This is a genomic window from Nocardia sp. NPDC004711 (assembly GCF_053601595.1).
The window spans coordinates 1-112957 of the sequence record NZ_JBSGCB010000025.1 but is presented as its reverse complement, the minus strand read 5'-3'; the positions used below and the strand labels follow the sequence as shown (position 1 = coordinate 112957).

The 112957-nt window shown below is 68.5% G+C and carries 106 protein-coding genes, 1 tRNA gene, 2 pseudogenes and 1 riboswitch (1 of these 110 cut by a window edge); of the genes and pseudogenes, 51 read left to right on the top strand and 58 right to left on the bottom strand.

From position 1 onward, the window contains the following. Window positions 1-1337: the 5' end (the start) of an AAA family ATPase gene (locus ACWEKS_RS25695; protein WP_452342432.1), read on the bottom strand. Its footprint begins 1903 nt before the window's first position; the window shows 1337 of its 3240 coding nt (coding positions 1-1337); the start codon lies at window positions 1335-1337; the stop codon falls past the left edge of the window. Between the two features lie 559 nt (window positions 1338-1896). Further along, window positions 1897-3033 (bottom strand): annotated as a pseudogene (locus tag ACWEKS_RS25690) (exonuclease SbcCD subunit D); the annotation flags it as partial. A gap of 285 nt (window positions 3034-3318) precedes the next feature. Between ACWEKS_RS25690 and ACWEKS_RS25685 the strand changes: the two are divergent. Beyond that, window positions 3319-4461, top strand: coding sequence for a DNA recombination protein RmuC (locus tag ACWEKS_RS25685; RefSeq protein WP_452342431.1), 1143 nt, complete (start codon window positions 3319-3321; stop codon window positions 4459-4461). Window positions 4462-4721: 260 nt separating this feature from the next. Further along, complete coding sequence (locus ACWEKS_RS25680) at window positions 4722-5906, top strand: DUF6542 domain-containing protein (RefSeq protein ID WP_452342430.1); 1185 nt, start codon at window positions 4722-4724, stop codon at window positions 5904-5906. A 137-nt stretch (window positions 5907-6043) separates the two neighbouring features. Here the strand turns inward: ACWEKS_RS25680 and ACWEKS_RS25675 are convergent, their stop codons facing one another. Then, complete coding sequence (locus ACWEKS_RS25675) at window positions 6044-7060, bottom strand: 4-hydroxy-3-methylbut-2-enyl diphosphate reductase (protein ID WP_364620656.1); 1017 nt, start codon at window positions 7058-7060, stop codon at window positions 6044-6046. A gap of 114 nt (window positions 7061-7174) precedes the next feature. On the opposite strand from ACWEKS_RS25675, the gene ACWEKS_RS25670 reads away from it, so the two are divergent. The 3 genes from ACWEKS_RS25670 (at window position 7175) to ACWEKS_RS25660 (ending at window position 9580) form a co-directional block, all read left to right on the top strand. Further along, window positions 7175-7879, top strand: a complete 705-nt coding sequence (locus ACWEKS_RS25670; protein WP_452342429.1) for a lipid droplet-associated protein — start codon at window positions 7175-7177, stop codon at window positions 7877-7879. A 250-nt stretch (window positions 7880-8129) separates the two neighbouring features. Further along, window positions 8130-9356 (top strand): exodeoxyribonuclease VII large subunit, encoded by a 1227-nt coding sequence (gene xseA, locus ACWEKS_RS25665; RefSeq protein ID WP_452342455.1) that lies wholly within the window; start codon window positions 8130-8132, stop codon window positions 9354-9356. Continuing rightward, the gene (locus ACWEKS_RS25660) at window positions 9356-9580 is read left to right on the top strand and encodes an exodeoxyribonuclease VII small subunit (protein WP_354833459.1); all 225 of its coding nucleotides are present in this window, start codon (window positions 9356-9358) and stop codon (window positions 9578-9580) included. Before xseA ends, ACWEKS_RS25660 begins: the two co-directional genes overlap by 1 nt. A 3-nt stretch (window positions 9581-9583) precedes the next feature. On the opposite strand, the gene ACWEKS_RS25655 is transcribed toward ACWEKS_RS25660, so the two are convergent. Both ACWEKS_RS25655 and ACWEKS_RS25650 read right to left on the bottom strand, forming a co-directional pair. Further along, complete coding sequence (locus ACWEKS_RS25655) at window positions 9584-9928, bottom strand: nuclear transport factor 2 family protein (RefSeq protein WP_452342428.1); 345 nt, start codon at window positions 9926-9928, stop codon at window positions 9584-9586. Between the two features lie 49 nt (window positions 9929-9977). After that, window positions 9978-10559, bottom strand: coding sequence for a DUF4245 domain-containing protein (locus tag ACWEKS_RS25650; RefSeq protein WP_452342427.1), 582 nt, complete (start codon window positions 10557-10559; stop codon window positions 9978-9980). A gap of 128 nt (window positions 10560-10687) precedes the next feature. Here ACWEKS_RS25650 and glpX point away from each other — a divergent pair, with 128 nt between their 5' ends. Both glpX and ACWEKS_RS25640 read left to right on the top strand, forming a co-directional pair. Continuing rightward, window positions 10688-11719, top strand: coding sequence for a class II fructose-bisphosphatase (gene glpX, locus ACWEKS_RS25645; RefSeq protein ID WP_354833453.1), 1032 nt, complete (start codon window positions 10688-10690; stop codon window positions 11717-11719). A gap of 150 nt (window positions 11720-11869) precedes the next feature. Beyond that, window positions 11870-13276 carry a class II fumarate hydratase gene (locus ACWEKS_RS25640; RefSeq protein ID WP_452342426.1) on the top strand — a complete coding sequence of 469 codons (1407 nt, stop codon included), beginning with the start codon at window positions 11870-11872 and terminating at the stop codon, window positions 13274-13276. A 67-nt stretch (window positions 13277-13343) separates the two neighbouring features. On the opposite strand, the gene ACWEKS_RS25635 is transcribed toward ACWEKS_RS25640, so the two are convergent. Beyond that, a complete protein-coding gene (locus ACWEKS_RS25635) occupies window positions 13344-14528 on the bottom strand; it encodes an FAD-dependent monooxygenase (protein WP_452342425.1) in 1185 nt (394 codons plus the stop codon). Between the two features lie 105 nt (window positions 14529-14633). Between ACWEKS_RS25635 and ACWEKS_RS25630 the strand changes: the two genes are divergently transcribed. Together ACWEKS_RS25630 and ACWEKS_RS25625 are read left to right on the top strand one after the other, a co-directional pair. Further along, a complete protein-coding gene (locus ACWEKS_RS25630) occupies window positions 14634-15386 on the top strand; it encodes a TetR/AcrR family transcriptional regulator (RefSeq protein ID WP_452342424.1) in 753 nt (250 codons plus the stop codon). A 49-nt stretch (window positions 15387-15435) separates the two neighbouring features. Then, window positions 15436-15858, top strand: a complete 423-nt coding sequence (locus tag ACWEKS_RS25625; RefSeq protein ID WP_354833445.1) for a limonene-1,2-epoxide hydrolase family protein — start codon at window positions 15436-15438, stop codon at window positions 15856-15858. Window positions 15859-15966: 108 nt separating this feature from the next. Here ACWEKS_RS25625 and ACWEKS_RS25620 read toward each other — a convergent pair whose 3' ends face one another. From ACWEKS_RS25620 to ACWEKS_RS25605, 4 genes are all read right to left on the bottom strand, one after another. Beyond that, window positions 15967-16824 (bottom strand): acyl-ACP desaturase, encoded by an 858-nt coding sequence (locus tag ACWEKS_RS25620; protein WP_452342423.1) that lies wholly within the window; start codon window positions 16822-16824, stop codon window positions 15967-15969. Window positions 16825-16938: 114 nt separating this feature from the next. Further along, on the bottom strand, window positions 16939-17460 hold the full coding sequence (locus ACWEKS_RS25615; protein ID WP_452342422.1) for an LGFP repeat-containing protein: 522 nt from the start codon (window positions 17458-17460) through the stop codon (window positions 16939-16941). Window positions 17461-17643: 183 nt separating this feature from the next. Then, window positions 17644-18996, bottom strand: a complete 1353-nt coding sequence (locus ACWEKS_RS25610; RefSeq protein ID WP_452342454.1) for a PhoH family protein — start codon at window positions 18994-18996, stop codon at window positions 17644-17646. 288 nt (window positions 18997-19284) lie between these two features. Beyond that, on the bottom strand, window positions 19285-19671 hold the full coding sequence (locus ACWEKS_RS25605; protein ID WP_452342421.1) for a DUF488 domain-containing protein: 387 nt from the start codon (window positions 19669-19671) through the stop codon (window positions 19285-19287). 22 nt (window positions 19672-19693) lie between these two features. On the opposite strand from ACWEKS_RS25605, the gene ACWEKS_RS25600 reads away from it, so the two are divergent. Continuing rightward, the gene (locus ACWEKS_RS25600; protein WP_354833438.1) at window positions 19694-19966 is read left to right on the top strand and encodes a hypothetical protein; all 273 of its coding nucleotides are present in this window, start codon (window positions 19694-19696) and stop codon (window positions 19964-19966) included. 177 nt (window positions 19967-20143) lie between these two features. Then, window positions 20144-20452, top strand: coding sequence for a glutaredoxin domain-containing protein (locus tag ACWEKS_RS25595; protein WP_354833436.1), 309 nt, complete (start codon window positions 20144-20146; stop codon window positions 20450-20452). Window positions 20453-20564: 112 nt separating this feature from the next. Here the strand turns inward: ACWEKS_RS25595 and glyA are convergent, their stop codons facing one another. Both glyA and ACWEKS_RS25585 read right to left on the bottom strand, forming a co-directional pair. Continuing rightward, complete coding sequence (gene glyA / locus ACWEKS_RS25590) at window positions 20565-21860, bottom strand: serine hydroxymethyltransferase (protein WP_452342453.1); 1296 nt, start codon at window positions 21858-21860, stop codon at window positions 20565-20567. Between the two features lie 105 nt (window positions 21861-21965). Continuing rightward, window positions 21966-22050: riboswitch (ZMP/ZTP riboswitch) on the bottom strand. A 369-nt stretch (window positions 22051-22419) separates the two neighbouring features. After that, window positions 22420-23619 (bottom strand): DUF885 domain-containing protein, encoded by a 1200-nt coding sequence (locus ACWEKS_RS25585; RefSeq protein WP_452342420.1) that lies wholly within the window; start codon window positions 23617-23619, stop codon window positions 22420-22422. Between the two features lie 407 nt (window positions 23620-24026). Here ACWEKS_RS25585 and coaA point away from each other — a divergent pair, with 407 nt between their 5' ends. Beyond that, window positions 24027-24959 carry a type I pantothenate kinase gene (coaA, locus tag ACWEKS_RS25580; protein ID WP_452342419.1) on the top strand — a complete coding sequence of 311 codons (933 nt, stop codon included), beginning with the start codon at window positions 24027-24029 and terminating at the stop codon, window positions 24957-24959. 142 nt (window positions 24960-25101) lie between these two features. Here coaA and ACWEKS_RS25575 read toward each other — a convergent pair whose 3' ends face one another. After that, window positions 25102-25707 carry a hypothetical protein gene (locus ACWEKS_RS25575; protein WP_452342418.1) on the bottom strand — a complete coding sequence of 202 codons (606 nt, stop codon included), beginning with the start codon at window positions 25705-25707 and terminating at the stop codon, window positions 25102-25104. Between the two features lie 80 nt (window positions 25708-25787). Continuing rightward, window positions 25788-26567: an isoprenyl transferase gene (locus ACWEKS_RS25570; protein WP_354833426.1), complete on the bottom strand. Its 780-nt coding sequence runs from the start codon at window positions 26565-26567 to the stop codon at window positions 25788-25790. 144 nt (window positions 26568-26711) lie between these two features. Here ACWEKS_RS25570 and trhA point away from each other — a divergent pair, with 144 nt between their 5' ends. The 3 genes from trhA to ACWEKS_RS25555 all read left to right on the top strand — a co-directional run bounded on the left by trhA (window position 26712) and on the right by ACWEKS_RS25555 (window position 29766). Continuing rightward, window positions 26712-27419, top strand: coding sequence for a PAQR family membrane homeostasis protein TrhA (gene trhA / locus ACWEKS_RS25565; RefSeq protein ID WP_452342417.1), 708 nt, complete (start codon window positions 26712-26714; stop codon window positions 27417-27419). A 58-nt stretch (window positions 27420-27477) separates the two neighbouring features. Further along, on the top strand, window positions 27478-29052 hold the full coding sequence (locus ACWEKS_RS25560; RefSeq protein WP_452342416.1) for an adenylate/guanylate cyclase domain-containing protein: 1575 nt from the start codon (window positions 27478-27480) through the stop codon (window positions 29050-29052). Between the two features lie 237 nt (window positions 29053-29289). Beyond that, complete coding sequence (locus ACWEKS_RS25555; protein ID WP_452342415.1) at window positions 29290-29766, top strand: hypothetical protein; 477 nt, start codon at window positions 29290-29292, stop codon at window positions 29764-29766. A 25-nt stretch (window positions 29767-29791) separates the two neighbouring features. Here the strand turns inward: ACWEKS_RS25555 and ACWEKS_RS25550 are convergent, their stop codons facing one another. From ACWEKS_RS25550 to ACWEKS_RS25520, 7 genes are all read right to left on the bottom strand, one after another. After that, window positions 29792-31879: a thioredoxin domain-containing protein gene (locus tag ACWEKS_RS25550; RefSeq protein WP_452342414.1), complete on the bottom strand. Its 2088-nt coding sequence runs from the start codon at window positions 31877-31879 to the stop codon at window positions 29792-29794. A 66-nt stretch (window positions 31880-31945) separates the two neighbouring features. Next, complete coding sequence (locus tag ACWEKS_RS25545) at window positions 31946-32071, bottom strand: hypothetical protein (protein ID WP_452342413.1); 126 nt, start codon at window positions 32069-32071, stop codon at window positions 31946-31948. Window positions 32072-32250: 179 nt separating this feature from the next. Next, a complete protein-coding gene (locus tag ACWEKS_RS25540; RefSeq protein WP_452342412.1) occupies window positions 32251-33027 on the bottom strand; it encodes an SDR family NAD(P)-dependent oxidoreductase in 777 nt (258 codons plus the stop codon). A gap of 323 nt (window positions 33028-33350) precedes the next feature. Continuing rightward, window positions 33351-34571: an acyl-CoA dehydrogenase family protein gene (locus tag ACWEKS_RS25535; RefSeq protein ID WP_452342411.1), complete on the bottom strand. Its 1221-nt coding sequence runs from the start codon at window positions 34569-34571 to the stop codon at window positions 33351-33353. Next, entirely contained in the window at window positions 34571-35623 is a 1053-nt protein-coding gene (locus ACWEKS_RS25530; RefSeq protein ID WP_452342410.1) for a phosphotransferase family protein, read from the bottom strand. The genes ACWEKS_RS25535 and ACWEKS_RS25530 overlap by 1 nt, the downstream gene beginning before the upstream one ends. Then, complete coding sequence (locus ACWEKS_RS25525; protein WP_452342409.1) at window positions 35616-36428, bottom strand: SDR family oxidoreductase; 813 nt, start codon at window positions 36426-36428, stop codon at window positions 35616-35618. The genes ACWEKS_RS25530 and ACWEKS_RS25525 overlap by 8 nt, the downstream gene beginning before the upstream one ends. A 91-nt stretch (window positions 36429-36519) precedes the next feature. Beyond that, window positions 36520-37983 carry an MFS transporter gene (locus tag ACWEKS_RS25520; RefSeq protein ID WP_452342408.1) on the bottom strand — a complete coding sequence of 488 codons (1464 nt, stop codon included), beginning with the start codon at window positions 37981-37983 and terminating at the stop codon, window positions 36520-36522. 229 nt (window positions 37984-38212) lie between these two features. On the opposite strand from ACWEKS_RS25520, the gene ACWEKS_RS25515 reads away from it, so the two are divergent. The 5 genes from ACWEKS_RS25515 to ACWEKS_RS25495 all read left to right on the top strand — a co-directional run bounded on the left by ACWEKS_RS25515 (window position 38213) and on the right by ACWEKS_RS25495 (window position 42985). Then, window positions 38213-39736, top strand: coding sequence for a flavin-containing monooxygenase (locus ACWEKS_RS25515; protein ID WP_452342407.1), 1524 nt, complete (start codon window positions 38213-38215; stop codon window positions 39734-39736). A 19-nt stretch (window positions 39737-39755) separates the two neighbouring features. Then, window positions 39756-40661: an alpha/beta hydrolase gene (locus ACWEKS_RS25510; protein ID WP_452342406.1), complete on the top strand. Its 906-nt coding sequence runs from the start codon at window positions 39756-39758 to the stop codon at window positions 40659-40661. Window positions 40662-40706: 45 nt separating this feature from the next. Beyond that, a complete protein-coding gene (locus ACWEKS_RS25505; protein WP_452342405.1) occupies window positions 40707-41435 on the top strand; it encodes a TetR/AcrR family transcriptional regulator in 729 nt (242 codons plus the stop codon). 265 nt (window positions 41436-41700) lie between these two features. Further along, a complete protein-coding gene (locus tag ACWEKS_RS25500) occupies window positions 41701-42045 on the top strand; it encodes an FAD-dependent oxidoreductase (protein ID WP_452342404.1) in 345 nt (114 codons plus the stop codon). Between the two features lie 229 nt (window positions 42046-42274). Further along, on the top strand, window positions 42275-42985 hold the full coding sequence (locus ACWEKS_RS25495) for a hypothetical protein (protein ID WP_452342403.1): 711 nt from the start codon (window positions 42275-42277) through the stop codon (window positions 42983-42985). Between the two features lie 76 nt (window positions 42986-43061). On the opposite strand, the gene ACWEKS_RS25490 is transcribed toward ACWEKS_RS25495, so the two are convergent. The 3 genes from ACWEKS_RS25490 to ACWEKS_RS25480 all read right to left on the bottom strand — a co-directional run bounded on the left by ACWEKS_RS25490 (window position 43062) and on the right by ACWEKS_RS25480 (window position 45683). Beyond that, a complete protein-coding gene (locus tag ACWEKS_RS25490) occupies window positions 43062-44597 on the bottom strand; it encodes a class I adenylate-forming enzyme family protein (RefSeq protein WP_452342402.1) in 1536 nt (511 codons plus the stop codon). Continuing rightward, complete coding sequence (locus ACWEKS_RS25485; protein WP_452342401.1) at window positions 44594-44842, bottom strand: hypothetical protein; 249 nt, start codon at window positions 44840-44842, stop codon at window positions 44594-44596. Before ACWEKS_RS25485 ends, ACWEKS_RS25490 begins: the two co-directional genes overlap by 4 nt. A 211-nt stretch (window positions 44843-45053) precedes the next feature. Next, window positions 45054-45683: a TetR/AcrR family transcriptional regulator gene (locus tag ACWEKS_RS25480; protein WP_452342400.1), complete on the bottom strand. Its 630-nt coding sequence runs from the start codon at window positions 45681-45683 to the stop codon at window positions 45054-45056. 352 nt (window positions 45684-46035) lie between these two features. Here ACWEKS_RS25480 and ACWEKS_RS25475 point away from each other — a divergent pair, with 352 nt between their 5' ends. Further along, the gene (locus ACWEKS_RS25475; RefSeq protein ID WP_452342399.1) at window positions 46036-46167 is read left to right on the top strand and encodes a hypothetical protein; all 132 of its coding nucleotides are present in this window, start codon (window positions 46036-46038) and stop codon (window positions 46165-46167) included. After that, window positions 46140-46445 (top strand): annotated as a pseudogene (locus ACWEKS_RS25470) (MFS transporter); the annotation flags it as partial. The gene ACWEKS_RS25475 and the pseudogene ACWEKS_RS25470, both read left to right, overlap by 28 nt. An 820-nt stretch (window positions 46446-47265) precedes the next feature. Here ACWEKS_RS25470 and ACWEKS_RS25465 read toward each other — a convergent pair. Next, entirely contained in the window at window positions 47266-48288 is a 1023-nt protein-coding gene (locus ACWEKS_RS25465) for a helix-turn-helix domain-containing protein (RefSeq protein WP_452342398.1), read from the bottom strand. 239 nt (window positions 48289-48527) lie between these two features. Here ACWEKS_RS25465 and ACWEKS_RS25460 point away from each other — a divergent pair, with 239 nt between their 5' ends. Then, window positions 48528-49571 (top strand): AraC family transcriptional regulator ligand-binding domain-containing protein, encoded by a 1044-nt coding sequence (locus ACWEKS_RS25460; RefSeq protein ID WP_452342397.1) that lies wholly within the window; start codon window positions 48528-48530, stop codon window positions 49569-49571. A gap of 30 nt (window positions 49572-49601) precedes the next feature. On the opposite strand, the gene ACWEKS_RS25455 is transcribed toward ACWEKS_RS25460, so the two are convergent. Further along, window positions 49602-50651, bottom strand: a complete 1050-nt coding sequence (locus tag ACWEKS_RS25455; protein WP_452342396.1) for an AraC family transcriptional regulator ligand-binding domain-containing protein — start codon at window positions 50649-50651, stop codon at window positions 49602-49604. Between the two features lie 181 nt (window positions 50652-50832). Between ACWEKS_RS25455 and ACWEKS_RS25450 the strand changes: the two genes are divergently transcribed. From ACWEKS_RS25450 to ACWEKS_RS25440, 3 genes are all read left to right on the top strand, one after another. Then, complete coding sequence (locus tag ACWEKS_RS25450) at window positions 50833-51498, top strand: class I SAM-dependent methyltransferase (protein WP_452342395.1); 666 nt, start codon at window positions 50833-50835, stop codon at window positions 51496-51498. A gap of 127 nt (window positions 51499-51625) precedes the next feature. Then, window positions 51626-52093, top strand: coding sequence for a VOC family protein (locus ACWEKS_RS25445; RefSeq protein WP_379441765.1), 468 nt, complete (start codon window positions 51626-51628; stop codon window positions 52091-52093). A gap of 122 nt (window positions 52094-52215) precedes the next feature. Continuing rightward, a complete protein-coding gene (locus ACWEKS_RS25440) occupies window positions 52216-53448 on the top strand; it encodes an FAD-dependent monooxygenase (RefSeq protein ID WP_452342394.1) in 1233 nt (410 codons plus the stop codon). Window positions 53449-53457: 9 nt separating this feature from the next. On the opposite strand, the gene ACWEKS_RS25435 is transcribed toward ACWEKS_RS25440, so the two are convergent. The 3 genes from ACWEKS_RS25435 to mca form a co-directional block, all read right to left on the bottom strand. Continuing rightward, complete coding sequence (locus tag ACWEKS_RS25435) at window positions 53458-53967, bottom strand: alpha/beta hydrolase fold domain-containing protein (RefSeq protein WP_452342452.1); 510 nt, start codon at window positions 53965-53967, stop codon at window positions 53458-53460. Between the two features lie 83 nt (window positions 53968-54050). Continuing rightward, window positions 54051-54365, bottom strand: coding sequence for a hypothetical protein (locus ACWEKS_RS25430; RefSeq protein ID WP_452342393.1), 315 nt, complete (start codon window positions 54363-54365; stop codon window positions 54051-54053). Continuing rightward, a complete protein-coding gene (gene mca, locus ACWEKS_RS25425) occupies window positions 54362-55264 on the bottom strand; it encodes a mycothiol conjugate amidase Mca (protein WP_452342451.1) in 903 nt (300 codons plus the stop codon). Before mca ends, ACWEKS_RS25430 begins: the two co-directional genes overlap by 4 nt. A 228-nt stretch (window positions 55265-55492) precedes the next feature. Here mca and ACWEKS_RS25420 point away from each other — a divergent pair, with 228 nt between their 5' ends. Beyond that, window positions 55493-55909, top strand: a complete 417-nt coding sequence (locus tag ACWEKS_RS25420) for a DUF4307 domain-containing protein (protein WP_379380105.1) — start codon at window positions 55493-55495, stop codon at window positions 55907-55909. Between the two features lie 244 nt (window positions 55910-56153). Next, window positions 56154-56645: a transcription elongation factor GreA gene (gene greA, locus ACWEKS_RS25415; RefSeq protein WP_354833370.1), complete on the top strand. Its 492-nt coding sequence runs from the start codon at window positions 56154-56156 to the stop codon at window positions 56643-56645. Between the two features lie 255 nt (window positions 56646-56900). Here greA and ACWEKS_RS25410 read toward each other — a convergent pair whose 3' ends face one another. Continuing rightward, window positions 56901-58043 (bottom strand): cystathionine gamma-synthase, encoded by a 1143-nt coding sequence (locus ACWEKS_RS25410; protein ID WP_452342392.1) that lies wholly within the window; start codon window positions 58041-58043, stop codon window positions 56901-56903. 242 nt (window positions 58044-58285) lie between these two features. Between ACWEKS_RS25410 and ACWEKS_RS25405 the strand changes: the two genes are divergently transcribed. Beyond that, window positions 58286-59461: an acyl-CoA dehydrogenase family protein gene (locus ACWEKS_RS25405; RefSeq protein WP_452342391.1), complete on the top strand. Its 1176-nt coding sequence runs from the start codon at window positions 58286-58288 to the stop codon at window positions 59459-59461. A 74-nt stretch (window positions 59462-59535) separates the two neighbouring features. After that, window positions 59536-59880: a DUF6401 family natural product biosynthesis protein gene (locus ACWEKS_RS25400; RefSeq protein ID WP_452342390.1), complete on the top strand. Its 345-nt coding sequence runs from the start codon at window positions 59536-59538 to the stop codon at window positions 59878-59880. 67 nt (window positions 59881-59947) lie between these two features. On the opposite strand, the gene ACWEKS_RS25395 is transcribed toward ACWEKS_RS25400, so the two are convergent. Together ACWEKS_RS25395 and ACWEKS_RS25390 are read right to left on the bottom strand one after the other, a co-directional pair. After that, on the bottom strand, window positions 59948-61201 hold the full coding sequence (locus ACWEKS_RS25395; protein ID WP_452342389.1) for a membrane protein: 1254 nt from the start codon (window positions 61199-61201) through the stop codon (window positions 59948-59950). A gap of 250 nt (window positions 61202-61451) precedes the next feature. Then, window positions 61452-62096, bottom strand: coding sequence for a transglycosylase SLT domain-containing protein (locus tag ACWEKS_RS25390; protein ID WP_452342388.1), 645 nt, complete (start codon window positions 62094-62096; stop codon window positions 61452-61454). A 707-nt stretch (window positions 62097-62803) separates the two neighbouring features. Here ACWEKS_RS25390 and ACWEKS_RS25385 point away from each other — a divergent pair. Then, window positions 62804-63358, top strand: a complete 555-nt coding sequence (locus tag ACWEKS_RS25385) for a DUF6529 family protein (protein WP_452342387.1) — start codon at window positions 62804-62806, stop codon at window positions 63356-63358. Window positions 63359-63430: 72 nt separating this feature from the next. Here the strand turns inward: ACWEKS_RS25385 and ACWEKS_RS25380 are convergent, their stop codons facing one another. After that, on the bottom strand, window positions 63431-64819 hold the full coding sequence (locus ACWEKS_RS25380; RefSeq protein ID WP_452342386.1) for a cystathionine beta-synthase: 1389 nt from the start codon (window positions 64817-64819) through the stop codon (window positions 63431-63433). Window positions 64820-64900: 81 nt separating this feature from the next. Here ACWEKS_RS25380 and ACWEKS_RS25375 point away from each other — a divergent pair, with 81 nt between their 5' ends. From ACWEKS_RS25375 to ACWEKS_RS25365, 3 genes are all read left to right on the top strand, one after another. Beyond that, window positions 64901-65365, top strand: coding sequence for a hypothetical protein (locus tag ACWEKS_RS25375; RefSeq protein WP_364620762.1), 465 nt, complete (start codon window positions 64901-64903; stop codon window positions 65363-65365). 262 nt (window positions 65366-65627) lie between these two features. Then, on the top strand, window positions 65628-66845 hold the full coding sequence (locus tag ACWEKS_RS25370; protein WP_452342385.1) for an acetyl-CoA C-acetyltransferase: 1218 nt from the start codon (window positions 65628-65630) through the stop codon (window positions 66843-66845). 192 nt (window positions 66846-67037) lie between these two features. Continuing rightward, the gene (locus tag ACWEKS_RS25365; protein WP_452342384.1) at window positions 67038-67376 is read left to right on the top strand and encodes a DUF1330 domain-containing protein; all 339 of its coding nucleotides are present in this window, start codon (window positions 67038-67040) and stop codon (window positions 67374-67376) included. Window positions 67377-67466: 90 nt separating this feature from the next. Here the strand turns inward: ACWEKS_RS25365 and ACWEKS_RS25360 are convergent, their stop codons facing one another. The 4 genes from ACWEKS_RS25360 to ACWEKS_RS25345 form a co-directional block, all read right to left on the bottom strand. Continuing rightward, entirely contained in the window at window positions 67467-68324 is an 858-nt protein-coding gene (locus tag ACWEKS_RS25360) for a Bax inhibitor-1/YccA family protein (protein ID WP_452342383.1), read from the bottom strand. A gap of 183 nt (window positions 68325-68507) precedes the next feature. Then, on the bottom strand, window positions 68508-69434 hold the full coding sequence (locus tag ACWEKS_RS25355; protein ID WP_452342450.1) for an LLM class F420-dependent oxidoreductase: 927 nt from the start codon (window positions 69432-69434) through the stop codon (window positions 68508-68510). A gap of 76 nt (window positions 69435-69510) precedes the next feature. Then, window positions 69511-70644 carry a class I SAM-dependent methyltransferase gene (locus ACWEKS_RS25350; RefSeq protein WP_379393712.1) on the bottom strand — a complete coding sequence of 378 codons (1134 nt, stop codon included), beginning with the start codon at window positions 70642-70644 and terminating at the stop codon, window positions 69511-69513. Window positions 70645-70763: 119 nt separating this feature from the next. Further along, window positions 70764-72191: an MDR family MFS transporter gene (locus tag ACWEKS_RS25345; protein WP_452342382.1), complete on the bottom strand. Its 1428-nt coding sequence runs from the start codon at window positions 72189-72191 to the stop codon at window positions 70764-70766. A gap of 228 nt (window positions 72192-72419) precedes the next feature. Between ACWEKS_RS25345 and ACWEKS_RS25340 the strand changes: the two genes are divergently transcribed. After that, window positions 72420-73346, top strand: a complete 927-nt coding sequence (locus ACWEKS_RS25340) for an LppP/LprE family lipoprotein (protein ID WP_452342381.1) — start codon at window positions 72420-72422, stop codon at window positions 73344-73346. A 65-nt stretch (window positions 73347-73411) separates the two neighbouring features. Here ACWEKS_RS25340 and ACWEKS_RS25335 read toward each other — a convergent pair whose 3' ends face one another. Next, on the bottom strand, window positions 73412-75088 hold the full coding sequence (locus ACWEKS_RS25335) for a DUF885 domain-containing protein (RefSeq protein WP_452342380.1): 1677 nt from the start codon (window positions 75086-75088) through the stop codon (window positions 73412-73414). A 78-nt stretch (window positions 75089-75166) separates the two neighbouring features. After that, window positions 75167-76084: a ribonuclease Z gene (locus tag ACWEKS_RS25330; RefSeq protein WP_452342379.1), complete on the bottom strand. Its 918-nt coding sequence runs from the start codon at window positions 76082-76084 to the stop codon at window positions 75167-75169. Window positions 76085-76202: 118 nt separating this feature from the next. Here ACWEKS_RS25330 and ACWEKS_RS25325 point away from each other — a divergent pair, with 118 nt between their 5' ends. Together ACWEKS_RS25325 and ACWEKS_RS25320 are read left to right on the top strand one after the other, a co-directional pair. Next, entirely contained in the window at window positions 76203-76667 is a 465-nt protein-coding gene (locus tag ACWEKS_RS25325) for a DUF6153 family protein (protein WP_452342378.1), read from the top strand. 90 nt (window positions 76668-76757) lie between these two features. Beyond that, window positions 76758-77408: a DUF305 domain-containing protein gene (locus ACWEKS_RS25320; protein WP_452342377.1), complete on the top strand. Its 651-nt coding sequence runs from the start codon at window positions 76758-76760 to the stop codon at window positions 77406-77408. Between the two features lie 120 nt (window positions 77409-77528). Here the strand turns inward: ACWEKS_RS25320 and ACWEKS_RS25315 are convergent, their stop codons facing one another. Beyond that, entirely contained in the window at window positions 77529-77816 is a 288-nt protein-coding gene (locus ACWEKS_RS25315) for a hypothetical protein (RefSeq protein ID WP_356995903.1), read from the bottom strand. A 146-nt stretch (window positions 77817-77962) separates the two neighbouring features. Further along, a complete protein-coding gene (locus tag ACWEKS_RS25310) occupies window positions 77963-79486 on the bottom strand; it encodes an APC family permease (protein ID WP_452342376.1) in 1524 nt (507 codons plus the stop codon). 197 nt (window positions 79487-79683) lie between these two features. Between ACWEKS_RS25310 and ACWEKS_RS25305 the strand changes: the two genes are divergently transcribed. Together ACWEKS_RS25305 and ACWEKS_RS25300 are read left to right on the top strand one after the other, a co-directional pair. Further along, the gene (locus tag ACWEKS_RS25305; RefSeq protein ID WP_452342375.1) at window positions 79684-80556 is read left to right on the top strand and encodes a hypothetical protein; all 873 of its coding nucleotides are present in this window, start codon (window positions 79684-79686) and stop codon (window positions 80554-80556) included. A 90-nt stretch (window positions 80557-80646) separates the two neighbouring features. After that, window positions 80647-81579 (top strand): alpha/beta fold hydrolase, encoded by a 933-nt coding sequence (locus ACWEKS_RS25300; protein WP_452342374.1) that lies wholly within the window; start codon window positions 80647-80649, stop codon window positions 81577-81579. A 36-nt stretch (window positions 81580-81615) separates the two neighbouring features. On the opposite strand, the gene ACWEKS_RS25295 is transcribed toward ACWEKS_RS25300, so the two are convergent. Beyond that, window positions 81616-82656, bottom strand: coding sequence for an NAD(P)-dependent alcohol dehydrogenase (locus ACWEKS_RS25295; RefSeq protein ID WP_379380145.1), 1041 nt, complete (start codon window positions 82654-82656; stop codon window positions 81616-81618). Window positions 82657-82796: 140 nt separating this feature from the next. On the opposite strand from ACWEKS_RS25295, the gene ACWEKS_RS25290 reads away from it, so the two are divergent. Both ACWEKS_RS25290 and ACWEKS_RS25285 read left to right on the top strand, forming a co-directional pair. Next, window positions 82797-84260 (top strand): flavin-containing monooxygenase, encoded by a 1464-nt coding sequence (locus ACWEKS_RS25290; RefSeq protein ID WP_452342373.1) that lies wholly within the window; start codon window positions 82797-82799, stop codon window positions 84258-84260. A gap of 4 nt (window positions 84261-84264) precedes the next feature. Further along, the gene (locus ACWEKS_RS25285) at window positions 84265-85182 is read left to right on the top strand and encodes an alpha/beta hydrolase (protein WP_452342372.1); all 918 of its coding nucleotides are present in this window, start codon (window positions 84265-84267) and stop codon (window positions 85180-85182) included. Window positions 85183-85218: 36 nt separating this feature from the next. Here the strand turns inward: ACWEKS_RS25285 and ACWEKS_RS25280 are convergent, their stop codons facing one another. The 7 genes from ACWEKS_RS25280 to ACWEKS_RS25250 form a co-directional block, all read right to left on the bottom strand. Further along, window positions 85219-85506: a chorismate mutase gene (locus ACWEKS_RS25280; protein ID WP_379445972.1), complete on the bottom strand. Its 288-nt coding sequence runs from the start codon at window positions 85504-85506 to the stop codon at window positions 85219-85221. Between the two features lie 49 nt (window positions 85507-85555). Further along, window positions 85556-86125, bottom strand: a complete 570-nt coding sequence (locus ACWEKS_RS25275) for a TetR/AcrR family transcriptional regulator (protein ID WP_452342371.1) — start codon at window positions 86123-86125, stop codon at window positions 85556-85558. Between the two features lie 131 nt (window positions 86126-86256). Next, on the bottom strand, window positions 86257-87492 hold the full coding sequence (locus ACWEKS_RS25270) for a cytochrome P450 (protein ID WP_452342370.1): 1236 nt from the start codon (window positions 87490-87492) through the stop codon (window positions 86257-86259). A 77-nt stretch (window positions 87493-87569) separates the two neighbouring features. After that, window positions 87570-90257 (bottom strand): alkaline phosphatase family protein, encoded by a 2688-nt coding sequence (locus ACWEKS_RS25265; protein ID WP_452342369.1) that lies wholly within the window; start codon window positions 90255-90257, stop codon window positions 87570-87572. 148 nt (window positions 90258-90405) lie between these two features. Then, window positions 90406-91542, bottom strand: coding sequence for a BTAD domain-containing putative transcriptional regulator (locus ACWEKS_RS25260; protein WP_452342368.1), 1137 nt, complete (start codon window positions 91540-91542; stop codon window positions 90406-90408). A 191-nt stretch (window positions 91543-91733) separates the two neighbouring features. Then, the gene (locus ACWEKS_RS25255; RefSeq protein WP_452342367.1) at window positions 91734-93881 is read right to left on the bottom strand and encodes a glycosyltransferase family 39 protein; all 2148 of its coding nucleotides are present in this window, start codon (window positions 93879-93881) and stop codon (window positions 91734-91736) included. Between the two features lie 257 nt (window positions 93882-94138). Further along, entirely contained in the window at window positions 94139-95062 is a 924-nt protein-coding gene (locus tag ACWEKS_RS25250) for a hypothetical protein (protein WP_452342366.1), read from the bottom strand. 172 nt (window positions 95063-95234) lie between these two features. Here ACWEKS_RS25250 and ACWEKS_RS25245 point away from each other — a divergent pair, with 172 nt between their 5' ends. The 3 genes from ACWEKS_RS25245 (at window position 95235) to ACWEKS_RS25235 (ending at window position 99608) form a co-directional block, all read left to right on the top strand. Continuing rightward, on the top strand, window positions 95235-96332 hold the full coding sequence (locus ACWEKS_RS25245; RefSeq protein ID WP_452342365.1) for an LLM class flavin-dependent oxidoreductase: 1098 nt from the start codon (window positions 95235-95237) through the stop codon (window positions 96330-96332). Then, window positions 96329-97690, top strand: coding sequence for an NtaA/DmoA family FMN-dependent monooxygenase (locus ACWEKS_RS25240; RefSeq protein WP_452342364.1), 1362 nt, complete (start codon window positions 96329-96331; stop codon window positions 97688-97690). The genes ACWEKS_RS25245 and ACWEKS_RS25240 overlap by 4 nt, the downstream gene beginning before the upstream one ends. A gap of 85 nt (window positions 97691-97775) precedes the next feature. Next, entirely contained in the window at window positions 97776-99608 is a 1833-nt protein-coding gene (locus ACWEKS_RS25235; protein ID WP_452342363.1) for an APC family permease, read from the top strand. Window positions 99609-99653: 45 nt separating this feature from the next. Here ACWEKS_RS25235 and ACWEKS_RS25230 read toward each other — a convergent pair whose 3' ends face one another. Next, on the bottom strand, window positions 99654-99995 hold the full coding sequence (locus ACWEKS_RS25230; RefSeq protein WP_379380171.1) for a hypothetical protein: 342 nt from the start codon (window positions 99993-99995) through the stop codon (window positions 99654-99656). A 179-nt stretch (window positions 99996-100174) separates the two neighbouring features. On the opposite strand from ACWEKS_RS25230, the gene ACWEKS_RS25225 reads away from it, so the two are divergent. Both ACWEKS_RS25225 and ACWEKS_RS25220 read left to right on the top strand, forming a co-directional pair. Beyond that, complete coding sequence (locus ACWEKS_RS25225; RefSeq protein ID WP_452342362.1) at window positions 100175-101422, top strand: hypothetical protein; 1248 nt, start codon at window positions 100175-100177, stop codon at window positions 101420-101422. Further along, entirely contained in the window at window positions 101419-101907 is a 489-nt protein-coding gene (locus tag ACWEKS_RS25220) for a hypothetical protein (protein ID WP_452342361.1), read from the top strand. The genes ACWEKS_RS25225 and ACWEKS_RS25220 overlap by 4 nt, the downstream gene beginning before the upstream one ends. Before the next feature lie 13 nt (window positions 101908-101920). Here the strand turns inward: ACWEKS_RS25220 and ACWEKS_RS25215 are convergent, their stop codons facing one another. After that, window positions 101921-102973, bottom strand: a complete 1053-nt coding sequence (locus tag ACWEKS_RS25215) for an alpha/beta hydrolase (protein WP_452342360.1) — start codon at window positions 102971-102973, stop codon at window positions 101921-101923. Between the two features lie 95 nt (window positions 102974-103068). Here ACWEKS_RS25215 and ACWEKS_RS25210 point away from each other — a divergent pair, with 95 nt between their 5' ends. The 4 genes from ACWEKS_RS25210 to ACWEKS_RS25195 all read left to right on the top strand — a co-directional run bounded on the left by ACWEKS_RS25210 (window position 103069) and on the right by ACWEKS_RS25195 (window position 105791). Further along, window positions 103069-103674 carry a TetR/AcrR family transcriptional regulator gene (locus tag ACWEKS_RS25210; RefSeq protein ID WP_452342359.1) on the top strand — a complete coding sequence of 202 codons (606 nt, stop codon included), beginning with the start codon at window positions 103069-103071 and terminating at the stop codon, window positions 103672-103674. Beyond that, a complete protein-coding gene (locus tag ACWEKS_RS25205) occupies window positions 103671-104570 on the top strand; it encodes an SDR family oxidoreductase (RefSeq protein WP_452342358.1) in 900 nt (299 codons plus the stop codon). The genes ACWEKS_RS25210 and ACWEKS_RS25205 overlap by 4 nt, the downstream gene beginning before the upstream one ends. 242 nt (window positions 104571-104812) lie before the next feature. Further along, window positions 104813-105658, top strand: a complete 846-nt coding sequence (locus ACWEKS_RS25200) for a universal stress protein (protein ID WP_452342357.1) — start codon at window positions 104813-104815, stop codon at window positions 105656-105658. 59 nt (window positions 105659-105717) lie between these two features. Beyond that, window positions 105718-105791: transfer RNA gene (locus tag ACWEKS_RS25195), tRNA-Leu, on the top strand. Here the strand turns inward: ACWEKS_RS25195 and ACWEKS_RS25190 are convergent. The 6 genes from ACWEKS_RS25190 to ACWEKS_RS25165 form a co-directional block, all read right to left on the bottom strand. Next, complete coding sequence (locus tag ACWEKS_RS25190; RefSeq protein WP_452342356.1) at window positions 105792-107054, bottom strand: tyrosine-type recombinase/integrase; 1263 nt, start codon at window positions 107052-107054, stop codon at window positions 105792-105794. 2 nt (window positions 107055-107056) lie between these two features. Next, window positions 107057-107257 carry a helix-turn-helix transcriptional regulator gene (locus tag ACWEKS_RS25185; protein WP_452342355.1) on the bottom strand — a complete coding sequence of 67 codons (201 nt, stop codon included), beginning with the start codon at window positions 107255-107257 and terminating at the stop codon, window positions 107057-107059. Between the two features lie 167 nt (window positions 107258-107424). Continuing rightward, the gene (locus tag ACWEKS_RS25180) at window positions 107425-108147 is read right to left on the bottom strand and encodes a hypothetical protein (protein ID WP_452342354.1); all 723 of its coding nucleotides are present in this window, start codon (window positions 108145-108147) and stop codon (window positions 107425-107427) included. Next, on the bottom strand, window positions 108144-109109 hold the full coding sequence (locus tag ACWEKS_RS25175) for a hypothetical protein (protein ID WP_452342353.1): 966 nt from the start codon (window positions 109107-109109) through the stop codon (window positions 108144-108146). Before ACWEKS_RS25175 ends, ACWEKS_RS25180 begins: the two co-directional genes overlap by 4 nt. Window positions 109110-109327: 218 nt before the next feature. Next, on the bottom strand, window positions 109328-110056 hold the full coding sequence (locus ACWEKS_RS25170; RefSeq protein WP_452342352.1) for a hypothetical protein: 729 nt from the start codon (window positions 110054-110056) through the stop codon (window positions 109328-109330). Then, a complete protein-coding gene (locus ACWEKS_RS25165) occupies window positions 110053-110310 on the bottom strand; it encodes a hypothetical protein (RefSeq protein WP_452342351.1) in 258 nt (85 codons plus the stop codon). The genes ACWEKS_RS25170 and ACWEKS_RS25165 overlap by 4 nt, the downstream gene beginning before the upstream one ends. Before the next feature lie 744 nt (window positions 110311-111054). On the opposite strand from ACWEKS_RS25165, the gene ACWEKS_RS25160 reads away from it, so the two are divergent. Next, a complete protein-coding gene (locus ACWEKS_RS25160) occupies window positions 111055-111747 on the top strand; it encodes a GntR family transcriptional regulator (protein ID WP_357280262.1) in 693 nt (230 codons plus the stop codon). A 79-nt stretch (window positions 111748-111826) separates the two neighbouring features. Here the strand turns inward: ACWEKS_RS25160 and ACWEKS_RS25155 are convergent, their stop codons facing one another. Further along, window positions 111827-112483 carry a hypothetical protein gene (locus ACWEKS_RS25155; RefSeq protein WP_452342350.1) on the bottom strand — a complete coding sequence of 219 codons (657 nt, stop codon included), beginning with the start codon at window positions 112481-112483 and terminating at the stop codon, window positions 111827-111829. Window positions 112484-112957: the final 474 nt, after the last annotated feature.

Here is a 112957-nt window from a genome sequence, read left to right as displayed (position 1 = left end):
TCATCGAGCGCGCCCACCTGTGCGCTCCACCGCCGCACAGCCGCCTCGAGCCCCCCGGCGCCGCCCTCGAGCATCGCCGGTCCGGCATCCTCGACACCGTTGTTGTCGTGCGCCCGGTCACCAGCGTCGGCGTCGGCGGCGTCGAACGGGCTGGGGGCAGTGAGATCTCCAGCGTGACCTGCGTGGGCGTCGATGTCGTCGAGGTCGGCGGCGAGGTCGGTGCCGGTCAGTTCCGCCGCGGCGAGATCGGCTGCGGCCCAGGCGGTTCCGGGGAGCTCGACGCTGGCAGGTTCGAGGAGGCGGTCGGCGAGTCGCTCGGCCGCGCGGGTGGCGTCGTCGGTGCGGCGGCGCAGGGTGACGGCGGCGGCGCGGGCCTCGGCCAGGGCGGTGGCGACGGGTTCGGCGCGGCGGGCCCGGTCGAGTTCGGACTGACGCGCGGCGCGGTGGTCGGCGGCGGCGGCGAAGTCGGCCAGCTGGGTGCGAGCCGCCGTACGGCGTCGGAAGAGCTCATGGCGGCGGCGCTCCGCCTCGGCGGCGGCGCGGACACCGGCCGAATCCTGCCGGCGCTGCCGCAGATCGGCGGCCGTCTCGCTCACCAGGGTGCGGGCGGCCGCCAGCAGGGACTGCGACCAGCCGACCGACTCGAGCAGCCCGGCCGTCTCGGTGGCGGGCAGGCCCGCGGCCGTACCGACCTGGGCGATGAGACGGTCGATGCTGTGCTTGCGGGCATCCAGATCGGCGGAGCTCGCGCGGCGCTTGTCGACCAGCCACTGCTCGGCGGTGCCGAAACGCTCGGTGTCGAAGAGCTTTTCGAGCAGCTTCTCGCGATCCTCGTTGTCGGCACGCAGGAATCGCGCGAAATCACCCTGCGGCAGCAGCACGACCTGGAAGAACTGATCGGCGCTCATGCCCAGCAGCCGAAGCACCTCGTCGCCGATATCGGGTATGCGGGACAGGTTCTGGCCGCGCCCGTCCAGCCACTCCAGCGTGGCGGCCGCGTTCTCCTTCACCCAGCCCGACTTGGCGCGCTTGCTCAGCCGCTGGAATTCCGCCGACCGGTTCAGGCGCAGCCGCCGGCCACCGACCGTGGCCTCCAGCAGCACCCGGGGCGGCGTCTGCTCGTCGGCGTGGTCCGAATGCAGCCGCTTGATATCGCCACGCGCCCCCGGCACGCTCCCGTACAGCGCGAACGCGATGGCGTCCAGCACCGTGGTCTTCCCCGCCCCCGTCTGCCCGTGCAGCAGGAACAACCCGTCCGCACCGAGCTGGTCGAAGTCGACCACGGCCGTCTCGGCGAACGGCCCGAACGCCGTCAGCTCCAACCGATGCAGCCGCACGCAGCGCCCCCTTCCCTCAACGCCACTCCCCATCCAACTACCCGGCACCCACCGCCCACCGCGGGACACGCCGAAACACTCAGCGCCCCAACGCTCATGCGGTCATCCCACCGGCCACATCGCCCGATTCGCCCGGCTCCAACCCGAAGTCACCCAGATCGAACAGCCCGAGCGCCGCATCGGCCTCCGCCGCATCCACCCCACGCACCGACCCATCGAACCCGGCCGCACTCACCACCCGCGCCGCGACCTCGGCCCCGCCGCCTCCCACCGATGCATGTCCGGCGGCTGCACCCGACGCATCGGCATCATCGGGCACGGCGAACAACGCGCCCTCCGCGGCCACGACAGCCTCCGCCGGCACGGCAGTCGTCAGTACGCCGCCTTCGGTACTACCGGCCGCCTCGACAGAGACGGCAACCGCCGCGGCCGCGGCCCCTTCGACAGATACGGCGGCCGGATCGCCCATTGCAGCACCGACAGGCACGACATCCCCGGCGGCGACAGCGGCCGGAGCAACGGGTGCGGCGGTCTCGGCCGGAGCGGGAAAGCGGAGGGGGGCGTCGGTTTCGCGGGTGGCGGCGGCGAGGGCGCGCTCGAGCCAGGTCATTTCGCCGGGGGTGGGGGTGCCGCGGACGTCGGCGAGGAAGCTCTGGGCTATCTCGGTGTCGCGGCGGCCGTGCACGCGTTCGCGGTAGCGGAGTTCCGGGTTGCCTTCGGGACGTTGCCATTCCACGTGGACGGCGTGCGGGAAACGCTCGCGGAGGCGGCGCAGCGCGTCCACGGGACGCGCCTCGTCGGTGAGGGTGGCCGAGACATAGTGCGATTCGGCTTCGGCGTGCTCCGGCGCTTCCAGAAGGGATTCCAGGGGCCCGGTGAGTTGCGAGAGGCCGCGCACCACCGGGAGTTCGTGGCGCTGGACGGCGGACAGCCCCGCGGCGTCGATGTCCACGATCCAGACCGCCTTGCGGTGCGAGCGCTCGCCGAACGAATACGGCAGCGGCGAACCCGAATAGCGGACGGACTCCGACAGCGTCTGCGGCGAGTGCAGGTGGCCGAGCGCCACGTAGTCGATCCCGGCGAAGGCCGACAGCGGCACGGTCTCCACGCCCCCGACCGAAATGGACCGCTCCGACCCGGTGGCCTCGCCGCCCACCACGAAGGCATGCGCCAGCACCACCGACCGCGCCCCCGCCCGCCCGGCGAGATCGGCGCGCACCAGGCTCATGGCCGCGTCGAGGATCTCGGCGTGCGAACGCGCCTGCGGCACGCCCAATTCCACCCGGGTGATCTCCGGCTCCAGGTACGGAATGCCATAGAAGGCAATGTCGCCGAATTCATCGGACAGCACGATCGGCCGCGCCACGTCCGCGATCCGGCAGCGCAAATGCAATCCGCCCGCCGCCGCGAAACTACCGAGCGCACCGAGCCGAGTCGGCGAGTCGTGATTACCGGAGGTCGCGACAATGGTCGCCCCCGCCGCCCGAATTGCCTCGAATCCCCGATTGCACACCGCAATCGCATCCGCACTGGGAATGGAACGGTCGTACACATCCCCCGGCAGTACGACCACGTCCACCCCCTCGGCCGCCACCAATTCCGCGACGGCCCGCAGCGAACACTCCTGATCGGCCAGCAGATCGACGCCATGAAAGGTGCGCCCGATATGCCAGTCGGAGGTGTGCAGGATCCGCATGCCGCAAGACGCTATTAGATCCCCCCGACAACCCGCGCGACACCCTCGCGAGTCGCGTCGAACACGCCGCGCGTATGGCAGGGCGACAACTGATTTCGCAACGGTCGGGGAAACTCGCCGGGCACGCCCGGAATCGTGTCGGCACCCAACCGCCGGCACGGACGCCCAACGACCAACGGCTCCGAGCCGCTCACTGAAGTCCCGGAGAGGCGGAATTGTGTCCCGACGCGCCGCTGACGTTCCGGAGAGGCGGAATTGTCGGTGGTCTCCGGCACTATCTGCGCCATGACCGCACCGATGCTGTTCGCGCTGCTGCTGGTGTTCGTATCGGGGCTGGCCCTGGGCTGGCTCGGGCATGCCGCGCGCGCGGGACAGCGGGCGGCGGTGGCCGAGGCGCGGCTGGCGGCCACGCGGGACAACGAGCGGCTGTTGCGGCAATCACTCGGCGCGGCCAGCGAGGACGCGGCCCGGCGGCAGTCCCATGCCATCGGCGCGCTGGTCGATCCGCTGCGGGAGGCGGTCGGCAGCCTCGACCGCCACCTTCGCGAGGTCGAGCACAATCGCATCAACGCGTACTCCGGCCTGCGCGAACAGGTCGCGGGCATGCAGCGGATGTCACATCAGTTGTCCACGCAGACCGGTCAATTGGTGGCCGCGCTGCGCGCGCCCCAGGTGCGCGGCCGCTGGGGCGAGATCCAGCTCGAGCGTGTGGTCGAGCTGGCCGGCATGGCCCGGCACTGTGACTTCGACACCCAGGTCACCCGCCGCGGCGACACCGTGGTGCGCCCGGATCTGGTGGTGCGCCTGTCCGGCGGCCGCCAGATCGTGGTGGACGCCAAGGTGCCCTGCACCGCCTTCCTGGACGCCGCCGGTACCGAGGACCCGCGCGAGCGCGAGGGCCACCTGGCCCGCCACGCCCGGCATCTGCGCAACCATGTGGATCAGCTGGCGGCCAAGGAGTACTGGGCGGCCTTCGATCCCTCCCCCGAGTTCGTGGTCCTGTTCGTACCCGGCGATCCGTTCCTGGACGCGGCACTCACCACCGACTCCGGATTGCTCGAGTACGCCTTCGGTCGCAATGTGGTCCTGGCGACGCCCACCACACTCATGGCCCTGCTGCGCACGGTCGCGCTGGGCTGGCGGCAGGAGGCGCTGACGGCGGACATGGCGGTGATCCAGCAGCTGGGCCGGGAGCTCTACACCCGGCTCGGCACCACCGGCCGCCACCTGGACCGGCTGGGCGCGCAGCTGGGCAAGGCGGTCGACGCCTACAACCACACCGTGGCGTCGGTGGAGGCGCGGGTCATGGTGACCGCCCGAAAGCTGCACGACCTGGAGATCGCCGACGCGCCGGTCCCCGAAGTCCGCAGGGTCGAGAGCTGGCCGCGCGCAGTCGGCTTCGCAGATGCGATGGATCGCGAAGGATGAGGTTGGACACATGAGCACGCCATTCAGGGCTCGGTCTACAAGCGCGCAGAGGTTCGCGGCGCGTCTCGTTCTGGACTGCGCTCCGCCTCCCCGCGCTTGGAGCGGGGGAGCGCAGCGGAGGAGCGGAGGAGGGAAGAACGAGACTTTCAGCGCCGCGAACCCGCCCGGAGGGCAGCCGAGGGCAAATTAGACAGAGCTTCCGCATACCCGCGTGATGTCGCCTGCCTCGCGAAACACCGATATGCCTTAGTGTGCTTGACGTGGCAGTTACCCAACGCGAGCGAACCGAGGTGCCCCCGTCGCACCGTTCGATCCTGCCGTCGGTTCCCGGCGTCCCGGCCGGAGCCGCGGTGCTGATCGCTGTGACGTGCACGTTCATCGGTCTTCTGATCGACGCTCAGAGTGCGGGTAGCCGACCACAGGGCGACGAACTCACCGGTTCCTTCGCCTTGCTGTACATCGGCGGCTGTGTGGTGGCCGTGCTCGCGGTCCGCTACCGGGGACTGTTCACCACGCTCGTGCTGCCGCCGTTGCTGCTGTTCGTCGCGGTGCCGCTGGCCTACCAGTTCCTATTCGGGTCCTCCGGCAGTCTCAAGCTGAAGGACATCCTGCTGAATCTGGCCATCCCGCTGGTGAATCGGTTCCCCACCATGGCGCTGGCCACCGTGATCGTGCTGATCGTCGGCGCCGTCCGCATCGTGCTGCACCACCGCGAGACCAAGGCCGGCGCGACCGGCGAACCGCGCAGGACCCGGGCTCGTGCCACCCGCCCCGGCAGCGCCCGCGCCCAGCGCACCCGCTCCACCGCCTCCAAGGAACCCGCCAGACGCCGCTTCCGGCCCGGCGCGGACACCGCCGAAGAAGGCGACACCCCCGACACCGAGACCGCTCGTTCGTCCCGGCACGCGGGCGCCCGGGTCGCGGCCGGGCCGCCGCGGGTAAGCAACACCGGCCGGCCCGCCGGCGAGGGCCGCCGCCGGCGCGCCCAGGATCCGGATCAGGCCGCCGCCGAACGCACCCCGGCCGCCACCGAGGGCCGCCGCCGCGCCGCGGGCCCGAACCAGTCCGGCGCCGCTACCGCCGAGGGCCGCCGCCGGGCCCAGTACGCCGAGCAGCCGTCCCGCGCCGGCGAGCGCCGCGCGGCCCCTGGCGACCAGCCCCGCAGCGGTGAGCGCCGCGCCGCCCCGGCCGATCGCCCCCGCAACGGTGAGCGTCGCGCCACCCCGCCGGCGCCGGAGGCCGCCCAGGGCGAGGGCCGCCGCCGTGCGCAGAGCCCCGAGCAGGCCATGGGTCGCGGCGCCGAACGCCACGCCGCCCCCGAGCGCAATCCGGCCCCTGCCGCCGAGGGTGGCCGCCGCCGTCGCGCGCAGCCGGGTGAACTGCCGCCGCATCCGCGCCCGAATGTGCGCTACCGCGAACGTGATTCGGGTCGCATCGAACGCTGAATCCCCGGCGACATTCGAGCGACTCGCACCGTATATTTCCGGCAATCAGGAAATCGGGCACGAAAAAAGATCATCCGGATAGCAAATTCGCGCCCTCCACAACGAATGTGGAGGGCGCGAATGCGTTTCGGAACGAGTTACGCGCGCGCGGTGCGAAGTTCGCGCGGCAGCGAGAAGACCAGCGTCTCGTTGGCCGTCGTGACCGGAACCACCGCACCGAAACCGTGCTCGGCCAGCAATTCCAGCACGCCCTCCACGAGAATCTCCGGAACCGAGGCGCCGGAGGTGACACCGACCGTGCGAATACCCTCCAGCCAGGCGGGATCCACCTCGCGCGCATAGTCCACCAGCTGGGCGGCGCGGGCGCCGGCACTCAGCGCGACCTCCACCAGCCGGACCGAGTTGGACGAGTTCCGGGAGCCGACCACGATCACCAGATCGCATTCGGGGGCCATGGCCTTCACCGCGGTCTGGCGGTTGGAGGTGGCGTAGCAGATGTCGTCGCTCGGCGGATCCTGCAGCTTGGGGAACTTCTGGCGCAGGCGGTTGACCGTCTCCATGGTCTCGTCCACCGACAGCGTGGTCTGGGAGAGCCAGATCACCTTGTTCTCGTCGCGCACGGTGACCGAGTCGACGGCGTCGGGGCCGTCCACCAGCTGCACGTGGTCGGGCGCCTCACCGGCGGTGCCCTCGACCTCCTCGTGGCCCTCGTGGCCGATGAGCAGGATGTCGAAGTCGTCGCGGGCGAAGCGCTTGGCCTCCTGGTGCACCTTGGTGACCAGCGGGCAGGTGGCGTCGATGGTGTGCAGGTTGCGGCGGGCGGCGGACTCGTGGACGGCCGGGGACACGCCGTGTGCGGAGAACACCACGAGCGCGCCCTCCGGCACCTCCTCGGTCTGGTCGACGAAGATCACACCGCGCTCGCGCAGCGTTTCCACCACGTGCCGGTTGTGCACGATTTCCTTGCGGACATAGATGGGCGCGCCGTGCTTTTCGAGCGCCTTCTCCACCGTTTCGACCGCTCGGTCCACACCGGCGCAGTAGCCGCGCGGTTCGGCGAGCAGTACTCGCTTCTCTTGTGGGCCCCGTGGCGCGTCGGCATCACCCGCCGCGGACCCGACGATTCCGACGTTCAAAGGGATAGCCGAGGACATGCCCCACAGAATACGTGTGCGCTCCGGCGCGCATTCGCGCGGAGGTCAGGGTCACAATCACTTTTCGCGGCTTTTCACCTTTGCATCACACGGCGTTTCGGGCAGGCTAGGGGCATGTTCCGACCTCCGTTCCTGGCCCGGGTCGCCGCCGGGGCCGCCGTCTATGCTCTCGAGGAAACTCGTCGGCTACCGACGACCGCGATCAATTTCCCGATCACCGCGATCAGCCAGGTGCTGCAGACCACCATGCACCTCCAGCAGTTCGTGACCAGCCTCGCCCTCAAGGGCGACGCCGTTTTCGACCGTTTGCTCAACCAGCCTGAAGAACAGCCCGCCTGGGCCACCTTCGATGAGGACGAGGAAGACGAGCAAACTCCGAGCTTCGCCGCCGAATCGGTACGGCAGAGCCGTTTCGACCTCTTCACCGAGCCGGAACCGGCCGTCGCGGCGCCCGCTCCGGCCGTAGTGGAGCCGGTCGCGGCCCCTGAACCGGCCGCGGTCGAGACCGAGCCGGTCGCGGTCGACCCCGAACCGGTGCCCGCCGAATCGGCCGCGCAGGAGGCAGCCGATCCGGAGGTCACCGAGACCGCAGCGCCCGCAACGGCTTCCAACGGCCACCACAGCAGCGCCGTCGTCGAGCCCGAAGTGGCGATCCGCTTCGACTACTCCGCCATGACCATCGCCCAGCTGCGCGCCCGCCTGCGCCAGCTGACCGTCGACGACCTCGTGGCGCTGCTCGCCTACGAGCAGGAGACCCTCGACCGCGCCCCGTTCGTCACCATGCTGACCAACCGGATCGCGACCGTTCAGGCGAAGTGAACCCAACTCTTTCGGGGCCCGGCCCCGGAACTCCGGCACCGTCACATCGGCGGTCCTCGACCAGCGCCGGCCGCCCGGGCTACCACCCGGGCGGCCGGTGTTCGTATTCACCGGGATCCGCGGGGTCGGACAAGCGCGTGAATCCCGTGTCGGCGGGCGGTGTGCGCCGGGCGTCGGTGGGCACTGACAGAATCGTGCGGTGAGCACCGATACGACGCCGCGGCCGCCGAGCTCGTCCGCCGAGAACCCGATGCCGGTGCGGACCGTCGCGGTGAAGGTGGCGCAGTGGATCGACCGGCTGGGGGCGGTCTGGGTAGAGGGGCAGATCACCCAGATGAATGTGCGGCCGGGGACGCGGACGGCCTTTCTGGTGCTGCGGGATACGGCGGCGGACATGTCGCTGTCGGTGACCTGTGATCCGGAGCTGCTGCGTAATTCGGCGGTGCCGCTACAGGAGGGCAGCCGGGTCGTCGTGTACGGCAAGCTGTCGTTCTTCACCGGGCGGGGCACGGTGTCGTTGCGGGTCACCGAGATTCGGCCGGTGGGCATCGGCGAGCTGCTGGCCCGCATCGAACGCTTGAAGGCGCTGCTGTCGGCGGAGGGCCTGTTCGATCCTCGGCTCAAGCGCCCGATCCCGTTCCTGCCCAATCGGATCGGCCTGATCACCGGCCGCGCCAGCGCCGCCGAGCACGATGTGGTGACGGTGGCCACGCAGCGGTGGCCCGCGGTGCGTTTCGAGATTCGCAATACCGCCGTGCAGGGCCCGACCGCGGTGCCGCAGATCCTGGAGGCCATCGCCGCGCTCGACGCGAATCCCGAGGTGGATGTGATCGTGCTGGCGCGCGGCGGCGGCAGCGTCGAGGATCTGCTGCCGTTCTCCGATGAAACCCTGTGCCGCGCCATCGTTTCCGCCACCACTCCGATCGTGAGCGCCATCGGCCACGAGCCGGACAATCCGATCTCGGACTATGTCGCCGACCTGCGGGCCGCCACCCCCACCGACGCCGCCAAGCGCATCGTGCCCGACGCCGCCGCCGAAACCGCGCTGCTGCAGGAACTTCGGTCCCGCGCGAACGCGGCCCTGCGCGGCTGGGTGGACCGCGAGGCCCGCGCCCTGGCCCAATTGCGTTCCCGCCCGGTGCTGGCCGACCCGCTGCGGCTGCTCGATCAGCGCCACGACGAGGTGGAGCGGCTGCGCGCCGGCGCCCAGCGGGCCGTGGACCACCTGCTGAACGGCGAGTCCACCACCACCCGGCACCTGCGCGAAAAGCTCTCCGCGGTGGGCCCGGCCGCCACCCTGGCCCGCGGTTACGCCGTGGTGCAGCGGGTGAACGGCAAGGACCGCGAGGTGGTCCGCGCCATCGAGGACTCCCCGCCCGGCACGCAGCTCCGCATCCGGGTGGCCGACGGCGCGATCTCCGCCGCCGCCCTCGGCGCCCAATCCCTGGCTCCCCGCCCGACCCGGAAGGACTCCTGATGACCGACGACGAACGCGCCGAAATCGCCACCTTCGGCTACGAGCGCGCCCGCGACGAGCTGGTCAATGTCGTCAAGATGCTCGAGCAGGGCGGCATGGATCTCGACGACTCGCTGGCCCTGTGGGAACGCGGCGAAGCCCTCGCCACCCGCTGCGAACAGCACCTCGCCGGCGCCCGCAAGCGCGTCGAGGATGCCCTCGCCCACCGCACCGCCCAGGAGTGACCGCTAGGCAACGACCGTGCCCTGGTGAAAAACGATCTGCCAGTCCGCCCCGGCCCGCCGCCAGATAGTGGCCCGCCGGCTGACCCGCTCCGGCTGCCGCAATAGATAGGTCAGCAGGTACAGGTCGGGAGCCAGCTCCTGGCATCGGAACTCGCTGGTCTCCCAGATCTCCTCGGCCGGCGTCCGCTGCCGCTCGGCCAGTACCTCGAGCACGTAGTCGCGGTCGAAGCACCGCCCGGACGCGCCGATCTCCCAGAAGTCGGCGGCCACCATCGGCGCGAAATCGGTGCCCAGTTCGGGCCGATGGAAGATCGGTTCGCGGGCGCGCAGTTCGTCGAGGACGCTCATGCCGCTCATCGCAGCCGAAGACCGCGGTGGGGTCGAGCGATTTATCCGATCAGCTGCGCGGCAGCGGCTGCGCCTGGCCCATGGCGGTGGCGAGGGTATCGAAGGCGGTGGGATTGCCGGCGCCCTTGATGAGGACGCGGACATCGCCGAAGTCGCTGATCCACGCGGGCTCGGAGCCGGCCTCGGCGTAGACATTCCACATATGGTCGCCGTACCGCTGGGTGCCGGTGGCGGTCTTGGCGGGCGCGTACTTCTTGGCGATGGCGTCGACGGTCGCGTTCGACTGCGTCAACTGCATGTAGGTGCCCTGGGGGGTGATGAATCCGACTGTGCTGGTGTCACCGCCACCCGTCCCGGCGATGGTGTCGTGGCTGCCCGAGTTCGGAGTCCATTTGTCCGGATCCGTATCCGGCAGGGCCGGCAGGCGGATCGGGAAGGACAGGTGGCGCGCGTCGTCGGTGAGCGCTGCCTTCGCATCGAAGGCCGGGATCCGGCCCTGGGTCGGACCGCCGGTGGAGAACGAGCACTGGCTCGCGATCCCGGCGATGACCAGGCAGATGAGCACCAGCGGAGCGAGCGACCAGATCAGGTCCTTGTAGTCGTTCTGACTGCGCGGCTTTTGGTACGACACGCACTCAGTATCCACGGGGCCCGGGTGCGACCGAGCTCACGGTCTCGGGAAACGTAAGTACGTGCCGAGGGCCGTAAACCGCAATGCGACAATTTACGCAGCTTTAGACAACCAAGGAGGCTCTCGTCATGACCGCATCCAGCCGCCGCGAGGCACCGGACCGCAACCTAGCGCTCGAGTTGGTCCGGGTCACCGAGGCCGGCGCCATGGCCGCGGGCCGCTGGGTCGGCCGTGGTGACAAGGAGGGCGGCGACGGCGCGGCCGTGGACGCCATGCGGCAGCTGGTGGCGACGGTCTCCATGCGCGGCATCGTCGTGATCGGTGAGGGCGAGAAGGACGAAGCGCCCATGCTGTACAACGGCGAGCTGGTCGGCGACGGCACCGGCGCGGAACTGGATTTCGCGGTCGACCCGATCGACGGCACCACCCTGATGTCGAAGGGTTCCCCGGGCGCGATCTCCGTGCTGGCGGTCGCCGAGCGCGGCGCCATGTTCGACCCCTCGGCCGTGTTCTACATGGAGAAGATCGCCGTCGGCCCCGACGCCGCCGACGTGATCGACCTGTCGGCCCCGATCGCGGAGAACCTACGCCGGGTCGCCAAGGCCAAGAACTCCTCGGTCTCCGACCTGACCGTGTGCATCCTGGACCGCCCCCGCCACGCCGAGCACATGAAGGCCGTGCGCGACGCGGGCGCCCGCATCCGCCTCATCTCCGACGGTGACGTGGCCGGCGCCATCGCCTGTGCCCGTCCGGAGTCCGGCGTCGACATGCTGATCGGCATCGGCGGCACCCCCGAGGGCATCATCGCCGCGGCCGCCATGCGCTGCCTGGGCGGCGCGCTGCAGGCCAAGCTGGCCCCCAAGGACGACGCCGAGCGGCAGAAGGCCATCGACGCCGGCCACGACCTGGACCGCATCCTGAACACCACGGATCTGGTCTCCGGTGAGGACGTCTTCTTCAGCGCGACCGGCGTCACCGACGGCGATCTGCTCAAGGGCGTCCGCTACTACGGCGGCGGCGCGTACACCCAGTCCATCGTCATGCGCGCCAAGTCCGGCACCATCCGCATGGTTGACGCCTACCACCGGCTGACCAAGCTGCGCGAGTACGCGTCGGTGGACTTCGTCGGCGACGAGCACGCCACCCCGCCGCTCCCCTGATCCGAGCGAAACAGCTTGCCGCCCCGGTGGATCCGTCCACCGGGGCGGCGCTGTCTCCGGGACCGGCGATGTCCTATTCCCACAGGCGCTGTGCGGATTCCCTCAGGCGTGGCACTCCCACGGGGTGCGCGGCGGGCATAGGGTCGGTTCATGAGCGAGGAGACGCAGTACCGCATCGAACACGACACCATGGGCGAGGTCCGCGTTCCCGTCGACGCGCTGTGGCGGGCGCAAACCCAGCGGGCGGTGGAGAACTTCCCGATCAGCGGACGCGGCCTGGAGCGCGCGCAGATTCGCGCACTCGGCCTGCTGAAGGCCGCCTGCGCGGCCGTGAATCGCGATCTGGGTCTATTGGACAAGGCCAAGGCCGACGCCATCATCGCGGCGGCGGAGGAGGTCGCCGACGGCCGCCACGACGACCAGTTCCCGATCGATGTCTTCCAGACCGGATCGGGCACCAGCTCGAACATGAACGCCAACGAGGTGATCGCGAGCGTCGCCGCCCGTGACGGCGTCACCGTGCACCCCAACGACGACGTGAACATGTCGCAGTCGTCCAATGACACCTTCCCCACCGCAACGCATCTCGCGGCTACCGAGGCGGTGGTCAAGGATCTGGTCCCGGCCCTGGATCATCTGCGGCTGGCGCTGCTGGACAAGTCCCAGGAGTGGAAGTACGTGGTCAAGTCCGGCCGTACCCATCTGATGGACGCGGTTCCGGTCACCCTGGGCCAGGAGTTCGGCGGCTACACCCGGCAGGTGAGTGCGGGCATCGAGCGCCTGCTGGCCACCCTGCCCCGGGTGGGCGAGCTGGCCATCGGCGGCACCGCGGTCGGCACCGGATTGAACGCGCCGGCCGGTTTCGGCGCGAAAGTCGTTGCGGAGCTGGCCCGGGTGACCGATCTGGATCACCTGTCGGAGGCCCGCGACCACTTCGAGGCGCAGGCGGCCCGCGACGGCCTGGTGGAGTTGTCCGGTGCGCTGCGCACGGTCGCGATCAGTCTGACCAAGATCGCCAACGATATTCGCTGGATGGGTTCGGGCCCGCTCACCGGTCTGGCCGAGCTACAGCTGCCGGACCTGCAGCCGGGTTCCTCGATCATGCCGGGCAAGGTGAATCCGGTACTGCCGGAGGCGGTTACGCAGGTGGCCGCGCAGGTCATCGGCAATGATGCCGCGATCGCCTGGGGCGGCGGCAGCGGCGCCTTCGAATTGAACGTCTACATTCCGATGATGGCCCGCAATGTGCTGGAGTCGATTCGCCTGCTGGCCAATGTCTCCCGCCTGTTCGCCGACAAGTGCGTCCGTGGCCTGGTCGCCGATGTGGACCGGCTGCGGCGGCTGGCGGAATCCTCGCCGTCGATCGTGACCCCGTTGAATTCGGCCATCGGTTACGAGGAGGCGGCGGCCGTCGCCAAGCAGGCGTTGAAGGAGCACAAGACGATCCGGCAGACGGTCATCGACCGCGGTCTGATCGGCGACAAGCTCTCGCTGGAGGAGCTGGATCGCCGGCTGGATGTGCTCTCCATGGCGCAGGTGGATGGAAAGAACGAATAGGGCGCCACATTCGGCATCCGGCTGGGCGGGTGCGGCGGCGGTGGCGCTGCCACACCCGCGCCAGGGTTCACGCGGCCCCGACCATGTCCGGGTAGTTCTTCAGATCGATGTCGTTCTTGGCGTTCTCGGCGTACTTCGCCATCATCTTGAAGCCGCGCGAACGCACGAACCAATTACGAAGGCGCAGACCGCGTGCGGTCCGAGGCGCCAGGAATCGGCCGGGGCTGGCATCGTCGGTCTTGCGCAGCAGGCGCTTCATGATCTCCTCGTAGCGAGCGAATGCCACGGTGTGATCGCCGTCGGCCGCGGCCAATTCACCGGCCAGCACATAGGCCCCGACAATCGCCGAACCGGTGCCGAATCCGTTCAGCGTGTGGCCGTGCGCGGAATCGCCGACCAGCGCCACCCGCCCCGACGTGAAGTGCTTCATCGACACCTTGGCGATGGCGTCCAGGTAGAAGCCGTCCAGGCGCGGGAGTTCGGCCAGCATGCGCGGCACCTCCCAGCCCATTCCGGCGAAACGCTCGGCGACGATACCGCGCTGCTGATCGAAATCGTCACGCGAGTAATCGATTTCGGGCGAGGCGAACAGGTACATCTGCGCGGCCTTGTTACCGCCCGTCATGGCGAGCCGGCCGGGGGTATTGCAGCCGAGAGACCTGGCGCGGGGCCGATTCCCTTCCGGCATGTCCTCCCAGACCGAGGCTCCCGCGATGGCGTAGTAGTAGCCGTCGTGCGTGACGAAGTCCGCCTCCGGGCCGAAGGCCAGCTTCCGCACCCGTGAATGGATGCCGTCGCATCCGAAGACCAGATCGAAGACCCGCGCGGGCGCGTTCTCGAATTCGACGTATACGCCGTCGCCGGTCTCCCGCAGCGCGGTGACGGTGTCGCCGAAGAGGTATTCGCACTCTCCCGCGGTCCGGCTGTAGAGGATCCGGGCGAGGTCGCCGCGCAGGATCTCGATATCGCCGCCGAGGAACTCCCCGGCCATCACGGCCTGCTCGACGCCACTCTCGTCGATCAGCACCCAGTCGGTCTTACCGGTCTGCCGCCGCTCGATGTCGTCGAGCACGCCCATGCGCTCGAGCACGGTCATGTGGGTCTCGCCGGTGAAATCGACGGCCTGGCCGCCGGCGCGCAGCGCGGGCGCCTTCTCGACCACGGTCACCTGGAAGCCGTAGCGGTGCAGCCAGTAGGCGAGGGCAGGGCCGGCGACGCTGGCTCCGGAGATGAGGACGGTGGTGTTGCGCATGGCGGTGACTCCTTCGATAACTGCGTCCATCGGACGCTGTTGATGGCGATAGCGTACGATGGACGCAGTTTCACGTCAAGCTCGGAATCCGGAAGGATGGCGACCATGTCGGCACCGACCACCCTCGAACTGCTCTGGGGCTCCCCCGACCGTCCTCGGCGCGGGCCCAAGCCGTCCCTCACACTGGAGCGCATCGTCGCCGAGGCCATCGACCTCGCCGACGCCGAAGGACTGGCCAACCTGTCCATGGCGCGGCTGGCCGAACGCCTCGGCTGCGCCAAGATGGCGCTGTACCGCTACTTCCCCGGCAAGACCGAGCTCATCGCGCTCATGCTGGACACCGCCCTCGGCGTGCCGCCGGAAAACACCACCGCCCCTTCGGATTCCGATCCGGAACCCTGGCGCACCTATCTACGCCCGTGGACCGAGACCTTCTTCACCCGGGCCGTCGCACACCCCTGGGGGAACGACGCGTCCACCGGCGTCCGCCCGATGGGCCCCAATGAGCTGGCCTGGCTCGATTCGGCCGTCGGCGCGCTGGACGGCACCGGTCTGACCGCGGCCGAGTGTTTCGACACCGTCGTGCTGCTGCTGGGTCACGCCCGCGGCATTGCCCAGCAGACCGCGACGGCGGGTGAGGATCTGGAGGGCGAACTGGCCCGAGAGCTCGGCGCGGTGCTGTCGGCGCAGGCAGAGCGCTTTCCGCACGCCGCGGCCGCCTTCGCCGAGACCATGTCCGGAACCGCCGCCGAGACCGGCCGCGACAATGCCCTCGCCTTCGGCATCGATCGCATCCTGGACGGTTTGGCCGTGCTCCTCGAGACCCGGCGTAACCGCCACGAACGGACACAGCGGTAGTTGCCGCGGATATCTGTGCCACTGCCCGGTTTCGGCCTACGCTCGGCTCATGTCAGAGCTACCCGAGCTGAAGCAGGATCCGGTCACCACGGTGCGCGAGTTCTTCGCGGCAATGGAAATGAAGATCGTCGGCGAAGCCCTGGAGCTGGTCGATCCCGGCATCGTCTGGAAGAACACCTCGCTCCCCGACATTCGCGGCGTGGACCGCGTGCGCTGGGTCCTGAATCTGCTCAACAGTCCCCGCTACGGCTTCCGCGCCGATATGCATCACATCGCCGCCACCGAGGACGGCACGGTGCTCACCGAACGCACCGACTATCTGCGCATGGGCCCGGTCGAGATCTCGTTCTGGGTCTGCGGCACCTTCGAGTTCCGTGACGGCCGCATCACGCTGTGGCACGACCACTTCAGCTGGGAGAACTTCCTGCGCGGCACGGTCACCGGCGTCGTGCGCGCACTCCTTCCCCGCTGAGCCGGCTCCCTAGGCGGAAAGCACGACGCCCGCCACGTATTCGCGGCGGGCGTCGGCATCGAACCGCGCACAGGGCACGGGATCAGGTTCTGCGGGGCAGGGGCATGCTCAGGGGCGCAGGTGGGCCAGTTCGGCGCGCGCCTTCTCGCCTTCCTCACCGAAGTCGTTGCGGGTGAAGATCTTCCACTGCTCGAGCAGGGGCGCGAAGACCAGTTCGGCTTCGTTCGCACGGTCGTAGATGCCGGCCTCGGCGAGGACCTCGTCGCTGGTGCGGCCGTCGGCGAGCTGCACCACGGGGGCGTGGAAGTCGGCGATGCGGTCGGCGATGGCGCGCACGGTCTGATCGGGCGCCAGGTCGAGGGCCGCGCCGACCAGGTTGGCGAAGAAGACGGCCTGCAGTTCGTCGTCGGCGGCCAACCGGTCGGCGATGGTCGCGACCATGACATTGTCGGCCAGGCGCGCGGCGGTGCGGTGCCGGACGGCGGCCGCGGTCTCCTCCAGTGCCCAGGCGGCGAGCACGTCGGGCAGGTGCATGGCGGGGCGGCGGAAGCCGGTGGTCATGTGCGCCATGCGCATCCGCTCCAGCGCGACCGGGTCGACGGCGCGGGTGACCATCAGGTAGTTGCGGATGAGGATCTCGTGCCGGTTCTCCTCGGCGGTCCAGCGGCCGACCCAGCGCCACCACGGTCCGCTGCGCAGGTACTTGCCGACCTCGCGGTGGTAGGCGGGCAGGTTGTCGGCGATCAGCACGCTCACCGTGAGCGCGGTCTTGGAGACCTCGCTGAGGTCGGATTGCGCCGGATCCCAATCGGTTCCGCCGAGGAACTGGAAATTGCGGCCGTCGTCCCACGGCACGTAGTCGTGGGGCTGCCACTCGGGGGCGGCGGCGATGTGCCGCGCGAGGTTGGTCTCCACCTCGGCCGCGAGTGATTCCAGCAGTTCCCGATCGGACAAAACGTTCTGCACGCGAACAACCTAGCGGCATCGGGGCAAACATGGGGGCCTTCGCGCGGTATTCGAATCGGCTATAGCCGCAGCCAGGTCCGGGATGCCGTCACCGGGCAGCCCGGACCGGCCGGGCTACTTCTCGGTGACCGTGGTCTCGTTGTCCACCCAGGTGATGGAGCCGCCGCTGAAATCGCTCTGCTTGCCACCGGTGATGTCGTATTCGTCGCTGGTCGGGTAGCCGAGGGTGCCGTCGGCACCGCCCTGGTCGTCCCAGGCCTTGCGGATCTCGCCCCACACCACGTGGGTGCCGTGGGTCGGGCCGGAGTAGATCGCACCGCCAGAGAATTCCTGCATCATGCCGCCGTCGGGCGCGTCCATGGCGGGGCCGGTGGGCATACCGAGAGTGCCGATGGCGCCGCCCATCTGGTTGTACTTCTCGAGAATGCCGCCGGCGACGGCGATCTCGGCGCCGTCGCGGGTGGCCATCTTGGTTTCGGCGGCGTGGGTGTCGTCGCCGGCCGGCGCGGCGGCGGTGGTCGAGGTCGTGGACGACGCGGAGTTCTTGTTGTCGTCCTTGCCGCAGCCCGCGCCGAGCGCGGTGACGACCGCGAGCACCGCGATGGTGCCAGCCGTACGTCGTGCGAAGTGGTGCATTTTCCATCCTCCCGCGAATCCTGGCCGACAACTCGGTTACGATCCGGCGAATCGGACAGCGCTCACCGAAGGGATATCCGAGCTGGAATTACAGCGAAAGGTACCCCACCACATGTGAGTTCAACCACTTGCCAAAGAATTGCCCGGCCGGGGCGCGTCGCGCTCCGACCGGGCAGGTCCTAACTACCGGGCATCAGGAATGGGCCCGAACTCCTCCAGCATCTCGGTGACCAGCGCCGCGATCGGCGACCGCTCACTACGGGTCAGGGTGACGTGCGCGAACAACGGGTGCCCCTTGAGCTTTTCGATCACGGCGGCCACGCCGTCGTGCCGGCCCACGCGTAGGTTGTCACGCTGTGCGACGTCGTGGGTGAGCACCACCCGCGACCCGCTGCCCAACCGGCTCAGCACCGTGAGCAGCACATTGCGTTCCAGCGACTGCGCCTCGTCCACGATCACGAAGGAGTCGTGCAGCGAGCGCCCGCGAATGTGGGTGAGCGGCAGCACCTCCAGCATGCCGCGCGCCTGCACCTCCTCCATCACCTCCGGGCTGGCCAGCCCCTCGAGGGTGTCGAAGACGGCCTGCGCCCACGGTCCCATCTTCTCGCTCTCGGAGCCCGGCAGATAGCCGAGCTCCTGTCCACCCACCGCGTAGAGCGGCCGGAACACCACCACCTTCCGATGCGAGCGGCGCTCCAGCACCGCTTCGAGCCCGGCGGTCAGCGCCAGCGCGGATTTGCCGGTGCCGGCCCGCCCGCCGAGGGAGACGATGCCGACGCTCTCGTCGAGCAGCAGATCCAGCGCGATGCGCTGTTCGGCCGAGCGCCCGTGCAGCCCGAAGGCCTCGCGATCACCCCGCACCAGTTGCACCCGCTTGTCCGGCGTCACCCGCGCCAGCGCGCTGCCGCGCGGGCCGAGCATCCGAATTCCGGTGTGGCAGGGCATGTCCCGAGCCTCGTCGAGGTCGATGACGCTGTCGGAGTAGAGCTTGTCGACGGTGCCCGTGGCGACCTCCAGTTCCACCATGCCGGTCCAGCCGGAGGTGACGACATCCTGCGCGTGGTACTCGTCGGCCCGCAGGCCGACCGCGCCGGCCTTGACGCGCAGCGGAATGTCCTTGGACACCAGCACGACCCGCTGTCCCTCGGCGGCCAGGTTGAGCGCGCAGGCCAGGATGCGGGAATCGTTGGTGTCCGTGCGGAATCCGACGGGCAATACGGTTGGGTCGGTGTGGTTCAACTCCACCTGGAGTGTCCCGCCCTGGGTGCCGACCGACACCCGCTGATCGAGCCGACCGTGTGCCAGACGCATGTCGTCCAGCATGCGCAGTGCCTCGCGAGCGAACCAGCCGAGTTCGTGGTGATGGCGTTTGGCCTCGAGTTCACTGATCACCACCAGCGGCAGCACCACATGGTGCTCGCCGAAGCGGGTCAGTGCCCAGGGGTCGGACAGCAACACCGACGTGTCGACTACGAATGTTTTCGCCGGTCCGGAATCGGCCGACTGCGAGGCGCGAACTCCCCGTGTCGTGGTCAGCGGGCTCTGGTCAGAGCCGGCGTCCCTGCTGGGAGCGTTGACGGAGCGTGCATCAGTCACGGTGGGCTCCTTTGCCACTCGCGCGACACCGCGCGAGCGTTCTCGCTGGGCCGGTCAGCCTTGGGGTCGTACGACCCGAGGGCCGGGTGCCGGCCCCCTCGCACTGAGTTGCTCAGTCACGATCAGGACCTCCCGTACGAGCCACACCTACGCGGCTCGCACTCCCGACGCTACCGCCGAAATCGCGATCCGGCTTCCGGACTGCGGGGCGCATTGGTGAAGATCGCGTTAACGCGAGTCCGCTCTGTGTGTTTCGCCCAATTCACCCAGCAGCACGGGAACATGGCTGTGCTCCGGCTCTTTGGTGGCCGTGACCAGCGTCAACGGGGCGGTCGCGGCCTCCGACCGCAGGCGCGCCAGCCCCTCCTGCGCCGCGTCCGCGGCGAGCTCGATTCGATACCGGCGCTCGAACTCGGCACGGCGTGTCTCCGGCGCGGCGTGATACCACCTCCGCAGCTCGTTCGACGGCGTCACGTCCTTGGCCCATTCGTCTATGGCCGCTTGCTGTTTGCTGATGCCGCGCGGCCAGAGCCGGTCCACCAGCACCCGGCGGCCGTCGGCCGCATCGGGATCGTCGTACACGCGCTTGACCCGGTACCTGGGTTGCTGTGTCATGCCCTCCATTACAGTCGAGGTCATGGCCGAAACTGCGGATCTGGCAACGCTGCCCACCAAGGAATTGCACGACCGTGCTGTGAAGCTGGCAGCCCGGCGCGGCGACATCAAGTTCCTGTGGCAACTGCTCAAGGCGATTCCCGGCGCCGAGGTCGCGGCCGGCAATCAGGGCGAGGGCGAGGTCGACATCTGGAACACCGTCGCCCTGCTCGACGACTACTTCCACGCCGGCGAGGGCAGGGTCGGCGAGGCGCTGCGCCCGATGTACCTGGACTACCTGAGCAAGCACGCCTGAATCAGGAGCCGTCGTGCGTGCCGTGTCATCCCGTCGGCACGGCACGCACGACGGACTCGAACCGAATCGCCTGCGCTGCTCGGTGATTCCCGATTCCGAGGCACCGACTCTCGGCCCCGGCGTCAGTCCCGCCCCGCCGACATGGTGGGGGCGGCCGCGCGGACCTAGACTCCGATCATGACCACCGACGCCACCCCGGAACTGGTCGTCTACCGCCGCCCGGGTTGCCCCTACTGCTCCCGCATGCGCCGAGTGCTCAATCGCCACGGCATCGTCCACCGCGAGGTCGACATCTGGCAGGACCCGGAGGCGGCCGCCTTCGTCCGCTCGGTGGCCGACGGCAACGAGACCGTCCCCACGGTCGTCCTGCGCGACGGCGACTCCGAACGGAACTGGGTGAACCCGCATCCCAAGCAGCTGATCGCCACCGTGACCGCGGACGCACCGAGCCTCACGGGCGGGCCGCGCAAGTTCTGGTCGTTCTAGCCGGGAATCCCTGGCGGGCAACGAATCTCATCGCGACCCAGAGTCGCACCGCGACGCGGAGAGCCCGCCGCGATCATGGAATCGCGGCGGGCTCTCGATTGCCCGGCGGGCCTCAGCCCAGCAGGCGCCAGTCCTCCAGGCCGTCGTACAGCGGGAAGTCCTGCGCCAGCGTGGAAACGCGCTGACGCAGCGAGTCCAGGTCGGCGGAGCCGGTGAGGGCGGCGGCGATGATGTCGGCGACCTCGGTGAACTGCTCGTCGCCGAAGCCGCGGGTGGCCAGCGCCGGGGTGCCGATGCGCAGGCCGGAGGTGACCATCGGCGGGCGCGGGTCGAACGGAACGGCGTTGCGGTTCACGGTGATTCCGATTTCGTGCAGCAGATCCTCGCCCTGCTGGCCGTCCAGCTGCGAGTTGCGCAGGTCCACCAGCACCAGGTGCACGTCGGTGCCGCCGGTGAGCACGGTGATGCCCTTGGCCTTGGCGTCGGGCGCGGTCAGGCGCTCGGCGAGGATCTTGGCGCCGGAGATGGTGCGCTCCTGGCGCTCCTTGAACTCCGCGCTGCCGGCGATCTTGAAGGCCACGGCCTTGGCGGCGATGGCGTGCATGAGCGGGCCGCCCTGCTGACCCGGGAAGACCGCGGAGTTCAGCTTCTTGGCGAATTCCTGCTTCGCCAGGATCAGACCGGAGCGGGGGCCGCCCAGGGTCTTGTGCACGGTCGAGGACACCACGTCCGCGTACGGCACCGGCGACGGGTGCAGCCCGGCCGCGACCAGACCGGCGAAGTGCGCCATGTCGACCCACAGGTAGGCGCCGACCTCGTCCGCGATCTCACGGAAGGCAGCGAAGTCCAGGTGCCGGGGGTACGCCGACCAGCCGGCCACGATCACCTTCGGGCGGGTGTCGCGGGCGATCTTGCGCACCTCGTCCATGTCGACGCGGTGGTCTTCCTTGGCGACGCCGTAGGCGTGGACCTCGTACAGCTTGCCGGAGAAGTTCAGGCGCATGCCGTGGGTGAGGTGACCGCCGTGCGCCAGATCCAGGCCCAGCAGCTTCTCGCCCGGGTTCATCAGCGCCATCAGCACCGCGGCATTGGCCTGCGCGCCCGAATGCGGCTGGACATTGGCGAATTCCGCGCCGAACAGCTCCTTGACGCGGGCGCGGGCCAGATCCTCGACGATGTCGACGTTCTCGCAGCCGCCGTAGTAGCGGCGACCCGGGTAGCCCTCGGCGTACTTGTTGGTGAGCACGCTGCCCTGCGCCTGCAGCACCGCGCGCGGCACGAAGTTCTCCGAGGCGATCATCTCGAGGGTGTCGCGCTGGCGAGCGAGTTCGCCGCCCATCGCGGACGCGACCTCGGGATCGAGTTCGGCGAGGGACTGGCTGTTGACAGAGGCGCTCGTCTGGGTCACGCCGCCGAGTCTATTGGCCGCTGCCGCCGAGCCGATCCGGGGGTTCTCTGTCTCGTTCATCGCGCACCTCCGTTGTCCGGGTACCCCGAATACGGCTCGGGGGTCGCCAGGCACCCAGGCGCGCGGTGCCGGACTTCGGTGCTTCCCGGTGGTTGCTTCCACCTCGAGTGCGCCAGTCGCGGTCCGGTCATCCTATCTCGCGACCGGCGGCGACCATCCGCCGGTCGCCACGCGCGAAGGAATCGTGCCCCGGAAATTGGGGGCAGAGGAATCGTCGGCGCAGGAGAGACGACCGAATCGCCGTGAGCGGTGGACATCACTATGAAATCAGGCTATGGCAGGGCAACAAATCTCGGTAATGTATCGCCGCGCTGGCACAGTTACGCCAGTGACATTGGCCCATCCGATCTTTCGAGGAATCTTTCATGAGCGCTGACGCCACCACCATCCAGTCCCTGATCTTCACCCTGCTCAAGACCATGTGCACCATGTCCAGCGGCGGCGCGTCCTGTGCCAGCTGGGGCGCGTAAGCACCAATCAGGACGTCGGGGAGTACCCCTCACATGCGGCGGATCGCGCCGGGTGTGAGGGGTTCGTCCAAGAGACGGCGAAAACGCTCGGACCGGTCTTCCGGATCGGCTGCCCGGTCCAGCCACCCTCCCAGCAATCGATATCCCTCCACATAGGTGGAGATATAGGCCCGCCACAGCGGCGATGACAGGAATCGCAGCGATTGCGCGGCCCGCTCCGGAGTGACCAGACTCCAGCGCTGCAGAAATTCCGACACCTCGCCGGCATCCCGCCGGCGATCGTGCAGCAGCAGCGCGGCATCCTGGCGCACGCTCAGCAGATTCGCGGACGCGTTCGAAATCCTTTCGGCGCGTTCGCCATCGAAGCGCAGCCCCAGGTCCGCGTAGATCTCCTGCGCCCAGCGGCCCCAGCCCGGGCCGACGATCGACTTCAGGGCCAGATCGGCCAGCCCCTCCGCCATCAGGCACTGCGGGGTGTTCACCAGGAACAGCGTCTGCTCGGCCTGCCCCGCGCCCACCAGCCCGGCCTCTTTCCGGCAGTGCTCGGTGTGATGACCCGGGTAGGCCTCGTGCGCGATCAGTTGCGGCAGCTGTGACATGTGCTGCTTGAGATCGGAATTGATGGCCACCCGGGATTGGTAGTTGCCCAGGTAATAGTTGAAGCCCGACCACGGCTTGTCGCCCACCACTTCGTATTCCACGTGCTCGTGGTCCGGCAGCGGATAGCGGTCGCGCACGAGTTCCCGCAGCGCGCCGGAGAACGCGGCCACGCATTCCTTCAGGCGTTCGGGCGGAATCTCGTCCTGGCGGCGGTGCACGGTAATCCGGTCGAGCAGTTCGCCGTCACCGGGCAGCACCTCGTCCAGCTGCCGGTGCGCCTCACGGTAGTTCTCGGTATCGCCGGGGGTGATATCCACGTCGAAGTAGGCGCGGACCTCGTCGACGAAGTTGATGTCCTCGCCGGCGAATTTGCGGCCCGAGCATTCCATCGCCCGCAGGTGCGCATCCAGGAATTCGACGCGCTCCGCGGGGAGGCCCGCCTCGGGCAGTTCCTTGCGCAGTGCGGCTGCCCCGTGGGCGATATCACGCGGCTCCGGCGCGGGCGCGTTCTCCACCTCGCGGCGCAGGCCGGGATCGCCGGTATAGGCGTCCACGAAACCCTCTTCGAGCCGGTCGAATGCCAGACCCAGCCGCAGATATTCAGTGACCAGTGGATGCGCTCTGTTCAATTTGCCCTCCGCTTCGCTCCGGGCGGGTTCGCGGCCCTGGAGGTCTCGATTCTTCCCTCCCTCCGCTCCTCCGCTGCGCTCCCCCGCTCCACTCAGTCCAGAATCGAGACGGGCCGCGAACCATTATGTCCTTCAGCCGCCCGTATCAGCCTGTCGTGCAACCTCACCGGATACGCCCAGGGGCTGAGGTGTTGCCCATCTCACTAGAGTTACCCGTCAGTAGCAACACCTGGTGTTCACCCGCATGTTGGAGCCGAGCACAATTCGGCTATGCGTGGAGTGTTGGCCGGATCGCCGGGCACGGCGACGATGCGGCTTCCCGAGAGCTGTTGTTGTCGGCCGGCCCGAATGCGGGGACACGAGTGTCGAGTACGGGGACGCGGGTCTCGAGTGCGGGGACACGAATAATGGCGCGGATGAGCGAGCCCAGCCCGTACGTGGAATTCGACCGCAAGCAGTGGCGCACCCTGCGCAAGTCGACTCCCCTGGTCCTCACCGAGGAAGAACTGGTCGGCCTGCGCGGTCTGGGTGAGCAGATCGACCTCGAGGAGGTGGCCGAGGTCTACCTCCCCCTGGCCCGTCTCATCCACCTCCAGGTCGCGGCCCGGCAGCGCCTGTTCGCCGCCACCGCCACCTTCCTCGGCGAGACCCACCCGGACCGTCAGGTGCCGTTCGTCATCGGCGTGGCGGGCTCGGTGGCCGTCGGCAAGTCCACCACCGCGCGTGTGCTGCAGGCGCTGCTGGCGCGCTGGGACCACCATCCGCGGGTGGATCTGGTCACCACCGACGGATTCCTGTACCCGACAGCCGAACTCACCCGGCGCGGCATCATGCACCGCAAGGGCTTCCCGGAGTCCTACGACCGGCGCAAGCTGCTGCGCTTCGTCACCGAGGTGAAATCCGGTGCGCACGAGGTGTGCGCGCCCGTCTACTCGCACATCGCCTACGACATCGTGCCCGGCGAATACCACTGCGTGCGCCAGCCCGACATTCTGATCGTCGAGGGCCTGAACGTGCTGCAGACCGGGCCGCGGCTGATGGTGTCGGACCTGTTCGACTTCTCGGTCTATGTCGACGCCCGCATCGAGGACATCGAGAACTGGTACGTGCAGCGCTTCCTGTCGCTGCGCAGGACCGCCTTCCAGGATCCGAATTCGCACTTCCACCACTACGCGAACTTCAACGACCAGGAAGCCAGCAACCAGGCCAAGGAAATCTGGCACAACACCAACCGCCCGAATCTGGTGGAGAACATCCTGCCGACGCGCCCGCGCGCGACGCTGGTGCTGCGCAAGGACTCCGACCACTCCATCAACCGGCTGCGACTCCGGAAGCTCTGAGCTCCCCCGCCGCCCCGGGACTTCAGCGGACAGCTCGGTGCCGTCGGCAGTTTCGCATCCGTGCCGGCGGTTGGGAGCCGAACCTATTGTGGACGTACCCGGCGAGTTACCCTCGCGTCACGAAATCAGTCGTCGCGTTGGTTCATAGCTTCCAGGCGGCATCGAGTCGGGCGCCGACGTCGATATCGGTGGCTGCCTGGATGTGCGGTTTGGAGATCTCCGTGGCGATATAGCGTGCGACGAAGCGGCGGATCTCGTGGTCGACGCTGGCGAGAATGCGTAGCAATTCCCCGCGGCGGGTCGCGCTGGCGACATTGATGCGGACATTGCTGGGCTGCGGCTCGTCGATTTCGATGAGGACCCGCAGCGGCTCCGCGGTGCGGACGGTCAGGTGCAGGTGAATGGTGCCGTCCACCCGGAACGGATACCGATCCACCGCCAGGTCGATGAGCAGGTCGACCTTGAGCGGGATCACCAGGTCGAACGAAATCAGGTCGTCCACTTCGCGATTCAGCCGTGGCCGCCCGAGCCGCACGGTGGCCGAGAGTTTCGCGAGCTTGCCGGGTCCCGCCCCGATCGGCCCGAATTCGAACGCCTCCCCCGTGAGCTTCTCGAACGCCCCGGCTATCCGCTCGGTGGAGGCGGCGTATTCCAGGAATCGGCGGCCGAAGTCCTCGTAGCCGATGTACGGCACCGCCACGACCTGGCTCTCGGCCGGGCCACTCAGCCCTTCACGCAGCTCGCTCATACTCCCCGACGGTACGGCAGCGACCGTCCCGCGAACACGGAAGCCATTGCACTGCAATGGAACCGTTGATTCGCCGTGTTCTACACCCCGAAGCGGCGGTGCCGCGCCGCGTAATCGCGCAGGGCGCGCAGGAAATCCACGCGCCGGAATTCCGGCCAGTACGCCTCGGTGAACCAGATCTCCGAATACGCGCTCTGCCACAACAGGAATCCCGACAGCCGCTGCTCGCCGGAGGTGCGGATGACGAGATCGGGATCGGGCTGGCCGGAGGTGTAGAGGTGCTGGCCGATGGCGTCGACGGTGATGGACTGGACCAGATCCTCGCCGGTCTCGCCCGCGTCCATCTCCTGGCGGACCAGCGAGCGCACCGCGTCGGCGATCTCCTGGCGGCCGCCGTAACCGATGGCGACATTGACGTGCACGCCGGTGCGGCCCTCGGTGCTCTTGGCCGCCTCGCTCAGGCGCCGGGCGAACTCGGCGGGCAGTTGATCGAGGGCGCCCACGATGCGGACGCTCCAATTCTGTTCCGGCGCAGAGAGTTCGTCGACGACGTCGGTGATGACCTCGAAGAGGGTCTCGAGCTCGTCGGAGTCGCGGCGCAGATTCTCGGTGGAGAGCAGGTAGAGGGTCACCATCTCGATGCCCGCCTCGCCACACCAGCCCACGAGTTCGGCGATCTTCAGCGCACCGACTCGATGGCCATGGCTGATATCGCTGAACCCGTTCTCCCGCGCCCACCGCCGGTTGCCATCGCACATCACGGCGACGTGCCGGGGATGTTGTTTGCCAGCCAGCTGCCTGGACAGCCGTGACTCGTATATGCGATATGGGAGTCCACGCACCTGACTCGCAATCTTCACGGCCGCAACCCTACGCCCCCGGAACGGATGGCGGAGCGACCGGGACAGACGAGCGAAACACCCGGGGCTCGTAGTGACGACAGCCACTATGAAGGGTGGCCCACCGCCAACCTACGCTACCGTAGGTTACCGAGGAGGAAACTAATGGCCGAGGCAATACAGCCGGTCGACCCGGCGGTGGGGGTCATCGAAACCGTCCGCGAGGAGCTGGAATTCATCAAGCCCCGCATGCGCGGATGGATTCACGCCTGGGCCGTGGGCGTCGCCGCCATCGCGGTGATCGTGCTGGTGTCGGTGGCGAGCACCGTGTCGGCGAAGGCCGCCTGGTCGACGCTGGTCTACGGGATCACGGTGTGCGGGGTTTTCGGGATCAGCGCGACCTATCACCGGGTGAACTGGAAGACCGCGCGGGCCCGCATGTGGATGAAGCGGGCGGACCATTCGATGATCTTCCTGTTCATCGCTGGCAGCTACACACCGTTCGCCCTGCTCGGCGTCCGCGGCACCGCGGGCACCGTCCTGCTGACCATGGTGTGGGCGGGCGCGCTGGCCGGGGTAGCGCTGAAGATGCTGTGGCCCACCGCTCCCCGATGGGTCGGGGTGCCGTTGTATCTGCTGCTCGGGTGGGCCATCGTCCCGGTGGCCGGGACGCTCATCCACCACGTCGGCTGGACGCCGGTGATCTTGCTGCTCGCGGGCGGTATCGCCTACAGCGTGGGCGGGATCCTGTACGCGTCGCGCTGGCCGGACCCGTGGCCGGAGGTCTTCGGGCATCACGAGTTCTTCCACGCGGCAACGGTGGTCGCGGCGCTGTGCCACTACGTTGCCATCTGGTTCGTGCTGTTGCGCTGATCCGAGCAATTACTCACAAACGTGCAATCCGAGGCGAACGTTCTCTAAAGTCTGCGACGTGACCAGCAGACTCATCCTGTGGGCGCTGCGGGCGCCGGGGGGTCTGTCTGCTGTCGTCATGGCGTGCAATCTCGGTGGCCTCGCGGTGATCACCACCGAACTTTTCCTGAGTGGTTTCCTGAGCCGGCTCGGACCGGACTGGATGGCCACCTTCATTCAGGTGTCGATCTATCCGTCCATCGGCGCGCTGGTCGGCATCATGCTCGCGGTGCGGGATCGGCACCACTACTTCAGCTGGCTGGACCAGCGCCGGCCACCGACCGAGGTCGAGGCGAAACGGCTGCTGCGGCTGCCGGTCGCGATCACCGGACGGGCCCTGGCCATCTGGCTGCCAGGTGTGTTCGTGGCCGCCTTCGTCTTCGCGCACGCCACCGAGGACCGCAGCTTCCCGGTGGTGCTGTCGATGTTCACCCTGGGCGGGCTGGAGTCCGCGGCGCTGACCTTCCTGATCGTGGACCGGCTGATCCGGCCGACCATTCCGGTGGTGGCCGAGGTGCTGGACGAGACCGCGCACTGGAGCAATACCGTGCTGGCCCGGGTGCTGGTCACCTTCGCGGTGGCGGGCGCGGTACCGCTGTTCATGTTGATCACGGTGCTGGCCGACCCGTCCACCGATGCCCAGGACCGCATCCGGACCGGGATCTACATGGCCATCGTCGGCCTGTCCGCGGGCGCGGTGGCGACGGCGGCGCTGGCCCGGGCGGTGGCGACGCCCATGCACACGCTGCGCGATGCGCTGGACCGGATCGCCCGCGGCGATCTCGACGCCCGGGTGACGATCAACAGCACCAGCGAGATCGGGCGGCTCGAGCATTCGGTGAACGAGCTGGCCGCCAATCTCAGTGAGCGCGAGCGCATGCGGACCGTCTTCGGCCGGCACGTGGGTACCGAGGTGGCCGAGCGGGCGCTGTCGGGCAGCCCCAGCCTGACCGGCGACATGCGGGTGGCGACCGCGCTGTTCGTGGACGTGACCGGGTCGGTGGCCATGGCCACCGAGCTCGCCCCGCACGATTTCGTGGCCAAGCTGAATCGGCTGCTGTCCATCGTGGTGGCGGCCACCGAGGACAATCAGGGCCTGGTCAACAAGTTCGAAGGCGATGCGGCACTGTGCATTTTCGGCGCGCCCATCGCGCTCGACGACAATGCCACCCCGGCGCTGCGGGCCGCCCGCCGCATACGCGACGAGGTGGCCGCGCTGGGCGAGCTCGATGTGGGCATCGGCATCGCGCGCGGGCTGGTGTTCGCCGGTGATGTCGGCACCGACACCCGGCTGGAGTTCACCGTCATCGGCGACGCCGTCAACGAGGCCGCCCGCCTCACCACCGAGGCCAAACTGGTGCCGCGCCGCATTCTGGCCAGTCAGGCGGTCATAGACGCCGCCTGCGACGCCGAGCGCACGCAGTGGATCCTGCACGACACTCTCCACCTCCGCGGCCGCAAGGAACCCACTCCGGGCTGGACCGACGTGGTGTCCCCCGGAGCGCCCCACCGCAACGGCAGTGCCCCGCAGGCCGGCCCGCGACCGGCCGCACCCCCGTCTTCGGAGTCCGCCGGCCGGGCCGCGGATCGCTAATCATCAACCCGCGCAAGGGTCGGCCCTGCACCTGGCGGGACCTGGCAATACTCCGGTGAGAAACATGAACCGAACACCTCCGGGACTGTATGACCGCCCGCTCCGGGCGGCAACGGATTAAGCACCGGCGGCGCGGCCGGGCTCGGCCCGTCGAATCGCGGTGTCGTACCTGAGGAGTGGGCGCATGTCGTACTCGCGGGGGATTCGGTGCGGACCGGGGCGCCGGACAGTAGCGCTATGAATGAAATCGGCGCGTTCGAGCGGACTTCGGCCGCGGTGTGGGCACGGCCGCAGCGGGCGGTACTGGCTTATCGAGCGATCGTGGTCGCGCTGATCGCGGGCGTGGGCGAGACGTTGGGACGCGTCGCGCTCGCCCTCGATGAGCCCGCTGTCCACGTGGCCGGCCTCGCACTCGGGGTGCTGATCCGGGCGGCGATCTATCTGACGGTCTTCGCGCTGGCCGCCCGGATGCTGGCCGGAAACCTGTGGGCGCGAGGGATTCTCGTGGTGGGGTTGGGCACGATCGGCCTGGCCTCGCTGGCGGTCGAGCCGCTGCGGGCGGCGCTGACGGCTGAGCACCTCGGCGACCTCTTCACGCACTGGACCCCGAATGCGGTGATACTCGGGCTGTTTCGCGCCGCCCACCTCATCGCGGTGCTGGTCGCGGTGCCCGCCGCGGTCATGGCCGGGCACCGCGTCGACAGCGCGACCTGAACGCCGGCCGTGCCCGCAGCAGCGATCAGGCGGTGGGCGGGGGCAGCAGGCCGGCGCGCACATCCTCGACCGTGGTGACCGGGAGGTCGCAGACCGAGCCGCGGCAGATGTAGGCGGCGGAGGTGTCGCGCACCGGAGGCCGGTCGGCCAGCAGCGGCTGGGAGCCGACGGGGCCGGACACGATCACCGATCCGCCCGGGGCGGCGGCGCGGGCGGCCGCCACCAGCGTTGCGGCCCAACCGGATTCGCCATCCGGGCCGTCCACCACGGCCACCTGGATCGGGCCGCGCAGGGCGGCCTCCGCGACGGCGAGCCAGTGGCCGGCCGAGCGGGGCGCGCGAGCCAGCAGCACCGCACCCCGGGTCAGGGTGTGATCGGCCAGCTGCCGGTAGCGGTCGGCCCGCTGCGGGTCGGTGAGGGCGGCCGCGGTGAGCAGCGCCTCCGCGAGAACCGACGTGCCGGACGGGGTTGCGCCGTCCAGCGGGTCGCGCGGCCGGGTCAGCAGGGTCTCGGCGTCGTCGGCGGTGTCGAACCAGCTGCCGGAGGTTTCCGGATCGGCGAAGTGGGTGATGGCGGCGTCCAGCAGATCCTGCGCCGCGTCCAGCCAGTCCCCCTCGGCGGTCTGGTGCAGCGCGAGCAACCCCAGCGCCAGCCATGCGTAATCCTCCAGCACGCCCGGAGCCGCGCCGGGCACACCGCCCAGCGAGGCGCGGCAGACGCGGCCGCCGGTCACATGGGTGTCGAGCAGGAAGCGGGCGCACCGGACGGCGGCCGTGATCCACTCCGGATGTCCGTGTGCCGCACCGGCTTCCGCGAGCGCGACGATGGCCATGCCGTTCCAGGCGGTGACCGCCTTGTCGTCCCGCTCCGGCTGCGGGCGGCGCGCACGGGCGGCGGACAGTTTCGCCCGGATCGCCTCGAACCGCTCGTAATCGGCCGGTGTCGGATCGGTGTACCGGGTCAGCACCGAGGTGCCGTGCTCGAAGGTGCCCGCCGTGGTGACATTGAAAACCTCTGCCGCCCAGGCGCCGTCGAGCGCACCGAGCACACCGTTGAGTTCGGCGGGCGTCCACACGTACGTGGCGCCCTCCACGCCCGGCCCGCCCGGTTCCAGGTGGGTGTCCGCGTCCAGCGCCGAGGCGAAGGCCCCCTGCTCGGTACCGAGGTCCGTCAGCAGGAATTGCACGGTCTCGCGAGTCACCCGCAGCGCCAGCGGTTCCCACGCATCGGTCGCACGCTCATCGGCCGACGCGTCATACCCCCGCCGCGCCAGATGCGCGTACACACGCAGCAGCTGGGCATTGTCGTAGAGCATCTTCTCGAAGTGCGGCACCACCCACGCCGCATCCACCGAGTACCGCGCGAATCCGCCCCGCAGCTGGTCGTAGATGCCGCCGCGCGCCATCGACTCGCAGGTGAACGAAACAGTCTGCAACACAGTCGGATTGCCGGTCAGCTCGTAATGCCGGAGCAGTCCCTCCAGCAGGGCCGACGGCGGAAACTTGGGCGCGCCCCCGAACCCGCCGTGCTGCCCGTCCACATCCTTCGACACCGCACCGACCGCATGCTCGAGCAACTCCGGCCCGACCCCGATCTCCGCATCCGGCAACCCCGCGGTCTGTTGCCGCAGCGCGTCGGCCACCTGCGCCGCCGCCGTGTTCACCTCGTCGCGCCGGTTCCGCCACGTCTCGCTCACCGCCGTCAGCACCTGGGTGAACGACGGCATCCCGTGCCGCGGCGTCCTCGGGTAATACGTTCCGCAATAGAACGGCTCCCCCTCCGGCGTCAGGAAGCAGGTCATCGGCCACCCACCCTGCCCCGTCATGGCCACGGTGGCATTCATGTACACCGCGTCCAGATCAGGCCGCTCCTCCCGATCCACTTTGATGCACACGAAGTTCTCGTTCATGACCGCGGCGGTGGCCTCGTCCTCGAACGACTCGTGCGCCATCACATGACACCAGTGGCATGATGCGTATCCGATCGACAGCAGAATCGGCACATCCCGCTCGGCCGCCTCGGCCAGCGCCTCCGCATCCCACTCCCGCCAGTGCACCGGATTCCCAGCATGCTGACGCAAGTAAGGCGATGTCGCGCTGCCCAATCGGTTCATATCCCCACCCTTCCACACCCGGCGCTCACGCAACACGACCCAGACGCAGCCTCGCGCGGGTCGGGATCAGCGGGCGAGCCAGCTGCCGGGGCGGCGGGTGAGGAGCGGCAGGACGATCCACACCATGGCCGCGACGGTGATCGGGATGAGCAGGGCGAGCCGCAGCGGCAACGGCCGGCATGCGCAGGACATTGACCGCGCCGATGCTGTGACCGACGAGCACGATGTCCAGGGTCGGACCGCTCGCCGCCACGGTGAGTGTCTCGCGCCCCGGATCGAGCCGCGGCGCGTCGGTGCCGGGCAGGTTGGGGATGACGACGCGGTGCCCCATGCGGTCGTGAATTTGCGCCCGCCGAGGTGGCCGACGGCCGCTACTGTGCGCCGATGGCCGGGCTGATGGCGGTGCCGCCGCTCACATCAACCACATTGGCGGTGATCCAGCGGGCGTCCTCGGAGGCGAGAAAGGCCACCACATCGGCGATATCGGCAGGCTGCCCCACCCGGCCCAGCGCGGTCATGGCACTGATGCCGGCCCGCACCTGCGGATTGCCATCGAAAAAGGCGGCCATCCCCTCGGTCTCGGTCGCACCGGCGGCCACCGCGTTCACGGTGATACCGCGCGGGCCGAGCTGTACCGCAAGGGTTTTGGTGAGCACATCGATCGCCCCCTTGCTCATCGCGTAAGCCACCTGCGACGGGGCCGCCACCCGCGGTGCGCAGGAGGAGATATTGACAATGCGACCGCCATCGCGCAGCAGCGGTATCGCCTGTTGCGAAATGAACAGCGGTGCAGACACATTCACCGCGAAGAGACTGTCCACCGCCGCCGGGGTCAGCTGCTCGATCGAGCCGTTGCCACCGCCGCCGCCCGCATTGTTCACCAGAATGTCCAGCCGTCCGTCCGGCAGGCTCTTCGTCAGATCGCCGAACAGCGTGTCGATTCCGGCCGGCGTGCTCAGGTCGGCGCGGATGGCGAACGCCCGCCCGCCCGCCGCTCCGATGTCCGCCACGGTCTTCGCCGCCGCTTCGTCATCGTGTCCGTAGTGCACCGCGACCACCGCGCCGTTCGCCGCCAACCGCAGGGCAATGGCGCGGCCGATTCCGCGAGAAGCGCCGGTAACGAGGGCGAACTTGCCGATCTGAGACATTGGAACTCCTGTGCTCGGGTTTGTTTCCTTGACACAGACGTTCGCCGACCGCGCTCACCAAACCCTCACCGTCTGCTCACCGACGCCGGACGCGCCGTGTTGACCGCGGACCGGCGCCTGGCGCGGGCTCGCCCGCGAAGCCCTCGGCGAGGATTGAACTTCCTTGACCCCGCGAACGCGCCCAACTGGGGTCCTCGCATACGAATCAGGCCTGGTCGCCCCGCAAATCCTGACATCCCGCAGCGAAGACCACCGACCCTACGTACCGGCGGTTTGCGACATCTGGGCGATGTGCTGCGCGCTGCACACCCGATGGCCGGCTGTCATCGTGCCGCCCTCTGGTTGCGGAGCTCGGTGCGTGCGAGCGTGCTCTTGTGCACCTCGTCCGGTCCGTCGGCGAACCGCAGGGAGCGGATGCTCGCGTAGGCGGCGGCCAGCGGGAAGTCCTGGGACAGGCCGCCGGCGCCGAATACCTGGATGGCCTTGTCCAGGATCCACTGCACCGTGGCCGGGGTGGCGATCTTGATCGCTTGGATCTCGGTGTGCGCGCCCTTGTTTCCGACCGTGTCCATCAACCATGCGGTCTTCAGCACCAGGAGCCGAAGTTGCTCGATACGGACCCTGGACTCGGCGATCCAATCCCGCACCACGCCTTGCTCGGACAGCGGTTTTCCGAATGCGACCCGCTCGTCCGCCCGCGCGCACAGCAACGCGAGCGCCCGCTCGGCGACGCCGATGGACCGCATGCAGTGGTGGATCCGGCCGGGGCCGAGCCGGGCCTGCGCGATGGCGAACCCGTCGCCCTCGTCGGCGATGAGGTTCTCGACCGGGACCCGCACATCGGTGAACGAGAGTTCCGCGTGGCCACCGTGGTCATGGTCGTCGTAGCCCAGGACATGCATGGCCCGATGGATCTCGAAGCCCGGGGTATCCCGCTCGACCAGGATCATCGACTGCTGGCGGTGTCGCTGCGCGGACGGGTCGGTCTTGCCCATCACGACGAAGATCTTGGCGTTCGGGTTCATCGCGCCGGTGATCCACCACTTGCGGCCATTGATGACGTACTCGTTGCCGTCGCGTTCGATCCGGGTCCCGATATTGGTGGCATCGGAGGAGGCCACGTCCGGTTCGGTCATCGCGAAGGCGGAACGGATCTCGCCGTCGAGCAGCGGGTCGAGCCACTTCTCCCGCTGTTGTCCGCTGCCGAAGAGTGAGAGCACCTCCATGTTCCCGGTGTCGGGGGCGGCGCAGTTCATCGCCGCCGGAGCCAAGTGGCTGTGGCCGGAGATCTCCGCGATGGCGGCGTACTGCAGATTGGTGAGTCCCGCGCCCTCTTCGCCGGGCAGGAAGAGGTTCCACAGCCCGCGCCAGCGGGCCTCGGCCCGCAGCTCCCCGATGATCGGCACCGAGTCCCAGGCCCACCTGTCGTCGAGCTGGGCCAGTTGTTCCGCGAAGACCTTCTCCGCCGGGTAGACGTGGTCGTTCATGAACTCGAGCATCGTCTCCCGCAGCTCCGCGGTGAGGGGGTCATATGCGAAGTGCATCAACGGACCTCGTGCAGCGCGTCGAGACCGGCGTCGAGCAACGGGTGGATCGCCGCGCCGAGTTCGTCGAATCCCGCACCGACCGTCTGGCCGTTGAGATACCGGAAGTGAATGCCCTCGAGGATCGCGGCCAGCTTGAACGAAGCGAGACCGAGATAGAACCCGAACCGCGACAGGTCACGGCTGCTGGCCCGGGCGTAGCGCTCGATGATCTCCTGCTCATCGAGGAAGCCCGGAGCCGAAGCCGCATCGGCGACCACCTCACCACCGAGCAATTTGCCGAGCCGGTGATAGGTGAGCATCAGCGCCAGGTCGGTCAGCGGGTCGCCGAGCGTCGCCATCTCCCAGTCGAGCACCGCGGTGACCCGGTCGCCGGAGTCGACGAGCAGGTTGTCGAGCCGGTAGTCACCGTGCACGATGCCGGTGGCCGACTCCTCCGGCACGTCGGCGGCCAAGCGCTCGTAGAGGGCATCGGCCGCGGGAAGATCCCGGTTGTACGAGGCGTCGAGCTGTTTCTTCCAGAGATGCACCTGGCGTGCGAGATAGCCCTCCGGCTTGCCGAATTCGGCGAGGCCGACCTCCGACGGGTCCACCCGGTGGAGTGCGGCCAGGGTGTCCACCAGATGCGTCGAGATGACGCGAGTGCGTTCGACGCCGAGCGACTCCAGCTCCGCGGCCCGGCGGTAGGGCACACCGGCGCAGCGCTCCATCACATAGAAGGGCGCGCCGATCACGGCGTCGTCCTGGCACAGCGCGTACACCATCGGCACCGGCACCGTGGTCTGCTGCAGCGCCCACATCACGCGGTATTCGCGGGCCATATCGTGCGCGGTGGCCAGCACGTGGCCGAGCGGTGGCCGGCGAACGATCCAGCTCGACGCGCCGTCGGTGACCGCGTAGGTCAGATTGGACTTGCCCCCGGCGATCAGGGATGCCTGCAATCGGCTTCCCGCACAGGGGATCTGGGTGGAGAACCAGGTGCCGAGTCGCTCGAGGTCGAGGCCCGGGGGCGCCTGGACGTCCAGGTCGGGAAGCTCTCGGTTGTCAGACATCGATCGCACCCGCCGTCCGGAAGAGCCCGGCGTCACCCAGCCGCTGCCCGCCATCGATGACGAAGGTCTCCCCTGTCACCCAGCTCGCCGCGTCCGAAACCAGGAACGCGATGACGGAGCCGATGTCTTCGGGCTCACCGATCCGCGACAACGCGGTGGCCGAATTCAATTGGTCCTCTTTCTCTTTCCACAGCGCTTCGGCCAATTTCGTCCGCACCACGCCTGGCGCAACGGCATTCACTCGCACCCGCGGCGACAACTCGAGCGCCAATTGCTTGGTGAGATGGATCAGTGCGGCCTTGGATGCGTTGTACACACCGAGGTTCGCCTCGAAACCCATCCCGCCGATCGATGCCGTATTGACCACGACGCCCCCGTGCTCCCCCATCCACGCGCGGGTCGCCAGCGAGGTCCACAGGATCGGCGCCCACAGGTTCACTTCGAAGGTTTTGGCGAAGCGGGCGTAGTCCTGGTCGCAGACCGGCCCATAGGCCGGATTCGTCGCCGCATTGTTGACCAGGATGTCGACACTGCCGAACCGTTCCAACGCCACGTCGATGCAGCACCGGGCCTCGTCCTCGTCGGCCGCGTGCGCGGCGAAACCGATTGCATTGCCACCGATTTCGGCCGCTGCGGCATCCGCGGATTCCTGCCCGCGCGACGTCACGACCACGTTGCCGCCCGCTGCCGCAATCGCTTGCGCCGCGGCCAGACCGATGCCGCGGGAGGCGCCGGTGACGATCGCGGTCCGGCCGGTGAGATCGAATCGGCTGGTGTCAGCGCCGGTTCTGCTGTGAGTCTGCAAAATTATCCTCTGTGTCGAATTCGGATGGCTGTCGCCGCGGGTGCCACGCCGCACCGGTCAGCGCCAGTGATGGTGTTGAGAACCGGGTCGCTCATGCGAGCACTCCCGACTGCCGGAGCAGGGCCTTGAACTCGCCGTGATGGCGTAGTTGAGAGACGAGCGTGGCGACCAGGATGAGCAGCGCACACGCCAGCGTGACCAGGTAGCCCACCGTGTAGAGAGATGCCGTCGGCAGGTGGGTGACCGGATCGGTGTCGGCGCTGAGCACGCCGGTGATCAACGCGGAGCCGAAGGCGATGCCGATCGCCATCGTGGTGCCCGCCATGCCCGCGGCCATCCCGGCCTTGCGTTCCGGCACGAGCAGCTGCGGCACCACGAAGGCGCCGCTGTATCCGGCGCGACTGCCGAGTCCGATGAGGGCGGCGCCGACGAGGTACTCCCACCACTGTCGATGGGCGACGACCAGAAATGCCAGCCCGAAAGCCGAGATCGACGCGCCGAGGACGAGCACCTCGCCCGGACGCCCCTTGGCGACGCGTTTCTCCGCGACCTTGCCGCTGATGAACATCGTCAGGGCGAAGGGCAGCATCAGCAGGCCGGTGCCCAGGGCATCGACGCCGAGCCCGTAACCGGCGCCCCTCGGTGTCTGCGTGTAATAACTGACCAGCAGGAGGAACCCGGCGTCCACGGCGCCGAACAGACCCGCGGACAGCAACGCGACCCCGACGAACGGCATCTTGAGCAACTTCAGATCGAAAACCGCTGTTGCCGAACGCCGTTGCGCGCGCATCCAGGTGATGCCCCCGACGATCCCGGCCACCAGCGGAACCAGCACGACATCGCCCCACACCAGCCCCTGGGTGAAGGTGAGGAGCACGGCAGTGAGCCAACCGAGCATCCAGACAGTGCCGAAAACGCCGATCTTGCCGGCCGATTCCGGCTTCGCGGACGGGACGATGACCATCAGGGCCACCGTCGTCGCCGCGGAGACCAGCACCAGGATCCAGAAGAAGCTCGCGATCGACAGGCTGCGGACCGTCAGCCCGCCGCCGATCATGCCGGCGACGACACCCGTGCCGGTCGCCATGATCAGGACGCTGACGGCGGTCGAGACCTTGCTTCCGGGAAGGTGCCGGCGCAGGAATCCGATCGGCAACAGCTGCGCCGAGCTGCCGAATCCCAGTAGGGCACAGCCGAGAATGATTGTGGGGTACGAGTTTCCGATGGCCGGGATCAGCGCCCCCAGCGTCAGGACGCTGCCCGACAGCAGTGCGGTGGTGCGGTCGCTGAGGACGTCGGCGAGCCGTGGAAGCAGGACGAACCCGGCGCCGCCACCCAGCGTCAAGGCCGTGAAGATCCAGGTCTCATCCGACAGGCCGAGTGCGAACTTCGCCTGCATCAACGGCAGCAGCGGCGGCAGCATGAACGTGACCGCGTTGGTGACGGTCGCCAGGAGCGCCGCGACGCCGATGAGCGAGAGACGCTTCGATGCCGCGCTCGGTGGTCGTGGTGCCATCAGGCCGGCGATATCGAACGCCTGGTGATTGTGGGCCATCGTCTTCTCCAAGGAACGCCGGCTGTCTCAACAAACTCGAATATGATTCGATTTCGAAGTAAGCTAGGTCACGATCCCCCGGGTGTCAATGGGCTCGACGGAAGGCATTGACGGACCCGCCGGCCGACTTCATACTCAAATTCGAATTGAGTTCGATTTCAAGGTATCGAAGCTGCCTCGGCACACCGCACGTACCCCGTGTATCCCAGCCCCAGGAGATTTGACAAGCATGATCATCAAGCGCAATGGGCGCTCCACGGAACACCGCTCGAGGCACGTCGACGTCTTGGTCATCGGCGCCGGGATCTCCGGAATCGGCATCGCCCACCATCTGAAGTGCGAACGTCCAGGGACGTCCTTCACGATCCTGGAGGCGCGCGAGGAGATCGGCGGCACCTGGAGCCTGTTCCGCTACCCGGGAATCAGATCCGACTCGGACATGCCCACCTTCGGCTACAGCTTCAAGCCGTGGACCAGCCCCCTGTCGATCGCCGAAGGGCCGTACATCCTCGAATACCTGCGCAAGACGGCCGAAGAATGTGGGATCCGCGAGCGAATTCGCTTCGGCCACAAGGTGGTTGCCGCCGACTTCGACACCGGCTCAGGGCTGTGGACGGTAACGGTCCACCGGACCGGCAGCCGGCGTCCCGCGACCTTCACCTCGCGCTTTCTGTTCCTCAGCACCGGCTACTACGACTACGAGTCCGCCTTCGTCCCCGACTTCGAGGGCATCGGCGAGTTCACCGGACGGGTCGTCCATCCGCAGTTCTGGCCCGACGACCTCGTCTACGCCGACAAGCGCGTAGTGGTGATCGGCAGCGGCGCCACGGCTGTCACCCTGATCCCGTCGATGACGCCCCTGGCCAAGCACGTCACCATGCTCCAACGCTCGCCGAGCTACGTGCTCTCGGCCCCCGGCGTGGACGTCACCACCCACCTCCTGAACAAGGTCGTCGGACCGGAGCGGGCACACCGGATCAGCCGGCGCAAGAACATCGCGCTCGGCCGGGGACTCTTCGAAGCGAGCAAGCTGGCGCCGGGGCTGATGCGCAAGTTGCTCATCGCACAGGTTCGAGCTCAGCTGCCCGAGCACTTCGACGTCGACACGCACTTCACACCCCGCTACAACCCGTGGGAACAGCGCCTGTGCATGGTGCCGAACGGCGATCTGTTCAAGGCCATCTCCTCGGGGAAAGCGTCGGTGGTGACCGACCACATCGACAGGTTCACCGAGAACGGCATCCTGCTCCGGTCGGGCCAGGAGCTGGCCGCGGACGTGGTCGTCACGGCCACCGGACTCAATATGCTCCCGTTCGGCAAGATCACCCTCAGCGTCGACGGGCAGCAGGCCCATCTCCCGGACCTGGTCGCCTTCAAGGCGATGATGCTCTCGGGGATTCCCAACCTCGCGTACGCGGTCGGCTACAGCAATCTCTCCTGGACCCTCAAAGTCGAGCTGGTTGCCGAGCACTTCTGCCGATTGCTGGACCACATGAAGGCTTTCGGCTACGACACCGTCGTCCCGGTCCTGGACAATCCGGGTATGGAGCGGTTCCCGATCCTGGATCTCCAGGCGGGCTACGTCAACCGCGGAATCGGCGCATTCCCCCGGGCCGGTGACGAGGGGCCGTGGACCCTCGAACATGTCTACGAAAAGGACGTCGAGCGCCTGCGCCGCGGTCCCGTCGACGATCCTGCCCTCCATTTCACCACCGCGCGCAAGCCTGCCTTCGCCCGAGCCGGGAGCCGATGAGAAAGCGATGACGAATTCGATGACACGCAAAGAACTCTCATTCACCAGTCACGGAATCACCTGTGCCGCTTGGCATATCCCCGCCACGAGTACTGCCTTCGCACGGCGTTCCGGACGGCCGTGCGTGGTCCTGGCACACGGATTCGGCGGAACCCGGGACACCGGCCTGCTGCCCTACGCCGAGTCGTTCGCAGTAGCCGGGCTGGACGCGTTCGTCTTCGACTACCGCGGATTCGGCGATTCCGAAGGCACGCCACGACAACTCATTTCGTACCGTCGGCAGCGACAGGACTACCACGCCGCGATCGATGCCGCGCGCCGCCTGCCCGGCGTCGACCCCGATCGAATCGCCCTGTGGGGCACTTCGTATTCGGCGGGCCATGCGATCGCGGTCGCCGCACAGTCACCTCGGATCGCGGCCGTGGTCTCGCTGACACCGGCCGCCGATGGACTGGCCGGCCTCGCCTCGATCGCACGCAAGGACGGGGTCGGCCGCCTGGCTCGCCTCGCAGCACGGGGACTCGCCGATGCGGCGACCGTGATCACCGGCGGCCGGCCTCGCATGGTGCCCATCGTGGGACAACCCGGCAGCACGGCGATGATCACCGTGACGGGCGCGGAGGAGGCCTATACGTCATTCGCCGGACCTACGTGGCGCAACGAGATCGGTGCCCGCCATGCACTCGAGGTCGCCCGCAACCGACCGACGATCTACGCCGAACAGGTGACCTGCCCGGTACTCGTCCAGATCGGCGAGGCCGACCGTGTCGTCCCGGTCGCCGCGGCCCATCGCATGGCGCGGAAACTCGGCGATCACGCCGTCGTCAAGGAATACCCGGTCGATCACTTCGATGTGTATGACGGTGTGTGGCAACGACGCGCGCTCGCCGATCAGCTCGAGTTCTTCGGCCGGGTCCTCCGCTGATAATGTGTCGAATTGTGATCGACTTTCCGGCTGAGGGCAGTATCCATGGCTGAGACTGCCCGCTCCCCCAAGCGTTCGGCTTCGACCAGGAAGCCGAGCACGAAAGCCGCGCCGGCGGCCGATCGCATCCGCGCGAACAAGCACCAGGCACCCGCCCGCCCGGACGCCGTCCTGCAGCGCCGCGGCGCCGAACGCGTCCAGGCCATCCTGGACGCCGCGGAGGCTCTGCTCGCCGAAGAAGGCTACGAGGCAGCGACCCTCAAGGCCATCGGCGAGCGGGCCGGTATCCCGATCGCGTCGGTCTATCACTATTTCTCGGACCGCCACCAGGTCGACGCCGAGATCATCGGTCGCCACATTGCCGAACTGGATCAGCAGCTCTCGAAGTCGCTCGACGGCGACGTCCGGCTGGACTCGGTGCAGGATGTCGTCGATGCGGTGATCGATCCGATGCTCACCTATTTTCGTACCCACCCGAGCTGCGTTCAGCTGTGGTTCTCCGGGCGTAGCGATGCGCTGGCCGAACGGGTGCAGTCCTTCGACGAATCGACTGCCGAGCGAACGCTTCAGCTGGGCGTCCAACGCGAACTGCTCCGGCAGGACACACCCCCGCTGGTGATTCAGCTGGCTTTCGAGGTCGGCAATCGCCTGTTCGACATAGCATTCCGCCGGACACCGAACACCGGCGACGACGCCACCATCGCCGAGGCACGCCGCCTGCTCGGTCTCTATCTGGAGTCGTACGCGCCCGAGTCCGAGCGTCCGGAGAACTGACCTCCCCCAACACCTTTCGCACCGCGCGGCGGCCTGGAGCCAGGTAACGCCTCGCGGTCCGCAGTCGCGCGCCGATCAACCCTCGTAGGGCCACAACCTTCCGAGCCGACGATGCGCCGGACCCGTGATCCGACCGGCTGCGCACTCTTCGATCCGTCATTCAGATCCCGGCACCTCCCCCATTGACATAGATCACACTTCTTCTTAAAGTCGAACACGATTCGGGTTCCATTTCAACTCGATGAGCGGCCGAACGGAGAAGGTCATGGCAGGCGATCACAACGAGGCGCGGAACGTCGACATTGTCGGCCACTCGTGGCCCGACGAGGTGCTCGATCAGCCGGAGGCGCGCCGAGCCGCGATCGTGAAGGATCTCGTCACCCTCTTCGGCCCTGAGGCAGGAGCGCCGGTGCGCATCATCGAGCAGAGCTGGGTCGACGAGCCGCGGATCGCCGGGTGCGTGAGCACCCGGGCCCCGGGGGTCGTGACCAGCTGCACCGACGCGGTCATCGAGCCGGTAGGCCGGATCCACTGGGCCGGCACCGAAGCCGCACCCGAGTTCGAGGGTTTCCTCGAGGGCGCGCCGTCCGCGCGGCCGAGCGCACCGTGACCGGGGTCCTCACCACGCTCTGACACTCGCCGGCCCACTCGTCGGCGAGCCGCTGCCGCAGCAGCTGAAAGTCCTTCATGTGCGGGGACTTCAGCGGAACGGAGGTTCCAACGCTCGACCACATCTAGTCGGCAGACAAATCAGCAGAACCAACGACGACCCCAGCGTTGCCGCTCGATAACCCTGCGGCACTGTTCAATTCGCGTTTCTTGGAAGGTTCGGTTCACCGATGAGGAAGCTCACCGCCTACACCGTCGCCGCCGTCGTCACGCTCGGCGTGCTCACCAACAATATACCCGACTCCAATGCCGCTCCGGCGCAGCCGATCCCGGCCCCGGCCGGCCCGGTCGATGCACAGCAGTCCGGCATCCACTGGACCGCCGACCGCGTCGGCGACTCCGTGGTGGTCAAGACCGATCTGGGCGCACTGGCCACCGACGGCGGCCAGTTCCAGGTCCTCGACTCGACCGGAAAGGTCGTCGCCGGTCTGCCACTGAGCTACGACATGCGCGGCCTGCGGTTCCCGATCGCAGCGAAGATCGACGGCAATACCGCCACCCTGACCCCGAACACCGACCCGGCCGCGGCCGCCCCGGTCGACATGATCACCCTTCCCGCGGATCCGCTGAAGCCGGTCGATGCCCAGTTCGACGCCGATCTGGGCCGCGCGGCCGCCCAGTTCGGCCTGGCCACCGGCGTCGGGACCCTCCTCGGCACCATCGTCGGACTCGGCGGTGGCTGCATCCTGGGCGCGGTCGTCGGCGCCGCCCTGATGACCCCGATCTTCGTCCCCGGCTGGGTCGGCAGCTGTATCGCCGGTGCGGCAATCGGTACCGCGCTGGGCGCGGCGGCAGGCATCATCCTGCTGGGTGTGCCGGTGGGTATCGCCTCGGCGATCCAGTTCTTCCAGATGGAGAACGCACCGGCTCCCGTATCCTGACAGCCCTATGTGGTTGCGCCGGTAGCGATCTCGCCCGGCGCAACCACAATATCCACTGACCGGTCCCGGTGGTTCCTCAGCGCAACGGAGCACCCCACTGCACCTGCCGGCGCAGATGGTTCTTGAGCAGTTTGCCCCCGGCATTGCGCGGTAGCGCCTCGGTGACAACCGTGGCGTACTGCGGAATCTTGAAGTCGGCGAGATGGTTTCGGCAATGCGCGAGCACGGCCGCGACATCGATCGGCGCCCGGTCTCCGAACAGGACGGCGCCGACCTTCTCCCCCATCACGTCGTCGGGCACGGCGAGCACCGCGGCGTCGGCGACACCGGGAGCGGACAGCAGTACCGCCTCGACCTCCACACTCGAGATGTTCTCGCCGCCGCGGTTGATGATGTCCTTGATCCGGTCGATGATGTGCACGCGTCCGGCATCATCGATCCGGACGACATCGCCGGTGCGCAGCCAGCCGCCGACGATCGTTTCCGCGGTCGCCTCCGCTCGGTTCCAGTATCCCGCAGTGACATTCGGGCCTCGGACCACCAGTTCTCCCGTGCCCGGTTCACCGTCGATCGGCACGATACCCAGATCCACCGACGGCACCGCGTAGCCGACCGAATCAGCGTGCTCGATCGCGTCCTGGTCCGGTAGCACCGCGATCAAGGACGCCGACTCCGTCATGCCGTAACCGTTCATCACGGTCGCCCGGGGGAACGCCGCCTGCAACGCCTGTACCAGCGACGGCGCGATCGGCGCGCCACCGTACCCGACTATGCGGACCCGGGACACGTCCGCGTCGGCGAAATTCGGATGACGGAGCAGCAGGGAGTACACCGCGGGCACCGTCACGAGGAAGGAAATGCGTTCCGCGGCAATAGCTTCGATCAGTGCCGGCAGGTCGAGTGCGGGCAGGATCACCGAGGTGCCGCCGGCGTACGCGGCGACCAGCAGTTGTGAATTGCAGGCCGTCACATGGAACAGGGGCACGGAGATGAGGGTGCGCAGCTCCGGGCCGGCGTCACGGGAGATGCCGGAACAGCGAATCATGTTCTCGGCGCTGGTGATGAAAGCCTCGTGTGTCGTCGGAACACCTTTCGGGTGTCCGGTCGTACCGGAGGTGTAGAAGAGCGCTGCCACATCACCGGCGCCGAGACCCTCCGCCACGTACGGATCGCCGTCGGGCAGTGGAGTATCGGCCGCCAGATCGACCGTCACATCGGCGTCGTCGAGCACGAACTCCACCTCCGGACGAGCCGAGCGCGTATTGACCGGCACCGCGATGCCGCCCGCGAACACCGTGCCCCAGAAGGCCAGCACCCAGTTCACACCGGCCGGATATCGCAGGGCGACTCGATCCCCGCGCCGCACGCCGAGCGCCCGAAGCCCACCGGCCACCCGCGACGCGCGTTCCCACAGCCGGGCGTAGGTCAGCCGATCACCGCCGATCTCGACGACCGCCTCGACATCGGGGTGCGTGTCGACGTGCGCGCGCACCAGGTCCGGCAACGTCGCCGGCACATCGGTGTAGTGCGCGATTCCCCGCGCGTCCCTGGTCAACGCCGATTGGTCGAAAGGGTTGCGCGAGCGCGCTATTTCGATGATCGCAGTGGTCATTTGGCGGCCTCCGGGCGGCGGCGCGAGTCGGCTACGGACATCATGGTGATCTCTCCTCTGTCATCGCTGGGGGAAGTCCGATTCGGCACAGGATCGCGAGTGCCGGTGACGCGAGCCGACAGGCCACCGCGCCAGGGATAGGTCTGCCGGACCGCTGCCTTCGCGAAGAAGTCCAGCAGGATGCCCGCGCGGCTCTCCTTGCGGCGGAACGAGCACTCCGGCATCGCTGATGTCGACGACGTCATCACAGTTGGCCACGAGACCACTCCGTTCTCTTGGTGTCGTCGTGTGCAGGGCGACATCGCGCAACGCGGCGGGCAGCCTCCGCGATGCAGTTCAATATCGAATCGAATTCGAATTTAAGGGCCATGGTGTGAGGGTGTCAACAGTCGGCCGACCTGCGCATGGCGCCCGACTCGACGGCGACCGCCCGACGGGGCCGGGACATTCCTTGCCTCAGTGCCGTGGCGCGTATGTCCCCAGGTACGCAGCGACCAGGCGACTCGCCTCGTCGATCGTGGCGTCATCCCCCTCCGGAGAGCGCCGAAAGGCGACATCGAAGAGCCTGTCGGCGGCCTCGAAGGCGAGTTCGACAACGACCGGCGGGGTATCGGGACGAATCAGGGCCCGCTCGGTGAGGTGACACCACAGCTGCCGCGCCTGCGACGCGTCGAACGTCTGCGCCAGTCCGCTGAGCAACGAGCTACGCCCCGAGAACCACAGCTCGCCGAAGCTCGGATGTTCGCGCATGTAAGCGAGATACAGGTCGCCGACCGTGTCGCAGGCGTCGCGCAGGGTGCCCGGCTCGCTGCGACCCAACGCGACACGCAGACGTTCGTCGAGTTCGCGCAGATACCGGTGCGCCAGCTCGGTTTCAACCTGATGCCGGTCAGCGAAGTAGTGATACACCGAGGCCACCGGAATGCCCGTTCGCTCGCCCATCGCCTTGAGGGTGGCAGCCTCGTAGCCCCGCTCACCGAGCAACGCCTCGGCGGCGTCGAGAATGGCCTGCACGCGCTTGACTCCCCGGCGCTGGACCGGAGCAGGGCGGGTGGAAGCCCGAGGTGTCGACAGATTTTCGAACACGATTCGAGATCGTAACAGCGCCGAAATTCGACATCGAAATCGATTCGACATCTACACTGCGAGACAGGAAGATGAGGCTACATCACGGCAATCGTTCAATGAGGTGGCCACACCGTCGCTGAACAGGGTTTTCAGGCCACACCGCAGCATCGGCAGACCTTGTTTTCGATCGGGGCAACCACTCACCTTCTCGCGAGGAGTAGGGCTGGTACTGGATATCTCATACCCCTAAGGGGTATGAGATAGGTCACAGCAACCAATATTCCTGCATACCCAATAGGGGTATCAAAGACGGTTTGGAACTGCCAGTGGCCGACCGGCCGCCCGAGATCTCTGTCAGGGAGTGATGCCTATGTCCACCCGGTACTCCGCGCCGCCGCCGTCGCGGCGCCGGATCGCCTTGGGGCTCATCGCCCTCGCCCAGTTCATGGTCATCATGGACACCTCGATCATCGCACCGCAGGCGTGTTCCTGGGCGGGCTGATCACCCAATCCGCCTCGTGGCCTTGGGTTTTCTACATCAATATCCCGATCGCGCTGGTGGCGGTGTTCGGGGCCGTCGTGCTGCTGGGCGCGTTCGTCGCGATTCAGGCCCGGCGCAAGGAACCGCTGATGCCGCTGAGCATCTTCCGGGCCCCGGATCTGGGCGCGGCCAATCGCGCGCAGGTGCTGCTGGGTGCGGCGTGGGTGCCGATGTGGTTCTTCCTGAACCTGTATCTGCGACAGGTGCTCGGGTATTCGGCGTTCCCGTCCGGCGCGGCGGGAGCCGGCCGGATCGGAAACATGAACGGCCCGAAGGGAACCCACCCCCGCCGGGCCGTTCGCCCGCACCGGAGATCGGGTGTCCATTCGCCGGGGTGCATGATGGGGCGCATGCTTCCCACCGACCGCCTGCACCAGGTCGACCGGCATCCCGCCGTGATCGATACGCCGCTCGGCACCGTCGTGTTCGCTGTCGCGCTCGGCTCGGAACGGGTACCGACCGGTCCGGATGCCGTGTGGCGCTTGGCGAACGGCTCGCACCTGCACCGCTGGCGGCACCGGGACGCCACGGTCGATCTGCTCCTGGGCCGCATCGAGATGCCGGCCTGGGACGGCGGCGCGGCCGTACCCATGTGGGCGGGAATCTGGCAGGTGCAGGCGCATTCGGCGGTGCCCGCGCTGTCCTTCTCGGCCGAACTGACCGATCTGTCCGCGGACACGTTCTGTGGTCCCGACTCCGGTGAATGCCTCGCGGCCGTGACCGCCGAGAACGACCGCTTCTCGGTGTCGATCGGCGGCCCGGATTCCGAACTGCTGGCCATGCAGGCCGCCGACGGCCGGCTCATGCCCGCCGACTGGGCGGACCAGCTGCCCGCCGACGGCAATGACGACGACTGCGAATACGGTGTGCGCTACCTGGATCCGGCCGGAATCCAGTGGCGGCTACCCGGTCTCGCCACCACGGAGGTGGCCCGGCTCTGCATCGCGACCGCCTGGTGCCCCCGCGACGACGACCGGCCCGCGGCCTGGTTCGCGGTCGACATCCCCCTCGACACCGCCTACCTCCACCTCACCACCGACCACGCCTGAAGAACGCCGGCTACCCGGATATCGAACCGGTGGCCGCCCACCGGCGGAACTCGTCCGGCGATTGCCCCGCCTGACGGCGGAACGCCCGCCGCAGCGCCCTCGGGTCGGTGTAGCCGAGCCGGGCCGCGATCGCGTACATGGGGAGATCGGTGCCGCGCAACAGATCCGACGCGTGCTCGTGGCGGACCGTGTCGACCTCGGCACGCCAGCTGGTGCCCAGCTCCTGCAGACGACGTTGCAGCGTGCGCGGGCTGACGGCGAGCCGGGCGGCGACCTGATCGAGTTCGAGTTCGCCGCACGCCATCGCCTCGCGCAGCACCGCCCGGATCCTGCCGATCGGGCTGGGCACGGGACGCGCACTGGCGAGCAGCAGTTCCGCGTAGTCGCGATGGATCCGGCCCAGGTTCGGGTCGCCCCCGGTGGGCAGGGCCGCCGCATCGAGGAAGGTCAGCTCGGAGTGCGGGGCCTCGAAGCAGATCCGGTTGGTACCGAACGCCTCGACGAGTTGCCGGTGATTGCGCGGCGCGCGGTGCCGGAACGCCACCCGGACCGGAACCAGCGGATGCCCGGTCGCCTCACGGGCCCGCTGCAGCATCACCGCGAGCGTGAACTCCTCGACCAGCCCCAGGATCGGACCCGGTTCGACGGTCGCGGTATCCCGGACGATGAGCAACCCGCCGCTCTCCAGCACCTGGCCGCCACCGAGCGGATCCGCGACGACGGCGCGCAATTCGACCACGCTGCGCAGACTTTCGGCCAGCGTCGGCCCGCTGGAGAACAGGTAGTCCCACACCGACAGGCTCCCCCGCGTCGCCGTGGCCGCCGCGCACAGACCTCCCGTCGGCCCCGCGGCCGCATAGATCAGCTCCCAGACCCGCCACGCCGAGCCGGTCGGAACCCGCACCAGATCGTCGCCGAGCTGATCGGCCTCCAGCTCCAGCACGCTGAAGAGTTGCGACGCCGACGCTCCCGCCCGCAGCGCCGCCTCCCGGACCAGGGCCGCCAGCCGCGACGAGATGGTATTGCCGATCATCGCCGCAGCTTAGCGACCACCGATTACTTCTGAACGGGACCTTCGGGACCGCAACCCCGCCATTGCTGCCCGGCCGCTGACCGGCCGGACAGCCGTCACCTCGGACGCTGAAGTCACCCACGTCGTGCGTCCTGTTTCAAAAACCGCACCGCACAGTCTAATTTGGACCCTCGTGCATTGCACCGTGAGTGCAACACGATGCCACCGCCCGTCGATGACGCTCCACTCCCGGGAACCCAATGACCATCCACCCCACCGGTATTCACGCCCCCACCGGGGCCGGGCTCGACCCCGACGCACAGGTGATGGACACCGTGCTGCTGCCGGGGTATGTGCTGAGCACGATCGGAGTGTCCGACGACACGCGACATCGCCTGGCGCTCGCCGCGGACCTGCCCGGCTGGCTGCTGACCTCCCCCGAATCCATGGTGCCCAGCGAGCGGTACCTGCGGCTGTGGGAACTCGTCGAACACGAAACCCAGGATCCCGCCATCGCCGTCCGCACCGCACTCGAGTACACGCCCGGACAGCTCGGCATCATCGACTACCTGCTGCTGACCGCGCCCACCCTGGGTGCGGGACTCGCGCTCACCGATCGATTCATGGACGCGTGCTCGACCAACCGGGAGTTCCGGGCGGTCGCCGACGCGGATCCGGACGGTGTGACGACGGTGTACACCGGCCTGGCCCGGGGTGAGGGCCGCGGCAGCGAACTGGCCATGCACACCGGTCTGTGCGGGATGGTCGTGAAAATGCGCACGGCCACCGGCCAGCACGTGGTGCCGGTGGATGTGCGACTGCGGCAGCGGGCGCCCAAGGGCCGGGCGGAGCTGACCGCGCTCACCGAGCTGTTCGGCACGCCCCGAATCGATTTCGGGGCGGCCACCAATCGCGTCACCTTCCGGAACGCCGATCTGGCGCTGCCGCTGCTGCGCGCCGACCCGGTCCTGAACCGAATCCTGGTGCAGCAGGCCGAGATGACGGCGCCACCGCGCATCACCACCTGGTCCGACCGGCTGCAGCAAGAGCTGGCGTCGATGCTGATCGACGGCGCGGTGACCATCGACGCGGTGGCCCGCCGGCTGCTGACCGGCCGTCGCACCCTGCAGCGCCGCCTCGCCGAGGAGGGCACATCCTGGCGGTACGAGCTCGAAAAGGCCCGCAGGCAACAGGTTCTCGACCAGCCGCTGGGCCTCACCCAGGCCGAGCGCGCCCGCCGCCTCGGCTACTCCGATCCGAGGTCGCTGCGCCGCGCCCAGCAGCGCTGGACCGACGTGAGCTGAGTGGGCCGCGGTGCGCCTGCGCAGCGGCGGTCACCGCGGCTGATCCCGGCGGAAGCTCGCGGGTGACTGCCCGGTCCAGCGGCGGAAAGCCCGGGCCAGCACCCGGTGATCGCGGTACCCGAGGCGCAACGCCACCGACCGCACCGGCACCGTGTGGTCGCGCAGCAGGGCGATCGCCGTGTCCCGCCGCACGATCTCGAGCTCCGCGCGCCAGCTGGTGCCGTGCTCGGCCAGGCGGCGCTGCAGGGTCCGGTCGCTGATCCGGAGGGCGGTGGCCACCTCCTCCAAGCCCACCCCGTCGCCGCCGGACTCCGGCAGCGCCGCGCGCAGCGCCGCGCGGAAGACATCCGGCCAGGCCGGTTCGGGCCCGATCGAGTCGATCAGCTTCTGCGCGTGCGATCGCAGAATCCCCTGCAGGACAGGATCATTCGTCCGGCCACCGGTCTCCGCGGTGGTAAGGAAGGTGAGCGCGTCCCGGTCCTGACCGAAGTGGATGTTCCCGGTGCCGAGGGCACGGATCAGGTGCGCACGATCGTCGGGACCCCGGTGCGAGAAGTCGACCCGCACCGGCCGGCCCGCGTCGCCGAAACTCTCCGTCGCCCGCCGCACCATCACCGCCATGACGAATTCCTTGTTGGCGGCCGCGGCCGCGCCCCGATGCGGCAGATCGAGATAGCGTGCGGTGAGCAGGGATCCGTCCTCCACCACCTCCATATCGACGCGGCGGTCGCAGATGGTGTTGTTGTAGCGCGCCGCGTCGCGCAGGCCCTCGGCGAGTGTGGGCGCATTGCCGATGAGGTAGTCCCACACGTGCAGCCGCCCCAGCTCGGCCACGTCCGCGGCCAGCACTCCGGCCTCGGGTCCCGCCAGCCGGTCCAGCAGCTCCCACAGCCGCGACGCCGTCGCGGTCGGAATACGCGCCGTGTCGTCGAACGGCAGGGCCGGATCACGACCGAGCAACTGGGCGATCTGCTCCGTCTCGGCGCCCGCCCGCCGCGCCGCGTCCGCGATCACCCCCACCACATGGGACGAGACGGTATCGACCGCATTGCCGGACCGGTCCAGGACCGTAGTCGCCATCTCTGCCACCTTCTCACGGAATTGCGCCTTCTCACGGAATTGCGCTGAGACTCCCGTTAACTCGGACCTTCCGGTACGTATTCCCCCGCCGACCCGCAGAGTAAGCGCATCGGTAACTGTCACCGCCTGCTCGAGGAGCTGGGCATAGGCGATGATGCCCGTCCGGCGTACTGTCGAGTCTGTGAGCAGTGGCGCCGCCCCGGCGGCAGCGGCGGAGGGCTCGGACCTGTGGGCCCGGGCTTTCGCGACGCTGTACGACCCGCTGCTGTGGATGGGCGAGAAGGCGGGGATGGGCGCTCGCCGGCGAAATTTGCTCAGCCGTGCGAGGGGGCGGACTGTCGAGCTCGGCAGCGGTACCGGCCTCAACCTGGGGTACTACCCGGACGGCCTGGACGAGCTGATCTTGACCGAACCGGAGGCCGCGATGCGGACACGGTTGGCGCGGAGGCTGGGTCGCAGCCGACATCCCGCACGTGTGCTCGACGCATCGGCCGAAAAACTGCCGTTCGCGGATGGAACTGTGGATACGGTCGTCTCCACACTCGTGCTGTGCACTGTCGATGACCCGGATCCGGTGTTGCGGGAGATCGAGCGCGTGCTGCGTCCCCGCGGCCAGCTGCTGTTTCTCGAGCACGTACGTTCCCAGTCGCCGCGACTTTCCGCTTGGCAAGACCGTCTCGCCGAGCCGTGGCGCCGGTTCGCCGAGGGCTGCCACTGCAACCGCGCCACCCTCGAGCTGATCCGGGCGTCCGGGCTGGAGCTCGAAGACGTGCAGGAAATGCCGTGGCGGGCAATGCCCCCGATCGTTCGACCGCTGATCACGGGCGTGGCCACCAAAAACGGTTAGGAGCCGGCGCCCCATCCGGGCGGTGGCCGCTCGCGCCAGGAGAGTGCCATTCCGCGTCAGCGGCGTGGCGAAGTGGCATCCTTCAGGGGTTCATGCCCCGCTCGCCGCACCCCGATCAGGAGGCACCATGGCCGGATTGGTCCGCATCCGCCACGTCAAACTGCCGGTCAGCGACCTGGCGCGCAGTGTCGCCTGGTACTGCGACCTGCTGGATCTGCGCCTGGCGGGCGAGTTCCGGGAGGAGGGTGAGCTGCGCGGGGCACAGCTCATGCACCCGTCCGGCTTCGGCATCGCGCTGTGGGAGCGCGAATACTGCGCGGGCACACCGGATTTCCGCGGCTTCGACGTATTCGCCCTGGAGGTGGACTCGGTCGACGACCTGCACGCCTTCGCCGCCCGCGCCGACGAACTGGAGTACACCCGCGGCGAGGTGATCGATCGCGGCCCGTACGGCGCGATCCTGGATCTCGCCGACCCCGACGACACCGTGGTGCGGCTGCTGGCCAACAACCCCTTCCACGCCGATCGATTCCTCGGGATGGACACCGACGGCAAGGGTGGGTTCACCGTCTACGACACCCCGACCCTCGGCTGAGCACCTTCCCGGAAGCGCATATCCCCAGACAGGTATGCCTGAGACATTTGTACTAGACAAGCGTGCGAACCTTTTAGTACATTTGTCTTAGACGTTAGAGCCAACCGGGAGGGCCCGACACCATGAACACCACCGCCAACTCGCTGCACATCCTCGTTTCCGGCGGCGGCATCGCCGGCAATGCCGTTGCGCTGCAACTGCTCCGGGCCGGCGCCCGGGTCACCGTCGTGGAGCGCGCCACCGCGCCCCGCCCCGGCGGCCAGGCCGTCGACCTGCGCGCCGCGAGCAAGGAGGTCGCCGAGCGGATGGGCCTGATGCCGGGCATCCGCAAATACCAGCTCGAAGAGCTGGGCATGGCCTGGGTCGACCGCAAGGGCACCGAATACGCCGCCCTGCCGGTGGAGGCATTCGACGGCAAGGGCCCGGTCGCCGAAATCGAGATCACCCGCGGCGATCTGAACCAGGTGCTGCTCGACCTGCTGGCCGAAACTCCGGGCAAGCTCGACTACCGCTACGGCGAGTGGATCGAGACCCTCGACCAGGACGACACCGGCGTCACCGTCGGTTTCGGCTCCGGCGCGAACGGGCGCTTCGACCTGGTGGTCGGCGCGGACGGTGTGCACTCGGCGGTCCGTCGCCTCGCCTTCGGGCCGGAGGAACAGTTCTCCACGTACCTGGGCGGCTACACCGCCTTCTTCACCATGCCCACCCCGGCCGACACCAAGCCGGGCTGGTTCGCCATGCACTCGGTGCCCAGCGCCGCCGTCGGCATCCGCCCCGACCGCGACCCGCGCACCGCCAAGGCCATCCTGACCCTCCGCACCTCGGAGAACCCCGCGCTGCGCCGCGATGTCGCCGCCCAGCAGCGCCTCATCACCGACATGCTCGCCGAGGCCGGCTGGCACGCGCCCACCGCGCTCGCGGCCATGCCCGGCGCACCCGACTTCTACTTCGACGTGCTGGCCCGCATCGACATGCCGACGCTGGCCGCCGGGCGGGTCACCCTGGCCGGCGACGCCGGCTACTGCGGATCCCCCCTGACCGGCATGGGCACGGCGATGGCGTTGGTGGGCGCGTACATCCTGACCGGCGAAATCGCCGCCACCCCGGACGATCTGCCCGGCGCGCTGGCCCGCTACCAGGAGCGGGTGACCCCGTTTCTGGACGCGGCCAAGGAACTTCCCGGCGGCGGCATCCAGATGATGCTCCCGAAGTCGAAGGTCCTGACCGCCCTGGGCCGGCTCAATATGCGGATCATGACCTCGGGCCCGATGCTCCCGCTGACCCGGAAGCTGTTCGAGCCCAAGGCCGAGGACTACCGGCTGCCCGCGTACGAGACCGAGACGCTGGTCTGAATCCCGGCCTCAGCCGAGATGCTCGCGCAGGAAGGCCGCGATCCCGCCGGTGGCGGCCGCCGCCTCCGGGGTGTCCCGCATGATCGGGAGGACATGCGGGAGACCCTCGCCGAGCGACAGCGTCACATCGACGCCCGCGGCCCGCGCGGCGGCCGCGAAGCCCTCGGAGTCACTGAGCAGCACTTCGGCCGTGCCGACCTGGATCAGCAGCGGCGGCAGGCCGGCCGGGTCACCGAAAAGCGGTGAGGCCGAACGAATTCGGGGATCAGCGCCATTCAGATAGGCGGCGAAGACACCCCGCAGCATGCCGGCGGTGAAGATCGCGTCCCGGCCGTCGAGCTCGGTCATGGAGACCCCGGAAGCGCTCATATCCAACCCGGGCGAGAGCAGCACGGCTGCCGGGGGCAGCGCCGCCCCGGCATCGCGCAGCTCCAGCAGCAGCGCCGCGATAAGATTGCCGCCCGCCGAATCACCCGCCAGCGCAATGGAATTCGCGGCCACAGCCGCTTCCTCGCGCAGCCAGCGCCCGCTGTTTGTTCCGGCGGCCCCGGATATGCCACGACCCCGGTCACCGGACCGGGGTCGTGGGATGCCGAGCGGATTCAGGCGGTGCCGTTGGTGGCTTCCGGCTTGGTCTCGCCGCGCGGCTCGGACTCGGTGTCCTCCGCCTGCGCGGCCTCCTGATCCGCATGCGCCGCGATGCCGTGCTCGGTGCCCTCGTCGGCCTCCTGGTCCGCCTCCGGATGTTCCGGGGAGAACTCGGCGGGCAGGTTCTTGATATGCCTGTTCATATTCCGGATGAGCAGGATGGTGCCGGCCAGCAGCACCAGCACGATGACCAGACCCAGCGGGGACGCCTTGCCGAACTCGGGTCCGGTGGGCGAGTTGGTGCCCTGGGCGAGCAGCGTGAGCATCATCGGTCGGTGTCCTCGGTGTCGGCGGCGTCGAAGCCGGAATCGGCCTCGTCGATTCCCGCGAACAGGTCGGTCTCCGGGATCGCGGTCGTGACCCGGGTCTTGGCCAGCTCGAACTCCTCGGTGGGCCACAGTCGCTGCTGCATCTCGAGCGGAATCGCGAAGAAGGCGCCGTTGGGGTCGATCTGGGTGGCGTGGGCGCGCAGGGCGTCGTCACGCTGCGGGAAGTACTTGGCGCACTCTACCTGGGTGGTGACCCGCGCCATGATGTCGCCGCGCTCGGCGGCGTACTTGCGCATGCGGTCCATCCAGTCCTGCATGGGGAAGGGCTCGCCGCGGCGCGCGTACTCGTCGGCGAACACCTCCAGCCGGGTGAGGCTGAAGCCGTGGTTGTAGTACAGCTTGAGCGGCTGCCAGGGCTCGCCCGCGTCGGGGAACCGCTCCGGATCGCCCGCCGCCTCGAAGGCCGCGACCGACACCTTGTGGCACATGATGTGATCCGGGTGCGGGTAGCCGCCCATCTCGTCATAGGTGGTCATGACGTGCGGCCTGAACTGGCGGACCACGCGCACCAGCGCCTCGGTGGCCTCCTCCAGAGGCACCAGCGCGAAGCTGCCCTCGGGCAGCGGCGGCAGCGGATCGCCTTCCGGCAGACCGGAATCCACGAAGCCGAGCCAGGTCTGGCGGACGCCGAGCGCCTCGGCGGCGGCGGCCATCTCCTCGCGGCGGACCTCGGTGATGCGGTCCTTGATGCCGGGGGTGTCCATGGCGGGGTTCAGGATGTCGCCGCGTTCCCCACCGGTGAGGGAGACGACCAGCACGTCATTGCCTTCGGCGGCATAGCGCGCGGTGGTCGCCGCGCCCTTGCTGGATTCGTCGTCGGGATGCGCGTGCACCGCCATGAGGCGAAGACCACTCACTTCTCGTTCACCTCACCGATCACGTTTTCCACCTCGTAGCGTCGAGCTGTATCAATTGGCACGTGCAGGGGTCCTGCGTGGTTACGCAAGCTTCCGCCTCCGGACCCTGACCGCACGTACCGAGTCCAGACACAGGCATCAGATATGCATTCCCTATAGTTCCATCCGATCGTTGTTTGTTCCGACCTACCCCCCGGGAGCGTCCCCGATATGAGTGAAAGACCGGCTGACCGGTACGGGATTGCGCCTCGGAAGACCCGCCGCTGGCTCCCCTACGCCCTCGGAGCGGTCGTCATCCTCGCCGGGCTCGGGGTCTCCTATCTGGGCTACCGCACCTACGGGCCGCAGGCCATCGAACCGGATCGGATCGGCTACACGATCGTCGACGACTCCACGGTCAGCGTGGATTTCAAAGTGACACGCAAGGATCCGGGCCAGGCGGTCGTCTGCTTCGTCCGGGCCATGGACGGCGACACCGACGAGGTCGGCCGCCGCGAGATCCTGGTGCCCGGCTCCGACTCCGGCACCGTCCGCGTGGTCACCACGATCAAGACCACCCGACGGGCCGGCGCCGGCAATGTCTACGGGTGCAGCGACCATGTGCCGGCCTATCTGCGCGCCGGGTGAATCGTCCGTTAAGCGACCCGCTTTGATGCTTCTACCTGCGTCTTTCCGAATCGTGCTAAAATGACGCGATACACGGTTCCGGCGTTCGGAGCCGTGTTTGCTGCATTGACGGCCGGCGCTGTCGGGACTCTCCCCAGGGATCGCTCTGGCTGTCCACTGCTGCTGTGCCCATCTCCGGATGGCCACGGTAGCGGGCATCAGGGAATCCCGGCTTGCCGGGGACAACTACTAGGGAGTGATCGAGATGACTGAGACCGTGACTTGGCTGACCCCGGAGTCGCACGAGAGGCTCACGAGCGAACTCGGCGCGCTCATCGCCAACCGTCCCGTCATCGCGGCCGAAATCAACGAGCGCCGTGAAGAGGGCGACCTCAAGGAGAACGGCGGTTACCACGCGGCGCGTGAGGAGCAGGGCCAGCAGGAGGCGCGCATTCGCCAGCTGCAGGAGCTGCTGAACAACGCCAAGGTCGGCGTCGCGCCCACCAAGTCCGGCGTCGCCCTGCCCGGCTCGGTCGTCAAGGTCTACTACGACGGCGACGAGACCGACACCGAAACCTTCCTCATCGCCACCCGCGAAGAGGGCCTCGGCAGCGCCGACCTCGAGACCTACTCCCCCAACTCCCCGTTGGGCGGCGCCCTCATCAACGCCAAGGTCGGCGAAACCCGCGAATACACTCTGCCCAATGGCAACACCATGAAGGTGACGCTGGTCTCCGCGGAGCCCTACCACAGCTGATTTACGACCGACGGATTCGCGGCCCCGGTCCAACACGGACGCCGGGGCCGCAATGTTTGTCGGCACCGGCCGCGAACAGCGAAGCGCCGCACCAAAAATGGTGCGGCGCTTTGTTTTTCGGAAAGCGACAGCTGATTTCGGGAGGCCCGGGGTAACTCACCGGGTACCCCCGAAATCGGCTCGGATCCCGACCGCCGGCACGGGTGTGTGACCGAGCACGGCACCCGGCCGCCCGTTAAAGGCTCGGGGAGGTGGTCAGGCCAGGGCCTGCTCGATGTCCGACAGCAGGTCGCTGATGTCCTCGATGCCGACGGAGAGACGGACCAGGTCGGCGGGGACCTCGAGGGCCGAGCCGGCGGTGGAGGCGTGGGTCATGGCACCGGGGTGCTCGATGAGGGATTCGACGCCACCGAGCGATTCGGCGAGGGTGAAGATCTTGGTCTTGGCGCAGAAGGCGAGGGCCGCGTCCTTGCCGCCGTGGACGCGCACCGAGATCATGCCGCCGAAGCGGCGCATCTGCTTCTGGGCCACGGTGTGGCCGGGGTGCTCGGGCAGGCCGGGGTAGATGACCTGGGCGATCTTCGGGTGGTTGGCGAGGAACTCGGCAATGGTTTCGGCATTGTCGCAGTGCCGGTCCATGCGCAGGGCCAGCGTCTTGATGCCGCGCATGGTGAGGAAGGCGTCCATCGGGCCCGGGACCGCGCCCGCACCGTTCTGCAGGAACGCGAACTTGGCGTCCATCTCCTGATCGTTGGTGATCAGCGCGCCGCCCACCACGTCCGAGTGCCCGCCCAGGTACTTGGTGGTCGAGTGCAGCACGATGTCCGCGCCCAGCAGCAGCGGCTGCTGCAGGTAGGGCGAGGCGAAGGTGTTGTCCACCACCAGCTTCGCGCCGCCCGCGTGCGCCACGTCGGCCAGGGCCGCGATATCGCCGACGTTCAGCAGCGGGTTGGTCGGCGTCTCGATCCACACCAGCTTGGTGTTGGGCCGCATGGCCGCGGCGACCGCGTCCACATCCGACACCGGCGCGACCGAGTACTCGATCCCCCACTGGGTGAACACCTTGTCGATGAGCCGGAAGGTGCCGCCGTACGCGTCGTTCGGGATCACCATGTGGTCACCGGGCCGCAGGTTCGCCCGGATCGCGCAGTCGGTGGCCGCCATACCCGAGGCGAAAGCCCGCCCGTAGGTGCCGGATTCGAGCGCCGCCAGGTTCGCCTCCAGCGCCGTCCGGGTCGGGTTCCCGGTGCGCGCGTACTCGTACCCGCCGCGCATCCCGCCGACACCGTCCTGGGCGAACGTCGAACTCGCATAGATCGGCACGTTCACCGCACCGGTCTGAGGGTCCGGATCGAACCCGGCGTGCACCGCCCGTGTAGAAAAACCCAGCTCGCTCATGCGAACAGCCTAAAGACGCTGCAGATTCGCCAACGCCCCGGGTCGGGCCCGCACCGCAGCCACCGCTGCCTGCGCGCCGAACGACCACGGCCGGCACCCTGCTCGGAGCGGAAACCCCTGGTCTGACCCCGCAGACCGAGCGGGCCGCCGGCGCGGTCGGCACCGGACCCGGCGCTGCCGGCCGTCGGCCCGGTCCCGGCGCGGCGTTGTGAAGCCGCCGGCGGCGGTTCTAGGGTGGGCGCATGGTCACCGTGGACGAGCTGTTCGCCATCGATTCCCTGCTCAGTGACGAGGAGCGGGCGATCCGGGATACGGTGCGCGCCTTCGCCGCGGAGCGATTGCGGCCGGGGGTGGCGGAATGGTTCGAGGCGGGGACATTTCCGGCGCGAGAGCTGGCGCCGGAGCTGGGGAAGCTCGGGCTGCTGGGGATGCATCTGGACGGGTACGGGTGCGCGGGGACGTCGGCCACGGCGTACGGGCTGGCCTGCCTGGAGCTGGAGGCCGTGGATTCGGGTGTGCGCAGCATGGTTTCGGTGCAGGGGTCGCTGGCCATGACGGCGATCCACAAGTACGGGTCCGAGGAGCAGAAGCTGCGGTGGCTGCCGGAGATGGCGGCGGGCCGGGTGATCGGATGCTTCGGGCTGACCGAGCCGGACTTCGGCTCGAACCCGGGCGGCATGCGAACGCGAGCGCGGCGGGACGGGGACGACTGGATCCTCGACGGGTCGAAGATGTGGATCACCAACGGGTCCGTCGCGGACGTGGCCGTCGTGTGGGCGCAGTCGCGCGAGGGTGAGCGGGATGTGATCCGCGGATTCGTAATACCCACGGACACACCGGGTTTCAGCGCTCGCGAGATGAAGCACAAGCTGTCGCTGCGCGCGTCGATCACCGCGGAACTCTCCCTCGACGGCGTCCGGCTGCCCGCCGACGCCCTGCTGCCCGAGGCCCGCGGACTCCGCGCGCCGCTGGGCTGCCTGTCCGAGGCGCGGTTCGGCATCATCTTCGGCGCGCTCGGCGCGGCCCGCGACTGCCTGTCCGCCACAATCGAATACGCGCGGACCCGCGAGGTGTTCGACAAGCCGCTGGCGGCCTACCAGCTCACCCAGGCCAAACTGGCCGACATGGCGCTCGAACTCGGCAAGGGCGAACTGCTGGCGCTGCACCTCGGCCGATTGAAGGATCGGCACGAGATCTCCAACGAGCAGATCAGCGCCGGCAAGCTGAACAGCACCCGCGAGGCCATCAAGATCGCGCGCGAGTGCCGGACCATCCTGGGCGCGAACGGCATCACCCTCGAGTACCCGGTGCTGCGGCACGCCAACAACCTGGAGTCCGTCCTCACCTACGAGGGCACCGCCGAAGTGCATCAGCTCGTCCTCGGCGAGGCCCTGACAGGCGCGAAAGCGTTCCGCTGACCGGCAGTTCCGGCGAATTGCGCGATATGTCACAGCCGGTCCTCCAGGTGCCGGTCGATTGCTAGCATCACCGGGTGTTTGTGCCCGGCTCCGCCCTGCTCGTCGTTTCGGCGCGTAAAACCCTGAACCGCCTGCAGCGCACCCATGGAGCCCCCGCCGCGGAGGCCGCGGCCGTCTTCCCCGGTGTGTCCGCAGCGATCGACCAGCATGCCGCGGCCATCCGCGACATCCTCGACCTCGGCGTCGATAACTCCGGCCTCGTCCCGGCAAGTGTCCTGCTGGCCGGCTACGCCCGCGGCATCCTCGAGGACCTGCGCGAAGCCGAGGCCGTCCTCCCCCACTCCCTGCTCGACTGGCAGGACGCCGACTGGCTCCACCTGCGCCTGGCGGGCGTCTGCTCGCTGGCCCGCGCCTCCTGACCTCACGATGACGTGACGCAGCCCCGGGTAGAGACCCCGGGGCTGCTCGGTTTCCGGCGGCACGGAATCAGGCCATGTCGTCGCGATCTCCCCGGTCCTGACTGCCGGGCCGCGGCATCTGCCCGCTGGAACGTGGGGGCTGTCCGGGCGGCATCGGCTGTCCGGGCGGCGGCATCTGGCCGGGTTGTGCGGGCATCTGTCCGGATTGGGGCGGCATCTGGCCGGGCTGCTGCGGCATATGGCCAGGCTGTGGCGGCATCTGCCCAGACTGCGGCGGCAGCATCTGCCCGGATTGCTGCGGCGGCATCTGCCCGGATTGCTGCGGCGGCATCTGCCCGGGCTGCTGCGGCGGCATCTGCCCGGGCTGCTGCGGCGGCATCTGCCCGGGCTGCTGCGGCGGCATCTGGCCACCGCCGCCCGGTCCGTGGCCGCCCTGCTGGCCGTATCCGGGTTGCCCGTAACCCATCTGGCCGCTCTCGGGCTCGGCCCACTTGCCCGGAGGCATCTGGCCCATGCCCTGCCCCGCCATCATGGGCCGGGTCGCCGAGCGCTGCGCCCACATGGCCGCCTCCTGCGCCTGCCGCTGGCGGGCCGCATCCTCACGGCCCCGCTGATAGGCCTGCGCATGCCCCTTCACCTCGGGCATTTCGCCCTCGATGGCGTCGAGCCAGCCCGCCCACCGCTCCTGCATGGGCCGGATCAGGCCACCGCCGAGACCGACGACGAGAACACCGCCGATCGTCGCCAGCACCGTGATGAGAATCGGCATGGTGACCGAGCTTCCCACCCCGATCTGATTGAGGGCCGCGATGATGCCGATGCCCCAGATGAACACCGCCGCAATGCGTCCCAGCATGCGGCCGTAGTCCAGACCGCTCAGCATGTTCGACACCATGTCCTGCACGACGCGCGCGATCGCGCCCGCGATACAGACGATGACGATGGCGACCGCCAGCCGGGGTAGCCAGGCCACGATGCCGTTGAGCATGGTGCTCACCGGGTTCGGGCCGAAGACGCCGAAGCCGAGCTGCAACGTGATCAACAGAATCGCGTAATAGGCCAGCTTGGCGATGATGCCGGTGGCGTCGTAACTGCCGCGGGCCAGCATGTCCTTGATGCCGCCGCGTTCCACCAGCCGATCGAACCCGACTCGGTTCAGGATCCGGGTCACCAGCTTGGCCACGAGTTTGGCCACGAGCCAGCCGATGAACAGAATGACCAGGAACCCGACGAATTTGGGCACCCACGTGGCGATGGAACTCCACGCGTTCGAGAGCCCCTGCCCGATCTGGATATCGATAGCCGAACTCGAGGTGTGCATGACCCCGTCCCTTCGCTATCCGTTCCGGCCGTGTGCCGGAACTGCTCTTCGGGGTCGTTATACGCCTGGTCGATCGTCGAGTTCGCTCGTTTGCGAAATAGTTGCCAAATCAGATGCCTGAGATTAGCCAAATGGCGGTACGGCCGCCACCGAGACTCCAGCGACAGGCACCGCGGGCCGAGACGACAACGATGGCCCGCCCTCATCGGGCAGGCCATCGCGGTGTCGTCCGGTACGTCGTCGGACCGGATCAGTAGGCGCTGAAGACGTTGTCCATCGAGCCGTAGCGGTGCGCCGCGTAGTTGCAGGCAGCCACGATGTTGGCGACCGGGTCCCAGACGTCGAAGGCGGTGCCGTCGACGTGGTACGCGTTGAAGGTCGGGTCGATCACCTGGAGCAGACCCTTGGACGGGATGCCCATGGCCGCGTTGGAGTCGTACAGGTTGATCGCCTGCGGGTTGCCGCTGGATTCGCGAATGATGTTGCGGTAGATGCCGTCGTAGCTACCCGGGATGCCGTGCTGGGCCATGATGTCCAGCGCGTGGCGGATCCAGCCGTCCAGGTTTTCCTCGTAGACGGGGGCGGGCGGCGCGGGGGCCGGCGCCGGCTCGGGAGCGGGCAGCGGGGCCGGCATGGGCGCCGGGGCCGGAGCCGCAACCTCGGCCGCGGGGGCGGGGACGGGGGCGGGAGCGGGCTGTTCCTTGACCGGAGCGGCGGCGGGCGCGGCGACGGCCAGGGAGGCCTTCAGCGCGGCCGGCTGGACATCTCCGCTGGCGGCGGCGCCGGCGGCGGTGATGATGGAGCCGAAGACGCCCAGAGCGAGGGCGGCGGCACCGGCCGTACGAGCGGTGGCAACTACCTTGCTACGTCTAGCAGGGTCACTGAGAGCAGTCATAACATTCTTGGGCATGGCGAATTTGGATTCCTGTTCGGTTTCGGGCTCGCGGGCCTGAAGAAGGCAGCGCAGGATCATGCAGGCGCCTCACGACGCCTGTCTGCGTACCTCGGGCTGTTGTGGATGCTGTTGTGAAACCCGTTATGGGTCAATGGGTTTGGCACACTGCGCGGAGTGCAGTGGAGACCTTTGCGACCTTCCGGCCGCGGTGCCTCATTGCACCGATGTAGTGATCACGTTCCGCATGTGTGTTCACATCTCCTTGCGCCATTCAGACTTGCGGTCTGTTTCCGACAAGGTCACAGCTTGGTTGCGTGCTATGAACACAGCCTGAATCAAAAGTGAACAGAAGGTGAACTGGCTCGCCGAGCAGCCCCGGGACCTGCATCAATACAAGCACTGACCTGGTGATTCAATTTGAAACGCAAAGTGTTTCGGATCACAGAAAAATATCGCCCCAAGATCGCGATATACCGATATTTGCCTGATTTCTTGCCGTTCATCGGCGTTTCACATTCCAAAAGTAACAGCTCAGCAAATCCACATTGGTTATCACGAATCACATTCGTCCCAATTTTCACGCAATATAAAGACGCCGCAACGGTGCATACCGCGGCCCGCACCGCGGGCGACGCACCCGTCGGCTGTAACCCGTCGAGGTATCTCCAATGCCCCTTCTGACACACCAATCACAGAGGCGAGAGTCCTTGCTGACAGACGTTTTCACCGCGTCTCGGCGCAATCTGATCGCGGTGCCGGTGCTGCTGGCCGGCGCGGCGGTCGCGATCGCGCTCGGGATGGCCGGCACCCACTACTGGCCCGGCACCCAGCCCCTGCCCACCTGGGGCTTCTCCGCACCGCAGATCTTCAAGGCGTACCTGAGCAGCGTGGTGCTGGTGCTGATCGGCGGCCAATTGCTGACCGCCGTCTGGATCTACCGCTTCCACGCGCCGCGATCGGTGCACATCTACCACCGGCTGCGCGGCGTGCTGGCCTTCCTGCTCAGCCTGCCGGTGGCCTTCTACTGCCTCTACAGTTTCGGCTTCCAGTTCGGCCGGGGCGTCACGGGCCGGGTCATGGCGCACTCCGTCGCGGGCGTGGTGTTCTACGGCGCCTTCGCCTCGAAAATGCTGACGCTGCGGCTGAATCGGACACCGGGCTGGCTGCTGCCGATCCTCGGCGCCCTGGTCTTCACCAGCTTCGTGCTGGCATGGACGCTGGCGTCGCTCTGGTGGTTCCGTACCGTCGGATTCGCGAGATGAGCAGCCGCGAAAAGCAGTCCGCCCGCCGGAACCAGCTGTGGTTCCGGCGGGCGGCGAATACTCGGCCGCGACCTAGGAGAGGGCGCCGGTGCTGAGGAAACCGAGCAGGTCGTGGCGGGTGATGACGCCGACCGGCTTGCCGTCCTCGACGACCATGAGGGCGTCGGTGGACTCCAGCAGCTTGGTGGCCGCCACGACCGGCTCGCCCGCGCCGATGAGCGGGAAGGCCGGGCTCATGTGCTTGGCGACCGGGTCGGTGAGCTTGGCGCGGCCCTCGAAGACGGCCGACAGCAGATCGCGCTCGGTGACCGAACCCGCGACCTCGCCCGCCATCACCGGCGGCTCCGCACCGACCACCGGCATCTGCGAGACGCCGTACTCGCGCAGGATCTCGATGGCGTCGCGCAGCGTCTCCTGCGGGTGGGTGTGCACCAGGTCCGGCAGCTCACCGGACTTGCCGCGCAGCACGTCTCCCACGTGCACCTCGGTGTCCGAACCGTCGAGGCGGGTGCGCAGGAAGCCGTAGGAGCTCATCCACTGGTCGTTGAAGATCTTGGACAGGTAGCCGCGGCCGCCGTCCGGCAGCAGCACCACCACCACGGCGTCCGGATCGCGCTCGGCAACCTTGAGCGCCGCCACCACGGCCATACCGCACGAGCCACCGACCAGCAGGCCCTCCTCACGGGCCAGGCGACGGGTCATCTCGAAGGAGTCGGCGTCGGAGACCGCGATGATCTCGTCCGGGATGGCCGGGTCGTAGGCGGTGGGCCAGAAGTCCTCGCCGACGCCCTCGACCAGGTAGGGACGGCCGGTGCCGCCGGAATAGACCGAGCCCTCCGGGTCCGCGCCGACGATCTTGACCTTGCCGCCGGAGATCTCCTTCAGGTACCGGCCGGTGCCGGTGATGGTGCCGCCGGTGCCGACGCCCGCCACGAAGTGTGTGATCTTGCCCTCGGTGTCGCGCCAGATCTCCGGGCCGGTGGTCTCGTAGTGCGATTCCGGGCCGCCCGGGTTGGAGTACTGGTCCGGCTTCCACGCGCCCGGGATCTCGCGCACCAGGCGGTCGGAGACGTTGTAGTAGCTGTCCGGATCCTCCGGCGCGACCGCGGTCGGGCAGACCACGACCTCGGCGCCGTAGGCGCGCAGCACGTTCCGCTTGTCCTCACTGACCTTGTCGGGGCAGACGAACACGCACTTGTAGCCGCGCTGCTGCGCGACCAGGGCGAGGCCCACACCGGTATTGCCGGAGGTCGGTTCGACGATCGTGCCGCCGGGCTTCAGCAGCCCGGCCTTCTCAGCGGCGTCGATCATCTTGACGGCGATGCGGTCCTTCGAGCTGCCGCCCGGGTTCAGGTACTCCACCTTCGCCGCCACCAGTCCCGAGTTCGGACCCACCACGGAGTTCAACCGAACGAGCGGGGTGTTTCCGATCAGATCGACGACATGGTTAGCGATGCGCATACCCCTTATCGTTGCAGAAAGGAGATCCGCGCCCACGCGCACGTCGGAGATATCACGGCGCCGCGAACTACGATCGGCCCTATGTGGATGCCGACGAGCGTGCCCGCCGCCTCCCTGCTCGCCGCCTCCGGCCTCGCGACCATGATCGTCGCAGCCGCGCCCGCGGAGGCCGCAACCGTCGAATTCCCGCAGGTCCCGAGCGTTTATCACGATGCCTTGATCTGTGGCGGCAATATCCGATCCTGGGCCGACACCGGCCCGCAGTGGCCCGGCCGGGCGATCATCAGCATCCAGGCGCTGCCGGTCGCCGGGTTCGATCCGGGCGAGTACAGCTTCGCCCCGCAGTGCATCACCGTGGCCACCGTCGCGTGGCGGAACATGGACACCGGCGCGGCCGGCGAATATCGAGTGCCCGTGCTGGCCGGCTTCTACGGCAGCGAGCACTACGCCCTGTTCCAGGACACCGGGCCGGGGCACATCATCGTCACCGTCTACACCGACATGCCGAACATTCCGGCGCACAGCGCCTTCGACGTCCCCGGGTGACCCACCGTCGTCGACTTGCCGAACATCCCGGTCCGACCCATATCGCGCCTCGACCTGCTCGGGTAACCCAGCTTCATCGCTGTGCTGCCCCATCTTTCACCCTGTCCGTGCCGCGCTGCCGGCGGGCAGCGCGGCACGAGAGCTGCGAGAGTGAGCGATATCCCACAGTTCAGTAGTTGGGATACGGGCGTACCGGATGTTTGAGCCGGAACACACCCGTCGTAAATTCGAAGAGGATCACCCCAGCAAAAAAGGAGTCCTCATGGCTGAGGCCGTCATCGTTTCGTACGCCCGCTCGCCCATCGGCCGCGCTGGCAAGGGTTCTCTGGTGAGCATGCGGCCGGACGACCTCGCCGCGCAGATGGTGCGCGCCGCCCTCGACAAGGTGCCCTCGCTCGCCGTCTCCGACATCGACGACCTGCACCTGGGCTGCGGCCAGCCCGCCGGTGAGGCCGGTTTCAACATGGCGCGCGCCGTGGCCGTGCAGCTGGGCTACGACTCCCTGCCGGGCGTCACCGTCAACCGCTACTGCTCGTCCTCGCTGCAGACCACCCGGATGGCCTTCCACGCCATCAAGGCCGGCGAGGGCGACGTGTTCATCTCCGCCGGCGTCGAGACCGTCTCGCGCTTCCCGAAGGGCACCGCCGACGGCTGGCCGGACTCGCACAACCCGCTGTTCGCCGAGGCCGAGGGCCGCACCAAGGCGACCGCCGAGTCCAACGCCACCTGGACCGACCCGCGCAACGACGACATCCTCCCGGACGTCTACATCGCCATGGGCCAGACCGCGGAGAACGTCGCCACCTACACCGGCATCTCCCGCGAGGACCAGGACCACTGGGGCGTGCGCTCGCAGAACCGCGCCGAGGAGGCCATCAAGTCCGGCTTCTTCGAGCGGGAGATCACCCCGGTCACCCTGCCCGACGGCACCATCGTCACCACCGACGACGGCCCGCGCGCCGGCACCACCTACGAGAAGATCTCGCAGCTGAAGCCGGTCTTCCGCGCCGACGGCACCATCACCGCCGGCAACGCCTGCCCGCTGAACGACGGCGCGGCAGCCCTGGTCGTCATGTCCGACGTCAAGGCGCGCGAGCTGGGCCTGACCCCGCTGGCCCGCATCGTGGCCACCGGCGTCTCGGGCCTGTCCCCGGAGATCATGGGCCTCGGCCCGATCCAGGCGGTCCGCAACACCCTGAAGACCGCGGGCATGACCATCGACGACCTCGACCTGTACGAGATCAACGAGGCCTTCGCCGTGCAGGTGCTCGGCTCCGCCCGTGAGCTGAACATGGACCTGGACAAGCTGAACGTGTCCGGTGGCGCCATCGCCCTCGGCCACCCGTTCGGTATGACCGGTGCCCGCATCACCGCGACCCTCATCAACAACCTGCAGACCCACGACAAGCAGTTCGGTCTGGAGACCATGTGTGTCGGTGGCGGCCAGGGCATGGCGATGATCATCGAGCGCCTGAGCTGAGGCACGAGATACCCGTAGCCGAGCTACGGCGATAGTTGGGCCGCCCGACCTCACGGTCGGGCGGCCCAATTTGTTTGGGGGAAGGTGGGCCACACCCCCTCAGCAGCCGGCTTTACCTGGTGGGTAATCGACTTCGTTTCCCGCAGGCGGAAATATCAAGGGCAGCAAAGCAATCCGACCGAGGAGCCTGAAATGCCCGCCTACGCCATCGCCAACCTGTGGGACGTCGACATCAATGCCGAGGTCGTCGAATACCTGGAGCGAATCGACGGCACGCTGGCGCCCTACGGCGGGAAGTTCATCGTGCACGGCGGCACGCAGCGGGTGATCGAGGGCCCGGCCAGTGCGATCGTCATCGTCATCGAGTTCCCCGACTATCAGGCCGTGACCGACTGGTACGAGTCGACCGCCTACCAGGAGATCCTGCCGCTGCGCCTGCGCAACTGCTCCAGCGTCGGGGTCCTGGCCGCGGACTGCGGCGAGAATCACGTCGCCACCGACGTCCTGAAGGAGGTGGTGACCAACGACTGAACGCTCTCAGGCTGGCTACACAGCAGTGGGCGGGCACCGGATTCCGATGCCCGCCCACTCAGGTATTCAGCTATGTCAGCCCTTCCCGGACTATCTGTCCTGGAAGTAGCTCAGCAGGCGCAGGATTTCGAGGTACAGCCAGACCAGGGTCACGGTCAGGCCGAATGCCACGCCCCAGGCCGCCTTCTCGGGAGCCTGGGCCCGGATGAGCTGGTCGGCGGCGTCGAAGTCCAGCAGGAAGCTGAAGGCCGCGACACCGATGACCACCAGGCTGAACACGATCGAGAGGGTGCCGCCCGAACGCAGGCCGAAGCCGTCGGCGGTGAAGAAGCTGGCGACCAGGTTGCCGAGCATCAGCACCAGGATGCCGATCATGGCTCCGACGATCATGCGGGTGAAGCGCGGAGTGACGCGGATCGCGCCGGTCTTGTAGACCACGAGCATGCCGAAGAAGACGCCGAAGGTGCCCAGCACCGCCTGCGCGATCAGGCCGGATCCGCCGACGCCACCGAACTGCACATTGGTGAACAGGAACGAGAACGAGCCCAGCAGCAGGCCTTCCAGCGCCGCGTAGCTGAGCACCAGCGCCGGGTTGTCCTGCTTGCGGCCGAAGGTCATGATCATGGCGAGCGCGAAGCCGCCGAGGCCGCCGACCGCGAGGAACAGCACGGCCAGGCCGTGGTTGGCCGAGGTGAGCGCGTAGGACAGGATCGCCGTCAGGGTGACCACGCCGAGGGTGATGCCGGTCTTCTGCACCACATCGTCGATGGTCATCGGGCGGGTGGTCGGTACGGCCGGCTGGTAGGGCTGCTGGTAGCCCGGGTACTGCGGCTGCTGACCGTACGGGTTGTTGGGGAACTGTCCGGCTCCAGGCGCCGAGCCGAAGCCGGCGTAGCCGCCCTGCTGCGGCTGCAAGTTCCGGAAGACCGGGTTGGATGTGGAGCGCATTTCCGTGCGTCCCTTTCTGGAGTCGCGGCTCACGTCGGTCGTGGCCATTGAAGCTACTCGTCCAACGCGCTGTGGGGGCTCGGAGTTCCCGAACCCCCACAGATCGGACGAACCGGACTTTACCTTAGCTTTACCGAGTGCGCCGCCCGATAAGCCGCCGTCCGGCCGCCCCGGAAGCCGGTCTCAGCCCAGCTGGCTCATCACGCGAGTTGCGATGAGCTCCAGGTGATCCAGATCGGACAGATCCAGAATCTGCAGGTAAACCCGGCTGGTACCGGCGATCTCGGCATAGCGGCCGATCTTCTCGACCACCTCGTCCGGGCTGCCGGCCAGGCCGTTGGCCTTCAGCTCGTCCACCTCGCGCCCGATGGCGGCCGCGCGCCGCGCCACCTCGGCATCGCTCGCGCCGACACAGGCGACCAGCGCGTTGGAGAAGGTGATGTGATGCGGATCGCGGCCGGTGTCCTTGGCGGCCACGCGAACTCGCTCGAACTGCTCGGCACTGGCCTCGGCCGACTGGAACGGCGCGTTGAACTCGGTCGCGTACTGCGCGGCCAGGCGCGGGGTGCGCTCGGCGCCCATGCCGCCGATGATGACCGGGATACGCGGCTGCGCGGGCTTGGGCAGCGCCGGGGAATCGGTGAGCGTGTAGTGCTCGCCGGCGAAGGAGAAGGTCTCGCCGACCGGCGTCGACCACAGCCCGGTGACGATCGCCAGCTGCTCCTCGAAGCGCGGGAACCTCCGGGCCGGGAACGGAATGCCGTAGGCGGCGTGCTCGGCCTCGAACCAGCCCGCGCCGAAACCGAATTCGACGCGGCCGCCGGACATGGCGTCGACCTGGGCCACCTCGATGGCGAGCACGCCCGGGTGGCGGAAGGTGGCCGAGGTGACCAGGGTGCCCAGCCGGATGCGGCGGGTCTCGCGGGCCAGGCCCGCGAGGGTGATCCAGGCGTCGGTGGGGCCCGGGAGACCGTCGGCGTCGCCCATCTTCAGGTAATGGTCGGACCGGAAGAAGGCGTCGTAGCCCAGGTCCTCGGCGGTCTTGGCGACGGTGCGCAGCGTGTCGTAGGACGCGCCCTGCTGGGGTTCGGTGAAGATTCGAAGATCGATTCGTCCCATGCGCCCGATTATTCGACGTCGCGCAGGCCGGGCACCCAGCGGGTCACAGTGGCCGGATCCCAGCGGGTCACAGGGGACGCACCGAGCGGGTCACGGTGAACTTGCGATTGCGGCCCATCACATCGGTTCTGCCGACCATGCGTTCCATGACGCCCCGGTAGTTGAGGTGGGTGTTGTAGACCGTCCACAGCTCGCCGCCGGGTCGCAGCACCCGGCCGGTCTGCTGGAACATCTTGATGGCCGAGCCGGTGTGCACGGCCGCGCCGACATGGAAGGGCGGGTTGCACAGCACCAGGTCGGCGCTGTTGTCGGGAGCGCTGGACATGGCGTCGTCCTGCAGCACCGTGACCCGGTCGGCGACGCCGTTGGCGGCGGCGGTGGCGCGGGTGGAGGCCACAGCGGCCGCGGACTGGTCGGTCGCCGTCACCCGGATGCCGGGCCGGGCCTTGGCGAGTGCGACCGCGAGAATGCCGGTGCCGCAACCCAGATCGATGGCATCGTGGGCATCTGGCTTCATCCGCTTCAGGTGGTCGAGCAGGAAGCGGGTGCCGATGTCCAGGCGCGGGCCGGAGAAGGCCGCGCCGTGGGCCACCACCTCCAGGCCCTGCTCGTCGAGCCGGTTGCGGATCGGAAAACGGGGCTCGCCAATGGTTTTGGGCTCGGCGGCGAGCAGGATGCGGGATTTCTGGCGGCCGCGGGTGGCGCGCACCGAGCCGAAGGATTCGGCGAGCACCTCGTTCATGGCGGGGGTCAGGTACTTGTCGCGGCCGCCGGCGAAGACCTCGACATCGGGTGCGGCCCAGCGCGCGATGGCCTCGGCGGTTTCGGCCAGGCCGGACAGCGCGCGCGGCAGCCGCCACAGCACCACGCGGACATCGGAGAGCAATCCCGCGCCCAATTCGCGGGTCGAAAAGCGATCGGCAAGACCGACAATTCGGGCATTGTTGGCGAGGGCCAATTCCCCGGTGAGCAAATCCTGATGCACCCGGACCCCGTGCAGGTCGTGAGCGGCGATGGCCCCGAGCGTCAACGCCCCGTAGCCGTCGTCGATCACGGCCACCCGCCCGTCCCCGGCGGTGGCCAGCGAATCCGCGGCGACATCCAGCATGAGGCGGTCGGCGGCATCGACCGCATACAGGTTCACCGCTTCGACATCCGGATACCGCCGTAACCGGCCCAATACGTCCTCGACCTCAACCACACCTACAGTGTGCTAGATCATTGCCGAAGTATTCCATTCGGCACGGTCGGCGGTCTTTTTGCGGAATTAACCGATCCCGGCGCTATTCTGCGATTCCGCAAATCACATGTCGATCGTGTTCAGGCCGAATGGATTTCCGAGTCGCCCGCGCTCCGCCGGGGCATGACGGCCGCCGCACCGATGAGGACCACCGCCATGGCGGCCACGCCCAGGAACACCAGGTGCACCGCCGGCGCGAGGTCCGACGCGGCCGGCTGGCCGGCCTTCCCGAGCCGGGCATTGACCAGCGCGCCGAACACGGCCACGCCGACCGCGCTGCCCAGCGAGCGGGCGAACATATTGGTGGCGGTGACCACGCCCCGCTCCGACCATTCGGCGCTCGCCTGGGCGGCGATCAGGGTCGGGCTGGCCACCAGGCCCATCCCCATGCCGACGACGAAACAGCCGATCGCCAACTGCCACAGGCTCGACCGCGCGTCCACCACCAGCAGCGACGCCGCGCCCACCACGGCGAACAGGCTGCCGATCACCGCCGTCGCCCGGAAACCTATGCGCAGGTACACCTTTCCGGCCTGCGACGCCGACACCGGCCAGCCCAGCGTGAGCGCGCCGACGGTGAGACCCGCGATCAGCGCCCCGCTGCCCAGCACACCCTGCGCGAAGGTCGGCACGTACGAGGTGAGACCCAGCAGGATCGCGCCGACCAGCAGCGAGGCCAGGCTGCTGGCCACGACGATGCGGCGGGTGAAAACCCACAGCGGCAGAATCGGATTCGCGGCCCGCCGCTCCACCAGTCCGAACAACGCCAGCGTCACCCCACCGCCCGCGAAGAGCACCAGGCTCGCGGGTGAGCCCCAGGCCCACGCCTGGCCGCCCTCGAGCAGGGCCAGGATCAGCGCCCCGGCCCCGACGGCGAGCAGTCCCGCACCGAGGTAGTCGATCCGATGGCTCTGCCGCGGAGCGCTTTCGGTGAAGTTCCGCAGGATCATCCAGGCCGCCAGCGCCGCCAGCGGCAGGTTGATCAGGAAGATCCACCGCCAGCTGATGTACTCGGAGAACACGCCGCCGAGCAGTGGCCCCAGCACCGACGAGGTCGCCCACACACTGGCCAGATACGCCTGCACCTTGGCCCGTTCCGGCACCGTGTAGATGTCGCCCGCGATGGTCATCGAGATCGGGCTGACCGCGCCCGCCCCGATGCCCTGCACCGCCCGGAACGCGATCAGCGCGGGCATGCTCGTCGCCAGCCCGCACAGCAGCGATCCCACCGCGAAGGCCCCGATCCCGAACAGCATCACCGGTTTCCGCCCCACCATGTCGGCGAGCTTCCCGTAGATCGGCACCGTCACCGCCTGCGCCAGCAGGTAGATGCTGAAAAGCCAAGGGAACTGCGCGAACCCACCGAGCTGATCGGTGATCGTCAGCACCGCGGTGGCAATGATGGTCGAGTCCAATGCCACCAGCGACGTCGACAACATGATCGCCGCGAGAATCGGCCCCCGCTCCGACCGCAACCCGATCGACGACCTCACATCCGTAGCCGTCACCGGCAGCCCCTTCCCTCAACACAACTCACCACCACTGTCGAACACGCCATCCGGGCCGCTATTCCCGGTGCGGTTGCGCCGGCAAGCGTGGGACGCGAAACACGAAGCCTCGCAACGGCCGGCGCGGGTTGCGTCGGCAGCGAGCCGGCGGTCCCATGGAATCGGGGGCGCAACGATCTGCGTCCGGGACTCGACGTGCTCGGTAGTACCGAGTGGGAGGGATTGTCCATGAAGAGGATCGTTGGCATCATCGCGGCGGTCGCCGCGATGGCCCTGGCGACGGCGTGTCAGGACGGTGGTTCGACACCGGCGACCAGCGGGGCGTCGGTGCCGAGCTCCGCCATCGTGACCGCGCCGGGAACTGTTCAGTCTCCCGCCCCGCAGCAGTCGCCGGGCGCCACGCAGCCCGGCGGTGACGGCGCTCCCGCCACCGCCGGAAACGGCAAATGCGTCGATCTGAAGTCGGCGGTGGTCACGGCCGCGCTGGGCAGACTCGGCTCCGGTGTCGGCGGTGACGGGTACTACGCGGACAGCGGCACCGATGCCGCCGTCGGCTCCTGCCCCGCCCTGCTGTGGGTGCTCGCCGGGACACCGCACGGCACGGCCAGCTCACCTTGGCACGTGATGCTGTTCAACCACGCGGGTTACCTGGGTACCGCGACCAAGAAGTCGACGTCGTACACCCAGGTGGTCGGCTCGTCCGATCGCAGTGTCCAGGTCCAGTACCGGTGGCTCGCCGGTCAGGACGCCAGCTGCTGTCCCTCGGGCGGACCGGTCACCGTCACGCTCACCCTGGGCGCGGACGATCACACCGTCACCCCGGATCGTGACTTCCCGGCCGAGGTGACCGATCCGAGTTCCGCGGGCACCCCGCCGGTGTGCCCGGTCACCAAATCCGTTCTGCTCCAGGCATTGCACGGCACCGACATCGAGTCGCGATTGGCGCAGCCGGTCGAACTCGAGGATCGGATCGACTGCTCGGGCGATTGGGCGATGGCCCACAGCGGAACCCACAACAATACGGTCAACCGGGCCCAGGTCCTGTTCCGCTACGTGGCGGCCGGCGGCGGCTGGAAGCCCGTGGACCTCGGCAGCGCCCTGCACTGCACCGAGATCGGCGTTCCTGCCGATGTCGCGGACAAGATCTGCCACTGATCGATCTGTCACCGGGCGGGCAGGCCGGTGAGCCACGGGCCTACCGGCCTGCCCGCCACCGAGTGTCAGAGGGAGTCGGCTAGATCGCGCAGAACCGGGAGGCTGACCGAGCCGGAGCCGAGCACCGTGTCGTGGAAGGCCTTGATGTCGAAGGCGGATCCGAGGCGGTCGGTGACCAGGGCGCGCTGGCGGCGGATCTCCAGCTGGCCGACCTTGTAGGCGACCGCCTGGCCGGGCATGGCGATGTAGCGGTCGATCTCCACCCGGATCTCCTCGAGCCCGACGGGAGCATTGGCGGACATGAAGTCGACGGCCTGCTGACGGGTCCAGCCCCTGGCGTGCAGGCCGGTGTCCACGACCAGGCGGCAGGAGCGCCAGGAGTCAGCGGCGAGCATGCCGATCCGGGTGAGATCGTCGGGGTACAGGCCCATTTCGTCGGCGAGGCGCTCGGTGTAGAGCGCCCAGCCTTCGACGAAGGCCGTATTGGAGAAGGACATGCGCTGGAAACGCGGGAGATGGTCCAGCTCGTTGGCGATGGTGAGCTGGAGGTGGTGGCCGGGGATGGCCTCGTGGTAGGCGACCGCGGCGGTCTCGTAGCGGTTGCGGCTCTTGGGTTCCCGCAGATTCACGTAGTAGGCGCCAGGCCGGGAGCCGTCGGCTGCGGGCGTGAAGTAGTAGGCCGCGGGCGCATCCGCGGCCAGGAAGTCGGGGACCGGCAGGATGTCGCAGGACTGGCGCGGGAGCCGGCCGAACCAGTTGCCCATCTCCGCCTGGGCGGCGGCCAGATACGCCCGCGCGTCCGCCATGATCTCCGCACCGTCGCCATAGCGCAGCGCCGAATCCTCGCGCAGCCGGGCGAAGATGGCGGTCTGCTCGGCGAGGCCGAACAGGCGGCCGCCCACCTCCTCGTATTCGGTGCGCAGGCGGGCCAATTCGTCCAGCCCGAGCTGGTGGATCTCGTCCGCGCCCAGGTCGGGCAATGTGGTGTGGTGGCGCAGCAGGCGGCGGTAGATGTCGGCGCCGTCGTCGCCGAGCCAGCAGAGGCCGGGCTTGTCATCGGGGCGCGAAACGGGTTCGAGCTCGGCGGCGAGCACCGCCCGGTAGGCGGCGAAGGCGGGCCGGATGACCTCCCGCGCGACCTCGGCCAGCTCTGCGCGCCAGGCGGTTTCGCCATCCCAGCCCGCCGGGCCGGCCAGGGTGACGAACGGGTCGTCGGCGAGATCGGAGGCCAGGTAGCCGTCCAGCTGATTGAGCGAGCGCTCGATGGTGATGTGCGCGGGCGTGCGCCCGGCCGCGAGTCCCGCCCGGAAGCGCTCCACGGCCTGGTTCATCAGCGTGCCGAACTGCCGGTAGCGCTGCACCAGCCGCTGCGCGTTCTCCGGTTCGGGTGCGTTCACCAGGGGAGCCATGGTCAGCATCCCGGCGTGCACGCCCGTCATCTGATCCGAGGCCATCTCGACGGGCCGCCACTCCAGATGCGAGACCGCCGAAGCCAATTCGGTGCGCAGCAGGCTCCGCGTGGTCCGGTCCTCGTCACCCAGCCGCGCCGGATCCAGCGCATCCACCTCGGTCAGTAGCCCCCGCCAGGTACCCAGCAGCCGTTCCTCCGCCGCGACCGACAGATCCTCGATGCGATCGTCGAATCGCCTGTCCCCCAACAGGGTCGCCTCGCTGGGCGCGGACTCCAGCATGGCGTCCCAGTAGCGGTCGGCGAGTGCGATGAGTTCCTCGTGCGAGTCCATGCCGACCATCATGCCCGGGCCCGCCACCGCCGCGCGGCCGCATGGAAACTTCGCACCCCCGGCGGCGCGGTCGCCCGCTCAGCGGCGCGGGGGCACCGGAATGCGCATCAGATCCTCGGCCACCACGATCTCACCGTCGAAATGGGCACGGGCATCGGCCAAATGCTGGTCCAGGGTGCGGTAGCGCTGCGAGTAGTGGGTCAGCACCAGGGTGCGGACCCCCGCCCGCGCCGCCACCTGCGCCGCCTGCCCCGCCGTGAGATGACCGTATTCGATCGCCAGGTGCTCATCGGCATCGATGAAGGTGGACTCGATGACGAGCATGTCCACGCCCCGGGCCAGGTCGTGGACGCCATCGCAGAGCCGCGTGTCCATGACGAACGCGAAACTCTGCCCCGGCCGCGCCTCGCTCACCTCGTCGAGCGTGACCGTGCGCCCGCCGATCTCGACTTCGCCGCGTCGCTGTAATTCACCCACGACCGGCCCGGACAATCCCAGTTCGCGCAACCGCTCGGGAATGAAGCGCAGGCTGTCCGGCTCGTCGAGGCGATAGCCGAACGATTCGACCGGGTGGGACAGCCGCTCCGCGCGCAGGGTGAAATCGGCTCCCGGCGGCGGCAATTCACCGGCTTCGGTGATCGGGTGCGGGCACAGCTCCACCTGGCGGTTGTGCGCCGAGGAATCGATGAGCCGTTCGTAATAGACCTCGCCGGACGCCGGGAAGTAGACGTCCACGGGATGCAGCGCCCCGTCCAAGCTGATGCGGCCCAGCACACCCGGCAGGCCGAAGCAGTGGTCCCCGTGGAAGTGGGTGATGCAGATGCGGGTGATCCCGCTGGCGGCCACACCGGCGAAGCTCATCTGCCGCTGGGTGCCTTCCCCGGGGTCGAACAGCAACCCCTCGCGATCCCACCGCAGCAGGTACCCGTTGTGATTGCGCTGTTTGGTCGGTACTTGGCTGGCCGTCCCCAGAATGACCAGTTCGCGCTGTGACACGGCCGTCAGGCTACCGCCCACCCCGCCGATCCTCGCGATGGCGAGGCGGCGCGTCCCATGACGATACCGACAGGGGGTATCCGGCCCGGGGCGGCGGCAGGTCCGTAGAATGGCCGCCGTGATCGAGCAGCAGCCCCGAGGCACCCGGTTCATCCGGGCCCTCGGGCTGCTCGCCCTGCTGGCCGGGCTGGTGGCCATGCACGCGCTCGTCCTCGGCATGAGCCACGACCGCATGTCCGGCGACCACGCCGGGAGCCCGGCGACCGTCATGACCGAGCACCTGCACGACGCCGTTCTGCCCATGGCGGGTATAGCCCCGATCGCGATGGCCGCGGGCGCGGACCACGAGATGTCCATGCCCGGCTGCGGCGGCGATTGCGGCAATGGCCACGCCGGAATGCACGGTTGCCTGTTCGTGCTCGCCGCGCTGCTGCTCGGACTGGGTCTGGCCGTGCTGGCCTGGGTCGGTATCGGCCGTCGCGACGCCGCCACCTCGACACCGCGCCACCCGCGCGCGCATCACGCCCGTCCGCCACCCTGGACGGTGCTCTCCCTGGCCGAACTGGCGATCCTGCGGATCTGATGGGCCGCCGCGGCCGCGTATCTCCCACGCGGACGCGGGTTTCCGCCTGCTCATTTTCCGATTCGCCAGTACCCACCAAGGAGTTCGACCATGTTCAGCACCCGGATCAAGCTCGCCCTGATCGCCGGCACCGCGGCCACCGCCCTGATCGCCGCCGGCTGCAGCAGCAATGACGGCGACACCTCGAAGGCCGCGCCGTCCTCGACCACCACGGCCATGGATCACGGCAGCATGCCCGGCATGGACCACGGCGCGACCGGCACCTCGGCGCCGGCGGCCACCCGCAGCGATTTCAACGCCGCCGACATCACGTTCCTGCAGATGATGTACCCGCATCACGCACAGGCCGTGGAGATGGCGAAGCTGGTGCCCACCCGCTCGCAGAACCAGCAGCTGATCACCCTGGCCACGGCCGTGGAGCAGGCACAGTCGCCGGAGATGCGGCAGATCACCACGCTGCTGCAGAGTTTCGGCAAGCCCGCGCCGAGCGGCGACATGGGTCACGACATGCCCGGCATCATGTCGAAGGACCAGATGACCAAGCTGGCGGGCCTGTCCGGCCCGGACTTCGACACGCTGTGGATGCAGATGATGATCGAGCACCATCAGGGCGCGATCACCATGGCGAATACCGAACTGGCACAGGGCGCCAACGCCGAATCGAAGGCTCTGGCGCAGTCCATCGTGACCGCCCAGCAGCAGGAGATCACCCAGATGAACACCATGCTGGGCCAGAGCTAGCAGCGAGAAGCCAACGGGTGCGCCGGTATCCGGCGCACCCGCAAGCCTCGGTCCCGACAAGGGAATCGGAGGCGAAGCCCACGGCCTTGGGAGGTATGGCCGCGAATTACGAGAGTGGTTCTAATTGCCGATGACGGCGTTCATGATGGTGCCGGCGCTGGTGGCGGTGACGCCACCGATCATCGCTCCGGCCACCATCTTCGGTGATTCGAGGCCGCCGCCGCTCCACTTCTCCCAGGCGAACCGGCCACCGCCGTAGGTGATGGCGGTGACGCCGGACAGCATGGTGAACCAGGTGAAGTAGCGGACCAGCTTCATCAGCTTGTCCGCTACGGGCGGGGTCTCCGGGGTCGGGTTGCCGATCTGCGCGACAACCGTGGTGTAGGCGTCATGCACAGCGAGGAGCATGCTCACGATCGGTTCCTCTCGGGATGCTGAGACGGTGCTGATGGGCCGAACTTGTGGCACAACTCTCAATATTCAGAGCAATTGAACCGCATTCCGCGAGGTGGCGTAGGGAAGACACACCACCAGCACCAAACTCGAGCACCCGATCAGCTACCGGTTTTCGCCTCCGCGCGGGCCAGCACCGAGTGCCGTCGGCCGTAGGCGAAGTACACGACCAGGCCCAGTGCCATCCAGATGACGAACCGCAGCCAGGTCTCCACCGACAGGTTGAACATGAGCCAGGCGCAGGCGATGACCGACAGGATCGGGATGAGCGGCACCAGCGGCACGCGGAAGCCGCGCTCGAGATCCGGCCGGTTGCGGCGCAGCACGACCACGCCGACGGACACCAGCACGAACGCGAACAGCGTGCCGATATTGACCATTTCCTCCAGGGTGCCGAAGTCCACGAACCCGGCCAGCACCGCGCAGATGACGCCGACGATGGCGGTGATCCGCACCGGCGTGCCCTTGGGGCCGGTGTGCGCGAGCCGGCGCGGCATCAGGCCGTCGCGGGACATGGCGAACAGCACGCGGGTCTGGCCCAGGAACAGCACCATGACGACCGTGGTCAGACCGGCCAGCGCGCCGACCGAGATGATGTTCTTGGCCCAGGTGACCCCGTGCAGGGCGAAGGCGGTCGCGAGGGTGGCGTCGTTGCCCTGCAGGTCCTTGTAGGACACCATGCCGGTGAGCACCAGCGAGACCGCCACGTACAGCACGGTCACGATGGCCAGCGAGCCCAGGATGCCGCGCGGCACATTGCGCTGCGGGTCCTTGGTCTCCTCGGCGGCGGTGGCGACCACGTCGAAGCCGATGAAGGCGAAGAACACGATGGAGGCCGCGGCCAGCAGGCCGTACCAGCCGTAGTGGCTGTTGCCGCCGCCGGTGACCAGCTGGAACAGGGTCTGCTGCAGCTTGCTCGCGCTGCCGGAGTCCGCGTTGGGGACCGATGCGGGGATGAAGGGCTTCAGGTTCGAGACCTTGAAGTAGGTGGCGCCGACCACGACCACCAGCGCGATAACCGCCAGCTTGATGGCGACCGCGACCGCGGAGACCCGCGAGGACAGCTTGGTGCCGAGGGCGAGCAGCACGCCGAGCGCGGCGATCAGAACGACCGCACCCCAGTCGAACTTGACCGACCCCAAGTGCCAGATGGGCTGACGCCCGCCCATGACCGTGCCCAGGTACTGCGACCAGCCCTTGGCGACCACCGAGGTGCCGAGCGCGAATTCCAGGATGAGGTCCCAGCCGATGATCCAGGCGACCAGCTCACCGAAGGTGGCGTAGGAGAAGGTGTACGCGCTGCCCGCGACGGGCACGGTCGAGGCGAATTCGGCGTAGCAGAGTGCGGCCAGGCCGCAGGCGACGGCCGCGAAGACGAAGGCCAGCGAGACCGCGGGTCCGGCCATGTTGCCCGCGGTACGCGCGGTGAGGGTGAAGATACCGGCGCCGACCACGACCGCGACGCCGAAGACCGTGAGGTCCCACGAGGTCAGGTCCTTGCGAAGTTTGGCATCGGGATCGTCGGTGTCCCGGATCGACTGTTCGACGCTCTTGGTGCGGAACAGTCCGGTGGTGCGTTGGGCAGCGGGACCGGCAGCGTCTCGCGAGGAGTCCGATATCGCCACTGTCTCTCCTAAATCTGGCTTCTCGGCAACAATGCAGTTCTCACCGGTCGGTCACCATCTGGCGAGTTGTCGGCGTCACACGGCACCGTATCATCAGCTGGTACGTACCAGTTCAGCAACGGGCTGGTCACCGAGAACGCACCCGCGTGCCGCCGCAACACCACGCCGGGGACCGGTGGGCGGATTAGTGTTTCGGTATGGCATTCGGGGGAACGTCCGCGGGCGGCGATCCGGTCGCGCTGGATCGGGTGCTGGCGCATGCGCACAGCGTCAGGGTCAGGGAGATGCCCGGGGACGCGCCGACCCTGCTGGAGGAACGGGACCCGATTGCCGTGCGAGCGCTGCGGGACGCCCTGCGCGTTGCCGACCTGTCCGGTTTCGTGTGCATGTGCTGGGGCGATGTGGTGCTCGACTTCTTCGACACCGACGAGCGTCCACTCACCACGGTGACCCTGCATCACGGCTATTCGATCCGCTGGGACGGCTGGCCCCAGGACGCGCTGCTGGCCGACGGCGTCCGCTCGCTGGAATGGCTGGCCGTGCGCGGCATCGCCGTTCCCCTGCGCGAATACCGCGTGGCCGAGCAGCGCCAGGCCGAAACCGACCGCACCGCCCGGCTCTGGGTGGCCGAGATCCCCGCACCACTCATGCCCTACACCGAGACCTTTCTCGATACGTCCACCTCCGGCGGCGGTCTGACCGGACCCCAGGTGGCAGCGGCCCGGGCCCTGCTGTCGACGGCGTACCCGGATGCGGTGGATCGAATCCTGCGCCTGTGCGCCTGGTACGCCGCGGGCACCGGCGCCTACTCGGGCTACCCGCCGCACGAACGCATTCCGGCCCAGTTCCTGGATCTGGAGAACCGCACCGATTTCGCCCGCGCCGTCGACCTGGCCGATGACGCCGCCATCGCCGGCGCGGTCCGCTACCTGATCAGCTGGGATACCCGAAAACGCCTGGCCCGCCTGCTATCCGCGCTCTCCCCCGCCGCCCGCCGCAAGGTCCTCGTCCACGCCCGCGACGCCGAATCCCGCCGCTGGCTGGAGCGCCGCATCGCGGGGTTGCAATGAGATGCCGCCGGGTTGCACCGAAGTTCACCCGACGGGTTTCGCGAGGGTCGACTCGTCGCCGCACGCGGCTCGGAGATTAGCGTGGAAAACATGGTCGAGTTTCCCGAGAGCAACGTGGGACCGAAGTTCAAGGGCAAGCGGGTCGGGTACTTCCGCGAGACGGCGGGGTACCGGCGGTATGCGGGGGCGTATCGGGACGGGTTCGAGCTGTTGCCACCCGAGCGGGAGACCATCGATGTGCCAACGAGTTTCGGGACGGTGCGGGCGTATCGATTCGGAGACGGGGAGGCGACGCCGCTGGTGCTGCTGCCCGGCAGGCAGGCGGCGACACCGATGTGGGCGGCGAATCTGCCGGGGCTGCTGGCGGTGCGGCCGGTGATCACGCTGGATCTGCTGGGTGAGCCGGGGTTGAGCGTGCAGTCCGGGCCGCTGACCGACGAGGTCGATCAGGCGGCGTGGCTGTCGGAGGCACTGGCGGCGTTGGAGCCTCGGCCGGTGCATGTGCTGGGCGTGTCGATCGGCGGATGGTCGGCGGTGAATCTGGCAGTGCACCATCCCGATCAGGTGGCCTCGCTCATCACCCTGGACGCACCGTTCGTGTTCGGCGGGGTGACCTGGAAGATGGTTCTGGTGTCGCTGGGTTCGGTGCTGCCGGGGATGCCGGAGACCTGGCGCAACAGGCTGTTGAGCTGGATTTCCGGCGGGGTGTCGGCGCCGCAGGACCTGCCCGAGGGCAGGTTGATCGCCTCGGGCATGAAGGACTTCTCCTCCTATCTGCCGATGACGAATCAGCCTGCCAAGGACCAGCTTTCGGCACTGGCTATGCCGTTCCTCGGGATCTTCGCCGGGCGCAGCATCGTGCACAATGCCCGCAAGCTGGCGGACAAGGCGCGAAAGCTGGTGCCCGGTGGTCAATTCGAGGTGTGGCCGGCGGCCTCGCACGCCATCAACGGCGAGTTCCCGGACGAGATCGCGGCGCGCGTCGCGAAGTTCCTCGGCGAGATAGAGCCCGCCGCAGGCTGATTCGTCCGGCCTGTCTCGGGCTCATTCGCGAGTCGGTCAGGGCACCAGGACCGCGCGCCCCCGGATCTGGCCCGCGTCCAGGCGGCGGAAGGCTTCCGGCCCCTCGGCGAGGTCGAAGCGCTCGACCTCCATGTGCAGCTTGCCCGCCTGGGCGAGGGCCACGCACGCGTGCAGGTCGCTGCGGGTGCCGCCCAGCGATTTCCGCACGGTCGCGCCCCACGGCCAGCCGGGGCCGCCGGCCGGTCCGGCGGTGATTTCCGGTGCGCCGCCGCCGATTCCGACCATGCGGTAGGCGCCGTTGGGGGCGACGGTCTCGCAGGCCAGCTTGGCGGTGGAGTCCACGCCGACGAAGTCGAAGACGGCGTCCGCGCCGCGGCCGTCGGTGAGGTCGAGGATCTGCTGGGCGGTGTCGCCGCCGGAGAGGATGCCGAGTTCCGCACCGCAGTCGGCGGCCAGGTCCAGCTTCTCCTGCGCCTGGTCCACGGCGATCACCCGCACGCCGGAGATGGCGTGCAGGATCTGCACCGCCACGTGCCCGAGCCCGCCGATGCCGATGGCGACCGCGGTGCCGCCGGGCCGGAGTGCTTCGCGCGCACCGCGAATGGCGTGGTAGGCGGTGAGGGCGGCGTCGGCGACCGGCGCGGCCTGCAGGAAGTCCAGGTCGCCGATGGGCACGAACGAGCTCGCCGGAATCCGCACGTACTCCGACATGCCGCCCTCGATGGTGAGTCCGGGGCAGGGCGGCATGGCGACGCGACCCGCCGCGAGACAGACGTTCTCGTTGCCGCTCACGCATTCCCGGCAGACGCCGCAGGTCCAGAACAGGTAGACGACGCCACGTTCACCGATCTCGCGCCCGTTCACGTCCGAGCCGATGGCCTCGATGGTGCCGGCGATCTCGTGGCCGAGGGTGAGCGGATCCTCGCGCAGCTGGATCGGGAAGTTGACCAGGGTCAGGTCGGAGTGGCAGACCCCCGCGGCGCCGACCTTCACCAGCAGGTCGGTGGGTCCGATGTCCGGGACCGGGATGTCGTTGATCTGCACCTTTTCCGGGCCGGTCCACTGGAGTGCGCGCATCGTGCTTCCTTGCCTCGAGCTTGTGATCTGGCGCACACGGTAGCAGTGGCTTTACACTGTGTCTATCGAATGACGGAATGTCTACTGATTTACTCGAAAGTCTTCCCACCATGTCGGACAGCTGTCTAGGCTCGCGTCCCATGAACACACCGCGGATCGCCATCGTGGGCGCCGGAATCTCCGGGATCTGCATGGCCGTGGCTCTGCAGCGGGCCGGATTCACCGACTTCACCCTCTACGAGAAGGCCGACGAGTACGGCGGCACGTGGCGCGACAACAGCTATCCGGGCCTGGTGTGCGATGTGCCCTCGCGGTACTACCAATTCCGGTTCGCCATGAATCCCGAATGGTCACACCTGTATTCGGCCGGACCGGAGATCAAGGACTACCTGGTCGGGGTGGCGCGCGAGCACGGACTGCACCGGCGTACCCGCTTCGGGACCGAGGTGACCGGCGCGGTGTTCGACGGCGACGGCTGGCAGCTCACCACCTCCGACGGCGTGACCCGGCGCGTCGACTTCGTGCTGTGCGCAACGGGTTTCCTGCACCACCCGAGCCGGCCGGACATCCCCGGCCTGGACGAATTCGGCGGCCCGGTCATGCATTCCGCGCGCTGGCGGCACGATGTCGAGCTGACCGGCAAGCGGGTGGGCGTCATCGGCACCGGCTCCACCGGCACCCAGCTGGTGAGCGCGCTCGCGGGCACGGTGCCGGAAGTCGTACTGTTCCAGCGCACTCCGCAGTGGATCCTGCCGACGGTGAACCGGCGTTACACGCGGGTGTCGAAGCGGCTCTACTCGCTGATCCCCGCGCTGGGCGCACTCCCCTACTGGTTCAATCGCGCCGCCTTCGCCGTGTTCTCGCAGGGCCTGGTGCGTCCCGGCCGGGTGCGCCGGTTCATCCAGTGGGTGGTGGAGCGAAACCTGCGGTCGGTCAAGGATCCTGAACTGCGCCGCAAGCTGACGCCCGACTATCAGGCCATGTGCAAGCGGCTGGTGGTGTCCGACCGCTTCTACCAGGCGGTGCAGCGCCCCGATGTCACGCTGGTGACCGAGGGCATCGATCACGTCGAGAAGCGCGGCGTGGTGACCACCGGCGGCGGCCTGCACGAGCTCGACCTCCTGGTCCTGGCAACGGGATTCGACTCGCACGCTTTCATGCGCCCGATGGCCATCACCGGACTGGACGGCCGCACCCTGGATCAGGCCTGGGAGCAGGGCCCGCGCGCCTTCGAGGGCGTCATGATGCCGGACTTCCCGAATCTGTTCATGCTCGTCGGCCCGCACAGCCCTTTCGCCAATCATCCGCTGACCGCGGTCGCCGAGGCGCAGTCAGCCCGTATCGTCGGCTGGCTGCGACGGTGGCAGGCAGGTGAATTCGCGACCGTCGCCCCCACCCGCGCCGCCACCGACCGCTACAACGCGCGGATGCGGGCCGCCGCCCCGAGCACGGTGTGGACCACCGGCTGCACCAGCTGGTACCTCGGCAAGGACGGGCTGCCCGAGCTGTGGCCGTGGACCCCGGGGCGCTACGAGAAGCTGATCCGCAGCGCACCGGATCCGGTCGACTACGACCTGAATCAGCGTGTCGAGAGCCGGAAGTGAGATCGTGGAAATAGCGTTCTGGCGCTTGCTCTCCCGCCTGGTGGGCCACTGGTGGTTCGGCCCCGCCCCCGACTGGTCCCGGGTCCGCGCCCGGGTCGGCGCGGGCACCACCTTCGCCCGGGCGCCCCGCGGCATCGCCGTCGAGACCAGTCGACTCGGCGGCATACCGGTCGAAACCCTCACTCCCCGTTCGGCGCCCGCCGATGCCGCGGTGCTGTACCTGCACGGCAGCGGCTATGTGATCGGCATGCCGCGCATGGTCCGCACCCTCACCGGCGCGCTGGCGGCGGCCATGGGGACCACCGTGCACGCTCTGGATTACCGGCTGGCCCCCGAGCACCCGTACCCGGCCGCCATCGACGACACCGTCGCCGCCTATCGAGCCCTGCTCGCGGCGGGCATCCCGGCCGAACGCATTGCGGTGGTCGGTGATTCGGCCGGCGGCGGCCTGGCGCTGGATCTGGCCCTGCGGCTGCGTGAGAAGCAGTGGCCGCAACCCGCGATCCTCGGGCTCATCTGCCCGGTGCTGGACCTGACCGCGAATTCCTCGGCCTTCCAGTGCGATCCGAGCCGGGAGCCGCTGCTGAACCCGCCGCTCATGGCGCAGTTCATGGATGCCTACCTGCCGGGTGTCCCCGAGGACGAGCGCCGCGCCCGGTCTCCGCTCTACCGCGACATCACCGGCCTGCCGCCCATCGTCCTGCATTCGGCGGGCGACGATCTACTGGCCGGGGACGCCCGCCGCTTCGCCGCCCTGGCGGCGAAATCGGCTGCGCCCCTGCGGCACCGCGAGTACCGCAATCTCTGGCACGTCTTCCACGCCATGCCCATGCGCGTGGCACGGGAAGCCGTGACCGATCTCGCCTCCGCACTGTCCGACCGCCTCTACGGCCACCACGTCGGCCACCGGGCAAGCCGTTGATCGATCGATCCGGCATCGCCGCCCGGTCCGGCACGTTCAGCGCCGGGCGGCGTGCTCGTCCAGTTCGAGGTCGATGAAGGCTCCGATCATGGCCCGCCACACCGCTTCCGCGACGGCGGGCGCCAGTCCGGCCGCGTCGGCACGCTCGCGGGCGAGCGCCACAACCCGCTCCACGCGATCGGGCGCGCGCACGGCCTGCTCGTCGGCCTTGAAAGTGGCGGCCGCGCGCACCAACTCCTGTCGCTCGGCCAGCAGCCGGATCAGGTCACCGTCGAGAACATCGATGCGCGTGCGGACTTCGGCCAGCGAACGTGGAGCGGACATGAGCAGGCAGCCTATCGAACGCCGGGCGCCCGGCGTTCGGGCTCGCGGATCACACGAAAGCCCGGCTGACGACCGGCACCACGAACTCCTCCAGCATGGCGCGCTCCTCGGCGTCGTCGCGGCCGGGGGCGGCGAGGAAGGAGACGATGATGCGGGTCAGCCAGCGGGCCAGGCGGCTGCGTTCGGGATCGGTGAGGGCGGTGGGCGTGAACAGGCCCGCCGCAATGGATTCGATGACGTCGGAGTCCTGGCTGATGCGTCCGGCCGCGCCGGATTCGCCGGGCCGGAACCAGGCGATGAGCATGGGGTCGGCCCGGACCGCGTGGATCGCGCCGAGCATGGCGGTGACCACCTTCTCGCCCGGATCCTCGATCGCGGCGACCTGCTCGAACACGCCCCCGGCAATGCGGCGGGTGGCGCGGTGCACGAAGGCCAGGCGGACGGCCTGCCGGTTGTCGAAGTACCGGTAGAGGGTCGCGCGGGAGCATCCGGCCGCCTTGGCGATATCGCCCATGCCGACCGCGGTGACGCCGCGTTCGGCGAACAGGCGCGCGGCGGCATCGAGGATGCGCTCGGCGGCCAGGTCGGCGCGGCCGTCGGCCAGCCAGTCTCGGCTCATGGATGTCCCTTCGCTGCTCGCGGATCCGGCGGCGGGCAGCCGCCACCGGACCCACTCGTTCACACTCTGCCCGCGCGGTGCGCGGACGGTGCGACCGGGCCGACCTTGCGCGGTGGTCGGCCCGGAGTCGGTCAGGCCGTCGCCCGGAACGGGACGGAGATCGGCCAGCGCACGTAGTTGCCGTGCGCCCACTGCACGGTATCGAGATCGACGGTGAAGTCGGGGCAGCGGGCCAGCAGTTCCTCCAGGGCAACGCGTGCCACCATGCGGGCGGCGGCCGCGCCGAGGCAGTGGTGGTGGCCGTGGCTGAAGGTCATGATGCGCTTGGGATTGCGGCGCACGTCGAGTTCGGCGGCGGTGGGCCCGAATTCGCGTTCGTCGCGGTTGGCCGACCCGTAGAGCAGCAGCACGCGGCGGCCCGCGGGGATGGTGACGCCGTGCAGCTCCACATCGCGGGTGGCGGTCCGCGCCAGGCCCTGGACCGGGGAGGTCATGCGGAGGAATTCCTCGACGGCGTCGGGGATGAGCGCCGGATTCTCCACCAGCAGGCGGCGCTGGTCGGGGAAGGCGGTGAGCAGTTGCACCGCGCCGCCGAGGTTTCCGGTGGTGGTGTCGTTGCCGCCGGTGATCATGGTGAAGGCGAAGCCGAGCATGGCCAGCAGGCCCTCGTTGTCGCCGTCCGCGCCGAGCCCGGAGGCCAGCAGGTGCGAGATGGTGTCGTCGCCGGGTTCCTTGCGCCGCCGGTCGATGAGTTCGCTGAAGTAGCCGACCATTTCACCGACCGCGGTGAAGGCGTTCTGGTCGCCCGCGGCCAGCCCCGCACCCTCGACCGCGCCGCCGACGATGTTCTCGGTCCACGCGTCGAACTTGCCCCGATCCTGTTCCGGCACACCGAGATAGTGCGCCACCACCATGGTGGGCAGGGGCTTGAACAGGTCCTTGACGATATCGCCGGAGCCCGCGGCCCGCAGGCCCTCGATGCGCTCGATGACGAAGGCGCGCACCTCGGGTTCGACCGAATTGACCTGCCGGGGTGTGAATCCCGGCGATACCCGGCGGCGGAAATCGGTGTGGTCGGGCGGGTCCATGAAGACGAACGGCTTGGCGGCGCCGAATCCGGCGGCCAGCAGGTCGACGTAGTCGACGGTCAGGCCGGAGGCCGAGGAGAAGGTCTCGGGGTCGCGGGCGGCCGCGTACACGTCCGTGTGCCGGGACAGGACGTAGAAGTCGTCGGATTCGCGGCCCTCCGGGACGGCCCGGTGGACCGGATCGTGGTCGCGCAGCTGGGAATACATGGGATACGGGTCGCGCCAGGTTTCGCCGGAGCGCAGTTCGAATCGCACCGCATGAGACGCCGTTGAACTCATGAACCGACGGTAAGACAAAACTCACGATATGTCTAGAACCTGCTGCATAACTGTCCCGCTGTACCAGGCAGTCGGGATCAGAGCACTCGGAAGCGCACCGGATGGGCCAGCGGCCGGCCCGCGTCATCCAGGTGATGCAGCAGGTAGGAGCCCGTCGGCAGCGGACCCGGCCGCAGGGCCGCGTCGGCCGGGACCACGGCCGCGCCGACCTGCCGCAGGCCCGCTACCGGAGCGACCGCGGCATCGGCCGCGCCCGGCTGGGCGATGACCGGCAGGACCACCTGATCCCGCGTCACCCCGTTCCCCAGCGTGAGAGTGCGCAGCGCGGGCGTGGCGGGCACCGTGGTGGCCAGGCCACCGGGATCGGAGTAGACGGCGAGGCGATGCCCGGCCACCGCACCCGCGAGGCCGTAGCTGACGACCAGATCCCGGCCGGGCTCGTAGAGGGACCGGTCGAGCAGCAGCCGGTCGAAGGGCGCCGCGTCGTCGGCGGTCCGTCCGGCGGCTCCCGTTTCCACGAATCCGCGTGCCCGGCACCAGAATCCGGCATCGGCGGCGGCCGTCACCGAGAAGTCGTACCAGCCCGCGCCCTCGGCGTCGGCGTCACAGGACATCTCGCGCCGTTCGGTCCCGCCCGCCGCGATCTCGATGGTCCAGGGCCCGTCGTTACGGTAGGCATTGGAGACCACCGCGACCGAAACACGGTGCGTCCCGCCATTTTCGAATACCCAGGAGAGCTTGCGCCTGCCGGAGGCGGCCGCGGCGGCGGTGACCCGCAGCGCGCCGCACGGACCGGTGAGATCGCCGGCGAAGCGGCGCTGGAAGCCGTCGGGGCCGTACACCGAATAGTCGTAGCGTCCGTTCACCGCCGGAAAGTCCTGTGCGACAGCGCCGCCGCCGGGGATGTCGAACCGGGTCGGCGTGAAGTCCGCGGCGAAGGCGTTCGGATGCACCCGGCAGTGCGCGGCGCCGGGGCCGCCGTTGTCGATGGCGACGGTGATCCCGCCCTGCCCGTTGGGCGCGCACCGGGCCTGCATCCGGTACGGCAGCGGTACCCGCGCCTTGCTGCCGCTCTGCTGCTTCGGCAGGCGCTGCACGAACGGAAGCGGTTGCGCGACACCGGACATCGTCTGCTCGGCGCGCGGGGCGGCGGTGGGCAGGATGAGGGTGCGGCGCGCGCCGAAGTCGAACAGCGAGGACAGGTCGCCGCACCCCGCCCGCCGCCACGGGCTGATATTCGGTTCGGCGACACCGGTGACCCGCTCCAGGAACTTCAGCACCGAGGTGTGGTCGAACAATTCGGAGCAGACGGCCTGTTTGCTCCACGGCGACACGATGATCGCGGGTGTCCGCGCGCCCAGGCCGACATTGTGGCGGCCGAAGTATTCACCGGCCGCGCCCGGCGGCGGCGCCGGCGGCGGGATGTGGTCGAAGTACCCGTCGTTCTCGTCGTAGTTGAGGATGAATACCGTCTTGTTCCAGACGTGCGGGTGTTCGGCGAGCGCCTCCAGCACCCCGCGCACCATGGCCTGCCCATTGCGCGGGCCCATGACCGGATGCTCGCAGTCGACGTAGGGCGCGACGATCCAGGACACCGTCGGCAATTGTCCGGTCGCCACGTCGGTGCGGAAGGATTCCACGAGCGTGCCGGTGCGCGCCCGCAGCAGCCCCTGCTCCACCAGCGCCCGCTGCCCCGCCGACAGCTCGTCCAGGCCCCGCTTCAGGTCGGCGGCGTAGGCGGGTTCGAGGCTCGGATCCCGTTGCAGGTCCGCGTAATAGCGGAAGAAGTTCTCGAAGGCGACCCCGCGCCCGCCGTTGGTGTACTTCAGCGCCGCCCGCGCGGCCTCGCGGAAGGGCAGGAAGAACTCGAGCGCATTGTCGGTGTAGTTGTCCCACTCCTGGTAGACGCGCCAGCCGATGCCGCGCTCCTGGAGTCGTTCGGCGTAGGTGGTCCAGGGCAGGCCGAAGATGATGTCGTTGACGTAGCGTCCGGCGTCGGGGCCGAGCAGCGCGTCGTAGAGGAACAGATTGCCGGTCCGCGGCGCGACCAGCCCGGCCAGCGATTCGGCGACCGAGTGCGGGAGGGCGCTGGTCAGTCCGTGCACCATCCCCAGTACGGCGTCCACGATCCCGGCGACCGGCAGGCTGCGCATCCAGCGCAGTTTCAGATCATCGGCGAACAGCGAGACCTGCAGGGACTCCGCGAAATTGTCCAGGGCCAGCGGGTTTTCCACGGTGCCGGTGAACAGGTACATGCGATTGGGGTCGGTAGGCCCGTTCACCGAGCAGTGGTAGCCGTCGCACAGGGTGAACGCCTCGGCCAGCTGGTAGTAGAAGCCCAGGCTGTCGCGGTCGTAGCCGACCATGGTGCCCTCGCCCTTGGCGGGGATCCAGCCGTCGTGCCGGCCGAAGGCGAAAGCGTCATGGCCGGTGCGGGTTCCGTGATCGGTGCCGTCGATGTTCTGCAGCGTGGTGGGGTACGGCAGCACCACCCGGCCGCCGTCGGGCTGGTGGAAAACCGAGCGTCCGGTGGACAGTTGTAGCGCATTGAGATCGGCGTAGCCGCGCACGCCGGCCATGGAGCCGTAGTAGTGGTCGAAGGAGCGGTTCTCCTGCATGAGGATGACCACGTGCTCGATCCGGTCCCAGCCGCCGGGCGGGGCCGGTTCGGCCCAGGCCTGCACCAGGCTCGGCGGGAGCATCGACATGGCTCCGGCCGCACCACCCAGCTGCGCGGCGTGCTTCAGAAAACGCCTCCGATCCATGGCAACCCCTGTGAGCATAGGAACGGCTACCGTTGAGGATCGCCGACCGAGCTTGGGGGTTCGTGGCGGTGAGGGGGATCAGTAATGAAGGGTCAGTTAATCATTGGCTCCGGACGTCGCGGATCTGTTACGTGGCATTCACTGCTGTTCAGCCGGCGTTGTCCTCGTCGCGAACCAGCAGGAAGACCAGTTCGGTATCGCCGATGCGCAACACCGCTCCATCGGACAATAATCCGCTGTCGGCAACCCGTGCGCCATCGACATAGACGCCGTTGGAGGAGTGCAGGTCCTTGATCACCCAGGTGTGCCCGTTGTCGATGAGCAGCGCGTGGTGGCGGCTGACCCGGCCGTCGGCGAGCGCGATGTCATTGTCGGACAGGCGGCCGATGCGGGTCGTGGAGCCGATCACCGGGAAGACGTTCCCGGAGCGGTCGCGCAGCAGCGCCTGTGGCTCGTGCCAGCTGCGGTCCACGATGGTGGTGGCGCGGGTGGCCGAGGCCGCCGCGACCGCCGGCACACTGAGCTGATCCTGGCGGAGGATGCGCGACTCCAGCTCCCGGATGCGATGCCCCGGATCGATGCCGAGTTCCTCGGCGAGGATGCCGCGCAGCCGGCGGGCCGCCTCGAGCGCGTCGGACTGCCTGCCGGTCAGGTAGAGCGCGGTGATCAGCTGCTCCCAGAGCGATTCCCGCAGGGGATGATCACGCACCAGCAGGGCCAGCTCGGAGACCACGCCCTCGGCGCGGCCCTGGGCGATATCGGCCTCGGCGCGAGCCTCGATGACGCCGATGCGCTCGTCGTCGAGGGCGACAGCGTAGGCGTCGGCGAAGCCGAGTCCGCGCAGATCGGACAGGACCGGTCCGCGCCACTGGGCGAGCGCGTCGGAGAGGGCGGCGGTGGCGGCGGCGAACCGTCCGGCGGCGAGGGCGCGCAGGCCGTTCTCGCGGCGGGCCCGGAAGCGGAAGACATCGCAGGCCGGGTCCGCGAGCACGATGCGATAGCCGGTGCCCATGTGCTGCAGCATGTTCCGGGCGTCGATGCCGCCGTCGCGCAGCGGCTTGCGCAGATTGGAGATGATGGCGTGCAGGCTGACGCGTACGTCGGGCGGCGGATTGTCCTCCCAGACCGCGCTGGCGAGGGCCTCGACGGATACGGGACGGTTGGCATTGATCGCCAGGTAGGCGAGCACGGCGCGCTGTTTGGGCCCGCCCAGCGGCTGGGACACCCCGTCGATGGTCAGCTGCACCGGGCCGAGCACCCCCACCTGCGCGCGCACCTCGCCCATCGCCGACCTCCCACCCGGCCCCAGCTGTCGCCCGTCACTGTAGCCATCCACGGCCGCCCCGCCCCTCGCATCCGCCGAATTCCTCTCACCGAAATGGTCGGTCCCCGGCCCGAATTCGTTCCACCGGGCGCGAATACGACGGGCATGCACTGGTGCCCGCACCGGTGCATGCCCGTGGATGCTGTCCCGGGTCAGGGGTTGAGGTTGTAGACCTCCACGCTGCCCATCATGGTGACCGGGTAGTTCGCCTTCACCCAGGCGGTGATCTGGGCGGAGGTGGACTGATCCGAATCCGAATTTCCCGGGCCGGACTGCGGCGCGTTGCCGCCCTGGGCCGGCTGGGGGTCGGCACCGCCCGGCTGGGGGTCGCGGCCCGCGCCGGAGTGGTTGTGGCCGGGCTGCGGGTTGCTCGGCTGACCGGCATTCGGCTGGCCACCCCGAGAGTTGTTGTCCTGTCCGGATTCCTCGCGCTGACGCACCAGCAGGTAGCCGATCTGGTGGTCGGCGACATACTGCTGGAACTGGGCCAGCGTCGGTGAATCGTCGCGACCGCTGAAGCCACCGACCGCGAGCAGCGCCTTGCCCGTGCTCAATTCGAGCGAGCTGACGTCCTGAGCGCCGATAGCCGCTGCGGCCCAACGGGTGTCACTGCCCGCGATGAGGCCGGCGATCTGCGGGTCGGCCACGCCGCCGCGCTGGCCGGGGCCGCCGCCGTGTTCGCTGCGGGGCGGACCGGCGGTCGGGCTGCCGCCATTGTGCACCTGGGCGACGGTCTCGAGGGTGTAGACGGTGGGACCGAGCAGACCGGCGAGCAGGGCGAAGACGCCGATGGCGAGCGTGAAGCGCGGCAGCTTCGGGGCGATCAGCAGCACGGCCGCGGCGACCACCGACAGCGCCACCAGCGTCCAGCGCAGCCACGGCAGCCATTCGGGGGTGCGGTGCAGCAGCACGAACGACCACCCGCCGGTGGCGAGCGACATGACCGCGAGGGTGCCGCGGGCCGCGAGATGTGCACGGCGCTGCCACAATTGGGTCGCACCGATGCCGATCAGCGCAGCCATCGCCGGCACCAGTTCCATGGCGTAGTACGAGTGGAAGCTGCGGCTCATGTAGCTGAGCACAGCCGCGGTGACCAGCAGCCAGCCACCCCACAGCAGCAGGCCGGCGCGCACGCGATCGGTGCGCGGCAGCCGGCGGGTCAGCCACAGTCCGGCGATCAGCGCGATCAGCGCGGCGGGCAGCAGCCACGAGAATTCGGTGGCGAGCTCACCGCTGAACAGGCGGGTGAGGCCGGGCTGCGAACCGAAACCGCCGAAGCCGCCGTGCATCTGGGACGGGTCGGCATGCTGGGCCGGATCCGGTGTCGGCATCGGGGGCGGCGTGGGCCGGTGGCCGCCGCCGTTCTTGTTACCCAGCACCCGGCCGAGGCCGTTGTAGTCGACGGCCAGTTCCCAGAGGCTGTTGCTGGTGGAACCGCCGATGTAGGGCCGGGATCCGGCGGGCCACAGTTCGACCAGCGCCACATACCAGCCCGCGGACAGCACCAGGGCCACGCCCGCGGACGCCAATTGCGTGATGCGCGTGCGCCATCCGCCCGCGCCGGCCACCAGCACCACCAGCGCGAGGCCGGGCAGCACCAGGAATGCCTGCATCATCTTGGCGAGGAAGCCGAACCCCATGAGCACACCCGCGCCGACCAGCCAGCCGGTGCTGCCGGACCAGAAGCGTTCGCCGCGGGCGTCGATGGCCCGCACCGTGCAGTACGCGGCGGCCACCAGCAGCAGGAGCATGAGGGCGTCGGGGTTGTTGAAGCGGAACATCATGGCCGCCACCGGGGTCACCGCGAGCGCCGCGCCCGCGATGAGGCCGGCCGCCGGTCCGGCCCAGCGCCGCACCGCGGCGATGAGCAGCGCCACCGCGGCCACGCCCATGAGGGCCTGGGGCGCGAACATGGACCAGGAGTTGAAGCCGAAGATGCGGCCGGACAGGCCCATCACCCACATGGCGGCGGGCGGTTTGTCGACGGTGATGGAGTTCTGCGGGTCCAGCGACGCGAACAGCAGGGCCTTCCAGCTCTGGGTGCCGGACTGCACGGCGGCGGCGTAGTAGCCGTTGCCCCAGCCCGCGCCGCCGAGGCCCCACAGGTAGACGGCGGCCGTGGCGATCAGCAGCGCCAGGGTGGCCGGTCGCTCCCAGCGCGGCTGCCCGGGCGGGGTGAGCAGCGTCGCCCACCGCGACGCGCGCCTACCCTCCGACAAGGCTGCGTTGTCCTCCCCGATGGAGGCGTCGCCGCCTCCGGAGGAGGCCGCATCGCCCGCGACGCTGGTGATGGTCGACATGCCACCCGCCTTCCTGTGTTCCCAGATTCCGATTGACCTCGCGGAGCCTAGGCGGCGGGTTTTGAACCGAGCTTCAGGTCGGCTGGGAGTTCCCTGTGAGAGACCGCGAGGGCACTTCTACCTGGGCAGACAGCAAGAAGGGCAGCCATTCGGATGCCCTTCCGCGTGTCGTCCGCGCTGCGGACCGCGTTGTTCGGTTGTCCTGCTCCGGGGACATCGGCAGTTGCACATGGCTTCTCCGATCCGGGCGGATGTGGTCAGACGGTGGGCAGGGTGAAGGCGGCGGTGCGGACCTTCCCGGCGTGCTTGAAGTCGAGGAACAGCCGGTAGGTGCCGCGGCCGGGAACGGCGGTGTGGAAGGCGATGTCGGGGCCGGGCGCGGTGACGCCATCGCCGGGCTCACCGTTCGGGTGCACATGGACGTAGGCCAGATCGCCGGCGCGCAGGATCACCAGATGGCCGTAGGCCGCCAGGTAGGGCTGCAGATCGGTGACGGGCGCGCCGTCCTTGCGCACGGTGAGGGTGAGCAGGTGGCCCTCGCCGGGAACCAGATCGCCGTCCAGGGTGACCTCGTAGCCGTCGACGGTGATGGTGCGCTGCGGTTCCGGCGCGGTGCCGGGCCGGTAGTCGCCCGCGATGCCGAAATCGGCTCCCAGCGTGATGGTCTTGCCGAGGGCGCGCGGCGCGATATCGGTGAAGGCGCGGTAGGCGCCCGCCTCGGGCAGGTTCAGCCGGACGGTCCAGGTGCCGTCGGCCTGCCGCTCCGGGTGCACGTGCCAGAAGCCGGTCAGCTCGCGCTGCACGACGATCAGGTGCAGTTCCTTGTCGTGGATGGCGTCGAAGTCGTGGACGGGCAGGCCGTCCGGGCCCAGGATGCGGAACCGGAACTCGATTTCGCCTGCGGTTACGACCTTTTCGGCGAGGTCGAGGGTGTAACCGTCCTGGGTGATCTGGAGTCCGCCCGGCAGGCCGCCGTCGTGGCCGCCGTGGGCGTGCCCACCGTGAGCGCCGGGCGCCTCGTGGGCCGTATGAGCCGCGTGATCGCCGTGCCCGGCGTGGGCCGCGTGATCGGCATGGTGGGCGTGAGCAGTGTGGTCGACCGGGGCCGCGTGGTGAGCATGCGCGGCGTGATCGCCGTGCGCCGCGTGGTCGTGGTGTCCGGTGTGCGCCTGGGTGGTCATTTCTCTTCCCTCTCAACTGCTTCGGTGCCTTACGAAAGATCAAATTAATACCCCCCAGGGGTATGTGCAAGATGTGTTGCTGTGAACCGGATCACCGCCGAATCGGCGCGGGTTCGGATCACCGTGACGGCAACCATGGCCGGACGAGCACGGTTCGACAATCGTCCAACCCATGGCGAGCGAGAGCGAGTACCGAACGGGCCTGTTCGCGTTGGGAATCGAACTCGACGGGGAGGGTCACCACCCCGCCGCGTGGCATCGAGCCGGACACGAACCAGACCGTCTATTGCATCCACAGACCGTGCGCACCCGGGTCCAGGCGGCGGAGAACGCGGGCTTCACGTTCGCGACCTTCGACGATGCCCTGAACCCCGGCCCCGGTCCGGGCGGGCGGCTCGATGCCACCACCCGCGCGGCCTTCGTCGCGGCCACCACCAGCACCCTCGGCCTGGTCCCGGTGTCGGCGGCGACCTACGCGGAGCCGTTCCACCTGTCGTCGCAGCTGGCCTCGCTGGACTATGCCGCGCGCGGCCGGGCCGGCTGGCTGGCCGTCGACGAGCCGGGCGCGGCCCGGGCCTGGGGAGCCACCGCCCGCGAGACCCCGGCCGAGATCCGGCGCGAGCGCGTCGATGCCGTCGAAGTCGCACGGCGACTGTGGGATTCGTGGGAGGACGACGCGGTCGTCCGCGACTACGCGGCCGGGAAGTTCCTGGACCGCGACAAGCTGCACTACATCGATTTCATCGGCGAGACCTTCTCGGTGAAGGGCCCGGCCATCGTGCCCCGGCCGCCGCAGGGGCAGGTCGTCGTATTCGGTTACGGCGCAGCGGGAACCGAGGGCATCGACGTGGCACTGGTGAGCGGAACCACGCTGCCCGAGATTCACGAGGCGATCGAGCACGCCCGGGCGGAAGGGGTTTCGCGCGTACTCGTGGATATCGAGGTCATCCTGGACACGCCGACCGCGACCGCCGCCGAACGCCGCACGGATCTGGACAGTCACGGCGACCCCGGATCCACTGGGCGACTGTTCTTTTCGGGCTCGCACGCCGAGCTGACCGCCCGGCTCACCGAGCTGGCCCCGATCGCCGACGGCGTCCGCCTGCATCCGGCCGTCATCGACGAGGACCTTCCGGTCCTCGCCCGCTACGTCCTCCCCGCCCTGCTGCGCGCGGGTCTCGCTCATCGCCCGGTCCCCGGTTCGACGCTGCGCGCGAATCTGGGCCTGGCCCGCCCCGCCAACCGCTACGTCAAGGAGCTCGCCCGATGACCGAGGTCCCCTTCCCCGACGCCCAGGTGCATTTCGGGGTCTTCTTCCAGGGCGTCAATCACCACACCATCTGGGCGGATCCGAGCAGCGGTTCGCAGATCGACTTCGAGACCTTCCGCCGGGTCGCCACCACCGCCGAGCGCGGCCTGTTCGACGCCTTCTTCCTGGGTGAGGGCCTGCGCCTGCGCGAACAGGACGGGCAGCTGCTGGACACCGATATCGCCGGACGGCCCGACGCCATCACGCAATTGGCGGCGCTGGCGGGCATCACCACGCGAATCGGCCTGGTGGCCACGCAGAACGCCACCTACAACGAGCCCGCCGATCTGGCGCGCCGGCTGGCGAGCCTGGATGTGCTGTCGGGCGGGCGCGCGGGATGGAATGTGGTGACCACCGACAATGCCTGGACCGGTGAGAATTTCCGGCGCGGCGGATTCCTGGATCACACCCAGCGCTACGAGCGCGCCGCCGAACTCCTGAGCCTGGCACGGGAGATCTGGGATGCCTGGTCCGGCAATGCCATTGCCTCGACCCGCGAGCACGAGAGCTGGCTGCAGCCCGGTGCGGTGCGCGTGGTCGAACGCGACAGCGCGCAATTCAAGGTCGCGATCACCCCGACGGTGCCGCGGAGTCCGCAAGGTCATCCGGTGATCTTCCAGGCGGGCGTCTCCCCCGCCGGTCGCGATTTCGCGGCCGCGCAGGCGGAGGTCATCTTCTCCCCCTTCGGCACCGATTTCGATCCGGCCCTCGAATTCGCGAACGATATTCGTGCCCGGCTCGTCGCGGCGGGGCGGCCCGCCGACGATATCCGGATTCTGCCCGGCACCCAGATCGTGCTGGCCGAGACCGCCGCCGAGGTCGAGGAGAAGCGGCGCTGGGTGCTGGAGCAGCAGATCACCGGCGCGACGGCGCTCTCGCTGGCGGGGCAGGTGTGGGGACGGGATCTGTCGCACCTGGATCCGGACGGCCCGCTGCCCGCCGAAGATCCGGCGCCGTCGGTGATTTCGTCCACCCGCGGCGCGCAGCGGGACGGCCAGGACCGCGCGGCGATCGTGGCGCAGTGGCGGGCGCTGGCCGAGTCGAAGGGGCTGACGCTGCGACAGGTGGCCGTCGAGACCACGGCCCGTTTCGGTTTCGCGGGCACGCCGGGGCAGGTCGCCGATGAGCTCACCCGCTGGGTGCGGCACGGCGCGAGCCACGGCTTCAACATCACCCCGTGGCGGGTTCCGGCCGGCCTGGACGAGATCGTGGACCTGCTGATCCCCGAACTCCAGGAACGCGGTTCGTATCGGACCGCCTACACCGGCGTCACCCTGCGCGAACACCTGGGCCTGCGCCCGCCGCTCACCCGGCGCTGACGCCGCTCACCGGTCCGCGCAAAAATACGCCGGAAGGCGGTGTCATACCGCGAGGTCCGGGCGGCGGCCGCGTTCAATGAGGGCCGTGGTCGAGACACTCGAGACTCCGAAGAAGCATCCGCTGACCGTCGACCGGCGGCTGCGCCGCGATCAGCGCGGCGACGCCTATCGGCTGACCGCGCTGGGCGGGCTGGCGGCGCTGTCGCTGGACGCCCTGTCGAGCGTGGCCTATGGCCCGGAAGCCATTGTGCTGGCGCTGATTCCGGCCGGGATCGGGGCGGTGTCGTGGACGCTGCCGGTGTCGCTGGCCATCACGGCGCTGCTGCTCGTGCTGGTGCTGTCGTATCGCCAGGTCATTGCGGTGCACCCGGATGGCGGCGGGGCGTACGCGGTGGCCAAGAAGGATCTCGGGCGCGGGGCCGCGCTGCTGGCGGCGGCCAGCCTGGTCGTCGACTACGTGCTGACCGTGGCGGTCAGCCTGGCGGCGGGCGCGGCCAGCCTGGCCAGCGCCTTCCCCGCCCTGGCGGATCATCTGCTGCTGGTGACGCTGCTCGGGCTGGTGGTGCTGACGGTGCTGAACCTGATCGGCATCGCGGAATCGGCCAAGGTGCTGATGGGGCCGACCATCGTGTTCATACTGGCCATCTTCGCGGTCATCGCCGGCGGCTTCGTGCACCACGATCCGGTCGCGGTCATCGGCACCGACCTGGGTCCGGTGGAACCGGTCGAGTCGGTGGGAATCCTGTTGCTGCTCAAGGCGTTCTCGGCCGGCTGCTCGGCGCTGACCGGTGTCGAGGCCATCGCCAACGCGGTGCCCGCCTTCCGCACGCCCGCGGTGAAACGCGCCCAGCACACCGAGATGGCGCTGGGCGCGCTGCTGGGGATCATGCTGATCGGGCTGTCGATGCTCATCCGGCAGTACCACATGGTGCCGCGCGGGGACGTGACGATTCTGGCGCAGCTCTCGGCGGCCGCGTTCGGCACCGGCTGGATGTTCTATCTGACCAATATCGCGGTGACCGTGGTGCTGGTGCTGGCCGCCAACACCAGTTTCGGCGGGCTGCCGGTGCTGCTGTCGCTGCTGGCCAAGGACCACCGGGTGGCGCACGCCTTCGCCATGCGGTCGGAGCGGCCGGTGTTCCGGTACGGCGTGGGCGCGCTGGCGATCCTGGCGGCGATCGTGCTGCTCATCGTGAGGGCGGACACGCATCGGCTGCTGCCGGTGTTCGCGATCGGCGTGTTCATCGGGTTCACCATCAGCCAGATCGGTCTGGTGCGGCACTGGCGGGAGGTGCGCGGGCCGGGCTGGCTGCCGCGCGCGCTGCTCAATGGTTTCGGCGCGGTGCTCACCGCTGTCGCCGGGGTGGTGCTGATGCTGGAGAAGTTCCGTGAGGGCGCGTGGCTGCTGTTGATCATCATCCCCGCCCTGGTGCTGCTGTTCGCGCGCACCGAGGACTACTACGCACAGGTCGCGAAGGTGCTGGGGCTGGGCCGGATTCCGCCCGCGCCGGCGCCCGGCACGAAGACCAGCCTCATCGTGGTGCCGGTGGTGGCCGTCAGCGCGCTCACCGAACAGGCCCTGACCACCGCGCTGCGACTGGACGGCGAGGTGGTGGCGATGGCCGTGGCCATCGAACCGGACTCGGCGAAACATCTTGGGGCGCAATGGAAGAAGTGGGATCCGGGCGTGCCGCTCATGGTGCTGCCCGCTCCGAACCGCAGCCTGGTGGCCACGCTGGTCGGATATGTGCGCAAGCAGACGGCCAAGGGCCACCAGGTGACGGTGCTGCTCACCCAGGTCGAGACGCGCCGCTGGTGGCATCGGCTGCTGCACAATCCGCGCGGGCCGGTACTCACCGCCGCACTGCGCGCCCGCACCGATGCCGTGGTGGCGACCTTGGCCGTGCGGGTGGATTGATCACGGCCGTGCGGGAGGCGAATCGTCCGCTATGCCCGGGACTCGCTACGCCTCGTAGCGTTCCGGGACCTGCCCCGTGGCATAGCGGGCGTAGGTGTTCTCGGGGTTCACCGTGATGATGTCGGCGACGGCCACCAGATCGGCAGGTACGCAACCTCCTTCGAAATGATCGACGCTGGGCACGATGACGGCCTCCAGGTCGAGCCGCGAGACCAGCATGCGGAGCCGTTGCACCGGCCGGTCGGTCCGCGGTCCGAACACCACCGTTCTGCGCAGGTCGTAGCCGAGCCGGTGGGCCAATCCGCGTATCCGGGCCTCATCCCATTGCAGACGTTCGCCGGATATGTCGCTCCGCAACCATCCGATCGCACTGGGTTCCGATGTCATGGCTATCCCTCAGGGGTTTTCGCTGCCGGCGACTGTGCCGACTTCAACGTTGGTCCGCCGGAGGCGATTGATCGATGGCGTGCGGTGGGGAAAGTACGGGGCAAATGAGGGTCATGGCGGCACGGCAAATCTGTGGAAAGCCTATTCTCGGGAGAGGTCCAGCAGAGAGGCCGCATGCCGTGACCGGACGGAACGAGCTGCTCATCGAGGCTCGGCTGCGCATGGAATCACCCGGAGCGCCGGGACAATCGATGACTCGCCGGGAGCTGGCCGACGCCGTCAACGACCAGGTCTTCCGGGCCACCAGCAAGCGCGGGGCCGTCGACGAACGGCACGTCGGCAAGTGGGAGCGAGGCGAAACGACGTGGCCCAGAAGGCATTACCGATCCGCACTGCGTGCGGTCCTGAACGTGGCGACCGATGCCGAACTCGGCTTCAGCACGCCGCATCGCGCGGCGGATGACGAGCCCGTGAACCGCAAGCAATTCCTGTCCAGCGCGCTGGTGGTGACCACGAACGTGGTGCTGTCGAACTCCGCGCCCACCGAATCCGAGCTCATCGACACCATGGCCGGACCGACCGCCAACTATCGGCGGATGGAATCCTCGGTGCCCTCGGATCGGCTGGCGCCGGTGGTGGACGCGCACCTCGATCTGGTGGCGGGGGTGGTGCGGGATCGGCTGCGCACCTCCGGCGGCTTCCGGGCGCTGTCCGAAATCGCCGGGCTGGCAGCGTGGCTGGCGGCCGACCGCGGTGACGACGCGGCAGCGCGGCGGCGCTACGTGGAGGCGATCCGCCATGCCGAGCGCACGCATCATCCGCTGCTGGTCTCGTACATGACCGCCAGCTTCGGCCACTACGCGGTCGAAATGGGTGATGCCCGAGCGGGTTTGACCCTGTTGCGCACGGCCGCCGCGCAACTGGGGCGCGAGGCGCCCGACAGCGCCGGGGCATGGATGTCGTCGCTGCTGGCCGTCGCCTGCGCCGCGACCGGGGATCGCGGCGGTGCGCTGGCAGCGTTGCGGCGGGCCGAGCGGCTGGTGGATCGGCAGCGTGGAGAACCACAGTGGCCGTGGGTGTTCGTCTTCGACGGGCCCAAGGCGGCGCGGTATCAGGCCAGCGCGCTGACCCGGCTGGGCGACAATCGCGCGGCACACCTCGCCTTCGAGAACGCGGACTCCGCGTTGACCGCCGAGAAGCCACGCGCACTGGCCAAGGTCGAGCACGCCCAGGTGCTGGCGCGCAGCGGCGACATCGAGGCGGGCTGCGCGCTGGCGGCCGAGGCGCTGCTGGTCGGTCTCACCTACCACAGTGAGCGAATCACCCGCCTGGCCAGGGCATTCCGCGCCGATCTGCCCGCGCGTACCGTCGAGGCGAGGGCACTCGACGACGCCCTCGCGACCCTCTACGGACGAGACGACCAATGACGAGCGTCGCCATCACTGGGCATCGCGGGCTGCCCGCGACCACGCTCGCCCTGGTGGATCGGGCGCTGCGACTGGAGGTGGCGCTGCGCATCCGGCCCGGCGGCCCGCCCCCGGTCGGGGTGAGCTGCCTGGCCGACGGGCCGGATGCGCTCTTCGCGCAGGCGATCCTGGATGCGGGCGGGGTACTGATCGCGGTCGTCCCGGCCCGGCGGTACCGGGCGAGCCTGCCCGCGTTCCATCACCCGGTCTACGACCATCTCCTCACCGCCGCCGACCGGGTCATCGAACTGGACCGCGAGGAATCGAATCCCGAGGCGCACCAGGCCGGCAGCCTGCGCATGCTCGACGAGGCCGGCGAGCTGCTGGCGGTGTGGGACGGACTGCCCGCGCGCGGCTTCGGCGGCACGGCCGATGTGGTGTCGACCGCCCGCGCGCGGGACATGCCCGTGACGGTGGTGTGGCCGGAGGGGGCCGAGCGGCCGTGAGCCGCCAGCCCGGTCACCAGGCGGCGGTCGAGACCAGCCAATCGACCATGATCCGGTTCGCCTCCGGCAGTTTGGTGATCGCACAGTGCCCGGTGTCCGGGAGCAGGTGCACCTCGGTGTCGCGGCGGCCCTCGAAGACCAGGGTGTCGGCGGCCGGGATGTGCACGTCGTCCGCGCCGTTGAGCACGAGCATGGGCGCGTTCCAGTCCCGGTCCAGCCACTTACGCAGCGTGAATTCGGACATGCGCTGCGCGAGTTCGGTATCGGCGGGCTCGGCGTCGAATCCCAGTGCGTTGCCGATGATTCCGCGCATGCCGTAGGCCCAGGTGCGGTCCGGGTCGAAGGCGCGCTCGATCGGGCCGCCCAGCACGATGGCGGCGTCCACCTCGGCAGCCAGGCCGGAGCGGGCGGAGAACCAGCCGCCCATGGAGATGCCCAGATGCACGACCCGGCCAGTGCCGAGGGTGCGGGCGCGGTCGATGATCGCACGGACGACGCCGTAGCCGCTGGCGGCGGACATGGGCACGGGCGTCTCGCCGGTACCCGGAATGTCGAAAGCCAGCACGCGCATTCCGGTACGCAGGGCCAGGTCGGCGAACAGCGAGTGCAGGTCGATCTTCCAGGAGTCGACGCCGCCGGAGGCCAGCAGAACGGGGTCGGCGGCCGACCAGCCGGGCGGGGTCAGCAGGTGCACCGGGACGTCGATCCGCATGCCGCGATAGGGAGCCTCGATGGTCAGCCGGGAGAACTCGAGCCCGAAATCCGGTGCGGCGAGCAGGTATTGATCAACCTGATCGGACAGCGCCGCGCACTTGGACTCGTCGGCCAGGGTGGGGAACTTGGCCCAGCCGTAGGCCAGCGCCGCGAGCCGGTGCCGGCCGGTGGCCGCGTATCCCCCGGCCAGGGTGGACCATTCGTGCACCCAGCCGCCCGGGCCGTCGTGCCACATGTCCGTGATGGCCGCCCGCGTGATGTCGACGTCGGCCTGCGGCAGGCCGGTACCCACCATCTGCGGGTATCGCTCGACGAAAAGGTCCTGCGGGTCGATCTGCCAGTGGAACGCCATTCGATCCTCCTGCCACTAACGCAAAGATGATTGCGTTTAGGAACGGTAGACCTCGGCAAGATCTAATGCAAGACTCCTTGCGTTAATATTGCCGAGTGACCGATTCGGAAGTTCGCCGCCGGACAGGCGGCCGCTCCGCGCGCGTCCGGCAGGCCGTGCTGGACGCGACCTTGGAAGTGCTGGCCGACGATGGATTCGACCAGCTGAGCATCGGCGCGGTCGCCACCCGGGCGGGCGTGCACGAGAGCTCGATCTACCGGCGCTGGAAGACCCGCGAGCGGCTGATCTTCGACGCGATGCTGGAGCACAGCGCGGAGAACCTGCCCGTGCCGGACACCGGATCTCTGCGCACGGACCTGATCGCGTTCAACCGATCCATGATGGCGATCGTCGATTCGCCGCTCGGCACGATGCTGGGGCGGGCCATGGCGAGTGCGAGCGACATCCCGGAACTCGCGGAATCCCGCGCGGAATTCTGGCGGGTTCGCCTGGACGGCGCATGCGTGATGCTCGATCGCGCTGTCGGACGCGGTGAGCTGAAGACGGCTCCGGACCCCTGGCTGGTGCTCGAAATACTGACGGCGCCAATTCATTTCCGCAAACTGCTCACCCGGGAGCCGCTGTCCGACGACTACGCCGAGCGGGTCGTCGACCTCGTGCTGAAGGGGCTGATCTCGGCAGGCGAAAGGACATCGGAATGATCGTGGTGATGGGAGCGTCCGGAGAGACCGGAGGCGCTGCACTGCAAGGGCTTCGAGAACTCGGGGTGCCGTGCCGGGCCCTGAGCCGGGACCCCGGGCGATTGCGAGATCGGCTCGGCGAGGTGCGCGGCGTGGAGTTCGCGGCCGTTGATGCCGCCGATCCGGAATCGCTGCGCGCGGCGTTCGACGGAGCGTCACAGCTGTTCCTCACCATGGTGAACGGCCCGCGGCAGGTCGAGTTCGAGACGCGTGCCATCGACCTGGCGGTGAGCAGCGGTGTGGAACACATCGTGAAGCTGTCCGCGCCCGCCGCCGAACCGGACTCCCCCGTCGCGATCTCGCGCTGGCACTGGGCCATCGAGGAGCATCTGCGCGGATCCGGTGTCGCGCATACGATTCTGCGGCCCTACGCCTTCATGCAGAAGCTGCGGACGCTGGCGCCCGGGTTGGCGGAAGGCGTCATCGTCGGCGCGATGGGCGATACGGCCTGCAACTGGGTCGACTGCCGTGACATCGGGGATGTCGCGGCCGCGGTGCTGACCCGGCCCGAACTCCGGGGGCAGGTACACACGCTCACTGGCACGGAGGTCTTCGGCTATCCGGAGATCGCGGCGCGGCTGTCCCGCTTGCTCGGCCGTCCGATCCGCTATGTCGATGTACCGCCGGAGGCACTGCGCGACAACCTGATTCGGCAGGCGCATCTGCCCGATTGGCTGGCCGCCCACGTGACCGAGATCCAGCTCCTGGCCCGGACCCGCCCCGAGCGGCCCACCGGCGTGGTGGCCCGGATACTGGGGTGTGCGCCGCGCACCCTGGATGACTTCCTCGCCGAAAACCTCACGCACTTCCGCCGAGCCGGCGGTCCGCCCCCGGGCCTTGACCTCAATGTGGGTTGAGGTACCAGGATGCCTGGATGGGCTGCTCGCAGCCCGGCCCCGCGGCCCAGCCGAGTCCCCGTACACCCCTCGGCGGGGCCGCGGGTGTGTTGCGCCGCCGGTCCGGGACCTGGCCGGAATTCCCGTGACCCGGATCGCGGTGCCGCTCGGCCGCGGCGGGCCCGCGTCGGCGTAGGGTCGATAGCGACCGCTCAGCTATCCCGCAGCCGCACCGCGTGATTCACGATGGGAGAGGACTCAGCATGTCGACAGGGGAAGCCGTCATCGTCGCCGTGGACGAATCGGCCGGTTCGGCCGTCGCCTGGGCGGCCCACACCGCCGCCCTGCACCACGCGCCCCTGCACCTGCTGCGCGTCCTCGAGATCACCCCCGACCAGGGTCTGGGCCTGGGCACCACGATCACCACCGAGGACTACTCCCGGCTCGAGGAACACGGCAACTGGCTGCTGGAAACCGCCGCCGAAGAAGCCGCCAAGATCTCCCCCGGCCTCACGGTCACCACCGAATTGAGCGCCGGCGCCGTGGTCCCCACCCTCCTCGAGCGCACCCGCGACGCCCGCATGGTCGTGGCCGGCGCCCGCGGCGGCGGCACCCTGCGCCGGGCCCTGCTCGGCTCGGTCAGCTCGGTCCTCGCCCGCCGCTCCCACTGCCCGTTCGTCGTGGTCCGAGACGGCGTCCCCCTACCTCCCGATCTACTCACCCGCCCCATCCTGGTCGGCGTCGACGGCACCAAGATCAGCGAGCCCGCCATCGCGGCGGCCCTCGACGAAGCCTCGGTCCGTGGCGTGGCCGTCATCGCCCTGCACGCCGAAGGCGCCTCCGACGACCCCGAAATGGATGCCCTCGACGACTACGTCCTCGCCGAGAGCCTGGCCGGCTGGCAGGAGCGCTACCCCAACGTCCGCATAGACCGCGAAACCTCCCACGACAGCCCCGAACGCTCCCTCCTCGAACTCTCCTCCAGCACCCAGCTTCTGGTGGTGGGCACCCGAGGCCGAGGCGGCTTCGTCAGCAAGGTCTTCGGCTCCACCAGCCAATCCCTCCTGCTCTCCGTCCAAACCCCCATCATGATCGCCCCCACCCCCTGACCCGCCCCCCAAATACCTGCTACCAGCACGACCGTACGGCTCGGTAGTCTGACCCAGACGCCCCCGTAGCCCAATTGGCAGAGGCAGCGGACTTAAAATCCGCCAAGTGACGGTTCGAGCCCGTCCGGGGGCACTACAAAACCGCTGGTAAATCACGCTCGGACACGCCTTTTAAACTGGCTTCCAAGATCGCGGCCCGCAGATGGCCCGCAGCGAGCATCGCGCCAGCGTTCATTGCGTCGGCGACCGGGCCGAGGTCGTCGTCGAAGAGGTGCCCATACAGGTCGAGCGTCAGGGTCGCAGTCTTATGACCGAGCATTCTCTGTACGACCTTGATGTTCGCGCCGCCACTGATCGCCAGCGAGGCGGCGGTATGCCGGAGTCCGTGCGGCACAATGCCGCTCACGTCGGCCGCCTCGACCGCGTGATCGAAGGCCCAGCGAAATTCGCCGAGCGGCAGTGGGCCGCCCTTCCGACTTTCGAACACCCGCGCGTCCGGATCACGATCGGCAATCAAGTTAGTCAGCTCCTTGACCAAGAACGCCGGTATCGGCACCGAGCGAGTCGTGTGGTTCTTTGTGTCGGTCTCCACCAGACCCTCACCGGTGACCGCGGTAGCCGAACGCGCTACGAAGATCCGCCGGCGGTCCAAGTCCACCGACGCGACACGCAGGGCTACCGCTTCGCCGAAGCGGATTCCGGTGTAGGCCAACGTGAACACCAGCGGACGAAACCGGCCAGCGGCCAACGCCGTTCGCATCACCTGCACGTGTGTCAGGTATCGCTTTTCGGCGGGCGAGGCTGTCGGCAAGTCCACCTCCTCGGCAGGATTGACCGCAAGACGCCGCCCCTTGATCGCGAACCGCAATACCTGGTCGAGAACCTGGTACGCCTGGATAACCCGCGACGCGGACAAGCCACGGCCCTTGAAGCGGTAGCTCCCGGACTCCAGCAGTTCCACCACCCAGGTCTGGATGTCCTCGAATTCGATGTCCCGCAGTGGCACCGAACCCCAACGTGGCAACACGATTCGATCCAACAATGAGCGGTATCCGGCCTTGGTCTTCGGCTTGCGCAACTTCTTGGTGGCGAACCACTTCTCTGCAACGACACGAAATAGGACGCCGCTGCGATCCGGGTCCACCCACGTCCCGGTGACAACTTTCGTCGTGACATCGCTGTCGAGGAACTTCTGCGCGGCGAGCTTCGTACCGAACGAGCGGGAACGCTCTTTGCCGTTCGGATCCACATATCGCGCCTGCCAGCGCTGCCCACGCCCGAACTTCTTGGACTCGACCCTCTTGCGCTTCTTCTCCCCTGTGGCGGGATCGATCTCGATCACGGTCTTGTACCAGCGATCATCGACACCCGCCCGCGGATTCCGATTGCCGGACATGGCTACGCAGTCCCGCCGCGCTTCGTGGCGGCTTCCTGCTCGGCGATCCACGCATGGATGACGCTCTCGCGCCAGACACGCCGGCGCCCGAGCTTGAAGCTTTCCGGGCCGGTTCCGGCCCATGCCCAGTAGCGCCAAGTGGCGGCAGGGATGCCGGTCACGGCTTCGCAGTCGGTGGCCTGAAGGTAGCGGTCGGTGGTCATGGAATCTCCTCGGGCAGAAGGGGTGTGGGGATTGGTGCGCACGCTGTCGCAGCGTGCGCTGGAGCTGTCGCAGGGTGCGCGCAAGCTGTCGCACGGTGCGCAGGAGGTGTCGCAGTGCGCGACATTGGGCTGTCGCATGGTGCGTATACGGTTGGTGGGCTGTCGCATCAGTGCGCACCACCTGTCGGACGCTGTCGCATGCTGTCGCCTCGGCCTGCCGAGGCGCGGGAGTGGATGCGCTCGGTCGCGGCGAGTTTGTCGAGGCTGGTCACGCGAAAGACCAGGCCGGGGATATCGGGCAGGGTCTGTCGCGCGACTGTCGCAATGGTGTCGGGGGCGAGGTAGCCGTCGCAGACGTAGAGGATCTCGTCGCATTCGTCGTGGTGCGCCTGTCGCACAACGGCATTGAGTCGTCGCGCGAGCTGCGCACCGGTCAGGTTCCGACTGGTATCCACTTTCACCGCCACCGCGCCCCGATGCGGTTGCAGCAGCTGCCCGTCGTAGGGGTATAGGCCCGAGCCGGGGTTGTCGTGTCGCAGGATCCGGTCAGAGACCCACTGCTCTGTCGCACACGCACCGAGCGCGACACGTGTTCGAGCGACCGCGCGGCAATGCGCCGCGAAATTCGGTTCAGGCCGCCACTCACCGGGCCGCCAGCCCAAGACCCAACCGGCCGCCGCACGGGTGGGCACCACCCATTTCGGGCCGCGCTGCACGGTAGTGATTCGCTGCACCGCGTCGGCCGCGGATAGCTGGTTGGCCAGGTTGTAGACCTGGGCGCGGCCGATGCCCATGAAGTCGGCGAGGACGTCCATTTGCATGCCGCGCATCTCGGTGAGGCCGATGAGGGCCTGGACGGAGCGGGGCGTGAGTTTCGAGTGGTTGATCATGAGAGGTCCTTCAAGGTTCGGGTACGGAGTTGGGAGGCAGCGAGTTTCGTGAGACCGCTAGCGAGATAGCGGCCCCATTCGTCGTCGAAGTCGCGCACGACGAGGGCCAGGTCGAGGTTCTTGATTTCCGGCGGTAGCCGCTCGACAGCGGCGTGCACACCGTCGCTGACGCGCGCGGTGCGGCATAGATACAGCAGGCCCACCAATTCATCGGGTTCCATATCCCGAGTTGCGCGGATGGCGCCGAGCAGTGCCCGATCCATCGCGATCGGGGACTTGCGCGTGAGTTCGACCTCCACCGCCCACCAGCCGGACACGTCCCTGAACTGTCCGAAGAACAAGCCGTCATGGATATGGGCCCTGCCGGTCGCGAATTCGGTTCGCTTGGAACGTGATTGATAGGAGGACCGTTGGGCGCGGTGCCATAGCTCCCGCTCCGATACCCACGCCTGTAGGTCCATGCCGACGAGCATCAACCGGGCCTGTGCGACCGCTCGATGATGTTCGGCGCGCCCGAGGGAGGGCCGCCAATTCTGCACCGACCAGCCGAGAAATCGTGATGCAGTGGCCGGGGTCGCAACGACCCATTTAGCCCCCGCCTGCACCCGTTCCAGCGGTCGGACAAGCTTTTCCTCGCGCAGCTGCCGGACAAGGACGTACACGTGCGGCCGTTCCAACTCAAGGAACAAGCCGAGCAAATCCAGCTGGATTCCGCCATGCTGGGCCAGCAGGGTCAGTGCGGTGGCCTTACGTAGATCCGACCGCGGCTCGATCGTGCCGCGCAGTCGTTGCACGGTTGAACGCGGAAGGCCGACCCGCTGGCCGATTTCGGCGTCCGGGTGGCCGGCCGCCCGGAGCGCGGCGATCTCTCTGAGCACGGCTTCAACCTGACGGGCGGTCAGTCCGAGCCGTGTGGCGATCTGCCGGTAGTCCTCACCGAGCCCGCGCAGGCCACGGATCATCGCGTCGCGCTCATCACCGGACAGACCCTTGTACCGGTCGCCGGGGATGTCGTTATTTGAGTTCATACGGTGTTCCTCTCAATCGATGGATAACGAAAGTTGCTGCCTTACAGCACAACTCAGAGATGCGGGGGTACGGCAGTGCGCACGTGGAAGCACTTGGCGCTCAGGGGGCGCACACGCATGCGCCTGTGTGCCCCCCGATGTGTGGCGTGCGCCTACCGCGACATCCGCCGGTCCCGCGCCGCGGGCCGAGATTCCGACGGTCGCGCGTGCAGGTCGCGCTCCTTGATCGGAGCGGTATCGCCGATCCAAGACATCAGCGACCGCACCCGCGCATCGATCGCGGCCGTAACCTCGGCCTGCGAACGCTGTTGCGGTTGAACCAATTCCGCCCGATCCTCATCGGCGGGCACCCTCGACGCAGGTGTTCCAAATGGAACACCATCGGCGAGCACCCGAGACCGCTCGAAACCGACCACCGGGTCACGTGATTCATTTGACTCACCTGAATGCCCCACGACCCGATCGGCTCTGTCCGGAACACCTGCGACACCAGACGACCGCCGTGAGTCTCCTGCCGACGCAGGCGCGGCCGTGGCTGGTCGATCCTGCTCGAGCCGTCGTGCCGTGCGCGGCGGGCCCGCCGGCGCGAACATCTCCTCGACCGTGTAGCCCGGCAGCATCGCTTCCAAGACCGCGCAGTGATCCGGATACGGCAACCCTTTCAGATCACCGGCCAGCCATTTGTAGAACTGCGCCTTGCCGGGGGCCAGACCCACCAAGCTCCGATCGACCTTCACCGCAGCCTTGTTGTACTCCCGCCGGAACGCGCTATGCGTCTGCCAATGCCTTTCCTTCAGAAGCGCTTTCAGCTGCGTACCCGGACCCAAGTGACGCGCACTACCCGATGCGTCCATGCTGGTTCGGTCCACGTCGCCGTTCACCGCGACCGCCTCCGATCCAGTTGCGGCACCGACGACTTCACAGCCTCCACCCGAGGCGGGCGGGCGTGGATGTCGCATTCCTTGAGCGGGGCGGAATCATCGACTCGCTGCAAGAACTCCTCGGAGACGATGGCGTAGCGACTGGCGGTGTGACGCTGCGCTTCGGTGACAGCCTGGTCGTGCCAGCCCTGGGACCAATGCCCGCGCACCTGGACACCGAACTGGTCGGTGAGCGCAACCCGACGTTCGATCACCGGCGCGACAAGCGCCAGCCCATACGCACAGTCGCAGCCACGATGGGTACCAGATTCGAACCGCTCCCCCGTGCCCTCACAGCCCTCACATGCCGCCCACTGCGACACCTCGTGCAAGTCGATGCAGTCCCGCGAACTACAACCGCGGTCACCACACCACAAGCACGAACCAGCGAAGGTCAGCCGAGGCGGCTTCAACTCCTCCGCCGGCGCGGGCTCACGCTCGGACGGGAAGGCCTCTCCCCGTTGTGGTCTCACCGACGCAGTCGGCCGCCCGTTCCGGCCCGCCGACATCGGGGTGTGCCCGCGGCGCGGGAAGGGCACGATGTTCGGCTGCCCGACCTCTCTGCCGTTGATCCTCATCGGACCCACCACCGATCCCGGCGAGCGCGCACCAACGGTGCACGATTCGGTATCACCGCTGATAGAGCCCGGTCCACGACCAGGACACAGCGTTCTACACTGGACATGCTTCAGTGGCCTTTCAGAACCTGAAGTGAAAGCCGAAGCAGCGGACACTGCTTCGGTACCGACTCCCCGGCAGCTGGAACTGCTGGGGAGTCTTTTTTTGAGCTGTCAGTGCTGGTCTGTGTTGGTCAGCTCTGACCAAATCAACTGTACATACACAGCTGTGTATGTACAACACCTTGCGCCATGCAGCCCGAACGAGGAAACTGTGCATACACAGTTGTGTAAGATAGAAATCGTTTTCATTAAGTCCGCATGGTCGGAAGGGAAGCATCGATGAATGAGCCCGCGTATGTAGCGATCGCCGCCGACTATGCACGTCAGATCCGAAACGGCACGCTGCCAGCAGGTACTCAGCTCCGGAGCCTGAACGAACTAGTCGGGCGCCACAACGTGTCGAAGATCGTTGTTATTCAGGCCATTCAGCTACTGGAACGCCAGGGTCTGGTCCGGACAGTTCCACGCCGTGGCACCTTCGTCACGGATCATCCCAGCCTCGTGCGGGTGGCTCCGGAACGCCAAATGGAAGATCCAGAGGAGACCTTCGGGCATGAGGCGCAAGGTGCGGTCCAGATCGAGCGGCAGAGCGAACGCGTACACCCATCGGCGGAACTCGCTGACGCACTGGGAATTAGCGACGACCAGGAGGTAATGCACATCGTTACCCGCGCTAGCGAGGACGGTCGACCAATCTCCATCTCCGATACGTACCAGCCGGTGGATGGCCCGGACATCTCCACTGCCGCATTCCTGGAGGAGACTGTGGCCGATCGCCTTCCGGCGAAGGTGCACGCTACTTGGTTGGGCACACCCTCCGGTGATCTTGTGAAGGCCGTCCATCAGCGCTATCTCGGATCCGACGAACAAGTGCTCATGCTGTCGGACATCTCGTATCCGCGGGACCGTTATGACGCCTTCGTCTTCCGCATGTCGCTGACCAACCAGCTAAAGCAATCACCCAGCGAGTGACCTACGTTCTGTATCAAAATCAAAATGGTGAGGGCGGGCCGGTTGGCCCGCCCTCACTAGTGTCGCGAGGCTACGCTGGCTAGCGTCGAACCCAGCATTGGGCGATATCGCGAAGGTTCCACCACGAAACATGCTGTAGGTCTTGCGATTCCATCTTCCATTGAGAAGTCAGCAAGTCGAAGAACGCGTCATCACCAGTCTTGCCGCCCTTCAGCTCGCCGATGAAGATCAATCGACTCCCGCCCAGTCGCTCGTAGCCCAGGAGCGCCTGCGATGCCATCGAGTCACCCCAGCCGGGTGGCCAGCAGAGAAACAACGCGTGATCCGCCCCCTCGATTCGGGCGTCAAACGACTTCAAGTCACCGACCGGATGCCAGGCATCCGGGTCCTTCCCAGCAGCTGCGGGGAAGGAGATGTTCGCCGTCACGTCGGGCGGCTCTGAGTCATACGCATCGACTTCAAGCCCTTCCTTCGCAAGCAACGCGGCCCAGTAGCCGCGCCCTGCACCCAACTCCACAATCGGCATGCCAGCGCACTGTTCGGCGATCCAGGAAAGTGTCTCGGGAGAGGGAATCGCGTACGCGTAGGCGGCTTGAAGGATCGTTTGTGCATATGCCAAACGAGCGCTACCGTTCGGCCGGCCGCCGTCCACCACCCTCCGACCATCGCGGTCGGAGACCGACGGGCCAACGATGTCCCAGTACGGATTCGCGCTGAGCGCCTCGTCGCCGGTCATGTAATGAACGAGTCTGAGGTCGAACGCTGCGTCCGCTCGGTCGTCTCCGGTCCCCGGGAGCCCAGCGGCTACGTCAAGGTAGTCCGCGACTCGCGGGTACTCGCTCCGCAGCTTGTGCGCGTCCGCGAGGAGTGCGCTCAGTTCCTCTCGACGTTCCGCCGTCAACGCAAGGTCCGTCATGCCCTCAATTCTGACCTGTGCCAGAACCGATCATGAACGTGTCGGCGAAACTCGCGCCAGCGGGACGGTCTGTCGTATCGAGTGGTCGCCACTGCTCGAAGAGTGCTCGTACCTTGCTCGTACTTTGCTCGTACCAACTTTTCCGGGGCTTTTCCGCCCCCTGGTCCTCCACCACACCCCCTGAGCTGCGCCTTTCGGCGCAGGACTCTGGTCTGGTCTGGCCGAGACTATGTCCTCCGAAGGCGGATATAGTCTCGGCCCCAACCGTATATCACACCACTGAAAACCCCTAAC

Excerpts from the sequence above, each read along its gene's own strand:
- ACWEKS_RS25685 (WP_452342431.1), top strand. The coding sequence starts at position 3,319 with ATGACCGCACCGATGCTGTTCGCGCTGCTGCTGGTGTTCGTATCGGGG.
- ACWEKS_RS25675 (WP_364620656.1), bottom strand. The coding sequence starts at position 7,060 with ATGTCCTCGGCTATCCCTTTGAACGTCGGAATCGTCGGGTCCGCGGCG.
- ACWEKS_RS25670 (WP_452342429.1), top strand. The coding sequence starts at position 7,175 with ATGTTCCGACCTCCGTTCCTGGCCCGGGTCGCCGCCGGGGCCGCCGTC.
- xseA (WP_452342455.1), top strand. The coding sequence starts at position 8,130 with ATGCCGGTGCGGACCGTCGCGGTGAAGGTGGCGCAGTGGATCGACCGG.
- ACWEKS_RS25660 (WP_354833459.1), top strand. The coding sequence starts at position 9,356 with ATGACCGACGACGAACGCGCCGAAATCGCCACCTTCGGCTACGAGCGC.
- ACWEKS_RS25655 (WP_452342428.1), bottom strand. The coding sequence starts at position 9,928 with ATGAGCGTCCTCGACGAACTGCGCGCCCGCGAACCGATCTTCCATCGG.
- glpX (WP_354833453.1), top strand. The coding sequence starts at position 10,688 with ATGACCGCATCCAGCCGCCGCGAGGCACCGGACCGCAACCTAGCGCTC.
- ACWEKS_RS25640 (WP_452342426.1), top strand. The coding sequence starts at position 11,870 with ATGAGCGAGGAGACGCAGTACCGCATCGAACACGACACCATGGGCGAG.
- ACWEKS_RS25635 (WP_452342425.1), bottom strand. The coding sequence starts at position 14,528 with ATGCGCAACACCACCGTCCTCATCTCCGGAGCCAGCGTCGCCGGCCCT.
- ACWEKS_RS25630 (WP_452342424.1), top strand. The coding sequence starts at position 14,634 with ATGTCGGCACCGACCACCCTCGAACTGCTCTGGGGCTCCCCCGACCGT.
- ACWEKS_RS25625 (WP_354833445.1), top strand. The coding sequence starts at position 15,436 with ATGTCAGAGCTACCCGAGCTGAAGCAGGATCCGGTCACCACGGTGCGC.
- ACWEKS_RS25615 (WP_452342422.1), bottom strand. The coding sequence starts at position 17,460 with ATGCACCACTTCGCACGACGTACGGCTGGCACCATCGCGGTGCTCGCG.
- ACWEKS_RS25605 (WP_452342421.1), bottom strand. The coding sequence starts at position 19,671 with ATGACACAGCAACCCAGGTACCGGGTCAAGCGCGTGTACGACGATCCC.
- ACWEKS_RS25600 (WP_354833438.1), top strand. The coding sequence starts at position 19,694 with ATGGCCGAAACTGCGGATCTGGCAACGCTGCCCACCAAGGAATTGCAC.
- ACWEKS_RS25595 (WP_354833436.1), top strand. The coding sequence starts at position 20,144 with ATGACCACCGACGCCACCCCGGAACTGGTCGTCTACCGCCGCCCGGGT.
- coaA (WP_452342419.1), top strand. The coding sequence starts at position 24,027 with ATGGCGCGGATGAGCGAGCCCAGCCCGTACGTGGAATTCGACCGCAAG.
- ACWEKS_RS25575 (WP_452342418.1), bottom strand. The coding sequence starts at position 25,707 with ATGAGCGAGCTGCGTGAAGGGCTGAGTGGCCCGGCCGAGAGCCAGGTC.
- trhA (WP_452342417.1), top strand. The coding sequence starts at position 26,712 with ATGGCCGAGGCAATACAGCCGGTCGACCCGGCGGTGGGGGTCATCGAA.
- ACWEKS_RS25555 (WP_452342415.1), top strand. The coding sequence starts at position 29,290 with ATGAATGAAATCGGCGCGTTCGAGCGGACTTCGGCCGCGGTGTGGGCA.
- ACWEKS_RS25550 (WP_452342414.1), bottom strand. The coding sequence starts at position 31,879 with ATGAACCGATTGGGCAGCGCGACATCGCCTTACTTGCGTCAGCATGCT.
- ACWEKS_RS25545 (WP_452342413.1), bottom strand. The coding sequence starts at position 32,071 with ATGTCCTGCGCATGCCGGCCGTTGCCGCTGCGGCTCGCCCTGCTCATC.
- ACWEKS_RS25540 (WP_452342412.1), bottom strand. The coding sequence starts at position 33,027 with ATGTCTCAGATCGGCAAGTTCGCCCTCGTTACCGGCGCTTCTCGCGGA.
- ACWEKS_RS25535 (WP_452342411.1), bottom strand. The coding sequence starts at position 34,571 with ATGCACTTCGCATATGACCCCCTCACCGCGGAGCTGCGGGAGACGATG.
- ACWEKS_RS25530 (WP_452342410.1), bottom strand. The coding sequence starts at position 35,623 with ATGTCTGACAACCGAGAGCTTCCCGACCTGGACGTCCAGGCGCCCCCG.
- ACWEKS_RS25520 (WP_452342408.1), bottom strand. The coding sequence starts at position 37,983 with ATGGCCCACAATCACCAGGCGTTCGATATCGCCGGCCTGATGGCACCA.
- ACWEKS_RS25515 (WP_452342407.1), top strand. The coding sequence starts at position 38,213 with ATGATCATCAAGCGCAATGGGCGCTCCACGGAACACCGCTCGAGGCAC.
- ACWEKS_RS25510 (WP_452342406.1), top strand. The coding sequence starts at position 39,756 with ATGACACGCAAAGAACTCTCATTCACCAGTCACGGAATCACCTGTGCC.
- ACWEKS_RS25505 (WP_452342405.1), top strand. The coding sequence starts at position 40,707 with ATGGCTGAGACTGCCCGCTCCCCCAAGCGTTCGGCTTCGACCAGGAAG.
- ACWEKS_RS25500 (WP_452342404.1), top strand. The coding sequence starts at position 41,701 with ATGGCAGGCGATCACAACGAGGCGCGGAACGTCGACATTGTCGGCCAC.
- ACWEKS_RS25495 (WP_452342403.1), top strand. The coding sequence starts at position 42,275 with ATGAGGAAGCTCACCGCCTACACCGTCGCCGCCGTCGTCACGCTCGGC.
- ACWEKS_RS25490 (WP_452342402.1), bottom strand. The coding sequence starts at position 44,597 with ATGACCACTGCGATCATCGAAATAGCGCGCTCGCGCAACCCTTTCGAC.
- ACWEKS_RS25485 (WP_452342401.1), bottom strand. The coding sequence starts at position 44,842 with ATGACGTCGTCGACATCAGCGATGCCGGAGTGCTCGTTCCGCCGCAAG.
- ACWEKS_RS25475 (WP_452342399.1), top strand. The coding sequence starts at position 46,036 with ATGTCCACCCGGTACTCCGCGCCGCCGCCGTCGCGGCGCCGGATCGCC.
- ACWEKS_RS25465 (WP_452342398.1), bottom strand. The coding sequence starts at position 48,288 with ATGATCGGCAATACCATCTCGTCGCGGCTGGCGGCCCTGGTCCGGGAG.
- ACWEKS_RS25460 (WP_452342397.1), top strand. The coding sequence starts at position 48,528 with ATGACCATCCACCCCACCGGTATTCACGCCCCCACCGGGGCCGGGCTC.
- ACWEKS_RS25455 (WP_452342396.1), bottom strand. The coding sequence starts at position 50,651 with ATGGCGACTACGGTCCTGGACCGGTCCGGCAATGCGGTCGATACCGTC.
- ACWEKS_RS25445 (WP_379441765.1), top strand. The coding sequence starts at position 51,626 with ATGGCCGGATTGGTCCGCATCCGCCACGTCAAACTGCCGGTCAGCGAC.
- ACWEKS_RS25440 (WP_452342394.1), top strand. The coding sequence starts at position 52,216 with ATGAACACCACCGCCAACTCGCTGCACATCCTCGTTTCCGGCGGCGGC.
- ACWEKS_RS25430 (WP_452342393.1), bottom strand. The coding sequence starts at position 54,365 with ATGATGCTCACGCTGCTCGCCCAGGGCACCAACTCGCCCACCGGACCC.
- mca (WP_452342451.1), bottom strand. The coding sequence starts at position 55,264 with ATGGCGGTGCACGCGCATCCCGACGACGAATCCAGCAAGGGCGCGGCG.
- ACWEKS_RS25420 (WP_379380105.1), top strand. The coding sequence starts at position 55,493 with ATGAGTGAAAGACCGGCTGACCGGTACGGGATTGCGCCTCGGAAGACC.
- greA (WP_354833370.1), top strand. The coding sequence starts at position 56,154 with ATGACTGAGACCGTGACTTGGCTGACCCCGGAGTCGCACGAGAGGCTC.
- ACWEKS_RS25410 (WP_452342392.1), bottom strand. The coding sequence starts at position 58,043 with ATGAGCGAGCTGGGTTTTTCTACACGGGCGGTGCACGCCGGGTTCGAT.
- ACWEKS_RS25405 (WP_452342391.1), top strand. The coding sequence starts at position 58,286 with ATGGTCACCGTGGACGAGCTGTTCGCCATCGATTCCCTGCTCAGTGAC.
- ACWEKS_RS25395 (WP_452342389.1), bottom strand. The coding sequence starts at position 61,201 with ATGCACACCTCGAGTTCGGCTATCGATATCCAGATCGGGCAGGGGCTC.
- ACWEKS_RS25390 (WP_452342388.1), bottom strand. The coding sequence starts at position 62,096 with ATGACTGCTCTCAGTGACCCTGCTAGACGTAGCAAGGTAGTTGCCACC.
- ACWEKS_RS25380 (WP_452342386.1), bottom strand. The coding sequence starts at position 64,819 with ATGCGCATCGCTAACCATGTCGTCGATCTGATCGGAAACACCCCGCTC.
- ACWEKS_RS25375 (WP_364620762.1), top strand. The coding sequence starts at position 64,901 with ATGTGGATGCCGACGAGCGTGCCCGCCGCCTCCCTGCTCGCCGCCTCC.
- ACWEKS_RS25370 (WP_452342385.1), top strand. The coding sequence starts at position 65,628 with ATGGCTGAGGCCGTCATCGTTTCGTACGCCCGCTCGCCCATCGGCCGC.
- ACWEKS_RS25365 (WP_452342384.1), top strand. The coding sequence starts at position 67,038 with ATGCCCGCCTACGCCATCGCCAACCTGTGGGACGTCGACATCAATGCC.
- ACWEKS_RS25360 (WP_452342383.1), bottom strand. The coding sequence starts at position 68,324 with ATGCGCTCCACATCCAACCCGGTCTTCCGGAACTTGCAGCCGCAGCAG.
- ACWEKS_RS25340 (WP_452342381.1), top strand. The coding sequence starts at position 72,420 with ATGAAGAGGATCGTTGGCATCATCGCGGCGGTCGCCGCGATGGCCCTG.
- ACWEKS_RS25335 (WP_452342380.1), bottom strand. The coding sequence starts at position 75,088 with ATGGACTCGCACGAGGAACTCATCGCACTCGCCGACCGCTACTGGGAC.
- ACWEKS_RS25320 (WP_452342377.1), top strand. The coding sequence starts at position 76,758 with ATGTTCAGCACCCGGATCAAGCTCGCCCTGATCGCCGGCACCGCGGCC.
- ACWEKS_RS25315 (WP_356995903.1), bottom strand. The coding sequence starts at position 77,816 with ATGCTCCTCGCTGTGCATGACGCCTACACCACGGTTGTCGCGCAGATC.
- ACWEKS_RS25305 (WP_452342375.1), top strand. The coding sequence starts at position 79,684 with ATGGCATTCGGGGGAACGTCCGCGGGCGGCGATCCGGTCGCGCTGGAT.
- ACWEKS_RS25300 (WP_452342374.1), top strand. The coding sequence starts at position 80,647 with ATGGTCGAGTTTCCCGAGAGCAACGTGGGACCGAAGTTCAAGGGCAAG.
- ACWEKS_RS25295 (WP_379380145.1), bottom strand. The coding sequence starts at position 82,656 with ATGCGCGCACTCCAGTGGACCGGCCCGGAAAAGGTGCAGATCAACGAC.
- ACWEKS_RS25290 (WP_452342373.1), top strand. The coding sequence starts at position 82,797 with ATGAACACACCGCGGATCGCCATCGTGGGCGCCGGAATCTCCGGGATC.
- ACWEKS_RS25280 (WP_379445972.1), bottom strand. The coding sequence starts at position 85,506 with ATGTCCGCTCCACGTTCGCTGGCCGAAGTCCGCACGCGCATCGATGTT.
- ACWEKS_RS25275 (WP_452342371.1), bottom strand. The coding sequence starts at position 86,125 with ATGAGCCGAGACTGGCTGGCCGACGGCCGCGCCGACCTGGCCGCCGAG.
- ACWEKS_RS25270 (WP_452342370.1), bottom strand. The coding sequence starts at position 87,492 with ATGAGTTCAACGGCGTCTCATGCGGTGCGATTCGAACTGCGCTCCGGC.
- ACWEKS_RS25265 (WP_452342369.1), bottom strand. The coding sequence starts at position 90,257 with ATGGATCGGAGGCGTTTTCTGAAGCACGCCGCGCAGCTGGGTGGTGCG.
- ACWEKS_RS25260 (WP_452342368.1), bottom strand. The coding sequence starts at position 91,542 with ATGGGCGAGGTGCGCGCGCAGGTGGGGGTGCTCGGCCCGGTGCAGCTG.
- ACWEKS_RS25255 (WP_452342367.1), bottom strand. The coding sequence starts at position 93,881 with ATGTCGACCATCACCAGCGTCGCGGGCGATGCGGCCTCCTCCGGAGGC.
- ACWEKS_RS25250 (WP_452342366.1), bottom strand. The coding sequence starts at position 95,062 with ATGACCACCCAGGCGCACACCGGACACCACGACCACGCGGCGCACGGC.
- ACWEKS_RS25245 (WP_452342365.1), top strand. The coding sequence starts at position 95,235 with ATGGCGAGCGAGAGCGAGTACCGAACGGGCCTGTTCGCGTTGGGAATC.
- ACWEKS_RS25240 (WP_452342364.1), top strand. The coding sequence starts at position 96,329 with ATGACCGAGGTCCCCTTCCCCGACGCCCAGGTGCATTTCGGGGTCTTC.
- ACWEKS_RS25230 (WP_379380171.1), bottom strand. The coding sequence starts at position 99,995 with ATGACATCGGAACCCAGTGCGATCGGATGGTTGCGGAGCGACATATCC.
- ACWEKS_RS25220 (WP_452342361.1), top strand. The coding sequence starts at position 101,419 with ATGACGAGCGTCGCCATCACTGGGCATCGCGGGCTGCCCGCGACCACG.
- ACWEKS_RS25215 (WP_452342360.1), bottom strand. The coding sequence starts at position 102,973 with ATGGCGTTCCACTGGCAGATCGACCCGCAGGACCTTTTCGTCGAGCGA.
- ACWEKS_RS25205 (WP_452342358.1), top strand. The coding sequence starts at position 103,671 with ATGATCGTGGTGATGGGAGCGTCCGGAGAGACCGGAGGCGCTGCACTG.
- ACWEKS_RS25200 (WP_452342357.1), top strand. The coding sequence starts at position 104,813 with ATGTCGACAGGGGAAGCCGTCATCGTCGCCGTGGACGAATCGGCCGGT.
- ACWEKS_RS25190 (WP_452342356.1), bottom strand. The coding sequence starts at position 107,054 with ATGTCCGGCAATCGGAATCCGCGGGCGGGTGTCGATGATCGCTGGTAC.
- ACWEKS_RS25185 (WP_452342355.1), bottom strand. The coding sequence starts at position 107,257 with ATGACCACCGACCGCTACCTTCAGGCCACCGACTGCGAAGCCGTGACC.
- ACWEKS_RS25180 (WP_452342354.1), bottom strand. The coding sequence starts at position 108,147 with ATGATCAACCACTCGAAACTCACGCCCCGCTCCGTCCAGGCCCTCATC.
- ACWEKS_RS25175 (WP_452342353.1), bottom strand. The coding sequence starts at position 109,109 with ATGATCCGTGGCCTGCGCGGGCTCGGTGAGGACTACCGGCAGATCGCC.
- ACWEKS_RS25160 (WP_357280262.1), top strand. The coding sequence starts at position 111,055 with ATGAATGAGCCCGCGTATGTAGCGATCGCCGCCGACTATGCACGTCAG.
- ACWEKS_RS25155 (WP_452342350.1), bottom strand. The coding sequence starts at position 112,483 with ATGACCGGCGACGAGGCGCTCAGCGCGAATCCGTACTGGGACATCGTT.